This window comes from Mesorhizobium sp. NZP2234 (assembly GCF_013170765.1).
Taxonomy (GTDB): Bacteria; Pseudomonadota; Alphaproteobacteria; order Rhizobiales; family Rhizobiaceae; genus Mesorhizobium; species Mesorhizobium loti_D.
The window spans coordinates 910,251-1,021,862 of record NZ_CP033364.1; the positions used below are offsets into that span (position 1 = coordinate 910,251).

The 111,612-nt window shown below is 64.4% G+C and carries 112 protein-coding genes (2 of these 112 running past the window's edge); 58 read left to right on the plus strand and 54 right to left on the minus strand.

Annotated features, from left to right (window positions below):
• A protein-coding gene (ligD, locus tag EB230_RS04305; RefSeq protein ID WP_172371505.1) for a DNA ligase D crosses the window boundary here: on the plus strand, positions 1–1,099 show its 3' end. Its footprint begins 1,403 nt before the window's first position; only the last 1,099 of its 2,502 coding nucleotides appear in the window; its start codon lies beyond the left edge, outside the window; it ends in the stop codon at positions 1,097–1,099.
• Between the two features lie 92 nt (positions 1,100–1,191).
• Here ligD and EB230_RS04310 read toward each other — a convergent pair whose 3' ends face one another.
• Entirely contained in the window at positions 1,192–1,866 is a 675-nt protein-coding gene (locus tag EB230_RS04310; RefSeq protein WP_172371508.1) for a winged helix-turn-helix domain-containing protein, read from the minus strand.
• A 172-nt stretch (positions 1,867–2,038) separates the two neighbouring features.
• Here EB230_RS04310 and EB230_RS04315 point away from each other — a divergent pair, with 172 nt between their 5' ends.
• Together EB230_RS04315 and EB230_RS04320 are read left to right on the plus strand one after the other, a co-directional pair.
• On the plus strand, positions 2,039–2,371 hold the full coding sequence (locus EB230_RS04315) for an NIPSNAP family protein (protein WP_056576328.1): 333 nt from the start codon (positions 2,039–2,041) through the stop codon (positions 2,369–2,371).
• Complete coding sequence (locus tag EB230_RS04320) at positions 2,368–2,712, plus strand: antibiotic biosynthesis monooxygenase (RefSeq protein ID WP_056574020.1); 345 nt, start codon at positions 2,368–2,370, stop codon at positions 2,710–2,712. Before EB230_RS04315 ends, EB230_RS04320 begins: the two co-directional genes overlap by 4 nt.
• Before the next feature lie 19 nt (positions 2,713–2,731).
• On the opposite strand, the gene mbfA is transcribed toward EB230_RS04320, so the two are convergent.
• Positions 2,732–3,715 carry an iron exporter MbfA gene (mbfA, locus tag EB230_RS04325; protein ID WP_056574025.1) on the minus strand — a complete coding sequence of 328 codons (984 nt, stop codon included), beginning with the start codon at positions 3,713–3,715 and terminating at the stop codon, positions 2,732–2,734.
• 176 nt (positions 3,716–3,891) lie between these two features.
• Between mbfA and EB230_RS04330 the strand changes: the two genes are divergently transcribed.
• Both EB230_RS04330 and EB230_RS04335 read left to right on the plus strand, forming a co-directional pair.
• Positions 3,892–4,212 carry a hypothetical protein gene (locus tag EB230_RS04330; RefSeq protein WP_056576330.1) on the plus strand — a complete coding sequence of 107 codons (321 nt, stop codon included), beginning with the start codon at positions 3,892–3,894 and terminating at the stop codon, positions 4,210–4,212.
• Between the two features lie 383 nt (positions 4,213–4,595).
• Positions 4,596–5,579 (plus strand): threonine/serine dehydratase, encoded by a 984-nt coding sequence (locus EB230_RS04335; protein WP_172371510.1) that lies wholly within the window; start codon positions 4,596–4,598, stop codon positions 5,577–5,579.
• A gap of 121 nt (positions 5,580–5,700) precedes the next feature.
• On the opposite strand, the gene EB230_RS04340 is transcribed toward EB230_RS04335, so the two are convergent.
• Genes EB230_RS04340 through EB230_RS04355 form a run of 4 tightly spaced genes read right to left on the minus strand, consistent with a single transcriptional unit; the run spans position 5,701 to position 9,417 of the window.
• Entirely contained in the window at positions 5,701–6,837 is a 1,137-nt protein-coding gene (locus tag EB230_RS04340) for an ABC transporter permease (protein WP_056574031.1), read from the minus strand.
• Positions 6,834–7,754, minus strand: a complete 921-nt coding sequence (locus tag EB230_RS04345; RefSeq protein WP_172371512.1) for an ABC transporter ATP-binding protein — start codon at positions 7,752–7,754, stop codon at positions 6,834–6,836. Before EB230_RS04345 ends, EB230_RS04340 begins: the two co-directional genes overlap by 4 nt.
• Positions 7,751–8,704, minus strand: coding sequence for an HlyD family efflux transporter periplasmic adaptor subunit (locus EB230_RS04350; RefSeq protein WP_172371514.1), 954 nt, complete (start codon positions 8,702–8,704; stop codon positions 7,751–7,753). The genes EB230_RS04345 and EB230_RS04350 overlap by 4 nt, the downstream gene beginning before the upstream one ends.
• Positions 8,701–9,417 (minus strand): CerR family C-terminal domain-containing protein, encoded by a 717-nt coding sequence (locus tag EB230_RS04355; RefSeq protein WP_056574040.1) that lies wholly within the window; start codon positions 9,415–9,417, stop codon positions 8,701–8,703. The genes EB230_RS04350 and EB230_RS04355 overlap by 4 nt, the downstream gene beginning before the upstream one ends.
• A 90-nt stretch (positions 9,418–9,507) precedes the next feature.
• Between EB230_RS04355 and EB230_RS04360 the strand changes: the two genes are divergently transcribed.
• From EB230_RS04360 to EB230_RS04370, 3 genes are read left to right on the plus strand one after another with little or no spacing between them, the layout of a single operon-like run.
• Positions 9,508–9,981, plus strand: coding sequence for a CYTH domain-containing protein (locus EB230_RS04360; RefSeq protein WP_172371517.1), 474 nt, complete (start codon positions 9,508–9,510; stop codon positions 9,979–9,981).
• Complete coding sequence (locus EB230_RS04365) at positions 9,978–10,922, plus strand: CHAD domain-containing protein (protein WP_172371519.1); 945 nt, start codon at positions 9,978–9,980, stop codon at positions 10,920–10,922. The genes EB230_RS04360 and EB230_RS04365 overlap by 4 nt, the downstream gene beginning before the upstream one ends.
• Before the next feature lie 53 nt (positions 10,923–10,975).
• Positions 10,976–11,776 (plus strand): YiiX/YebB-like N1pC/P60 family cysteine hydrolase, encoded by an 801-nt coding sequence (locus tag EB230_RS04370; RefSeq protein ID WP_172371521.1) that lies wholly within the window; start codon positions 10,976–10,978, stop codon positions 11,774–11,776.
• A 7-nt stretch (positions 11,777–11,783) separates the two neighbouring features.
• Here the strand turns inward: EB230_RS04370 and EB230_RS04375 are convergent, their stop codons facing one another.
• Positions 11,784–12,584 (minus strand): helix-turn-helix transcriptional regulator, encoded by an 801-nt coding sequence (locus EB230_RS04375; RefSeq protein WP_172371523.1) that lies wholly within the window; start codon positions 12,582–12,584, stop codon positions 11,784–11,786.
• A 114-nt stretch (positions 12,585–12,698) separates the two neighbouring features.
• On the opposite strand from EB230_RS04375, the gene EB230_RS04380 reads away from it, so the two are divergent.
• The 3 genes from EB230_RS04380 (at position 12,699) to EB230_RS04390 (ending at position 14,652) form a co-directional block, all read left to right on the plus strand.
• Positions 12,699–13,559 (plus strand): ATP/GTP-binding protein, encoded by an 861-nt coding sequence (locus EB230_RS04380; protein WP_172371525.1) that lies wholly within the window; start codon positions 12,699–12,701, stop codon positions 13,557–13,559.
• Positions 13,560–13,666: 107 nt separating this feature from the next.
• Complete coding sequence (locus EB230_RS04385; protein ID WP_056576333.1) at positions 13,667–14,047, plus strand: nuclear transport factor 2 family protein; 381 nt, start codon at positions 13,667–13,669, stop codon at positions 14,045–14,047.
• The gene (locus EB230_RS04390) at positions 14,026–14,652 is read left to right on the plus strand and encodes a DNA-3-methyladenine glycosylase (protein WP_172371536.1); all 627 of its coding nucleotides are present in this window, start codon (positions 14,026–14,028) and stop codon (positions 14,650–14,652) included. The genes EB230_RS04385 and EB230_RS04390 overlap by 22 nt, the downstream gene beginning before the upstream one ends.
• Before the next feature lie 106 nt (positions 14,653–14,758).
• Here the strand turns inward: EB230_RS04390 and EB230_RS04395 are convergent, their stop codons facing one another.
• From EB230_RS04395 to EB230_RS04405, 3 genes are all read right to left on the minus strand, one after another.
• Entirely contained in the window at positions 14,759–15,031 is a 273-nt protein-coding gene (locus tag EB230_RS04395; RefSeq protein WP_056576335.1) for a helix-turn-helix transcriptional regulator, read from the minus strand.
• Between the two features lie 281 nt (positions 15,032–15,312).
• Complete coding sequence (locus tag EB230_RS04400; protein ID WP_056574062.1) at positions 15,313–16,023, minus strand: phosphatase PAP2 family protein; 711 nt, start codon at positions 16,021–16,023, stop codon at positions 15,313–15,315.
• A gap of 27 nt (positions 16,024–16,050) precedes the next feature.
• Positions 16,051–16,389: a hypothetical protein gene (locus tag EB230_RS04405; protein WP_056574065.1), complete on the minus strand. Its 339-nt coding sequence runs from the start codon at positions 16,387–16,389 to the stop codon at positions 16,051–16,053.
• A gap of 173 nt (positions 16,390–16,562) precedes the next feature.
• On the opposite strand from EB230_RS04405, the gene EB230_RS04410 reads away from it, so the two are divergent.
• Both EB230_RS04410 and EB230_RS04415 read left to right on the plus strand, forming a co-directional pair.
• Complete coding sequence (locus EB230_RS04410; protein ID WP_172371538.1) at positions 16,563–17,954, plus strand: sensor histidine kinase; 1,392 nt, start codon at positions 16,563–16,565, stop codon at positions 17,952–17,954.
• Complete coding sequence (locus EB230_RS04415) at positions 17,951–18,613, plus strand: response regulator transcription factor (RefSeq protein ID WP_056574071.1); 663 nt, start codon at positions 17,951–17,953, stop codon at positions 18,611–18,613. The genes EB230_RS04410 and EB230_RS04415 overlap by 4 nt, the downstream gene beginning before the upstream one ends.
• 99 nt (positions 18,614–18,712) lie before the next feature.
• Here EB230_RS04415 and EB230_RS04420 read toward each other — a convergent pair whose 3' ends face one another.
• Positions 18,713–19,267: a hypothetical protein gene (locus EB230_RS04420; RefSeq protein WP_056574075.1), complete on the minus strand. Its 555-nt coding sequence runs from the start codon at positions 19,265–19,267 to the stop codon at positions 18,713–18,715.
• Between the two features lie 272 nt (positions 19,268–19,539).
• Between EB230_RS04420 and EB230_RS04425 the strand changes: the two genes are divergently transcribed.
• Both EB230_RS04425 and EB230_RS04430 read left to right on the plus strand, forming a co-directional pair.
• Positions 19,540–21,543 carry a PhoX family phosphatase gene (locus tag EB230_RS04425; RefSeq protein ID WP_172371540.1) on the plus strand — a complete coding sequence of 668 codons (2,004 nt, stop codon included), beginning with the start codon at positions 19,540–19,542 and terminating at the stop codon, positions 21,541–21,543.
• 89 nt (positions 21,544–21,632) lie between these two features.
• Entirely contained in the window at positions 21,633–21,857 is a 225-nt protein-coding gene (locus tag EB230_RS04430) for a hypothetical protein (RefSeq protein ID WP_056574082.1), read from the plus strand.
• Between the two features lie 116 nt (positions 21,858–21,973).
• Here EB230_RS04430 and EB230_RS04435 read toward each other — a convergent pair whose 3' ends face one another.
• Entirely contained in the window at positions 21,974–23,161 is a 1,188-nt protein-coding gene (locus tag EB230_RS04435) for an NAD(P)/FAD-dependent oxidoreductase (protein WP_056574085.1), read from the minus strand.
• A 425-nt stretch (positions 23,162–23,586) separates the two neighbouring features.
• Between EB230_RS04435 and EB230_RS04440 the strand changes: the two genes are divergently transcribed.
• The 3 genes from EB230_RS04440 to EB230_RS04450 all read left to right on the plus strand — a co-directional run bounded on the left by EB230_RS04440 (position 23,587) and on the right by EB230_RS04450 (position 26,594).
• Positions 23,587–24,624 carry a phosphatidylglycerol lysyltransferase domain-containing protein gene (locus tag EB230_RS04440; RefSeq protein ID WP_172371542.1) on the plus strand — a complete coding sequence of 346 codons (1,038 nt, stop codon included), beginning with the start codon at positions 23,587–23,589 and terminating at the stop codon, positions 24,622–24,624.
• Positions 24,625–25,031: 407 nt separating this feature from the next.
• Positions 25,032–25,532, plus strand: a complete 501-nt coding sequence (locus tag EB230_RS04445; RefSeq protein WP_172371545.1) for a helix-turn-helix domain-containing protein — start codon at positions 25,032–25,034, stop codon at positions 25,530–25,532.
• 60 nt (positions 25,533–25,592) lie between these two features.
• Positions 25,593–26,594, plus strand: coding sequence for an NADP-dependent oxidoreductase (locus EB230_RS04450; protein ID WP_056574091.1), 1,002 nt, complete (start codon positions 25,593–25,595; stop codon positions 26,592–26,594).
• Between the two features lie 177 nt (positions 26,595–26,771).
• On the opposite strand, the gene EB230_RS04455 is transcribed toward EB230_RS04450, so the two are convergent.
• Positions 26,772–27,533 (minus strand): ABC transporter permease, encoded by a 762-nt coding sequence (locus EB230_RS04455; RefSeq protein WP_056574094.1) that lies wholly within the window; start codon positions 27,531–27,533, stop codon positions 26,772–26,774.
• A complete protein-coding gene (locus tag EB230_RS04460; RefSeq protein WP_172371547.1) occupies positions 27,530–28,456 on the minus strand; it encodes an ABC transporter ATP-binding protein in 927 nt (308 codons plus the stop codon). Before EB230_RS04460 ends, EB230_RS04455 begins: the two co-directional genes overlap by 4 nt.
• A gap of 355 nt (positions 28,457–28,811) precedes the next feature.
• Between EB230_RS04460 and EB230_RS04465 the strand changes: the two genes are divergently transcribed.
• The gene (locus EB230_RS04465; RefSeq protein ID WP_172371549.1) at positions 28,812–30,173 is read left to right on the plus strand and encodes a cytochrome ubiquinol oxidase subunit I; all 1,362 of its coding nucleotides are present in this window, start codon (positions 28,812–28,814) and stop codon (positions 30,171–30,173) included.
• Position 30,174: 1 nt separating this feature from the next.
• Entirely contained in the window at positions 30,175–31,179 is a 1,005-nt protein-coding gene (locus tag EB230_RS04470; RefSeq protein ID WP_172371551.1) for a cytochrome d ubiquinol oxidase subunit II, read from the plus strand.
• 37 nt (positions 31,180–31,216) lie between these two features.
• On the opposite strand, the gene EB230_RS04475 is transcribed toward EB230_RS04470, so the two are convergent.
• Entirely contained in the window at positions 31,217–33,805 is a 2,589-nt protein-coding gene (locus EB230_RS04475) for an AAA family ATPase (RefSeq protein ID WP_172374995.1), read from the minus strand.
• Between the two features lie 246 nt (positions 33,806–34,051).
• Between EB230_RS04475 and EB230_RS04480 the strand changes: the two genes are divergently transcribed.
• From EB230_RS04480 to EB230_RS04490, 3 genes are all read left to right on the plus strand, one after another.
• Entirely contained in the window at positions 34,052–34,324 is a 273-nt protein-coding gene (locus EB230_RS04480; RefSeq protein ID WP_056574107.1) for a DUF4242 domain-containing protein, read from the plus strand.
• A 43-nt stretch (positions 34,325–34,367) separates the two neighbouring features.
• Positions 34,368–34,592: a hypothetical protein gene (locus tag EB230_RS04485; protein ID WP_246738912.1), complete on the plus strand. Its 225-nt coding sequence runs from the start codon at positions 34,368–34,370 to the stop codon at positions 34,590–34,592.
• Positions 34,593–34,663: 71 nt separating this feature from the next.
• Positions 34,664–35,164: a hypothetical protein gene (locus tag EB230_RS04490; RefSeq protein WP_172371555.1), complete on the plus strand. Its 501-nt coding sequence runs from the start codon at positions 34,664–34,666 to the stop codon at positions 35,162–35,164.
• A gap of 48 nt (positions 35,165–35,212) precedes the next feature.
• Here the strand turns inward: EB230_RS04490 and msrA are convergent, their stop codons facing one another.
• The 4 genes from msrA to EB230_RS04510 all read right to left on the minus strand — a co-directional run bounded on the left by msrA (position 35,213) and on the right by EB230_RS04510 (position 38,483).
• Positions 35,213–35,938, minus strand: coding sequence for a peptide-methionine (S)-S-oxide reductase MsrA (msrA, locus tag EB230_RS04495; RefSeq protein ID WP_172371557.1), 726 nt, complete (start codon positions 35,936–35,938; stop codon positions 35,213–35,215).
• Positions 35,939–36,067: 129 nt separating this feature from the next.
• Positions 36,068–36,478: a hypothetical protein gene (locus tag EB230_RS04500; protein ID WP_246738913.1), complete on the minus strand. Its 411-nt coding sequence runs from the start codon at positions 36,476–36,478 to the stop codon at positions 36,068–36,070.
• Between the two features lie 35 nt (positions 36,479–36,513).
• Positions 36,514–37,218, minus strand: a complete 705-nt coding sequence (locus tag EB230_RS04505) for a DUF1223 domain-containing protein (RefSeq protein ID WP_172371559.1) — start codon at positions 37,216–37,218, stop codon at positions 36,514–36,516.
• A 140-nt stretch (positions 37,219–37,358) separates the two neighbouring features.
• Entirely contained in the window at positions 37,359–38,483 is a 1,125-nt protein-coding gene (locus tag EB230_RS04510; protein ID WP_172371561.1) for a TadE/TadG family type IV pilus assembly protein, read from the minus strand.
• Positions 38,484–38,689: 206 nt separating this feature from the next.
• Between EB230_RS04510 and lepA the strand changes: the two genes are divergently transcribed.
• Entirely contained in the window at positions 38,690–40,495 is a 1,806-nt protein-coding gene (lepA, locus tag EB230_RS04515) for a translation elongation factor 4 (RefSeq protein WP_172371563.1), read from the plus strand.
• Positions 40,496–40,614: 119 nt separating this feature from the next.
• Here lepA and EB230_RS04520 read toward each other — a convergent pair whose 3' ends face one another.
• The 3 genes from EB230_RS04520 to EB230_RS04530 all read right to left on the minus strand — a co-directional run bounded on the left by EB230_RS04520 (position 40,615) and on the right by EB230_RS04530 (position 43,034).
• Positions 40,615–41,832, minus strand: a complete 1,218-nt coding sequence (locus tag EB230_RS04520; RefSeq protein ID WP_172371565.1) for an XRE family transcriptional regulator — start codon at positions 41,830–41,832, stop codon at positions 40,615–40,617.
• A gap of 3 nt (positions 41,833–41,835) precedes the next feature.
• Positions 41,836–42,537, minus strand: coding sequence for a hypothetical protein (locus tag EB230_RS04525; protein ID WP_172371567.1), 702 nt, complete (start codon positions 42,535–42,537; stop codon positions 41,836–41,838).
• Positions 42,538–42,734: 197 nt separating this feature from the next.
• Positions 42,735–43,034, minus strand: a complete 300-nt coding sequence (locus EB230_RS04530; RefSeq protein ID WP_172371569.1) for a hypothetical protein — start codon at positions 43,032–43,034, stop codon at positions 42,735–42,737.
• A 102-nt stretch (positions 43,035–43,136) separates the two neighbouring features.
• Between EB230_RS04530 and EB230_RS04535 the strand changes: the two genes are divergently transcribed.
• A complete protein-coding gene (locus EB230_RS04535; protein WP_172371571.1) occupies positions 43,137–43,649 on the plus strand; it encodes a hypothetical protein in 513 nt (170 codons plus the stop codon).
• 258 nt (positions 43,650–43,907) lie between these two features.
• Here the strand turns inward: EB230_RS04535 and EB230_RS04540 are convergent, their stop codons facing one another.
• From EB230_RS04540 to EB230_RS04550, 3 genes are all read right to left on the minus strand, one after another.
• Positions 43,908–45,548: an ABC transporter substrate-binding protein gene (locus tag EB230_RS04540; RefSeq protein WP_172371573.1), complete on the minus strand. Its 1,641-nt coding sequence runs from the start codon at positions 45,546–45,548 to the stop codon at positions 43,908–43,910.
• A 504-nt stretch (positions 45,549–46,052) separates the two neighbouring features.
• Complete coding sequence (gene secB, locus EB230_RS04545; protein WP_056574136.1) at positions 46,053–46,556, minus strand: protein-export chaperone SecB; 504 nt, start codon at positions 46,554–46,556, stop codon at positions 46,053–46,055.
• Positions 46,557–46,736: 180 nt separating this feature from the next.
• On the minus strand, positions 46,737–47,237 hold the full coding sequence (locus tag EB230_RS04550) for an FxsA family protein (RefSeq protein WP_081295061.1): 501 nt from the start codon (positions 47,235–47,237) through the stop codon (positions 46,737–46,739).
• Positions 47,238–47,435: 198 nt separating this feature from the next.
• On the opposite strand from EB230_RS04550, the gene EB230_RS04555 reads away from it, so the two are divergent.
• From EB230_RS04555 to EB230_RS04570, 4 genes are all read left to right on the plus strand, one after another.
• A complete protein-coding gene (locus EB230_RS04555; protein WP_172347762.1) occupies positions 47,436–48,143 on the plus strand; it encodes a Tim44/TimA family putative adaptor protein in 708 nt (235 codons plus the stop codon).
• Between the two features lie 126 nt (positions 48,144–48,269).
• The gene (locus EB230_RS04560; protein WP_172371575.1) at positions 48,270–49,370 is read left to right on the plus strand and encodes a murein transglycosylase A; all 1,101 of its coding nucleotides are present in this window, start codon (positions 48,270–48,272) and stop codon (positions 49,368–49,370) included.
• Complete coding sequence (locus EB230_RS04565) at positions 49,367–49,897, plus strand: Smr/MutS family protein (RefSeq protein WP_172371577.1); 531 nt, start codon at positions 49,367–49,369, stop codon at positions 49,895–49,897. Before EB230_RS04560 ends, EB230_RS04565 begins: the two co-directional genes overlap by 4 nt.
• A 25-nt stretch (positions 49,898–49,922) precedes the next feature.
• Complete coding sequence (locus EB230_RS04570; protein WP_056574150.1) at positions 49,923–50,291, plus strand: helix-turn-helix transcriptional regulator; 369 nt, start codon at positions 49,923–49,925, stop codon at positions 50,289–50,291.
• A gap of 91 nt (positions 50,292–50,382) precedes the next feature.
• On the opposite strand, the gene EB230_RS04575 is transcribed toward EB230_RS04570, so the two are convergent.
• The 4 genes from EB230_RS04575 to EB230_RS04590 form a co-directional block, all read right to left on the minus strand.
• The gene (locus EB230_RS04575; protein WP_056574152.1) at positions 50,383–50,625 is read right to left on the minus strand and encodes a hypothetical protein; all 243 of its coding nucleotides are present in this window, start codon (positions 50,623–50,625) and stop codon (positions 50,383–50,385) included.
• Positions 50,626–50,980: 355 nt separating this feature from the next.
• A complete protein-coding gene (locus tag EB230_RS04580) occupies positions 50,981–51,601 on the minus strand; it encodes a transglutaminase-like cysteine peptidase (protein ID WP_056574155.1) in 621 nt (206 codons plus the stop codon).
• A 159-nt stretch (positions 51,602–51,760) separates the two neighbouring features.
• On the minus strand, positions 51,761–53,038 hold the full coding sequence (locus EB230_RS04585; protein ID WP_172371579.1) for a polyhydroxyalkanoate depolymerase: 1,278 nt from the start codon (positions 53,036–53,038) through the stop codon (positions 51,761–51,763).
• A gap of 277 nt (positions 53,039–53,315) precedes the next feature.
• Positions 53,316–53,684 carry a septal ring lytic transglycosylase RlpA family protein gene (locus tag EB230_RS04590; RefSeq protein ID WP_056574162.1) on the minus strand — a complete coding sequence of 123 codons (369 nt, stop codon included), beginning with the start codon at positions 53,682–53,684 and terminating at the stop codon, positions 53,316–53,318.
• Between the two features lie 309 nt (positions 53,685–53,993).
• Between EB230_RS04590 and EB230_RS04595 the strand changes: the two genes are divergently transcribed.
• Entirely contained in the window at positions 53,994–54,170 is a 177-nt protein-coding gene (locus EB230_RS04595) for a hypothetical protein (RefSeq protein ID WP_172371580.1), read from the plus strand.
• A gap of 297 nt (positions 54,171–54,467) precedes the next feature.
• On the opposite strand, the gene EB230_RS04600 is transcribed toward EB230_RS04595, so the two are convergent.
• The 8 genes from EB230_RS04600 to tauA all read right to left on the minus strand — a co-directional run bounded on the left by EB230_RS04600 (position 54,468) and on the right by tauA (position 61,636).
• Positions 54,468–55,265 (minus strand): ATP-binding cassette domain-containing protein, encoded by a 798-nt coding sequence (locus EB230_RS04600; RefSeq protein WP_172371581.1) that lies wholly within the window; start codon positions 55,263–55,265, stop codon positions 54,468–54,470.
• Positions 55,266–55,275: 10 nt separating this feature from the next.
• Entirely contained in the window at positions 55,276–56,052 is a 777-nt protein-coding gene (locus EB230_RS04605) for an ABC transporter permease subunit (protein ID WP_056574165.1), read from the minus strand.
• On the minus strand, positions 56,049–57,212 hold the full coding sequence (gene ssuD / locus EB230_RS04610; RefSeq protein WP_172374997.1) for an FMNH2-dependent alkanesulfonate monooxygenase: 1,164 nt from the start codon (positions 57,210–57,212) through the stop codon (positions 56,049–56,051). The genes EB230_RS04605 and ssuD overlap by 4 nt, the downstream gene beginning before the upstream one ends.
• An 88-nt stretch (positions 57,213–57,300) precedes the next feature.
• Positions 57,301–58,254, minus strand: coding sequence for a sulfonate ABC transporter substrate-binding protein (locus tag EB230_RS04615; RefSeq protein ID WP_172371582.1), 954 nt, complete (start codon positions 58,252–58,254; stop codon positions 57,301–57,303).
• A 368-nt stretch (positions 58,255–58,622) separates the two neighbouring features.
• Positions 58,623–58,811 (minus strand): hypothetical protein, encoded by a 189-nt coding sequence (locus EB230_RS04620; RefSeq protein WP_172371583.1) that lies wholly within the window; start codon positions 58,809–58,811, stop codon positions 58,623–58,625.
• A 28-nt stretch (positions 58,812–58,839) separates the two neighbouring features.
• A complete protein-coding gene (locus EB230_RS04625; RefSeq protein ID WP_172371584.1) occupies positions 58,840–59,700 on the minus strand; it encodes an ABC transporter permease subunit in 861 nt (286 codons plus the stop codon).
• Positions 59,697–60,470: a taurine ABC transporter ATP-binding protein gene (locus EB230_RS04630; RefSeq protein ID WP_172371585.1), complete on the minus strand. Its 774-nt coding sequence runs from the start codon at positions 60,468–60,470 to the stop codon at positions 59,697–59,699. The genes EB230_RS04625 and EB230_RS04630 overlap by 4 nt, the downstream gene beginning before the upstream one ends.
• Before the next feature lie 152 nt (positions 60,471–60,622).
• Positions 60,623–61,636: a taurine ABC transporter substrate-binding protein gene (gene tauA / locus EB230_RS04635; RefSeq protein WP_172371586.1), complete on the minus strand. Its 1,014-nt coding sequence runs from the start codon at positions 61,634–61,636 to the stop codon at positions 60,623–60,625.
• A 904-nt stretch (positions 61,637–62,540) separates the two neighbouring features.
• Between tauA and EB230_RS04640 the strand changes: the two genes are divergently transcribed.
• The 8 genes from EB230_RS04640 to EB230_RS04675 all read left to right on the plus strand — a co-directional run bounded on the left by EB230_RS04640 (position 62,541) and on the right by EB230_RS04675 (position 71,978).
• Positions 62,541–63,017 (plus strand): Rrf2 family transcriptional regulator, encoded by a 477-nt coding sequence (locus EB230_RS04640; RefSeq protein ID WP_172371587.1) that lies wholly within the window; start codon positions 62,541–62,543, stop codon positions 63,015–63,017.
• A 25-nt stretch (positions 63,018–63,042) separates the two neighbouring features.
• Positions 63,043–64,386 carry an FAD/NAD(P)-binding protein gene (locus tag EB230_RS04645; RefSeq protein ID WP_172371588.1) on the plus strand — a complete coding sequence of 448 codons (1,344 nt, stop codon included), beginning with the start codon at positions 63,043–63,045 and terminating at the stop codon, positions 64,384–64,386.
• A 191-nt stretch (positions 64,387–64,577) separates the two neighbouring features.
• Complete coding sequence (locus EB230_RS04650) at positions 64,578–66,017, plus strand: pyridoxal-phosphate dependent enzyme (protein WP_172371590.1); 1,440 nt, start codon at positions 64,578–64,580, stop codon at positions 66,015–66,017.
• On the plus strand, positions 66,014–67,195 hold the full coding sequence (locus tag EB230_RS04655) for a PLP-dependent aspartate aminotransferase family protein (RefSeq protein ID WP_172371592.1): 1,182 nt from the start codon (positions 66,014–66,016) through the stop codon (positions 67,193–67,195). The genes EB230_RS04650 and EB230_RS04655 overlap by 4 nt, the downstream gene beginning before the upstream one ends.
• Positions 67,196–67,410: 215 nt before the next feature.
• On the plus strand, positions 67,411–68,379 hold the full coding sequence (locus EB230_RS04660) for a GlxA family transcriptional regulator (protein ID WP_056574201.1): 969 nt from the start codon (positions 67,411–67,413) through the stop codon (positions 68,377–68,379).
• 327 nt (positions 68,380–68,706) lie between these two features.
• Positions 68,707–70,011, plus strand: a complete 1,305-nt coding sequence (locus EB230_RS04665; RefSeq protein WP_172371594.1) for a Xaa-Pro peptidase family protein — start codon at positions 68,707–68,709, stop codon at positions 70,009–70,011.
• Between the two features lie 316 nt (positions 70,012–70,327).
• Positions 70,328–71,008 carry an isochorismatase family protein gene (locus tag EB230_RS04670; protein WP_056576352.1) on the plus strand — a complete coding sequence of 227 codons (681 nt, stop codon included), beginning with the start codon at positions 70,328–70,330 and terminating at the stop codon, positions 71,006–71,008.
• Between the two features lie 19 nt (positions 71,009–71,027).
• Positions 71,028–71,978, plus strand: coding sequence for an alpha/beta hydrolase (locus EB230_RS04675; RefSeq protein WP_172371596.1), 951 nt, complete (start codon positions 71,028–71,030; stop codon positions 71,976–71,978).
• Positions 71,979–71,981: 3 nt separating this feature from the next.
• Here the strand turns inward: EB230_RS04675 and dnaQ are convergent, their stop codons facing one another.
• The 5 genes from dnaQ to EB230_RS04700 form a co-directional block, all read right to left on the minus strand.
• Complete coding sequence (dnaQ, locus tag EB230_RS04680; protein WP_172371598.1) at positions 71,982–72,710, minus strand: DNA polymerase III subunit epsilon; 729 nt, start codon at positions 72,708–72,710, stop codon at positions 71,982–71,984.
• Positions 72,711–72,928: 218 nt separating this feature from the next.
• On the minus strand, positions 72,929–73,516 hold the full coding sequence (gene coaE / locus EB230_RS04685; RefSeq protein WP_172371600.1) for a dephospho-CoA kinase: 588 nt from the start codon (positions 73,514–73,516) through the stop codon (positions 72,929–72,931).
• On the minus strand, positions 73,513–74,355 hold the full coding sequence (locus EB230_RS04690; protein ID WP_056574221.1) for a shikimate dehydrogenase: 843 nt from the start codon (positions 74,353–74,355) through the stop codon (positions 73,513–73,515). The genes coaE and EB230_RS04690 overlap by 4 nt, the downstream gene beginning before the upstream one ends.
• Positions 74,348–74,947, minus strand: a complete 600-nt coding sequence (locus tag EB230_RS04695; RefSeq protein WP_056574224.1) for a Maf-like protein — start codon at positions 74,945–74,947, stop codon at positions 74,348–74,350. Before EB230_RS04695 ends, EB230_RS04690 begins: the two co-directional genes overlap by 8 nt.
• Positions 74,948–75,090: 143 nt before the next feature.
• Positions 75,091–75,912, minus strand: a complete 822-nt coding sequence (locus tag EB230_RS04700; protein WP_056574226.1) for a pyruvate, water dikinase regulatory protein — start codon at positions 75,910–75,912, stop codon at positions 75,091–75,093.
• A 403-nt stretch (positions 75,913–76,315) separates the two neighbouring features.
• Between EB230_RS04700 and hemE the strand changes: the two genes are divergently transcribed.
• The 3 genes from hemE to rho all read left to right on the plus strand — a co-directional run bounded on the left by hemE (position 76,316) and on the right by rho (position 79,366).
• On the plus strand, positions 76,316–77,347 hold the full coding sequence (hemE, locus tag EB230_RS04705) for a uroporphyrinogen decarboxylase (protein ID WP_172371602.1): 1,032 nt from the start codon (positions 76,316–76,318) through the stop codon (positions 77,345–77,347).
• Entirely contained in the window at positions 77,347–77,883 is a 537-nt protein-coding gene (gene hemJ / locus EB230_RS04710) for a protoporphyrinogen oxidase HemJ (RefSeq protein ID WP_056574233.1), read from the plus strand. Before hemE ends, hemJ begins: the two co-directional genes overlap by 1 nt.
• Positions 77,884–78,100: 217 nt before the next feature.
• Positions 78,101–79,366 (plus strand): transcription termination factor Rho, encoded by a 1,266-nt coding sequence (rho, locus tag EB230_RS04715; protein ID WP_081294988.1) that lies wholly within the window; start codon positions 78,101–78,103, stop codon positions 79,364–79,366.
• 76 nt (positions 79,367–79,442) lie between these two features.
• Here the strand turns inward: rho and EB230_RS04720 are convergent, their stop codons facing one another.
• Entirely contained in the window at positions 79,443–81,461 is a 2,019-nt protein-coding gene (locus tag EB230_RS04720) for a thioredoxin domain-containing protein (RefSeq protein ID WP_172371604.1), read from the minus strand.
• A gap of 65 nt (positions 81,462–81,526) precedes the next feature.
• On the opposite strand from EB230_RS04720, the gene mnmE reads away from it, so the two are divergent.
• From mnmE to EB230_RS04755, 7 genes are all read left to right on the plus strand, one after another.
• Positions 81,527–82,858 carry a tRNA uridine-5-carboxymethylaminomethyl(34) synthesis GTPase MnmE gene (gene mnmE, locus EB230_RS04725; protein WP_172374998.1) on the plus strand — a complete coding sequence of 444 codons (1,332 nt, stop codon included), beginning with the start codon at positions 81,527–81,529 and terminating at the stop codon, positions 82,856–82,858.
• Between the two features lie 475 nt (positions 82,859–83,333).
• Positions 83,334–85,223, plus strand: coding sequence for a tRNA uridine-5-carboxymethylaminomethyl(34) synthesis enzyme MnmG (gene mnmG, locus EB230_RS04730; protein WP_172371606.1), 1,890 nt, complete (start codon positions 83,334–83,336; stop codon positions 85,221–85,223).
• Complete coding sequence (gene rsmG / locus EB230_RS04735) at positions 85,220–85,852, plus strand: 16S rRNA (guanine(527)-N(7))-methyltransferase RsmG (RefSeq protein ID WP_172371608.1); 633 nt, start codon at positions 85,220–85,222, stop codon at positions 85,850–85,852. Before mnmG ends, rsmG begins: the two co-directional genes overlap by 4 nt.
• Before the next feature lie 54 nt (positions 85,853–85,906).
• Positions 85,907–86,707 (plus strand): ParA family protein, encoded by an 801-nt coding sequence (locus EB230_RS04740; protein ID WP_081689605.1) that lies wholly within the window; start codon positions 85,907–85,909, stop codon positions 86,705–86,707.
• Positions 86,708–86,772: 65 nt separating this feature from the next.
• Positions 86,773–87,660: a ParB/RepB/Spo0J family partition protein gene (locus EB230_RS04745; protein WP_056574248.1), complete on the plus strand. Its 888-nt coding sequence runs from the start codon at positions 86,773–86,775 to the stop codon at positions 87,658–87,660.
• Positions 87,661–88,124: 464 nt separating this feature from the next.
• Positions 88,125–88,751, plus strand: a complete 627-nt coding sequence (locus EB230_RS04750; protein WP_172371610.1) for a DUF1326 domain-containing protein — start codon at positions 88,125–88,127, stop codon at positions 88,749–88,751.
• Positions 88,752–88,784: 33 nt separating this feature from the next.
• Positions 88,785–89,573 carry a DUF2182 domain-containing protein gene (locus tag EB230_RS04755; protein WP_172371612.1) on the plus strand — a complete coding sequence of 263 codons (789 nt, stop codon included), beginning with the start codon at positions 88,785–88,787 and terminating at the stop codon, positions 89,571–89,573.
• 27 nt (positions 89,574–89,600) lie between these two features.
• Here EB230_RS04755 and holA read toward each other — a convergent pair whose 3' ends face one another.
• Positions 89,601–90,644 carry a DNA polymerase III subunit delta gene (holA, locus tag EB230_RS04760; RefSeq protein WP_056574257.1) on the minus strand — a complete coding sequence of 348 codons (1,044 nt, stop codon included), beginning with the start codon at positions 90,642–90,644 and terminating at the stop codon, positions 89,601–89,603.
• A 403-nt stretch (positions 90,645–91,047) separates the two neighbouring features.
• On the opposite strand from holA, the gene EB230_RS04765 reads away from it, so the two are divergent.
• The 4 genes from EB230_RS04765 to lpdA all read left to right on the plus strand — a co-directional run bounded on the left by EB230_RS04765 (position 91,048) and on the right by lpdA (position 96,284).
• Positions 91,048–92,280 carry a 3-methyl-2-oxobutanoate dehydrogenase (2-methylpropanoyl-transferring) subunit alpha gene (locus tag EB230_RS04765; RefSeq protein ID WP_172371614.1) on the plus strand — a complete coding sequence of 411 codons (1,233 nt, stop codon included), beginning with the start codon at positions 91,048–91,050 and terminating at the stop codon, positions 92,278–92,280.
• Positions 92,281–92,283: 3 nt separating this feature from the next.
• Positions 92,284–93,297, plus strand: a complete 1,014-nt coding sequence (locus EB230_RS04770) for an alpha-ketoacid dehydrogenase subunit beta (protein WP_172371616.1) — start codon at positions 92,284–92,286, stop codon at positions 93,295–93,297.
• Positions 93,298–93,314: 17 nt separating this feature from the next.
• The gene (locus tag EB230_RS04775; RefSeq protein WP_172371618.1) at positions 93,315–94,646 is read left to right on the plus strand and encodes a dihydrolipoamide acetyltransferase family protein; all 1,332 of its coding nucleotides are present in this window, start codon (positions 93,315–93,317) and stop codon (positions 94,644–94,646) included.
• Between the two features lie 240 nt (positions 94,647–94,886).
• Positions 94,887–96,284, plus strand: a complete 1,398-nt coding sequence (gene lpdA / locus EB230_RS04780; RefSeq protein WP_172371620.1) for a dihydrolipoyl dehydrogenase — start codon at positions 94,887–94,889, stop codon at positions 96,282–96,284.
• 173 nt (positions 96,285–96,457) lie between these two features.
• Here lpdA and EB230_RS04785 read toward each other — a convergent pair whose 3' ends face one another.
• Positions 96,458–97,561 (minus strand): saccharopine dehydrogenase family protein, encoded by a 1,104-nt coding sequence (locus EB230_RS04785; RefSeq protein WP_172371622.1) that lies wholly within the window; start codon positions 97,559–97,561, stop codon positions 96,458–96,460.
• 122 nt (positions 97,562–97,683) lie between these two features.
• Between EB230_RS04785 and EB230_RS04790 the strand changes: the two genes are divergently transcribed.
• The 5 genes from EB230_RS04790 (at position 97,684) to EB230_RS04810 (ending at position 101,877) form a co-directional block, all read left to right on the plus strand.
• The gene (locus tag EB230_RS04790; RefSeq protein WP_172371624.1) at positions 97,684–98,112 is read left to right on the plus strand and encodes an Lrp/AsnC family transcriptional regulator; all 429 of its coding nucleotides are present in this window, start codon (positions 97,684–97,686) and stop codon (positions 98,110–98,112) included.
• 170 nt (positions 98,113–98,282) lie between these two features.
• A complete protein-coding gene (locus tag EB230_RS04795; RefSeq protein WP_155772489.1) occupies positions 98,283–98,435 on the plus strand; it encodes a hypothetical protein in 153 nt (50 codons plus the stop codon).
• Between the two features lie 100 nt (positions 98,436–98,535).
• Entirely contained in the window at positions 98,536–100,062 is a 1,527-nt protein-coding gene (locus EB230_RS04800; RefSeq protein ID WP_172371626.1) for a glycosyltransferase family 39 protein, read from the plus strand.
• Positions 100,059–101,216, plus strand: a complete 1,158-nt coding sequence (locus tag EB230_RS04805; RefSeq protein WP_172371628.1) for a glycosyltransferase family 2 protein — start codon at positions 100,059–100,061, stop codon at positions 101,214–101,216. The genes EB230_RS04800 and EB230_RS04805 overlap by 4 nt, the downstream gene beginning before the upstream one ends.
• A gap of 109 nt (positions 101,217–101,325) precedes the next feature.
• Positions 101,326–101,877 (plus strand): phosphatase PAP2 family protein, encoded by a 552-nt coding sequence (locus EB230_RS04810; RefSeq protein WP_056574276.1) that lies wholly within the window; start codon positions 101,326–101,328, stop codon positions 101,875–101,877.
• Positions 101,878–102,092: 215 nt separating this feature from the next.
• Here the strand turns inward: EB230_RS04810 and EB230_RS04815 are convergent, their stop codons facing one another.
• From EB230_RS04815 to EB230_RS04850, 8 genes are all read right to left on the minus strand, one after another.
• Complete coding sequence (locus tag EB230_RS04815; RefSeq protein ID WP_172371630.1) at positions 102,093–104,747, minus strand: ABC transporter permease; 2,655 nt, start codon at positions 104,745–104,747, stop codon at positions 102,093–102,095.
• Positions 104,744–105,427, minus strand: a complete 684-nt coding sequence (locus tag EB230_RS04820) for an ABC transporter ATP-binding protein (protein WP_172371632.1) — start codon at positions 105,425–105,427, stop codon at positions 104,744–104,746. The genes EB230_RS04815 and EB230_RS04820 overlap by 4 nt, the downstream gene beginning before the upstream one ends.
• Positions 105,420–106,082, minus strand: coding sequence for an ABC transporter ATP-binding protein (locus tag EB230_RS04825; protein WP_172371634.1), 663 nt, complete (start codon positions 106,080–106,082; stop codon positions 105,420–105,422). The genes EB230_RS04820 and EB230_RS04825 overlap by 8 nt, the downstream gene beginning before the upstream one ends.
• A 1-nt stretch (position 106,083) precedes the next feature.
• Positions 106,084–106,686 (minus strand): hypothetical protein, encoded by a 603-nt coding sequence (locus EB230_RS04830; RefSeq protein ID WP_172371636.1) that lies wholly within the window; start codon positions 106,684–106,686, stop codon positions 106,084–106,086.
• Positions 106,687–106,813: 127 nt separating this feature from the next.
• Positions 106,814–108,193, minus strand: a complete 1,380-nt coding sequence (locus tag EB230_RS04835; RefSeq protein ID WP_056574291.1) for an ATP-binding protein — start codon at positions 108,191–108,193, stop codon at positions 106,814–106,816.
• The gene (locus EB230_RS04840) at positions 108,190–108,873 is read right to left on the minus strand and encodes a winged helix-turn-helix domain-containing protein (RefSeq protein ID WP_056574294.1); all 684 of its coding nucleotides are present in this window, start codon (positions 108,871–108,873) and stop codon (positions 108,190–108,192) included. The genes EB230_RS04835 and EB230_RS04840 overlap by 4 nt, the downstream gene beginning before the upstream one ends.
• 105 nt (positions 108,874–108,978) lie before the next feature.
• Positions 108,979–109,773, minus strand: a complete 795-nt coding sequence (locus tag EB230_RS04845) for a hypothetical protein (protein ID WP_056574297.1) — start codon at positions 109,771–109,773, stop codon at positions 108,979–108,981.
• 144 nt (positions 109,774–109,917) lie between these two features.
• Entirely contained in the window at positions 109,918–110,166 is a 249-nt protein-coding gene (locus EB230_RS04850) for a hypothetical protein (RefSeq protein WP_056574300.1), read from the minus strand.
• Positions 110,167–110,431: 265 nt separating this feature from the next.
• Between EB230_RS04850 and EB230_RS04855 the strand changes: the two genes are divergently transcribed.
• The gene (locus EB230_RS04855) at positions 110,432–111,067 is read left to right on the plus strand and encodes an isoprenylcysteine carboxylmethyltransferase family protein (RefSeq protein ID WP_056574303.1); all 636 of its coding nucleotides are present in this window, start codon (positions 110,432–110,434) and stop codon (positions 111,065–111,067) included.
• 27 nt (positions 111,068–111,094) lie between these two features.
• Here EB230_RS04855 and EB230_RS04860 read toward each other — a convergent pair whose 3' ends face one another.
• Positions 111,095–111,612 carry the 3' end of an FAD-binding oxidoreductase gene (locus EB230_RS04860; protein ID WP_056574305.1) on the minus strand. Its footprint extends 787 nt past the window's final position, so 518 of the gene's 1,305 nt are visible here — the last part of the coding sequence; its start codon lies beyond the right edge, outside the window — the gene reads right to left on this strand; its stop codon occupies positions 111,095–111,097.

Below are 111,612 nucleotides of genomic sequence, written 5' to 3' on the forward strand. Positions count from 1 at the left end.
GGCCAAGGATTCGCCTTTCGACAGGGCCGTGCCGAAGGGCAAGGGTCTGGTCTGGGTCAAGCCGGAGCTTGTCGGCGAAGTGGAGTTTCGCAGCTGGACCTCGGACCGTATAATACGCCATGCCTCGTTCCAGGGGCTGCGCGAGGACAAGCCGGCGGAGGACGTTGTGCAGGAAAGGCCCAAGGCAGCGACAGGCAAGGCCAAGCCGTCGTCGAGCGGCGCCGGCAAATCCGCCGGGGCGGTAACGACCACCGTCAAGCTCTCCCACCCCGACAAGCTGCTGTGGCCCGACGAAAAGATCTCCAAGCAAGGCCTGCTCGACCATTACGCGGAGGTCTGGCCGCGCATGGAGCAGTTCGTCGTCAACCGTCCGCTCAGCCTGGTGCGGGCGCCGGACGGCGTCGGCGGGCCACGCTTTTTCCAGAAACACGCCTCGGCCGGCATGAGCGACAAGATCGCGCGGATGAAAGACCCAACCGATGGCGAGGAAATCCTGTTCGTCCGGGATTTCGATGGCGTCGCGGCGCTCGTCCAGTACGGGGTGGTCGAGATCCATATCTGGGGTTGCACGATCGACAAGCTCGAACAGCCGGACCAGATCATCTTCGATCTCGACCCCGATGAGGGTGTCGACGTGGAAGCGGTACGCGAGGCGGCGCTTGACATCAGGGGCAAGCTCGACGAGCTGTCGCTGCCGAATTTCGTCAAGACATCGGGCGGCAAGGGCTATCACGTGCTGGTGCCGCTCAAGCCCTCGGCGGATTGGGATGCGGTAAAGACCTTCGCCCATGATTTCGCCAAGGCGCTCGAACAGGGCGCCTCCGGCCGCTACACGGCGACGCTGTCGAAGAAGGCGCGCACCGGGAAAATCTTCGTCGACTATCTTCGCAACGGCCGCGGCTCGACGACGGTCGCGCCCTATTCGTCGAGGGCCAAGAAGGGGGCTACCGTGTCGATGCCGGTGACCTGGGCCGAGATCGAGGCCGGGCTGGCGCCGAACGCGTTCCCGATCGGCGACAAGACGACGCTGAAACAGCTGGCGCAAGCCGATCCGTGGAAGGGGTTTTTCGAGCAGGGGAAGGCGTTGAAGCGGGGGTAAGCCTACTCGACTTCGTCATCGTAGGGCGAAGCAAGGAGCGAAGCGACGCAGCGCAGACCCCAGGATGACGAAGGTGGGTGAGCGCTGGCAAACTACGCCAAAAACGCCCTCTCAAACGCCTGCTTGCCCGGCGGCGAGAAGATGACCACGCGGCTGTCCTTTTCACGACGTGCCCATTTTTCCAGAAGGATCTTGTCGAGGATGGCCGCGCCCAGCGTGCCGGCGAGATGCGAGCGGCGCACGCTCCAGTCGAGGCAGGCGCGACAGACCGGCCGGCGCGGCCTGGGATCGACATCGATGCCCATGGCGGAAAAATGCGATGCCGCCGACGGACCAGGCCTGATCTCCTTGTCGTCGCGCAGCAGGATGTCTCTCTCGACAAGGCGGTCGAGCATCGCCACCGCCTGCTCGCCGGCGAGATGGTCATAGCAGACGCGCGCGACGCGCATCGCCGCGTCACGCGGACCCGGCCGCACACGCTTGGGGCCAACGGCTTCCGCCACACCGGTGATGGCTTCGATCATGCCCGCGACCTGCGGACCGGCGAGACCGTAATAGCGATGCCTGCCCTGGCTGGCCAAGGTCAGCAGCCCACCCTCCATCAATTTCGACAGATGCGAGCTGGCGGTCGGCAAGGAGACGCCGGCCTCCAGCGCCAGTTCGCTCGCCGTCAGCGCCGTGCCGCCCATCAGCGCGCTGAGCATGTTGGCGCGGGCCGGGTCGCCGACCAGGCTGGCGATGCGCGCGATATCAGGTCCTTCACGCATGGTTTGATCCTCATCGAAGCATTCTTGTGAGACAACCACTAATCTGGCTCCAGCTCAAGGAGCCGGCGACGCAAGCGACGATGGCTCCTGACACCAAACTGCCTAGCACATGGATGCGCATGACGTTTCGACCGCGCTCGAAGCGTCGATGCAAGACCCAAGGGAGCCGACCATGACCATCACCTGCTTCATCCGCTATGAGATCGACCCGTTCGGCAAGGCCGCCTTCGAGGAATATGCCCGCAACTGGGGCCAGGCCATTCCGCGCTGCGGCGCCGACCTGATCGGCTATTTCGCCCCGCATGAGGGGTCGGCGACGACGGCCTACGCCGCCTACAACATTGAAAGCCTGGCGGCCTACGAAGCCTATCGGGCCCGCCTTGCCGCCGATCCCGCCGGCAAGGCAAACTATGAGTTCGCTCGCCGCGAAAGATTCATCCTCAAGGAGGACCGCATGTTCCTGAAACACGTTTCCGGGCCCCACGCCAAGCTGGTGCTGCCGTGATCGCCGTCATCTTCGAGGTGCAGCCCGCGGAGGGCCGGCGCGATGCCTATCTCGGCATCGCCGCCAAGCTGCGGCCCCTGCTCGACGGCATTGACGGCTTCATCTCGATCGAGCGCTTTCAGAGTCTCGCCGACCCGAACCGCATCCTGTCGCTGTCGTTCTGGCGCGACGAGGACGCGGTGAAGGCCTGGCGCAACACCGAAGAGCACCGCCAGGCGCAGCAGGCCGGCCGCGGCGGCATCTTTGCCGGCTATCGGCTGCGCATCGCGCATGTGGTGCGCGACTACGGACTGACCGAAAGGGACGAGGCGCCGGCGGACAGCCGGGCGGTGAATGGGTGAGTGGCTGGCGCGGCAGCGCTCAAGCATTCCCGATCAGCACTCCCGCCGCGAACACCAGCGCGCCGCCCAGCACCACCTGGAAGGCGGCGCGCAGGAAGGGCGTCTGCATGTAGCGGTTCTGGACGAAGGCGATGGCCCACAATTCGAAGAACACCACCACAGCGGCGACGGCCGTCGCCGTCCAGAAATGCGGAATGAGATAGGGCAATGCGTGGCCCAGACCGCCGGCCGATGTCATGACGCCGGTGGTGATGCCGCGTTTTATCGGCGAGCCGCGGCCCGAGAGCTTGCCGTCGTCGGAAGCGACTTCAGTAAAACCCATGGAGATGCCGGCGCCGATCGACGCGGCAAGCCCGACCAGGAAGGTCTGCCAGGTGTCATGCGTGGCGAAGGCAGCGGCGAAGATCGGCGCCAGCGTCGACACCGAACCGTCCATCAGGCCGGCAAGGCCCGGCTGCACATAAGTCAGGATGAACTGGCGCTGCTCGGCGGCGGCCTCTTCATCCTTCACGTCGCCGGGCACATGCTTCTGCTCCAGCCGCTGCGCCAGTGTCTCGTGACCCTGTTCGGCTATAGCGAGGTCGTCGAGAAGTTTACGCGTCGAGGCATCGGTGGTGCGCTTTGCCGCCTCGACGTAGAACAGGTAGGCCTGCTGCTCCATCGCCTCGGCCTGGCGGCGCACATGCTCGATGCCGAGCGGCCTCACCAGCCAGTCGGGCTTGCGCTCGAAATAGCCCTTCACATGTTCGCGCCGGATCAGCGGAATGCGCTCGCCGAAACGCTTGCGGAAGAGTTCGATCAGGGCGTCGCGATGGCCGTCCTCCTCCTCGGCCATCTCCTCGAACACCTTCGCCGATTGCGGGAAGCTTTCCGCCAGCCCGTCGGCATAGGCCCGATAGATGCGACCGTCATCTTCCTCGGATGAAATGGCCAGCGCCAGGATTTCTTGTTCGGAGAGCGATTCGAAGGGGCGGCGGCCGAAGCCGAAAACACGGGAAAGCATGAGGAAAGGACCCTAGTTTAGAATAGTTCTAAACTAGGGTTTGCCACGCTCCGGGTCAATCGCGCCGTGGCCACGGGTTCAAGAATTGTTGAAACACTCAAGTGGCCCCGCTTCTTTATTATTGGCAAAGATTCACCTATATAGCTGAACCTAACACAAGAATGAGGAGCATGCGCATGACGAAGCCGCACCCGCAGCATTTCGACCCGAAACCCGTTCTCGATCTCATTGCCGGCATCGAGGCCGATCTGCAGCGCCTGAAGGGCCTGGTCGAGCAGCAGATCGAGAAGTTCGACCCCGCCAACCCGCACAACAAGGCCCCCGACGGCAAGCTGACCGAGGAGGGGGTCGAGTGCTGCTACCGCATGTTCGACGAAGGCAAGTCGCGCTATTCGGTCGCCCAGCAGATGAAGATCTCCTTTGCGGCCGCCACCCACCGCTTCAACAATTGGCGCAAGCTGGGCGGAACCAAGAGGCAGCGGACGCTGCTTGGATGAGGAGCGGTCCGCGCAGCGGACGAAAAGCCCCCAAATGGGCTTTTCGAGCGACGAACGCCCGGAGCCATAGAGGAGGGCCGGGGCCAACCGTCATGGTCGGCGCTGCCCCTCATTGCCCTGCCGGGCATTCTCACCGTGAACGGGGAGAAAGAAGCTGGTCTCACCGTCGCCGCTCCTCCAGCAACGTCCGCTTCCTGGCGAAAGCGTAGGCGACAGCGCCCTTCTCCCCGTTCACGGGGAGAAGATGGCGGCAGCCAGATGAGGGGCAGCGCCGTCCATCGGATTTTGACTCACCCAACATTGTAACGGTCACATTTTTTCGATGGTGCGCCACGGCTGTTTGCGCGCATCATGAGAAGACACCCACTTTCACTGGACCTCGCATGACCGCCACCACCCTTCCCGGCATCGCCGACATCCACGCCGCGGCGGCCCGTCTTTCCGGGCTGATCGTCGAAACCCCCTTGATCGAATCGCAGGAGCTGAACAAGCGCTTCGGCGGCCGCGTCCTGTTCAAGCCGGAGACGCTGCAGCGCACCGGCTCGTTCAAGTTCCGTGGCGCCTACAACAAACTGTCATTACTGAGCGAGGCGGAACGCAGCCGGGGTGTCGTCGCCTTCTCGTCGGGCAATCATGCACAGGGGGTCGCCGCTTCCGCCGCCATGTTCGGCGTCAAGGCGGTCATCGCCATGCCGGCGGACGCGCCGGCGATGAAGATCGGCAATGTTCGCAAGATGGGCGCGGAGGTGGTGCCCTTCGACCGTTTCCGCGATGACCGCATGACCGTGGTTCGCCCCTATATCGACAGGGGGATGGTGCTGGTGCCGCCCTTCGACGACCCTGCCATCATTGCCGGGCAAGGCACGATCGGCCTTGAACTGATGCGGCAGGCCAGGGCGCTCGGCATCAGCCTCGACGCCGTCTTGATCCCCTGTGGCGGCGGCGGCCTGTCGAGCGGCATTTCGGTGGCGGTCAAGGACGCCTCGCCAGGCACAGCGGTCTGGGCGGTCGAGCCCGAGCATTTCGACGATACGCGCCGCTCGCTCGCCGCCGACGCCCGGGTTTCCAACGAACAGGGCTACAGTTCGATCTGCGACGCGATCCTGACGGCCGAGCCGGGCGTGATCACGTTCGAGATCAACCGCAAGAACCTCGCCGGCGCCATTGCCGTCTCCGATAAGGCGACGGCACAGGCGATGCGCGACGCCATGGCCTATCTGAAGCTGGTGGTCGAGCCGGGCGGCTGCGTCGCGCTGGCGGCGCTGTCATCGGGCGAGATCGAACTGTCGGGCAAGAATGTCGCCGTGGTGCTGTCCGGCGGCAATGTCGATTTCAGTACCTATGCCGGGATCATGGCGGCCGCCTGAGCGCTTTGTCCGCCGCGCCATGCCCGCCATCAGCGCCTCTGCCATGCGGGAGATGCGGGCGATCGGACGCCGTTTTACGATCCGGCCGTCGTCATTGGCGATCATGGTTCGCGAGCGCCGGTCAGTCCAGCGTGCGCCTGAAGCGCAAAAGCGCTGTGCCCGCGAAGACCAGCACGAACACGGCCAGCCAGCCTATCTCGGTGGCGATGGCGTGGAAATCGGCGCCCTTCAGCATCACCGCGCGGGTGATGCGCAGGAAATGCGTCAGCGGGAAGATTTCGCCCAGCGCCTGGGCCCAGCCCGGCATGCCGCGATAGGGGAACATGAAGCCGGACAAGAGCAGGGACGGCAGGAAGAAGAAGAAGGTCAGCTGCATGGCCTGCATCTGCGAGCGGGCCATGGTCGAGATGGTGTAGCCGAGCAGCACCAGCGAGAGCACGAAGACGAGCACCGACGACAACAGAAGCGTCAGGCTGCCGACGAAGGGAATGTCGAACAGGAGCTTGGCCGCCACCAGCACCACCGCCACCTGCACCGCGCCGACGACGAGGAAGGGCAGCACCTTGCCCAGCATGATCTCGGCCGGGCTGGACGGCATGGCGAGCAGGTTTTCCATCGTGCCGCGCTCGGTTTCGCGGGTCAGCGCCATGGCCGTCATCATCACCATGGTCATCTGCAGGATGACGCCGAGCAGGCCGGGCACGATGTTGTATTGCGAAATGCCTTCGGGATTGTAGCGCTGGTGCACCACCACCTGCAGCTGCTGCCTGGCATTCTCGGCGGCCGCGGCCTGCATGCCCTGGGCGCGCAGCAGCGCCTGGCTCGCCACCGTGCTCAGCGTGGAAATGGCGCCGCTCGCCGCCGACGGATCGGTCGCGTCCGCCTCGATCAGGATTTGCGGATTGTCGCCCCGCTCGACACGCCTGGCGAAGTCGGCCGGGATGGTGACGACGAAGGAAACGTCGCCGCGCGCCATCAGGAATTCCGCCTCCTCGGCGCTCTGGGTCACATGGTCGAAACGATAGTAGCCCGTCACCTGCAGCGCCGAGACCATGGCGCGCGTGTACTGGTCGTTGCTCATCGCCACCAGCGCCGTCGGCAAGCCCTTCGGATCGTTGTTGATGGCAAAGCCGAACAGCACCAGCTGCAGCAGCGGCACGCCGAGCATCATGGCGAAGGTGATGCGGTCGCGCCGCATCTGGATGAACTCCTTGATCAGCAGCGCGCCAAGCCTGGCGAAGGAGAAGACACTGTTCATGCCATATTGTCCTTCGACCCCGACATGAACTGGATGAAGACATCCTCCAGGCTGGTTTCGCCCGGCGCGACCGTCACGCCCTCGTGCTCCTTCTCGACATCGGCAAGCGTTGCTTCGAGCTTCTTCCTGTCGGAACCGACGACATGCAGCGTCGCGCCGAAGGGCGCCACCTGGTCGACGCCGGGGCGGCCCTGCAGCTCTTCGGCCACCTTGGCCAGCCGCGGACCCTGCACCACGAACGTCGTCAGGCCGGCATTCATGACCACCTCGGCGACGGTGCCGGTGGCCAGCATCCTGCCGTAGGAGATGTAGCTGATGCGGTGGCAGCGCTCGGCTTCGTCCATGTAGTGGGTGGAGACCAGCACGGTGAGGCCGCCGCTGGCGAGGCGGTGGATCTCGTCCCAGAATTCGCGCCGCGCCTTCGGATCGACACCGGCCGTCGGCTCGTCGAGCAAAAGCAGCTTAGGCTTGTGCATGATGCAGGCGGCGAGCGCCAGCCGCTGCTTCCAGCCGCCGGACAGCGTGCCGGCCAACTGGTTGCGGCGCGAGGTCAGGCCGAGTTCCTCCAGTGTCCTGGCCACATACTCCTCGACCGGCTTCAGCCGGTAGAGCCGCGCCACGAATTCTAGGTTCTCGCCGATCGTCAGATCCTCGTAGAACGAGAATTTCTGCGTCATATAGCCGACTTCGCGCTTGATCCTGAGCGACTCCGTACGGATGTTGAAACCCAACACCGTGCCTTCGCCTTCGTCTGGCGTGAGCAGGCCGCACATGATGCGGATGGTGGTGGTCTTGCCCGAACCGTTGGGGCCGAGGAAGCCGACGATCTCGCCTTCGGCGACCGACATCGTCACATGGTCGACGACGGTCTTGTCGCCGAAGCGCTTGACCAGGCCGTGAACGTCGATGGCGTTCATCTGGCCGTTTCCGCAAGATCGACGTCGACGATCTGGCCGGGCTGCAGTGGGCCGGCATCGCCCTCCGGGCGGGCCTCGACCAGATAGACCAGCTTCTGCCGGTTCTCGAGCGAATAGATCACCGGCGGGGTGAATTCGGGATCGGGCGAGACATAGCTGACGCGCGCCTTCACACCACCGCCGCAGCCGTCGCAATGAACGTTGAGCAGGCTGCCTATCCTGACCGAGGAGAAGGCGGTCTCCGGTATGTAGACGCTGAGCTTCACCGCGCCGTCAGGCAGCATCGAGATGACCGGCGCGGTCGGGCCGGCCGTGTCGCCGGGATTGCGGATGACGTCATTGACGCGGCCGGGCGAGGGCGCGGCCAGCCTGCGCTTGGACAGCCGCCACCGAGCCTGCTCCAGCGCTGCCTGCGCCTGCTTGACCTGATTGTCGGCGGCCTTGATCGTCTCGGGCCGCGCCGGCAGGCCACCGACGGCGAGATTGGCCCTGGCCTGGCCGACCTGGGCATTGGCGGTCTCCAGCGTCGCCGAGGCGGTGTCGTAATCGGCCTGGGTGCCGGTGCCGCGTTTGAACAGATCGGCGGCGCGGTCGTATTTGCGCTTCGCGTCGTCGGCCTGCGCCTTGGCCATGTCGACCTGCGCCTTGAGTGCGGCGATTTCTTCCGGCCGCTTGCCGACCTGCAAATCGGCGAGTTGCGCCTGCGCCTGGGCGAGGCTTGCCTCGGCCTGCGCCACCGCGATCTTGGCGTCGGCGCTTTCCAGCGTCACCACCGTCGTGCCCGGCGTGACGCGATCGCCGCGCTTCACGGCGACGGCCTCGACCTGCGCCACCTCGATCGGCGCCAGGAGCACATAGTCGCCCTCGACATAGCCGACGGCCAGGGGGGCGGTGGGGGCACAGGCCCCGAGAAGCTGCACGGCGAGCGGCAGCGAACACAGAAAGCTCATGGTCTTTGCCCCTTCATCCCTGCCGCTCGATCCTCGATCTTTCGGGCGGCCAGTATGGCGCCGAGGTTGTCCGTCGTGACCGCCACGACCTTGGCGGCCTCGACAGCGCCGATATCGTGCCAACCCATGCGGCGCATCACCGCTTCGCGGCCGATGCGGAAATAGATGACCTGGCCGATCAGCGTGAAGACGGTGAGCCGGGTCCGCTCGCTTTCGGCCGGCTCGCCGGTCGCCTGCTCCCAGATCAGACACAACCGGCGATGCGTCGGCTCGAACACGCCGTCATAGATGCGGTCGAGGGCTGCTGTCGGATGCGACAGTTCGCGCAGGACGAACTGCACGATCTCGCCGGCCTGCGGCTGCGCCACGATGAAGCCGACCATCCGCTCCAGCGCCCCGAAGAGCAGCAGACGCGCGGCCTCCGGATCGTTTGCCGCCGCGGCCTGGGCGCTGCCCAATGCCTGGCCGGCAATCGTCTGGATGGTTTCGACGATATAGTCGGCGGCGGCGGCGCGAAGGCCTTCCTTGCCGCCGAAATGATAGGCGATCGACCCGATATTGGCCTGCGCCTCGGCCGCGATCTGACGGGTCGAGGTACCATCGAAACCCTGCCGGCCGAACAGTTTCAGCGCCGCCCGCACGAGTGCAGTGCGCGTCAGATCCGCCGGAGAGGTCTCGCGTCGGGGATTTTTGGTGTCGGGGACTTTGATCATGGCAAGACTTTAATCAATCGATTGATTAAAGTCAACTTGTGTTCGGAGTTGTCTTGCCATCGCCCGTGGCAAACGCTTTAGTGCGCGGCCATGGGCAAGGAAGTCGAGCGCAAGTTCCTGGTCTCCAGCACCGCGTGGCGGGAGTTGGTCGAGGCGGATATCCGCATTCTCCAGTTCTATCTCGCCGCGACGCCTGGCCGGACCGTGCGCATTCGCATCAGCGACGGCGCTTCCGCCAAGCTGACGCTCAAATTCGGCAGCGGCGCGCGCGAGCGCGACGAGTTCGAGTATCCAATCCCGCTCGCCGATGCCGTCGAGATGCTGGACTTCGCCATCGGACGTGTCATCGAGAAGACACGTCACCATGTTAGGCATCGCGGCTATCTCTATGAAGTCGACGTCTTTGGCGGTGCACTCGCGGGACTTGTGGTGGCCGAACTCGAGACGCCGGAAGACGTGCCGGACGAAATGCTGCCTGACTGGCTCGGCCGTGAAGTCACCGGCGAGCAGAAATTCTACAACGCGTCGCTCGCCCTCGGGGGGATACCGGAGATCGCCGCATGAGCTTTCGTATCGACCCGCGCCTGCCGCTGACCGGCGAGGTCAGGCGCATCCTTGCCGAGGAAATTGGCAAGGCGCTCCTGCATCTGGATACGGCGCGCAGCCGGCCGGAGCAGGGACTGCACAAATGCCGCAAGCGGCTTAAGAGTGCGCGTGCCTTGCTGCGTCTGATTCATTCCGGTGACGAAACATTCTGCACGACGGAGAACCAGTGCTATCGCAACGTTGCGGCCCTGCTTGCCGGCCCACGCGAGGCAACGGCGCTGATCGAGACAATCGACCGGCTGGCGGCAGCTTTCCCGAAGGAGAGCGCCGATGGCGGGCTCGATACCGTACGTGACCGGATGATTGCCCGCCAGCACGATCTCCACGAAGCCGCCGGCCTCGAAGCGGCGATCGGCGCGGCGACCGCCGCCTGCGAAGACGGCATGAAGCGGATCGAAAGCCTCGACTTGCCAGACCAGCCGGAACAGGCGGCCGACGTGCTTGCCGAAGGCGCCAGGGTCACCCTGCGCCGTGCCAGGAAGGCGCTCGACAAGGCTGGCTCGCGCGGCGAGGCCGACGATTTCCACGATCTGCGCAAAGCGGCCAAGACGCATGGCATGCACCTGTCGCTGCTGGGCAGGCTCTGGCCGACGCCTATCAAGGCGCGGCGCAAGGCGGTCGATGCACTGGGCGAGCGGCTCGGCGAATTGCATGATCTGTTCGTCATGCGCGCCTTGCTCGAGGCGGATGACGAGCCGCTTGGCCCGCCCGAGGACACGAAACTTCTCGGCAAGCTCATGAAACGTTCGGAGAAGAGCCTGAGAAAGTCATGTCTTGCCGAGGCGGCCGAACTGTTCGGCGACAGCCCCAAGCATTCGACGAAGAAGCTGGCCCGCAAGGCGCGCGGTGATCTGGCCAGTCCGGCGCCGCGCGACGAGACGAGCGCTTCGGCCGGCTGACGAGGCCTGCACGCTGGCACTTCCCCGCCGGCGTGTGCTAGTCACGCTGCATCATGACCGAGCCCGGCGACACGCTCCTGGACCGACTTGGCCGCTGGCTCGCCGGCCGGTTGCAGGAAGAGTCCTCCGGCTATGAACCCTACACGCCGTCGGATCCCGAAACGTTGCGCCGCACGCTGGAACCCGGCGACATCCTGCTGATCGAGGGCAACCAGAAGATCTCGGCGGCGATCAAGTACCTCACCCAGTCGACATGGTCGCATGCGGCCCTCTATGTCGGCGACGCGCTGGCCGAACCGGAGGACGGAACAGAGCGGCGGCGGCTGGTCGAGGTCACGCTCGGCGAAGGCTGCGTGGCGGTACCCTTGTCTCGCTACCGCACCTACAACACCCGCATCTGCCGGGCGAGCGGGCTGACGCCGGAGGACCGCGACACGGTCGTCGCCTTCATGATCGGCAAGCTTGGTCTGAAATACGACCTCAAGAACATTTTCGACATGCTGCGCTATTTCCTGCCGACGCCGCCGGTGCCGGTGCGCTGGCGCCGGCGCATGCTGGCCTTCGGCTCCGGCGACCCGACCCGGGCCATCTGCTCCTCGCTCATCGCCGAGGCCTATGGCCGGATCCACTACCCGATCCTGCCCGAAATCACCCGTGCGCCGGGCCGCGCCTCGGCGCAGTCGAGCTATATGCGCAAGGAAATCCTGCACATCCGCCACCACTCGCTCTACACGCCGCGCGACTTCGACCTGTCGCCGTTTTTCCGCATCGTCAAGCCGACGCTGGAATATGGCTTCGACTACCGGTCCGTGACCTGGGACGACAAGGCCGCCGACGCGAAGGCCGCCGAATAGCGGCCTTTCAAGCCGGAAGCGGGCGCCGTCCTTTTGCGGTGGGCTGCTCAGGCGTCCTGGCGCCGGCATCGCGCGGGTGCGGGCCGATCGGCATGATCGCGGGAAATGGCGTCGCTCCAAAGGCAAACGTCCATTTGTAGCCGGTGAGCCCGTCCTCGGGCGTCGTATGTTGGTCGTGGTGAGCCAGCAATTTGGCGCGCTCGGCAAGGTCTTCCGCTTCGCGCCGCACCATCTCGGCCGTCTCAGGCCGCATCCGCCTGGAGAAGCTGACGAAGGTCGCCTCCTTCTCGATATGGGTGATGGCCCAGCCGATGAAATTCTTGTTGGTCATCTCGAACAGCGGCCTGAGCGGCCCTTCGAAATTCCACTGGATCGGCGTTTCGACCAGCAATCTTGCCGTGAGGCCCCGGCCGAGCGCGATCAGTCCCAGTTCCTCGAGGTCGCGCAGATAGAGGAACATCGAGGCCTCGCTCAGGCCTTGCGAGCGCATGATGCCCTGCGGCGTGAACTTTTCCGACAGCATGACGAAGATGAACAGCAGCGCGGGCCGCCCAGCGAGCCGGCGCTCGATCTCGGGCGCGATATGGTTGACCGGCCCCGGCCCCCGGTTCATCGAGCCAAGCACGTTTTCCAGCTCGACGCCGGCTGCGGCGCATATCTCGACCAACCGGTCGAGCTTGCAGTTGCGCTCGTGGAAGATGCGTTTCACCGTCGGCTCGGAAACGCCCATGCGATCGGCCAGCTCGCGATAGGTGACGCCCTTCGCCTTCAGCGTCCGCTTCAGCGCCTCGAAGATCAGACCGTTCATGGGATGCACCTCTTGCCGGCAATTTCGTATCGATTTTCGATACTAGCGGCAATCAGGCTTTTCGAAAAGTATCGAAAATCCTAGCTCGTCGCCTGTCAGCACAGGAGAACAGCCATGAAACGCTTCATCATCCCAGCCTTGGTCGCCACCATCGGTATCGCGGCCGCACCAGCGGTCCAGGCCGGCGAACTCTGGCGCGCAACGGGCCTCCAACAACCGGAATCAGCTTTGTTCGACGCCGCCAACAACCGCATCATCGTCTCCAATATCGTCGGTAACCCCGGCGATGCCGACGGCAACGGCTATCTCAGCGTGCTGTCGCTGGACGGCAAGATCGTCACCCAGCACTGGACCGACGGCATGGACGCGCCCAAGGGCATGGCGATATCGGCCGGCAAGCTCTATGTCGCCGACATCACCAAGGTCCGCGTCGTCGATCTCGCCAGCGGCAGGCTGGTCGCCAGCATCGTGGTGCCGAATGCCGTCTTCCTCAACGACATGACGGCGGACCACACAGGCAAGGTCTATGTCAGCGACATGCTGGCCGACACGATCTACCGCATCGACGGCGACAGGCCGGAGCCGTTCGTCAGGGATGCGTTGCTGGCTTCGCCCAATGGCGTCTTCGCCGACGGCGGCCGGCTGATCGTGGCCTCCTGGGGCAAGGGCATCAAGCCCGACTTCAGCACGGCGGAGCCGGGCGGGCTGCTGTCGGTCGACCTCGCCAGCAAGGTGGTTTCGCCGCTGCCCGGCGCGCGGAGATTCGCCGACCTCGACGGCGTCATCGCCATTGGCGACACCATCTACGCCACCGCCTACTTGACCGGCACGCTTTACCGCTACGAGGCCGGCGGAACTCCAGAAGCGGTGGCGCATTTCAAGCCGGGCAGCGCCGACATCGGCACCGACGGCAAGTCGATCCTCTATGTGCCGCTGATGAACGAGGGCGAGGTGGCGGCGCTGAAGCTCGATTGAGAAACGGCGGCTCGGGGCGAGCCGCGACCTTTGCTAACAGCCGTCGATGGACCGTGGTAGGAAAGGTCCTTCGACGGCGATGGAGGTTTGCCATGGAAGACTTTGCCATGGAAGACGGGGGCATCCGGGCGGCCCTGGACCGCCACTGGGCGGCTTCCGACGCAGGTGACTTCGAGGCGGAACACCAGATCTACCGGGAGGATGCGGTGCTCGACTATCCGCAATCGGGCGAGCGCATCCGTGGACGGCGCAACATCCAGTCGTCCCGCGCCGCGCAGCCGAACCGCAAGCGCTTCACCGTGCGGCGGATCATCGGCAAGGATGACCTCTGGGTCACCGAATATGTCCTGACCTATGACGGGCGGCCATCCCATACCGTCAGCATCATGGAGTTCCTGGACGGCAAGGTGGCGCGCGAGACCCAGTATTTCAGCGATCCATTCGAGCCGGGAGCCTCGCGGGCACAATGGGCCGAGCGGATACTGTGAGCCATGGGGAAAATCATCCGCCGATCGCCCGTGCGGAACTGCCGAACGAGACCGTCGCTCTCGCCCGCTTCCTGATCGGCAAGCTGGTGATGCGGGCGTTACCCGAAGGCATTGTCGGCGGCCGCATCGTCGAGACCGAGGCCTATGTCGTCGGCGACGCCGCCGGGCATGGTTTCAGGGGAATGACCCCGCGCAACCGTTCGCTGTTCCTCGAGCGCGGCCATGCCTATGTCTATCTCGCCTATGGCACCTCCATGATGCTGAATGTCTCGAGCGAGGGGCAGGGGATCGGCACCGGTGTCCTGATCCGGGCGCTGGAACCGCTCGAAGGCATCGCGATCATGCGGCGGAACCGTGGCATCGAGCGCTTGCGCGACCTGGCGCGCGGGCCGGGAAGGCTGGCCTCCGCACTGCGGATCGATCGTTCGCTCGACGGGCTCGACCTCTGCCAGAAAGAGCCTTTATGGCTCGCAGGCGATGCCCAGAGCCCCGGTGAGATCGGGCAGGGCATCAGGATCGGCATTTCGAAGGATGCCGACCGCCTGCTGCGCTTCTATCTCAGGGGCAGCCCGTTCGTCAGCGGTCCGAGATCGCTCAACCGATGAGACGCCGGCCAGCCGCCCTCCTCCGTTGAAAGGAAGCTGGACCGAAGGACGCGCCTCTCACTTCCCCGCCAGCCGCGCCCGCGCGTCGTGGAGCCGGCACAGGTCATCAGCGGCCGCTTGGCGCCGGTGGTGCGGCGGGCTTGAGGCGCACGCCCCTGCCGCCGCGCTCGCTGGCCTGGTTCTCGCCGATCAGTTCCACCCCGGCCTCGTCGAGCGCCTGGATGACCTTCATCAGCGTATCGACCACGCCCCGGACCACGCCATCGCTCGCTTCCATGCGCTGGATGGTTGGAAGCGAAACGCCGGCGCGCTCGGCCAGCGTCTTCTGATCGATGCCGGCCAAAGCCCTCGCGGCACGCATCTGCGCGGCAGTGATCATCGGCCGGAACCCATGTCCGCGTCCGCGGAAATGGCGCATGACGTTTCAAGCATCAATATGAATCTTTGTGACTTAAACACCGTCGCCTGATTGTCCATTTCCGATACTTCCCGAGCATTGCAAGCTAGGATGTTGTCCATCTGAGGGAAGGGATAACGCGGTTGAGCAGTTTCAAAACTTTGGTGACATCGGCATGCTGGCTGTCAATGGCTCTGGCGCTGGCAGGCTGTGGTGGACACCTGATCAACAGATTGATCTGAGGGCAAGCCCGGGCGATGCGGTCAGGCGCCATAGGTATCGTCGCTCACCACCTTGCGCCGCTGCAGCATCCGCGCCACCAACCAGCATAGCATCGCCCAGGCGAAGCCCGCGCACCAGCCTGCCAACACATCCGACGGCCAGTGGACGCCGAGATAGATGCGGCTGACGCCGACCAGCACCGTCGTCAGCACGGCGAGGGACAGGACGTATATCTTCGTCGCCCGGCCATGCAGGAAGCGCGCCGCGAGCGAACCGAGCGTGAGATAGGTCACCGCCGACAGCATGGCGTGGCCACTCGGGAAGGAAAGCGATGTCTCGCTGACCAGATGCGAGACGAGCTCGGGCCGCGGCCGGTCGACGCCGACCTTCAGCAGGCTCGACAAAATCTGGCCACCCGCCACGGCGGCGAAGATGAGAAGCGCGGTCCCAGGCCTGCGGATCAACAGCAGATAGATGATCGTTGCCGTCGTTATCAGCACCAGCACGCTGGCGCTGCCCAGGCTGGTGATGTCGCGCATCGCCCCCTCCAGCCATGGCGGGCCGATTGGAATACCGGGTTGGCCCGCCTGGCGGAAGGCAAGCAGGATTTCGGTGTCGAAGGCGTGTGGCGTGGTGGCGCGCGCCACCTCCATCAACTCCTCGAAGCCCCAAAGCCCGCCGGCGACGACGAGGCCAGCCAGCAGGACCGGGAATTCGATCCGGTTAAGCAGGGTGCTTGCAGTGTCTTTCATCGGATCGGTACCGCGGCCTTCATTCGGTCATCGTCCCTGCAGATAGGGCCCGAGCGTGATCAGCGCCACGGCCGCGATCGCCATCACGATGCCGGCGGCCTGCAGGGCGTTGACGCGCTCGCCGAAGAACACCAGCGCGACGACGTTGACCGAGACCAGCTGAATGACGGCCGAGAGGCTGAAGGACACCGACATGCCGAACTCACGGATCAGCCGCAGCATGATCAAATTGCCCAGTGAATAGAGCGCGAGCGTCAGCAGGATCTTGCCGAGGCTCGGCGCAAGGCCCCATTGCTTGGCGGCGGTCGCCGCCAGAAGGAAGATCACCGTTGAAAAGCCAAGCTGCAGCAGTCCCGAAAACCCCAATGTCCCGTCCCCTTAGAAGCGGCTGCCGCCGCGTGCGCAGCGGACCTTGTTTCCGAAGCGCCCCGAGACGTCAAGCGAACTCGTTCCAACTAAGGTCTTGGCAACGGCAAGACTGAGGCTCAATGTGCCAATGTCGCCCAGCTGTCGATGGGGAGGGGGGCGGTCAGGGGCTTATGATTCGTATTCTGCAGAATTTGGCGCGGCGCTGGAGCGAACTTTCGCTTGCCCTGCAATTCCTCGTTGCCGGCGGCTTTGGCCTCCTGGCCGTCATGCTCGTGGTCGGCGCCTGGGTAACGACGCAGATCCGGGACGGCGTCATGCGCAATTCGGCCGCCACGACGGCGCTTTATGTCGACAGCGTGATCGCCCCGCTGCTGCCGGACCTGCGCAAGAGCGAAGAGCTCAGCGAGGCCGTCAAGCAGGCGCTCGACGAGACGCTCGGCCAGGGCGCGCTCGGCAAGCGGCTGGTTTCGTTCAGGCTCTGGCGGCGCGACGGCACGGTGCTCTACGCCAAGGATGCGGCCTTGATCGGCCGCCGCTTCAATCTGACCGACAATCTGCGGTCCGCCTTCCAGGGCAACGTCACCGCCCAATTCGATACGTTCGACGAAGACGAAACGAAGGAACAGGCTGTCGGCACGCCCTTGCTGGAGATCTACAATCCCGTGCGCGAACCCTGGTCCGGCAATGTGGTGGCCGTCACCGAATTCTTCGAGGTCGCCAGCGATTTCAAGGCCACGCTGGCTTCCGCGCTGCTGTCGAGCTGGCTGGTCGTGGCCGGCACCACCTTGACGGCTTTTCTGCTGCTGTCGGGCATCGTCCTGCGCGCCAGCCGCACCATCGACGATCAGCGAGGGGCGCTGCGTCACCAGGTGTCGGAGTTGCAGGAGCTGGTGACGCAAAACAGCGCCTTGCGGCAGCGTGTGCAGCGGGCGTCCCGCCGCGCCACCGCACTCAACGAAAGATATCTGCGCCGGATCGGCGCCGACCTCCATGACGGACCGGCGCAACTGGTGGCGCTGGCGGCGTTACGCATGGACAGCCCGATATTTTCGGACGACGGCCATTGGACCGAGAGCCGTTCGGCCGAGGTCGCGATGATCCGCAGGACGCTGGAGGATGCCATGCGCGAAATACGCGGTATCTGCACCGGCCTTGTGCTGCCGCAGATAGAGACGGCCGCCGCCAAGGAGATATTGCGGCTGGCCGTCGACGAACATGAGCGCCGGACGGGAACCTCGGTGACGCTTACCATGCCCAAGCATTTGCCCGAACCCGGCGCATCCGAGAAGATCAGCATCTATCGTTTCGTGCAGGAAGGGCTGAACAATGCGTATCGCCACGGGCGGGCCAAGGATCAGACAGTGCGTGCCGGGATGAAGAATGGCCGGCTTTTTGTAGAGGTGTCGGATAGCGGGCCGGGCTTCGATCCGGCGCGGGTCGAGGGGCTGGGGCTGGCCGGCCTGCGGGAGCGGGTCGAAAGCATTGGTGGCCAGTTCCAGACCTTGACCGGAGCACAAGGCACGCGATTGGTAATCAGTCTATCGGTTGAGGAGCAAGCATGATTGGCGTCATTCGAATCGCTATTGTCGACGATCATCCGCTGTTTCGCGAAGGCGTGACGCGCAGCCTGTCGGAGATCGGAGGCTTCGAGATCGTCGGCGAAGGCGCGACGGCGCAGGATGCCGAACGCATCGCCTCGACGGCGCAGCCCGACATATTGCTGCTCGACATCTCCATGCCGGGCGGCGGCTTGGCCGCGGTTGCAAGCATCCTTGCCGACAACCCCGCCCAGAAGATCGTCATGCTGACCGTTTCGGAGGCCAATGCCGATGTCACCAAGGCCCTGAATGCGGGGGTGCACGGCTATATCCTCAAGGGTGTCGGGTCGCGCGCCCTGGCCGACATCCTGCGCAACGTCGCGGCTGGCGAGAGCTATCTTTCACCGACGCTGTCGGCGCGGCTGCTGTCCGATCTGCAGTCCCCGCAGCCTGCCAATGCCGAGGCGGACCGGCTGCGGCAACTGACCGAACGACAGACGGAAATCCTCCGGTTGGTGGCGGAGGGGCTCAGCAACAAGGAGGTTGCCTTGCGCCTGCAGCTGCAGGAGAAGACGGTCAAGCACCACATGACCGGGGTGCTGTCAAAACTCAACGTGCGAAACCGAACCGAGGCGGCCCTCATGATGCGTGAGTTGCGCGACCGAGACAGGAACCGCGCGTAGGCCATCGCCGAACCGAGCGAGAGGCGGACAAAACGAGGTCACCTCCGCCGGGGGCGGCGAAGGTGAGGTGTGAAGCTGGTCGTTGCCTGTTGACCGGCCTCACAAGGCCTTGAGACGCCTGACATCGGCGGGCGTGGCCCGACGGTCGATGATCGTGCGGCCGAGCGCGTCGCGCATGCTGAAACGACCGTTCTCGATCTTTTCCGTCATGCCGTTGGGGTGCTCGACCGAGATCTTGCTGCCGTCCACGCTGACCTTGTCGCCGGTCGTGGCGTTGACATGGCTGGTGCCGGTGCTCTGGCTGGCACCCGGTCCTGAGTTGCCGCCACCATCATCACCGCCATCTGTTCCGGAATTGCCGCCGTTTCCATTTCCGTTGCCGCTATTGCCACCGCCGCTGTTGCCGCCGCTGCCGCCATTTCCATTTCCGTTACTGCTGCTGTTGCCGCCGCTGCCGCCGCTTCCATTTCCGTTACCGCTGCTGTTGCCGCCGTTGCCGCCGCCATTGCCGCCCTTGGCGGCCTGTGCGACAGCGGCATTGATCCCGGAGGCGGGGCCTTGCAGCGCTATTCGATAGGGGGCGATGGTCAACAGCAGCGTGGCCGCGGAGACGAGCGCCAGCCGGCAACAACGGGCCGTGATCGATCCGTTCATCCTGATCTCCGTCGATTGAGCCGGCGCGCCCACCCCAACGTTGCAACCAGCAACATCGCCGAAAGATGTATTGACCGGAAGCGACCTCCGACCGTTGCGTTTGTCACCCAGGACCTTTGGAAGCGCAAGACCGGACCAAAGTCCGACGTCATGGATGACAACTGCCTCGCGCGGAGTGGTGGAACAGGTATGATGTCACGAAAATGTGATCAGCCGGCTGTAGGGGTCGACAGGCGACAGAAGCTCCAGCCACTCGAAAGCCAGAGGCCCTCATGACCGAACATCGCTCCCCCGACGCCCGATTCCGCACCAGCCTGCTCGAGGAAAACGAAGGACCGGCCATCAACCCGACCGACAACCGCACCATGGGCGAGATCATCGCCGCGCGGTTCTCGCGCCGGGCGTTCCTCAAGGGATCGCTCGCCGTCTCGGCGATCGCCGCCACGGTCAGCCCGCTGGCCATGATCGCCGCGGACGATGCCCGTGCCGCGGAAGGCTCGGCCTTCAAGTTCGACGAGCTCGAGGCCGGCATCGACGACAAGCATCATGTCGCGCCGGGCTATGACGCCGACGTGCTGTTGCGCTGGGGCGATCCGCTGTTTGCCGATTCGCCGGAATTCGACCCGACAAAGCAGTCGGCTGAGGCGCAGGCCAGGCAGTTCGGCTACAACAACGACTATGTCGGCTATATCCCGATCGACGGCTCGGCCGAACACGGCCTGCTCGTGGTCAACCACGAATACACCAACCCGCATCTGATGTTCCCCGGCATCGTTTCGATCGTCGAGAAGGACGGGAAGAAGAAGGCCGAGGTCGCCCCGCTCTCGAAGGAGCAGGTCGATGTCGAAATGGCGGCGCATGGCGGCACCATCGTCGAGATCCGCAAGGAGGGCGGCAAATGGCAGGTGGTGCGCGACGGCAAGCTCAATCGCCGCATCACCTCCACCACGGAGATGGCGCTGTCCGGCCCGGTCGCCGGCCATGATCGCGTCAAGACCAATGCCGACGCGTCCGGCACCAAGGTGTTCGGCACCTTCAACAACTGCGCCGGCGGCGTCACGCCGTGGGGCACCTATGTGATGGCCGAGGAAAACATCCATGGCTATTTCTCCGGCGAACTGCCCGAGGGCCACAAGGAAGCCGCCAACTACAAGCGGCTCGGCATTCCCGAAGGCGCCTATGAATGGGGCGCGCATTACGACCGCTTCAACCTGGCCAAGGAACCGAACGAGCCCAATCGTTTCGGCTGGATCGTCGAGGTCGATGTCAACGATCCAACCTCGATCCCGAGGAAGCGCACCGCCATGGGCCGCTTCAAGCATGAGGGCGCTGAATCGATCGTCGCCAAGGACGGCCGCGTCGTCTTCTATCTCGGCGACGACGAGCGCTTCGACTATGTCTACAAATTTGTCACCAAGGGCGCCTTCAACGCCGGCGACCGCGCGGCCAACAAGGACCTGCTCGACGACGGCACGCTGCATGTCGCCAAATTCGCCGAGGACGGTACGGTGGACTGGCTTCCGATCGTCTTTGGTCAAGGCCCGCTGACGGCCGAGAGCGGCTTCGCCAGCCAGGCCGACGTGCTGATCGAGACACGCCGTGCCGCCGACCTGCTTGGCGCCACAAAGATGGACCGGCCCGAGGACATCCAGCCCAACGCCGTCAACGGCAAGGTCTATGTGATGCTGACCAACAATTCGAAGCGCAAGGCCGATCAGGTCGATGCGGCCAACCCGCGCGCCGAGAATGCCTTCGGCCACATCATCGAGATCACCGAGACCGACGGCGATTTCACGGCCGCAAAGGGCAAATGGGAAGTGCTGCTGAAGTGCGGCGATCCTTCAGTGGCCGATGTCGGCGCCACCTTCTCGACGGCGACGACGGCCAATGGCTGGTTCGGCATGCCCGACAATTGCGCGGTCGATTCGGCCGGGCGCCTGTGGGTCGCCACCGACGGCCAGGGCCCGAAAGCCACCGGGCGCACCGACGGCCTGTGGGCGGTCGACACGGAAGGTGCCGCGCGGGCGACCTCGAAACTGTTCTTCCGTGTGCCGATCGGCGCCGAAATGTGCGGCCCGCTGTTTGCGCCCGACGACCAGACCGCCTTCGTCGCCGTCCAGCATCCCGGCGATGGCGGCGAGGACTGGGAAGGCTTCGGCCGCCCGTCCTACTACGAGGATCCGTCGACGCGCTGGCCCGACTTCAAGCCCGACATGCCGGTGCGACCTGCGGTCGTCGCCATCACCAGGCAAGGTGGCGGCAAGATCGCGGTCTGATCTCGGCGCCAAGGCCCGAAGCTCAAGCCTCGGGAAAGACTGGCAATTTAGGAATGGCGCCCTAACTCCTCTCCCAGGAGACCGCCGCCATGCCAAAGTCAGTCTATGATCGTGGCCTGCTCAAGCCTGGCGAAATCGCCAGGCTGCAGCGCGTCTTTGACGAAGCCTGCCTGCGGCGCGATGCGCAGCCTGATTCGCCGGAAGCGCGCGAAATCGCCCTGACCCTGCTTGCGCTCCACAATGCCGGCATGGTCGACGAGGAGATGTTGATGGAAGCCGTCGGTTTCCGCCGGCTCGAACCCAAATCGGCGTGATGTCCGCGCTCGCGTCCAGCCCTATGCCGCGCGCTGAACGACGGCGACATTGATCGGGGTCCTCAAGCTGAAGCCGGCCGGCTCGTACAGCCTTGCCGCCCGCCTGCGCGATCAAATCAGCGTGACGCGCCCGATGGCCGGGAGGAGCCGGCGATCCGCCTGGCGATCGCCTTGCCCAATATGGCGGCATTGGCGAAGCAGCCGCGGATGCTCGGCCGCATGCCGGTGAACCACAGGCCTGGCAGCTTCGGATCGGCTTGCCCGCCGTTAAAGAGCGGGACGCCCTTGCCGTCGAGCACGCCGAGATTGCCGACCATGCGCTCCAACCCGGTGCGGTAGCCGGTCGCGGCAATGACGATATCGGGATCGACCAGGCTGCCATTGGCCAGGACCACGCCGTCGCGGGTGAATTCCCGTATCGCCGGCACGACGACGATCTTGCCCGATTTGATGGCGTCGACCGCACCGTCGTCAGCGGCGATCGCCGTGTAATCCGAAGTCAGGCGGCTGGCGCCGCCCGACGGCGCGGGCGGCATGCCGAATTTGGTCAGATCGCCGAAAACCAGGCGCTGCGTTGCGGCGATCGCCGCATCTGCGACGCGCAGCGGCAAACGCGCCATGAACGGCGAGAGCCGGTGCACCGCAATCTTGCCGATGCGCTTGGGCAGAAGCGCGGGCCCATTGCGGGCCGACAGCCAAAGCGCCGCCGTATCCACGCCGGCCAGATGATTGAGGGTGTCGAAGCCCGAATTGCCGGCGCCGACGACCAGCACCCTCTTGCCGGCATAGGCCGTGGCGTCGCCAAAATCCGCGGAATGGATGATCCGGCCCGAAAAGGCTTGCATGCCCTTCCACTGTGGGGTGAAGGGCTCCCTGTCGCGGCCGGTGGCAATCACGACATGACGCGCCAGGCGCGAGCCGGCGCTGGTCCGCACGGCCCAGTGGTCGCCCCTGAACACGATGGCCTCGACGGCAACGCCGAACTCCACCGGCAGGCGGTTCGCCTCCCGGAAATCGTTCATATGGCGGATAACGACGTCCCTGGGCGGAAAGGCGGGGGTACCCCGGGGATAGGCAAGACCGGGCAGCGCCGAGAGATCGCGGTGGGTGTTGAGACGCAATTGCTGGTGCCGCCGGTGCCAGGGTTCGGCCAGCCGGCTCTCCTTTTCCAGGATCGCCGTCGGCACGCCGGCCTTGATCAAGGCATGGGCGACGGTCAGTCCGGCGGCCCCGGCGCCAATCACGATCGCCGGCTCGACCGTCACCAATTGCTCCACCATCGGTCTGGTTGCCGTATCAGCCATTCACTCTCTAGTCCCATTCAGCCGCGCATTGCCACAAGGCTCGCAGCAGGCTGTAACCGTTTGATCGCGCGCAGCCTCATATATGGGTATCATTGCCGAGCCCTGCGCCGGGCCGCGGCCGCGCTCCAGGAGATTTCGTCGCCAAGCGGAAACGACTGGATCACGGAAATGCGGCCAAAACAACGAGATGGAGCGGAACGCCCGCTTCTGTCCGAATACATCCAGCCCTATATGGCATATCGGCGGCATCGGCGATAATCAGGTCGCGGCAATGTGATTGATTCGAGCTCCGGGGGCTGGCGGATCTCGTTACCGGCGCAGGAATTCGAAACCGATTTCGGCTTCCCGCCAGAATCAAGACGCCGTGGCGCGTCTTGCGTGTCGACAGGCACGCCACGCCACAGACGGCACGCGGAATCTCGACCATGCCCTCCTTGCGGATCTATTTCGACAAAATCCTCGAGGGCGCTTCGCCCAAGGTCGAGCGTCAGGCGTTGACGCATGTCGAACGCCTCGCGATCGTCCGCCGCCATGGCGACTTCTCGCTCGCCTATTCCACTGCCGTGCAGGGCAAGCTTTCCTATTTTGGCGATGCCGACGGCTACATCGCCTTCGGCACCAAGATGAAGCATCATTTCGCGCTTGGCGACCCGGTGGCGGCGCCGGGGCGGCGGGCCGACTACATCAGGCGCTTTGTCGAGACCGCCGGCGACCCTTGGTTCGTGCAGATCGGCGAGGATACCGCGCGCGTGCTGGCCGGGCTCGGCTACAAGGTCAACCGGCTGGGCATCGATACCCGCCTTGTCCTGCCCAAGCATGATTTTTCCGGAAAGCGAAACGAGACCGTGCGCTATTCAGAGCGCTGGCTCTTGAAGAAGGGGTTTTCGTTCGACGAGGACAAAAGGACCGTCTTCCTCGACGAGATCACGCGACTTTCCGACAATTGGCGCGGCGACCGCATCGTCAAGCGCTGGGAAATGGGTTTTCTGAACCGCCCCTTTTACGATCAACTCGGCACCGACATGCGCCGTTTCGTGCTGCATGGACCCGATGGCGAGCTGGTCGCGCTGCTCGATTTCGATCCGCTGTTTCGCGACGGCAAGGTCATCGGCTACACCACCGCCTTCAAGCGCAAGCATATCGATGCCTCGCCGCACGCCGAGATCGGCCTGACCAAATTCGCGGTCGACCGGTTTCGCGAGGAAGGCATATCCGTGGTCACGCTTGGCCTGTCGCCGCTCGTCGACGTGACACCAAGCGGATTTGCCGAAAGCGACTTCTGGCGCAACGCCTTCCAGCGCGCCTACTCCTCGCCATGGGTCAACCGCCGCAGGTTCAACCTGCAGGGCCAGGCGGCGTTCAAGCGCCGTTTCCACGGTGCGGAAGAGCCGGTCTACATCGCCTTCCGCGAGGGCACCTATATCGAGATGCTGGGGTTGTTGCGGCTGGTCAAGGCGATCTAGGCCGTGAACTCATAAATGCGGAATGACAGAGATGGGGTGGTTTCTTGCCAGTCCGTTTTTGGACAGGATCACGAAAAGCGGTCATTCACTCCCGTACTGATATTGCATGACTACGGAATGCCAGCATCTGAAGGCCGGCGCCACACACTTGCGGTTCGAATCTCATCCGGCGGCTGAGAACGACAAAACGCAGAACTAGGCCTACGTAGCGCTCCATGTCCCTCCTACATTGGCCGACAAGCAAAGCGCTTGGAGGCTACATATCCCAGATCGCCGACTGGGCATGGCATTCTCCCTGTTATTTGCGGCGAGCATCGGAGCGATCGATACGTCCGCTCAGTCCCGCCCTTGCATATGGCGCGCGCCTCTCTTACTTCAATAATTGAACTTATTCGAGAACCACGCTTATGAAGCCCAAATCATTTGCCGGAATGCGCTGCTCGATCGCGGGCGCGCTCGAGCAGATCGGCGACAGATGGACGCTGCTACTGATCCGCGACCTTTCGCTGGGTTTCGGACGCTACGACGACCTGCGGGCCAATACGGGCATTCCCGCAGCGACTCTTGCAGCCCGCCTGAAGCACCTCGTCGAGCATGAATTTGTGGAGCGCGTGCGCTATCAGGTAAGTCCGCCGCGCGACGAATATCGGTTGACGCCCAAAGGGCTCGATCTGTGGAAGGTCGGCACCGCCCTGCGCGAATGGGGAGATCGCTGGGATGCGACCGGCTTTGGCGCGCCCTCCATCGAAATGGTCGATCGGGAGACCGGACGCCCTTTGAGTCTGGCGCTCGTCGATGCCGAAACGGGCATCGCCATTCCCCACGAGCGCGCTCAGCTTCGTCCCGGTCCAGGCGCGGACGACGACACATTTCGACTTCTCAACCAACGCGCTGGAGCGGGTCGGTGACGCGATGCCTCGCCGATGGTCGTGACGCGGCATCGCCAGACTGATTGGAGAAAGCATACGATGAAAGCCTTCATCCTCGACCGCTACGGCAAGAACCAGACGCTGCGTCTCGGCGACCTCCCCGAGCCCACGCCCAGCCCCGACGACGTGGTTGTCGAGGTGGAGGCAGCCGGCCTCAACATTCTCGACTCCAAGATCAGGGACGGTGCGTTCAAGCCGATCCTGCCCTACAAGCCGCCGCTCGTGCTCGGTCATGATCTGGCAGGTACGGTCGTCAAGGTCGGCGCGAAGGTGCGACGCTTCAAGTCGGGCGATGCTGTCTATGCCCGGGCGCGTGACGGACAGATCGGAGCCTTCGCCGAGCGGATTTCGGTGAAGGAAGCCGACCTCGCGCTCAAGCCCGCCAATCTGTCGATGTCGGAAGCGGCGTCGATCCCGCTGGTTGGACTGACCGCCTGGCAGGTGTTGGTGGAGCGAGCCCAGATCAGGCCGGGGCAGAAAGTGCTGATCCATGCGGGATCAGGCGGGGTCGGCACCTTCGCCATCCAGCTCGCCAAGCATCTCGGCGCGACCGTCGCGACAACGGCCAGTGCCGCCAACGCCGCCATGGTGAAGCAACTGGGCGCGGACATCGTCATCGACTATCGCAGCCAGAACTTCGAGGAAGAGCTGTCCGGTTACGACCTTGTCCTCAACAGCCTCGACGCCCGGACGCTGGAAAAATCGCTCAAGATTCTGAAGCCCGGCGGCAAGCTGATTTCTATCTCCGGCCCGCCCGACCCCACCTTCGCCCGCGCCCAGGGCATGAATGCAGTGCTTCAGCTCGTGCTGCGCCTGATGAGCGCGGGCATCCGGCGCAAGGCGAAGAGGGCGGGCGTCGACTATTCCTTTCTGTTCATGCGCGCCGATGGCGGGCAGCTCGAAAGGATCACCAAGCTGATCGAAGACGGCACGATCCGCCCGGTCGTCGATCGCAGCTTTCCCTTCGAAACATTGAACGAAGCCTTCGCCTACATCGACACCGGACGCGCCAAGGGGAAGGTGGTCGTCACCATGAAGTGACGCGATATCCCGAAGCTGGAACTTCGATCATGGTCGCTCACGAGGGGACCCCGCGCGATCGAAGCGCCGCAATTGCCACAAGCCCAGGGATCAAGGCTCAACTCACGCCCACAATGCGATCAGTCGGGAGACGACGATGCCCGCGTCGCGCGGCCTTGGCCATGCCTCATGGGGGCGTCAGTTGCGCAGCCGGTAGCCGGTCTTGAAGATCCAGGCGACGACCGCGATGCAGGCGGCCAGGAAGACCAGCGTCATGCCGAGGCTGATGCCGACCGAGACATCGGCCTTGCCGAAGAAGCTCCAGCGGAAGCCGCTGATCAGGTAGACGACCGGGTTGAACAGCGTGATCGTCTTCCAGACGCCGGGCAGCATATGGATCGAATAGAAGCTGCCGCCGAGGAAGGTCAGCGGGGTGATGATGAGCAGCGGCACCAGCTGCAGCTGCTCGAAGCTCTTCGCCCAGATGCCGATGATGAAGCCGAACAGGCTGAAGGTCACCGCCGTCAGCACCAGGAAGGCGATCATCCAGAACGGATGCTCGATCCTGAGCGGCACGAACAGCGAGGCGGTGGCCAGGATGATCAGGCCGAGGATGATCGACTTGGTTGCCGCCCCGCCGACATAGGCGATGACGATCTCCAGATAGGAGACCGGCGCCGACAGCAGCTCGTAGATGGAGCCGACGAATTTCGGGAAGTAGATGGCGAAGGAAGCGTTGGAGATCGACTGCGTCAGCAGCGACAGCATGATCAGCCCCGGCACGATGAAGGCGCCATAGCTGATGCCGTCGATCTCGGTGATGCGCGAGCCGATGGCCGAGCCGAAGACGACGAAATAGAGCGATGTCGAGATGACCGGCGAGATGATGCTTTGCAGCACGGTGCGGAACGCACGCGCCATCTCGACCCGGTAGATCGCCCAAACCGCGCGCAGGTTCATGGCTCTCTCCTCACCAGATTGACGAATATCTCCTCGAGCGAGCTGTTTTGCGTGTCGATGTCACGGAACTGGATGCCGCCGGCCTCGAGATCGCGGATCAGCGAGGCGACGCCCGGCCGTTCGGCCTGGTTGTCATAGGTGTAGGTCAGTTGCCCGCCATCAGGCGACAGCTCCAGCGCATAGCGCGAGAAGGCTTCCGGTATGGCCGTCAGCGCATTGCGCAACTCCAGCACCAGCCGCTTGCGGCCAAGCTTGCGCATCAGTTCGGCCTTGTTCTCGACCAGGATGATCTCGCCGCGGTTGATGACGCCGACGCGGTCGGCCATCGCCTCGGCTTCCTCGATATAGTGGGTGGTGAGGATGATGGTGACGCCATCCTCGCGCAGCCGGCGCACCATCTCCCACATGTCCTGACGCAGTTCGACATCGACGCCCGCCGTCGGCTCGTCGAGGAACAGGATGCGCGGCTCGTGCGACAGCGCCTTGGCGATCATCAGCCTGCGCTTCATGCCGCCCGACAGCGTGATCGCCTTGGCGTCCTTCTTGTCCCATAGCGACAGATCCCGCAGCACTTTTTCGACGAAGGCGGGATTGGCCGGCTTGCCGAACAGGCCGCGGCTATAATTGACCGTCGCCCAGACACTCTCGAAGGCGTCGATGGTCAATTCCTGCGGCACCAGGCCGATCAGGCTGCGCGCCGCGCGGTAGTCCTTGCCGATGTCGTGACCGTCGACGGTGACGGTGCCGGTCGAGCGGTTGACGATGCCGCAGACGATCGAGATCAGCGTCGTCTTGCCGGCGCCATTGGGGCCGAGCAGCGCGAAGATCTCACCGCGGTTGATGTCGAGATTGACTTGCTTGAGCGCGGTGAAGCCGGTGGCGTAGGTCTTGGAGACCCCGGAAATGGACAGGATGGAGGGCATGGGCTGAAAACGGCTGCCTGAAAGAGGTCCCCTGATATAGGCCGAATGTCGTTATGTGCAACCGCAAGTCAAGGCGCTGCTGACAGTTCTGGACAGCGGTTGCGGGCGGCCAGGGCTCTTGCCTTGACGCAATCCCGCCGGGAAAGCGCTTCATGCTTTTCCCGGAATTGCCTCAACCGAGCAATTCCGGGAAAAGTGTGAAACGGTTGTGCGTCCGGAATTGCGAGCAAAGAGACACGCGGCGTGAAGCGGTAAAATTGTCCTGTGGCGTTGAGCCTCGCGGCAGGACGCCGCTTTGACCTGAAGCAGCTTCGAGCCTATCCTTCATCAATACTTGCAGCAGCCGGAGCCCACCATGGACCCGCTCATACTGTCGCGCATCCAGTTCGGCGCGAATATCTCGTTTCATATTCTGTTTCCGACGATCACCATTGCACTTGGCTGGGTGCTGCTGTTCTTCAAGCTGCGCTACAACGCCACCAATGATTCCGCCTGGATGCGCGCTTATTTCACCTGGGTGAAGGTGTTCGCGCTGTCCTTCGCCATGGGCGTGGTCTCGGGCGTCACCATGAGCTTCCAGTTCGGCACCAACTGGCCAGGCTATATGGAAAAGGTCGGCAACATCGCCGGGCCGCTGCTGGCCTACGAAATCCTCACCGCCTTCTTCCTCGAGGCGGCCTTCCTCGGCATCATGCTGTTCGGATTCCGCCGAGTCTCCAACCGCGTCCACACGCTGGCAACGGTGCTGGTCGCCGGCGGCACGACCCTGTCGGCCTTCTGGATCATCGCGCTCAATTCCTGGATGCAGACGCCGGCCGGTTTCGAGATCCGCGACGGCGTGGCGCACGCCGTCGACTGGTGGGCTGTCGTCTTCAACCCGTCCATGCCCTACCGCCTCGTCCACATGCTGCTTGCATCGGGCCTGACCGTATCATTCCTGATATCGGGCCTGTCGGCGCTGCGTTATCTCCAGGGCGACCGCTCGGAATCGATGTGGAAGGCGCTGCGCACCGGCGTCTTCACCGCGGCGGTCCTGATCCCGATCCAGATCTTCGCCGGCGACCAGCACGGGCTGAACACGCTGGAACACCAGCCGCAGAAGATCGCCGCCATGGAAGCCAACTGGAACACCGGACCCAACGTGCCGCTGGTGCTGTTCGCGCTGCCCGACGAGGCGGCGAAGGAGAACAGATTCGAGATCGCCATTCCCGACGGCGCCAGCCTGGTGCTGCGGCACAGCCCCAGCGGCGTGGTGCCGGGGCTGAACGATTTTCCCGGCAACCACCCGCCGGTCTTTCCGGTGTTCTGGGGCTTTCGCATCATGGTCGGCACCGGCCTGCTGATGCTCGCCGTTTCCTGGACGGCCGCCTTCTTCCTCAAGCGCCGGCACAGCCTGCCGAAGCCGCTCGCCATGCTGATGGTGCCGATGGCGCTGTCGGGCTGGCTGGCGACGCTGGCCGGCTGGTACACGACCGAGATCGGCCGCCAGCCCTGGCTGGTGACGGGCGTGCTCAGAACCGCCGACGCCGTCGGTCCGGTGGCGGGCAGCCATGTGGCGCTGACGCTCGCCGTCTATCTCATCCTCTACGTGCTGCTGCTGATCGCCTATCTCGGCGTGCTGGTGCACCTGGCGCTGAAGGCGGCCAAGGATGGCGACACCTCGCCATTGCCGGGTGTCATGAAAGCAGCGCTTTCACAGCCAGCGGCGGGAGAGTGACATGAGCTTCGATTGGCCAACCGCCCTCCCCCTCATCTTCGCCGGCCTGATGGGCCTCGCCATCCTGATCTATGTCATCCTCGACGGCTTCGACCTCGGCATCGGCATCCTGTTCGCGGCCGCCGAGGACACCGAGCAGGATACGATGATCGCGGCGATCGGTCCGTTCTGGGACGCCAACGAGACCTGGCTGGTGCTGGCCGTCGGCCTGCTGCTGGTCGCCTTCCCGATGGCGCATGGCGTCATCCTGACCGCGCTCTACATTCCGGTCTTCGTGCTTTTGGTCGGGCTGATCCTGCGCGGCGTCGCCTTCGATTTCCGCGCCAAGGTGCCGAGCGGCAAAAAGCATCGCTGGAACCGCATCTTCTTCCTCGGCTCGGTCATCGCCTCGCTGGCGCAAGGCTACATGCTGGGCGTCTATGTGCTCGGCCTCGATGTCGGCGTGGGTGGCATGGCATTCGGCGCGCTGGTGGCGTTCTGCCTGGCCGCGGCCTACGCGGCGATGGGCGCCGCCTGGGTGATCTACAAGACCGAAGGCGCGTTGCAGAAGAAGGCGGTGCGCTGGCTGCGCACGGCGCTGGTGCTGACCGCGCTCGGCATGGCGGCGGTGTCGCTGGCGACGCCCTTCGCCAGCCCGCGCATCTTCGACAAATGGTTCGTCTGGCCGGAAATGCTGTACCTGTCGCCGCTGCCGATCCTGTCGGCGCTGCTGTTCCTGTGGCTGTGGCGGCAGACCTTCCATTTGCCGAAACCCGACGACCGCCATTCGCTGACGCCGTTCCTGACGCTGGCCGGCATCTTCGTGCTCGGCTTTGCCGGCCTTGCCTGGTCGTTCTACCCGTTCGTCGTACCCGACAAGCTGACCATCTGGCAGGCGGCGTCGGCGACCGAAAGCCTGGCCATCATCCTGGTCGGCACCGTGGTGGTGCTGCCGATCATCATCTTCTATTCCTTCTATGCCTACCGGGTATTCGGCGGCAAGGCGACGGATCTCACCTACGACTGATACGCCGCCTTCGCAGCCGCCAAGGCATGGCGAAGGGTCAGATCAGCCCGCTGTCGCGCGCGGCCGCGGTCGCCTCGCCGCGCGAGACGGCGTCCAGCTTGCCCAGCACCGCCGAGACATGGTGATCGACCGTCTTGGGCGAAATAGCGAGATGCTCGGCGATGCGCTTGTTGGACAGGCCGCGCTCGATCAGCTGCAGCACTTCCATCTGGCGCTGGGTCAGGCCGGCGCTGTTGGCACGAGTGGTGCGGCGCGGGCCCCTGGCAATGTGAATGACGCCGTTCTGCCGCATCATGTCGCGCACATGGCTCGCGACCGGCCCGGCGCCGAGCGCTTCAAAAATCTCCAGCGCCGTGCGCTGCGCGGCCTCGTCGCCCTGGGCGAGCGCCAGCGCGCGTTCGTAAGGCGCGTCGAGTTCCGCCCAGGCTGCCGACGCGCCCCGCCAGTCACCGGCGAGCAGCATGCGGTAGGGCGCGGCCATGCCTGACGTGTCGCCCGGATCGCTATCGGGTGCCAGAAGCCGCCGCCAGCCGGCCAGCTCCGCGAAGACCGCCCGCGTCGGCGACAGGCCCTCGGCAAGGCCGATCAGGCGCAGCGCCTCGGCCTTGTCCGCCTCGCCGAGCCAGGCCCGTTCGGCAACCACCGCCGCATAGGGCAACAGCCGCTGCAGCTCGGCTCCCCTCTCCAGAAACTGCTTCATCTCGGCCAGAAGCGGCTCGGCCGACGGGTCGCCGCGACGGACCCTCAGCCGCGACAGCGCCACAAGGGCCGGATAGCGCACCAGTGCCGTCGCCCGGTCGTTGGCAATCACATCCAGGGCTTCGGCGGCCGCCTCATTCCAGCATCCCTGGCGCAGCAGCAGCTGGGCCCGCACACCGCGCATGTAGTCGCGCCACGTCGCCAGATCGTTCTCGACGCAATAATCGATGCCGCGATCAAGGAAGGATTGGGCCTGGCTGTAGCCCAACTGGTTCATCTCGCCACAAGCGCAATTGGTGAACGCGCGGGCCGCATGCTCCTGGAAGTTCTGCTCAAGCGCGATTTCGAGGCTGCGGGCAAGATGCAGCCGACTTGCGCCCAGGTCCAGCCACTGCTCGGCGGCGCCGACATTGTTGAGCGCATGGCAGACGACTTCGGGCCTGTTCAGCCGTTCGGCGAGCTCGATCGCCCTGGCACCCAGCGACAAGGTCTCGTCCAGCCTTTCGGCCAGCATCGCCAGTTGCGAGAGGTTCGAATAGGCCATGGCAAGCTCGGCGCTGGCCGGTACGGTCTCCAGCAACGCGACCGCCTGGGCGCCGAACATGTCGGCGGCCTGCCGGTCGCCCACAAGATAGGAAAAGCGCGACAGCCATCTCAGGCTGTCGCCTTCCTTCAGCGTGTTGCCGAGCGCCCGCCGCAGCACGCGCGCCTGTTCCTGCGCCTTGATGGCCTCTTCGATGCGCGCGATCAGATGGCATTCGAAGGCATATTGCTCGTAAAGGCCGGCGCGCTCTTCCTCAGGCAAGGTGTCGGCCTGGCGCAAGGCGACCTCGTAATAGCCGGCGGCGTCGCGATGGGCGCCGACACGCGAGGCCTCCCGCGCCGCGACCGGCGCGAACGCGCGCACCGCCTCGAGATTATGCGCTTCCACCGCATGGTGGACGAGACGCGCGGTGGCGACATCCCTGTTCTCAAGCAGCGCCGACAGCGCACGCTGGTTGAACAGTCTCCGGGAACTCGTCGTCAGCATCATCTCGATGGCGCGGCGCGCGATCTCGTGCCGGAAGGCGTAGCCATCGCCCAGATCGTCAAGCAGCCCATGCGACACACATTCGGCGAGCTGACCGGCGGCGGCCACGCCGCACAGGCCCTGCAAGGCCCAGGCGTCGGCGCGCCTGGGAAACACCGACACCGCGTCGAGCATCGATCGTGCGCCGGCCGACAGCCGTTCGGCGCGGGCGACGACGGCGTCGCGCACGCTGGCGGGCGGCGTCATCTCATTGTCGGCGCATAAAAGCTCGGTAACGAAGAAGGCATTGCCGGCCGTCGCCCGGTAGATGGCGTCGCCGTCGCGGCCGGCGGCGATGGCGAGCGAGAGCACCGCAGCCTCGCTGAGCAGCGGCACGTCGATCCGCACGACATTGCCGGCCGGAATTTCGCCGAGCGCGCGACGCACGCGCATCTGTCCTTCGCTGCGGTCGGTGCGCGCCGTCAGGACGAGCAGGATGTGGGTGTTGGCGATGCGGCGGCCCAGAAAGCGGACGAAATCGAGCGTCGCGTCATCCGCCCAGTGCAGGTCCTCGATGATCAGCAGCGTTGGCTGCGTCCTCGCCTCGAAGACTTCGAGCGCGTCGGAAAACAGGGGCAGCCTCTGTCCCTGCCGGGCATCGATCGCCCGCGGCATCGACCATCGCGCCTCGCGGGCGAGATCGTAGAGCGGCCCGAGCGGGTCCGGTATCGACAGATCCTCGCAGGCGCTGCGGAAAATGCGCACGCCGTCGCCAACGCCGCCGGCGAAAGCCTCGACAAGGGCCGACTTGCCGGCGCCTGCCTCGCCGGACAGCGCCGCCACATGGCCGAAGCCACGCGTGGCCTGCGCGAGAAGTCCATCCAGCTGCTCCAGCTGTGCCTGCCGTTCCAGAAGCATCGTCATTCGCTCAACAGGGATTGTGTCCGGGCCTATCCCTGGACGTCCGCCACGAGCGTCCGGGACCATGACCGACAATGTGCCCCTCCCCACATTTTCGGTGCCACCTACCACATAACGTCGCCACTATAGGGAATCTTCCAACAAAAAAATAGGGAAAGGCTCCGATGCGCGCCCTTGGCGAGCGTGATCAATGTCCAGTCGCGCTCGAATCGAGCGTGAATCAACGAAAAAGGGAAACTTGATATGCCTCGCTATGTGGTACAACGCACATTTCCTGACGGCCTCAGCGTGCCGATGAACGATGCCGGCGCCGACGCGCTGGGCGGCGTCATCATGCGCAATGCGGAGAAGGGCGTGACCTGGGTGCAATCCTTCGTGTCGCCCGACAGGAAGCAGAGCTTCTGCATCTATGACGCGCCCTCGCCGGAAGCGATCCGCAGCACTGCCCAGAAGAACGCGCTGCCCGTCGACAAGATCACGGAGGTGCGGGTCCTTGACCCTTACTTTTATCGTTGATCCCTCCGATGGGTGTCAAACTGCCCTTCGCGCCGGCGGCGACATGCCTGACGAAGCGCCCGGCGAGGTGCTGGCGGATTCGAGACCCGTCGGACGACGGCCGCTACTGGGCCGGCTTCCCTGGCGGCTTGCCTCGCTGCTGTTGGCACCATTGCGCAAGGGCCGGCGCCGGTTGCCACCGCAGGACGACTATCTGAGACGCGACATAGGCTTGCCGGAGCTCGAGCAGCTGCCGCGGTACTGGGATTTCACCCGGTCGGACCACTGACACGTGCAGCCATCCGACTTGCCGGCGGCGGGAGCGGCTGCTCCCGCGCACATCAACAACGAGGAGAGAAAATGAACATTCATGTGTGGACCAAGCATCTCATCAACCTGTCGATCCTGTCGATCGCGGCCACGGCGGCCAATGCCCATGACACGGGTACGCTGGATGAGAAGGTACGGGCGGCCAATGGCCGTTTCGAGAACGTGGCGATGGCCACCGCCGAAGGCTATGCGCCGATCCCTTGCGCCAGCGGCATCGCCGGCGGCGCCATGGGCATCCACTATGTCAACGCGGCCTACCTGAAGGACGATGCCGTCGATCTCGCAAAGCCGGAGGCCGTCATGTACGAGCCGATGGCGAACGGCCGGCTCAAGCTGGTGGCGGTCGAATACATAACCTCGAAAGGCCCGGCCTCCCTGGAAGGGCAGCTGTTCAACTTCAACAGCGCGCCCAATCGCTATGGCCTGGGCGCCTTCTACGAGCTGCATGTCTGGGCCTGGAAGAAGAACCCGACCGGCACCTTCGCCGACATGAACCCCGATGTGTCGTGCGACGCGATGAAGGGCATGTAGGCGCAAATCTCCCCCCTCGAGGGGGGAGATTACACGCGGCCTCCGAACTCAGTTGCTCGCCGACAGCACCAGCACCGGCTTCTCGCTGTACAGCGCCGGGAACAGCTGCTTCAGGTTCGCCACCTTGGGCAGGTCGTTGTAGACGATGTAGGGATAGGTCGGGTTCAGCGTCAGAAAGTCCTGGTGGTAGTTCTCGGCCGGGTAGAAGGTCTTGCCGGTCTCGATCGTGGTGACGATCGGCGCCCCATACAGCTTGGCCTTGTCGAGCTGGGCGATGTAGCTCTGCGCGATCTTCTTCTGGGCATCGTTCTCGGCGAAGATCGCCGAGCGATACTGGGTGCCGGAGTCCGGGCCCTGGTAGTTGAGCTGCGTCGGGTTGTGGGCGACCGAGAAATAGACCTGCAGCAGCTGGCCGTAGGTCACCTTCGAGGGATCATAGGTGATCTCGACGGATTCGGCGTGGCCGGTGCGGCCTGTGCCGACCGTCTCGTAGACGGCGTCATCCTTGGCGCCGCCGGTGTATCCGGAGACGGCCTGGCTGACGCCCTTGACGTGCTGGAACACGCCCTGCACGCCCCAGAAGCAGCCGCCGGCGAAGATCGCCTTCTCGCTGCCCGAGGCCGCCTTTTCGTCCAGCGCCGGCGGCGGGATCACCACGGCGTCTTCCGCCGAGACGGCCGGCGTCAGCCAGAAGGCGGCACCGGCGGCCGCCAAGGCGAGTGCGGCGAGCGCACTCCTGGCAAAGCCGGTCGAACGGGTCTTGATGTCGGTCATGGTTGCACTCCTCATGGCTTGCCCCTTTGATCAGCAACTGGGGATCAGTCTATTGGATCAGCTACGATAGCGCGATGCGCGAGTTGCGGCCCGGCCTCACATTCGTGCGACCGGGCGCATGTCCTGGCCCTACTTGGCCGGAGCCATGGCATCCGCCGCCGGCTTCATCGCGTCGGCAGCGGGCTTCATCGCATCGGCGGCCGGCTTCATGGCGTCAGCCGCGGGCTTCATGGCGTTGGTGGCCATCGGGTCCGCCGGCTTCATCGCATCGGCTGCCGGTTTCATGGCATCCGCCGCCGGCTTCATCGCGTCGGCGGCCGGTTTCATGGCATCCGCCGCCGGCTTCATCGCGTCGGCGGCCGGCTTCATCGCGTTTGTCGCGTCGTCGGCGCGGGCGATGCCGCCGGCCAACAGCGCCGTCGAGCACAAGGCAAGCGCGAGTGCGGGCAGCGTCAGGCGGGAAAGAACAGTCATGATGGTCTCCTTGGGTTGGTCGTTGAGGGTGACGGCCTTGCCGCCGGGCAATGCGGCGCCGCTCATGCGGCGTTGCGCAATCTCTTGGTGAAGGCGGTTTTCTAGTTGGTCGCGGCGGCCAGGATCGGCCCGCCGCCGGGCGACTGCACCAGCACGGCGGTGCTCAAGCCACCGGCCGCGGCGGGCAGCGCATAGGCGGTGGCGTCGCCGGTCCAGCTGCCGAGCTTCGTCAGCGCGTGCACGACATTGGCGTGCGGCAATGTGCGGCCGGTGTTTTCGCCGCGCGCGACCGGCACCTGCACGACGCCCTTGGCGTAGCGCACCAGCCAGACATCGGCCTTGCCGCCTGGCGCTGCGCCGGCACCGATCGCGACCTTGCCGCCCTCGAGCGACAGCGACGGACCGCCGGTCCTGGCCGTTGCCTTGATCAGATGCTCGATTTCGCCTTGCGCGGCGCCGACGACATCGGCATGGCCGTTGACCACCACTTGCGGCGTGAACGGGCCGTCATGGCCGAGCGACGGTTCGTAGGAAACCTGGCGCTGGGTGAACTCCTGCTTGCCGAACGTGTCCTTCCAGCCGAGGTAATCCCAGTAGGTGACGTTGAAGGACAGCGCCAGCACGCCGGGCTGGTCCTTGACCTTGATGAGGTTGGCGTTGGCCGGCGGGCAGGACGAGCAGCCCTGACTGGTGAACAGCTCGACCACGGTGAGCGGCTGGGCGGCGGCGGCACCGAGCGAGGCAGCGAGCGCGAGCGCGCCCAGGCTGGACAGTGCGGCGAACCTTTGGGCTGGTGATCTCGGCATCGGCTTGCTCCATGGGGCGGCGCTGGGACGCGCCGGTCATTCCCCATTTCGCTGACGCCTGCCGCTTCGTTACAGCGCTCACCGGTTTGTGATGAGCGCGATCGTCCTTCGCCCGTGTCGGCGAAGGGCGAGCGGGGTGCTTACTGCGTCAGCGCCGTCTCGGATGGCCGCTGGTTGAAGGCGCACTTGCCGGTGACATTGTAGAAAAAGTCGGCATTCGTATAATCCGCCGGAAGCGAGTTGCCGCCGTCTTCCCAGGCCTGGTAGCTGGTCTGCGAGCAAGGCACGACGGAAAAGATGTCGATCAGCTTGCCCGAGGCCACCTCGGTCAAGGGCGTGGGTGTGGTGCCCAGATAGAGGTGGTTGGAGGTCGTGGTGTCGTTCGATTTGAACGTCGCCTTGTTGCCGGTCGTGACATCCATCTGCAGGGAGAGCTGGCCCATCTGGCTGACGTCGACGGCGGCGCCGCCGCCGGTGGCCGGCACGTTGGTGGTGGCGCAGGTGATCTGGAAATAGATCGTCTGTTTGCTGTTCCCGTCGTATTCGGGGGTCACTATCGCGCCCGCCGGCGGGTTGGTGAAATTGGATGTCGAGCCCACGGTGGTGCAGGTCTGCTTCTGGACCACGGTCGGCGTCGAACCGTTGACAAGCGATATCGTCGTGGTGCCGTAGCCCTTCTGTTCCGTCATGGAATATGACTTGCTCCCGACCTTGTACGAATAGGTGTAGGGCGCGTAGACGTAGCTGGCCGTCATCAGTTTCTGCGCCGTCGTGCCGCCGAAATTCGTGCCGTAAAGCGTCACCGTCTTGTTCCAGTAACCCGACACCTTGTCGACCTTGAACGTCGCCTGCACCAGGCTGGGCGCCTTGTTGACCCCCGATTTGACCGCGACCGGCACGCTGTCGATCCTGGCGATGGTCATGAAATTGGTCGGCATGGCGAAGCTGGCCGACGTCTGCGCCGCGACGGTGCCGTCGGAGGCGACGTTGAAGCTCACCAGCGTCGCGGTGCCCTGGCCGTTGTTGGCGGCGAAATTGTCCTGCAGCGCCTGCTGGCGGTCAGGCAGCGTCGTGCTCGCCGGCAGCGTGGTGATCGCCAGCGTCGCGGCATCCAGCGCGGCCTGCATGCCGGAGCGGGTCTGGACGGCATCGGTATAGTCGACCGAAAAGCCGACGGCTGCGATCAATGGCACCAGGCTCAGGAAGAACAGCGGCATCATGGACCCGCTGCGGGAGCGGGCAAACCTGTCTGCAATTTTCTGCATTTCTTTACCCCCAAGGACATTAGTGGCCTTGCCGATACCACGCAGCCGGAAAATCAAGGTCTAACGGGATCGATCAAAGTTTATGTATTTACGGTCGCTTGACCGATATTCTCGATTTTTCGGCGCCGCTCTTCACTTTGTGACCGCAGGGCAGCCCTTGCGCCGCAAGCCTTGCCGCCGCTTGCCGCCCCTGCTAAAGCGCGCGCATGAGCACGCCCCTCGACCACATCCGCAATTTCTCCATCGTCGCCCATATCGACCATGGCAAATCCACGCTTGCCGACCGCCTGATCCAGCTGACGGGCGGGCTGGAGTTGCGCGACATGAAGGAGCAGGTGCTGGACTCGATGGATATCGAGCGCGAGCGCGGTATCACCATCAAGGCGCAGACGGTGCGGCTGAAATACCACGCCAACAATGGCGAGGACTATATCCTCAACCTCATCGACACGCCCGGACATGTCGACTTCGCCTATGAGGTGTCGCGGTCGCTGGCCGCCTGCGAAGGCTCGCTGCTGGTGGTCGACGCTTCGCAGGGCGTCGAGGCGCAGACGCTCGCCAATGTCTACCAGGCGATCGACAACAACCACGAGATCGTCGTGGTGCTGAACAAGGTCGACCTGCCGGCCGCCGAGCCCGAGCGCATCCGCGAGCAGGTCGAGGAGGTGATCGGCATCGACGCTTCGGGCGCCGTGCTGATCTCGGCCAAGACCGGGCTTGGCATTCCCGACGTGCTGGAGGCGATCGTCCACCAATTGCCGCCGCCGCGCGAGGGTGACGCGACCGCGCCCTTGAAGGCCATGCTGGTCGACAGCTGGTACGACGCCTATCTCGGCGTCATCGTGCTGGTGCGCATCATCGACGGCGTGCTGAAGAAGGGCCAGACCATCCGCATGATGGGCACCGGCGCCAAATACCTGGTCGAGCGCACCGGCGTGTTCACGCCCGCCCGCATCAATGTCGACGAGCTCGGCCCCGGCGAATTCGGCTTCTTCACCGGCTCGATCAAGGAAGTGGCCGACACGCGCGTCGGCGACACCATCACCGAGGACAAGCGCCCCACCGCGCATGCGCTGCCCGGCTTCAAGCCGGCGCAGCCGGTGGTGTTCTGCGGCCTGTTCCCGGTCGACGCCGCCGATTTCGAGGATCTGCGCGCCGCCGTCGGCAAATTGCGCCTCAACGACGCTTCTTTCTCTTATGAGATGGAAACCTCCGCCGCGCTCGGCTTCGGCTATCGCTGCGGCTTCCTGGGCCTGCTGCATCTGGAAATCATCCAGGAGCGGCTGGAGCGCGAGTTCAACCTCGACCTGATCGCCACCGCGCCGTCAGTCGTCTACCGGCTGCTCCTCAATGACGGCTCGGTGAAGGAACTGCACAACCCGGCCGACATGCCCGACGTGGTCAAGATCTCGGCGATCGAGGAGCCGTGGATCCGCGCCACCATATTGACGCCCGACGACTATCTCGGCGGCATATTGAAGCTCTGCCAGGACCGGCGCGGCATCCAGGCCGACCTGTCCTATGTCGGCAAGCGCGCCATGCTGACCTACGACCTGCCGCTCAACGAAGTCGTATTCGACTTCTATGACCGGCTGAAGTCGATCTCCAAGGGCTACGCCTCGTTCGACTATCACCTCACCGACTATCGCGAGGGCGACCTGGTGAAGATGTCGATCCTGGTCAATGAAGAGCCGGTCGACGCGCTCTCCATGCTGGTGCACCGCACGGCGGCGGAAAAGCGCGGCCGGCAGATGTGCGAAAAGCTGAAGGAGCTGATCCCGCACCACCTCTTCAAGATCCCGATCCAGGCCGCCATCGGCGGCAAGGTCATCGCCCGCGAAACCATCTCGGCGCTCCGCAAGGACGTGACCGCCAAGTGCTACGGCGGCGACGTGAGCCGCAAGCGCAAGCTCTTGGACAAGCAGAAAGAAGGCAAGAAGCGGATGCGGCAGTTCGGCAAGGTGGATATCCCGCAGGAGGCGTTTATCCAGGCCTTGAAGATGGGGGATTGAGCGGTCCGGCCTTCGGCCGGACGCATCGACCCGGCGGGTCGATGCGAGCGCAAGTCCGGGTGGAAGCTGCCGCAGGCAGCGGCCCCAGCGCGGGGATTGCGGGCAGTGCGGTAACCTGATCAGCGGATCCGGCGACGAAACTGAAGCACGTTTCCACTCTCTAAATCGAGCATTTCCGCCGCAGGCCTAAGTCGCGCGACGGGCATCTGACTCAGATTTGCGCCATCAAAGGTTCCGTCGTCCAAAGAAGCCAGTTGCTCCAACTCTTGGGAAGGTAGAGGCAGGGCAGATAGAATAGTCGATCTGGCAAATCCACCAGACCCAAGAATCGCTTCGAAGCCCCTCCGCAACATCCGCGGACGTTCAAGCGGCATATCGCGAGGTGAGTCGTACGGTTCTCGGAGAGCACCCCGCCACCGTCTAACAGTCATTGAGCGGAACAACTGCGCCTTTCCTTCTTCGTCGGTAAGACCCAAGTCATAAGCGCGCATTATCATCGCGCTAATAGACATGCCCCAACGTCTCTTAAGAGCACAAAAATAATCGAGCGAGACAGCCCCAACCTCTGAAATAAATGCTTCGCGTGGGAAAAGCATTGCACCGGCAAATCTATGAGCCTGTTGTTCGATTAACTTGTGGGCCAGGGGCATCTTGGCCTGTTCAGGCGTTACATGTTTATGGAGCACGAGGTGGCCCAATTCATGGGCGGCATCGAAACGGGCCCGAGCACAACTCACATTTTCCACGTTGATTCCGACAAAAGCCTTTTCCAAAAGCTTCGATGTAAAACAAAACCCGTCCTGCTTGTCGGATGGGATTCTTAAAGTAGCTACGGGAATGCCCGCGTTCTCCAACGCAAGGATCATATCAGGTATCGGCTCTGCCCTCAGTTTCCAATGTGAACGAAGGTCACTAGCGGCACGCTCGATATTATTATTTGTAATTAGCTGAAAGTTCTCGGGGATATCCAGATCAGGTAGCGAGAAAGAAGAGAACTCAACCTCGGTATGCAAGAAGGAGTAAATTTCGCATAGCCAGCGGATTCGTTGCTCGGTCATCTCACGAGCACTTTTACTTTCAGAAGCCCGAGACCGCCAATGAACGAGATCAATCGTTTCGTTCCACGCTGGTGTCAGAAAAAAACTAGGAGGGAACTGCAGCTTTTCGGCGATTACGCCGATCCGATGAGCCTGGGGCTTATCGTCGCCGTCCTCGTAGCGTGAAATTGCTGCGCCAGTAACACCAATTAAATCCCCAAGCGTATTTTTGAACATGCCTCGGGCAAGTCTAGCCTCTCTTAGCCGCTCGCCGCGAAAATTTGGGGTACCAAAACTCATTGATCAAACTCTGATGATTTTGTTTTGTTTCTTGAGACGGACCACCACCTCGTCCTTCTGGAGTTGCGGACGATCGGCCTCCTTTCCATCATCTGGCGACAGGGGCCGACGTTCTATGCCGAACATCGCTATACGATGTAGGTCTAACCTCGTTATCCATGTCGCGTACTCGCCGTCTGGAACTGCAAGCATCAGTCCGCCCAGTGCGCGATCCCTTCTCGTAAAGCGAGGGCCTGACGCCCCATGAAGCAACACAGCAAGTATTCCGCCCGACCAATCCAGATCACGATTGGGTACATCGCCAAAGTTGAGTTCAAGCTGACGAATCAAACCATGTGTGTCGGCCAATTCTCGTTTGTAGTCCGCAATTCGAGGTGCGTCCGACAGCTCTAGAAATGGCTCTTGAATGACAACAATTCGGCCCATCTTAACCAGGATTTTTTCCTGTCCGTTACATTCCAGATACCGAAAACTATAGGGCACCCCGTGCTGTTGCGAGGCGAATACCATTGCTCTGATCGCACAGCTGGATCGACGCGCCGCAAACTCTGCAAGCTTGAGCTCGAAGGGAAGCGCGCTATCGGCGCGAAGCTCCTCATAGAGACGATCATAGCGCCAAGCGATATCTATCGAGAGTGTTTCAACGAACTCGGGATTGAGGTCGTAACGAAGGATTTCGTGTGTTTGTTCTAGAAGCTCCGACACCACCGAATCCTTTGCTCGCGAGATGACTTAAGCGAATCAGCACTTTTATGGAAAAAAGTCAAGCGTGATAGGATTTTTGTCCTTTATTGCCAAGCCATCTTCGACCCTTCGTTTCACCCAACCCATATCCACACGCCGCCCCACGACAGTCACGGCACTCGCTATTTCGGGCACTGGGACGCTGTGACTGCAGCAGTCTAGATCTGGCAGTATATAAAGCTAAAGATTTTCGCCCCACGCTTGTAACCAGTGCGGGGCACTTCGGATTCTTCATCTATCACAGCGGCGGTGAACGCCTCATCGAGCCGCATGGTCTTCCAGCCAGCGGGCTCATTGCTATCGCTGCCGCCGCGCACTTGGTAAACACTCATCGCGTCGTTACCGGCAGTGGTGACGCCAACGGTATGGACCTCGACCACTCGAAAGAAGCCATCATAGCGGAGCTCAAGGCGCCGACCGCTTCGCAATGCATCGCAGGCGACGTTCCGCCAGAGCATGATCGAGCCTCACAAAACCATATGCTGCATGGTGTCTGAGTCTGGATGGGTTTGTCGAGTGTATAAGAGACGTATCCTCTCTCCGCTCAAGGGAAGCATCAAATGCGCACCACATCAGACACCGTCGCCTCTCTTGGCCTCGCCATCGGCGGCACCTTCGGCCTGGCCGGCACCTTCGTGTCCAGCGCCTCACTCCGCGAAACACTCTGGACGATCGACGGCGCGGCGCTGGTGGTCGCCACCGCGCTGCTGACGATGAAATACCAGCGGCTGGGCAATGATTGCGTCGCCGCGGGCTTCCTGACCTTCCTGGCAGGCGAGACGCTGCTTATGGCCGGGAATGCGGCGGGCTTGCAGGCCAGCGTGCCCTCCTATGTCGGCGGCATCACGCTCTGGGCGGCGGCACTGGTCATGGTCAGCGCGCCGAAGACTTTTGCGCTGTGGATGCGGCTCACCGCTGGTGTGGCCGCCATGCTGTTTGTCGTCTCGGCTTGCATGATCCTGTGGGGCGCGCCCTTGCTGCCGACCTCTGCGCCGCTGCCCGCCGCCGGCTATCCGTTCCTGGTGCTGACTTTTGTTGGGTGGATCTGGACGCTGGTCAGGGCGGAGCGGTGAGCGCGGCGCCTCTTCCTTCTCCCCTTGTGGGAGAAGGTGGATCGGCGCGTCAGCGCCGAGACGGATGAGGGGTGTTCCAGCGGAGTGAGGCGGTAGAATGGATTGGGTGCTTACAAGCGCTTGGTTCTGCGATGCTGCGATCTGTCACGCACCCCTCATCCGTCTTGCCGCTTCGCGGCAATCCACCGCCCTGGGCGAGTCACGGGCCTCGCCCGCCCTTCGGGCCCCACAGGGGGAGAAGGCAGAAGCGCCGGCGCCTCAGCTTTCAATCCAAACCTTCTCAAAGTGCTGCTCCAGCGCCTGGTGCTGCTCGCAGCCTTCGACGCCCTTGCGATAGGTCCGGTAGACCGAGCGCCAATAGGGTTGGACGATGATGCCGGAATCGCGCAGGTTCTTCTCGATGCCGGCCATGATCTCCTTGCGGGCCTTGGCGTCGGGGGTGGCGAGCGCCTTGTCGAGCAGGTCGTCGAACTCCTTCGAGGCGTAGGCGCTTTCGTTCCAGGCGGCGCCGGACTTGTAGGCGAGGGCCAGCACCTGGACGCCGAGCGGGCGGCCGAGCCATTCGGTGCAGGAGAAGGGGTATTTGCTCCAGTCGTTCCAGAAGGTGGCGGCGGGCAGCACGGTGCGCTTGATCTTGAGGCCAGCCTCGCGCATCTGCGCCGAGATGGCGTCGGCGGTGCTCTTCTGCCATTCGACGTCGACCGAGATGAGCTCGTACTCATGGTCCGGCTTGCTGGAGGCGGCGAGCAGTTTTTTCGCCTCCTCCATGTCGCGTTTCGCGGGACCGATATCGGCATATTCGGGATGCATGGGGCCGACATGGTGGTTGTCGGCGGGTTTGCCCCGCCCGTCGAGGCCGAGCTTGAGCACGGCGGCATTGTCGACGGCGAGCTGGGCGGCACGGCGCAGCTTGACGTCCTGATAGGGCGCGTTGCCGACATTGAAGCGGGCGACGATGGTGGAGCCGGTGGCGATCTCGGAATTCCTAAGCCCCATCTTGTCGGTCTGCGAAACGGCATCGGAGGCGGTTTCATGGTCGGTGTCGATTTCGCCGGATTCGAAGGCCGACAGCATGGCGTTGGGGTCGGAGCCGTAGTCGATCCACTGGATGCCATCGAGGTAGAAGTCACCTTTCCACCATGGCTTGTCCTTGCGCTTCACCTCGGCGCTTGTTTCGGCGTCCCATTTCACCAGCTCGCAGGGGCCGGTGGTGATGGCGAGCGCCTTCATGGGGTCGCCATCACCCTCATAGGAGCGGTGCATGATCAAGGCGGGATAGTCGGCCATGCCGGCGATCAGCGAAATGTCGGGCTTCGGCAGGTTGAGTTTTATCGTGTAGTCGTCGACCTTCTCGATGCCGCCATCGACCACTTTCTTGGTGTCGGCATCGACCAGCGCGCCCATGCGGGCGGCGACCGAGTTGCCGGCCACGCCCGCCTCGCACCAGCGGGTGAGGTTGTGGACGACATCGTCGGCGTTGAAGGTGTCGCCATTCGACCAGGTGATGCCCTTGCGCATATGCAGCGTGAGCGTTTTGGCGTCGTCGCTCATCTCCCATTTTTCGAGCAGCCACGGCTCGAACGAGAAATCGGTGTTCCAGCGCACCAGATATTCGTTGCAGTGGCGGGCGACGTTGGACATTTCGACGCCGTCGAAGGTGCGCGGGTCCTTGAAACCCTTGACGTTCATGGCGACGCGCAAGGTGCCGCCCTTCCTGGGCTCGGCGGCGCGGGCAGGCGTCGCGGCGATGCCGCCCAGCGCGAAGGCGCCGGCGGCGCTGACGCCGAGGCCGGCCATCAGCGCCAGATATTCGCGGCGGCTGATGCCGCCCGTTTTGAAATCGTCGGCGACGGGTTTGGCCCGCGGGTGCAAATTGCGGTCGGTCAGCATGAATTTCATCGTCGTTCCCTTTGTCGTTGGTGCATGCCGCCCAGGGTGCGAAGCGGTTTTGGGACAACGGCATGCACGGAAGCAGGCCCGCCCCGATCGATCGCCTACGCGGGGGCGGTTGCGACCGCCGGGGCGCCATTGCCTGAGGCGGCGATGATAGGGTGAGGTGACGTCAGGGAGTGTTCTGGAATCCGCAGAGCTTGTGCGGTGTTCCGCAAGTGGGGTGACGGCTCCTCAGTTCGTCATCCACGGGCGGAGCAGCCGCGCAGCGGCGTCGCGGAGACCCGAGGATCCATGCCGCGACCTTGCCGACGGGATTCAACGGTGCAGGATCTGAACCGTGGCGACGCATTGGAGTCCCGGCATGGATCCCTTGGGCTGCGGAGCAGCTCCAAGGGGTCTGCGCCGCGTCGCTGCGCTCCTTGCTCCGCCCGTGGATGACGAAGGGAGGGGCGCCGCCAACAAAAAGCCCGGCTCGAGGCCGGGCTTTTCAGAAACACGAAGGAGAAGCGATCAGCTGACCTGGACCTTCGAGGACGCGGCCTGGTCCTCGGCGATCTTCTGCTGGAACATCTGCGCGAAATCGATCGGGTCGAGCATCAGCGGCGGGAAGCCGCCATTGCGGGTCGCCTCGGCGATGATCTGGCGGGCGAAGGGGAACAGCAAACGCGGGCATTCGATGAACAGGATCGGCAGCATGTGCTCCTGCGGGAAGCCCGAAATGGCGAAGACGCCGCCATAGACCAGCTCGACGTTGAACAGCACTTCCTGGTCGAAGGAAGCCTTGGCGTTCAGCGTCAGATTGACGTCGAACTGCTTGTCGGAGAGCGGGTTGGCGTTGACGTTGACGTTGATGGCGATGCCGGGCGCCTTGTCGCGGCCGCGCAGCGAATTCGGCGCGCCGGGGCTTTCGAAGGACAGGTCCTTCACATACTGGGCCAGGACGTTGAGCGATGGCTGCGCCGCCGCATTGCCGTTTCCGTTGGCGCCGACCGGCGCGTCATCATTGCTGGCCATGAGCCTTTTCCTTTTGCCTGGGCAGCGTTGCTGACCGAATTGAAATCGGGCGTTCGCTACCATGGCCGGCATGACAAGACAAGGTTTGCCGCCTTGCTTCCCGCCTCGCCATCCTAGGGTCTCCGCGACGCCGCTGCGCGGCTGCTTCGCCCTGGGATGACGAAGTGAACGAGCAGCCTCCTAATCGTCCTTCAGGCGCCGCCACGGCGAATTGTGATCCGGGCCGCGCTTGAAATCGTCCTCGCGCGAATAGTCGCCGTCGTCGAGGTCGATGACCTTTTCGCGCGGCCGGCCGCGGAAACCGCCGGCCGAGAAATCGGTGGCCACCACGATGCGGCCCTTGAAGCGGCTCCAGGCGAAGTCGCGCACCGGCGGCAGGAACAGCAGCAGTCCGATAATGTCCGTGATGAAGCCGGGGATGATCAAAAGGATCGCCGCCACCACGATCATGGCGCCATGCGCCAGCTGGCGGCTGGGATCATGGCCGGCATCCATCTCGGCGCGGATGCGGGCCATGACGCCGAAACCCTGATGCCGGAGCAAAAGCACGCCGGCGATGCTCGAGGCCAGCACAAGGCCGACCGTCGCCAGCGCGCCGACCTCTCGGCCGACGATGACGAAACCGGCGATTTCCAGCAGCGGGAGCGCGAGGAGGAAGAGGGGAAGCAGCGAAATGCGCAAGTCTTTACCGACCATTCGATTGTTTTGCCCGCTGGCGACCAATCGCCGCTGGCACGGAGGCTGTTAGATAGGTATGCCTGCCTTTGATTTGAATGATTACACCTTGCGTTCTATATGCTTTGAATGTTGAACGCTATGCGACCGCGGCCTGTTGGCTGGACGGTCCGGCCTAGAGGCAGGGATTGATTGGCGGAAGATATGGGTTTCTTCGACTTCGGCACGATTTTCTTCCTGATCGCGGCGGTGGTGATCTTCTTCCAGCTGCGCAACGTGCTGGGCCGTCGGACCGGTAGCGAGCGGCCGCCCTTCGACCCCTACACGGCGGCGCGCACCGACAAGGACGCCACCCAGAAACCCGAGAATGTCGTTTCGCTGCCGCGCAAGCGGCTGCCGGGCGAGCCGGCACCGGCCGATGCCTATACGGCGATCGACGCTTTCGCCAAGCCCGACACCGATCTCAACAAGGGCCTGCGCGCGATCAAGGACAATGATCCGTCCTTCGATCCGAAGGGCTTCGTCGACGGCGCCAAGATGGCCTATGAGATGATCGTCATGGCCTATGCCGACGGCGACCGCAAAACGCTGAAGAACCTTCTGTCGCGCGAAGTCTATGACGGTTTCGTCGCCGCGATCGGCGAGCGCGAGGCCAAGTCGGAAAAGATCCAGTCCTCCTTCGTCGGCATCGACAAGGCCGACATCGTCTCGGCCGAGATGAAGGGCGGCGAGGCGCATGTGACGCTGCGTATCATCAGCGAGCTGATTTCGGCGACGCGTGACAAGGCGGGCGCCGTCATCGACGGCGATCCGGAAACCGTGGCCGAGGTCAAGGATGTCTGGACCTTCGCCCGCGACACGCGCTCGCGCGATCCGAACTGGAAGCTCGTCGCCACCGAAGAAGAAGACTGAGTCCCGATGCATGTCGCCCAAAAGTGCGAAGCGGTTTTGGGACGACGACTTGCATCAAAACCAAGACTCGAAGCGCGTCGCATGACGCTCTTCAAACACCACGCGCTTTAAAGCGACGGGGCTCCGGTGTCGCTATCGCCTCTCTTCCTCGAAAAATCCTTTGACGACCTGCCCGGCTGGGGCGACGACGACCACCTGCCGGCCTTCGAGGCTTTTCGCCGTTCCGCCTTCCATGCGCCGGTAAAACCCTATCGCAGCGGCGCGCTCGGCGTCGATTTCAGCGGCTTCACGGCGGCTTACGCGGAGGCGCGCACCGCGCCGCCCGTGAACCGGTCGGAGGCGCGAACTTTCTTCGAGCGCCATTTTGTCCCCATGCTGGTGCGGCCCGAGACCGGCGCCGGGCTGGTCACCGGCTTCTACGAGCCGCAAGTGGAGGCCTCGCCGGTGCGGACCGGGCGGTTTGCCGTGCCGCTCCTGTCGCGTCCGCCCGATCTCGTCGATGTTGACGACGCCAACCGGCCGCGGGGGATGGATTCCTATCTCGCCTTCGCGCGCCGCACGGCGGACGGACCGGTCGAGTATTTCGACCGTGGCGCGATCGAGCGCGGGGCGCTGGCCGGGCAGGGCCTGGAGATCGCCTGGCTGGCCGACAGGGTCGACGCCTTCTTCGTCCATGTGCAAGGGGCCGCGCGGCTCGCCATGACCGATGGCCGGCTGCGCCGCGTCACCTACGCGGCCAAATCGGGCCAGCGTTTTACCGGGCCGGGCAAAATCCTGAGCGAGCTGGGGGAAATCCCGCTGGCGCAAGTGACGATGCAGTCGATCCGCGCCTGGTTCAAGGCGCATCCCGACCGCATCGACGAGATCCTGTGGCAGAACCGCTCCTACATCTTCTTCCGCGAGGCCGATGTCGAGGACGCGGCCCTCGGCCCGATCGCCGCCGCCAAGGTGCCGCTGACGCCGGGCCGTTCCGTCGCCGTCGACCGGCTGCTGCACACATTCGGCACGCCCTTCCACATCGACGCGCCGACGCTCACCGCCTTTGACAAACAACCGTTCCGGCGGCTGATGATCGCGCAGGACACCGGCTCGGCCATCACCGGGCCGGCGCGGGGCGATCTCTTCGCCGGCTCCGGTGACGCGGCCGGCGAAATCGCCGGCGTGGTGCGCAACGCCGCCGATTTCTACGCGCTGGTGCCGCGCCCGCTGGCCGGGGGCGCCAGATGAGCAAGCGTCCGGACAAGCTCAGCGAGGACGACCGGGTGCTGTGGAACCTGGTGGCGCGCACGGCCAAGCCGCTGAAGGGCAGGGCCGCCGTCGACATTCCCGATATCGCCGCCGACGCCATGCCGACATCGTCGCAAGCGGCGCAACCCGCCGCCAATGCGCCGGGCGCGGCAAAGCCGAAGGCGCAGCATGTCACGCATCGCCTCGACGAACCGACGCTGGACAAATTGGCGAAGGGCCGGCTGCCGATCGAGGGCCGCGTCGACCTGCATGGGATGACGCAGGACGAGGCCTATTCGCTGCTGTTCTCGTTCCTGCACCGGGCGCATGCCGGCGGCATCCGCTATGTCCTGGTCATCACCGGCAAGGGGTCGTCCTCCGGCGGCGACGGCGTCTTGCGGCGCGCGGTGCCGGCGTGGCTGTCGACGCCGGCGTTCCGGCCGCTGGTCTCCAGCCACGACCATGCCGCCCGCAACCATGGCGGCTCGGGCGCGCTCTATATCAGGCTGCGGCGGGTGCGTTCATGAGGGCTGAAGCCGTGGGGCGGGGCGCATGACACCGTTCGGCGAGAGGCTGCGGGCGCTTCGCGCCGATCGCGGCGTTACCCAGAAGGACATGGCGGCGGCGATCGGCATCAGCGCCGCCTATCTGTCGGCGCTCGAGCATGGCAGGCGCGGCGCGCCGACCTGGACGCTGATCCAGAAGATCATCGGCTATTTCAACATCATCTGGGACGATGCCGAGGAGCTGGCGCGGCTGGCCGAAGCCTCGCATCCGCGCGTGAAGCTCGACACGTCGGGTCTCAGCCCCGCCGCCACCGAGCTGGCCAATCTTCTGGCCGAGAACATCGAAAAGCTCGACGAAGCGGAGCTGCGCCGCATCACCGCCTCGATCCGCGCGGCGCTGGGCCGGCTGAAGTAACCGGTTTTATCCGCATTCCGCGACGGCCGGACGTTCGCCTGGCCGCAAGACGGTGCCCGCCGGCATCGGCCAGCGGGCAGGCGTGGCGAGATCAGTTCTTGCCGGCCGTGCTGCCGTTGGGGTTGCCGCCGTTGGTGCCCGGGCGATCATGGCCGTGGTCATTGTTTCCACCGCCCAGGCAGTCCGATGCGCCGGCAGTGCCACAACAACGGCCGGCCCAGAGGTCATTGAGGTTGGTGTGGGCGCAGCTGACCGTCTGGTCGGCCATCGCGGATCCGCCCAGGGCCGATACGGCGGCAACGGCGAGAAGGGTGTTTCGCAGAAAAGCAGTCATTTGAAGTCTCCATGGTTGGGTTTCGTCATTCACGGCTGTGTGTCGCCGGGCGAACGGAAATGGTTCACGGAGAGATTGAGAAAATTTTCGGGAGGGATGCGCGAGGTGCGCGACTGGGCATGTCGGCGCCGCCCCTCATCCGCCTGCCGGCACCTTCTCCCCGTATAGAGACGGGGAGAAGGGGAACAGCCGCGCCGCTGGCGCTTGTACGTTGGCGAAAGCGCCTACAACAGCGTCTTTCTCCCCGTCACTATACGGGGAGAAATGCCCGGCAGGGCAATGAGGGGCAGCGCCAGCCTCTGCTATAATAACCGACAACGGGTGAAAGCCACGGCTAAAAAACCGCTACCAGTCCCTATTCCACCGACCCCACCAGGACCTGCTGGCCGCCGCGGATCGAGACCCAGCGGCCTGTGTTGTCGATCGCCTGCCGCTTGAGGAAGCGGTAGCCGGTCTGGTCCCAGGCCCTGACCTTGTCGGTCAAATTGTCGAGCACGTAATCGCCCTTGTCGGTGCGCACGGTCAGCACCGAATGGCCTTCACCGTCCGGTTTGCGCACCACGGTGATGAGAAGATCGGAAAGCGAGATGCCCGAGCGGAACAGTTGGCGCCGCTTTTCCAGCACATAGTCCTCGCAATCGCCGACGCCCTTGTCGGGATAGGCCCAGACCTCGTCCTTGCCGTATATGTCCATGTCGCTCATCGGCTTGACGGCGGCGTTGACCCTGGCGGTGACATTGACGAGCTTGCGCATCAGCCCGTCGGTCATCCTGGCCGGAGCCAGGTTGCTCGGACGGATCGAGCATTCGGCTGGGTGCAGCTTGCAGAAATCATAGTGGCCGATCGGCTGCGAGGTGATGCCCCCGGTCGCCATCGCCCCGGCCGCCAAGGCCGGTGCCATCCAGCCTCCCGTGGCTGCCAGACCGGCAGCGGCCACGCACACGCGCAGCCTTCTCGCCATTGTTGAGGAATTCATTGTCCCCGCTCACCCTGTTGTTAACGAAACGTTAAGGGCGATCGACAGTCCGTGTCAATTACGACGACAGGCTGATTTGCAGCATGGTTACCCGCGGGGAGGGACAGCGGCACTTGTGCAACAGAATCGGCCCTGAAGCCGATTCTGTCCCGGAATTGCCTATCGCTTGGCGGTGCGGACCAGCTTCGGCTTCACCGCGACGCGGTTCTGGCGGCCATAGCTGGTGATGAAGTCGACGATGCGCGGCACGATCTCGGAGCGGAAGCGCGAGCCGTTGAAGACGCCGTAATGGCCGACCGCCGGCTGCATGTAATGGGCCTTCTTGTCGGCCGGGATGTTGACGCACAAATCCTGCGCCGCCTTGGTCTGGCCGAGGCCCGATATGTCGTCATTCTCGCCCTCGACCGTGAACAGGGCGACGTTGCGGATGACCGACGGGTCGATACGGGTGCCGCGATGCGTCATCTCGCCCTTGGGCAGGGCATGGCGAACGAAAACGGTGTCGACGGTCTGCAGGTAGAACTCGGCCGTCAGGTCCATGACCGCCAGATATTCGTCATAGAAGTCGCGGTGCTTCTCGGCGTTGTCGCCATCATGCTTCACAAGGTGCATGAAGAAGTCCTTGTGGGCGATGATGTGGCGGTCGAGGTTCATGCTCATGAAGCCGGACAGCTGCAGGAAGCCCGGATAGACCTCGCGGCCGAAGCCCGGCACCGGCCAGGGCGCGCGCATGACGACATTGTCGCGGAACCAGTCGATGCCCTTTTCCTCGGCCAGGAGATTGACCGCGGTCGGGTTGCGGCGGGTGTCGATCGGGCCGCCCATCAGGGTCATGGTCGAGGGCACGAAGGGATCGCCCTTCGCCTCCATCAGCGCCACCGCCGCCAGAACCGGCACGGAAGGCTGGCACACCGCCATCACATGGGTGTCAGGACCCAGCGCATGGAACATGTCGACGATGTAATCGATATAGTCGTCGAGATCGAAACCGCCGTCGGCCAGCGGCACCATGCGGGCATCGACCCAGTCGGTGATGTGGACATCGGCATAGGGCAGCATGGCTTCCACCGTGCCGCGCAGCAGCGTGGCGTAATGGCCCGACATCGGCGCGACGATCAGAAGCTTCGGATCCGGCTTGCGGCCGGCCGGCACCGCGCGTTCGAAGCGGACCAGATTGCAGAAAGGCTTCGACCAGACGGTCTTCTCGGTGACCTCGACGCTCTTCCAGTCGACGACGGTCTTGCCGAGGCCGAAGGCGGGCTTGCCATAGCGGCGCGTGGTGCGTTCGAAGAGTTCCGCGCCCGCGGCGACCGAGCGGCCCCAGGGCGTGTGGGCAATCGGATTGAGCGGGTTGGAGTAGAACATCCGCACCGCGTCGGCATAAAGCCGTGCCGGCTGCAGCGCCGCATGGTTCAATTCATAGAGCTGATAGAACATCGACAACCCCGCTGCTGCCTGCGACCGAAGGGACGACGAGCAGCGCCGAGCCTCAAATGTCTCGCGGCGAAGTTAACAACTAATTGCTGCGATGCAATACGTCACGTGGCGTGACCAATGGTTCTTTCGTCCAAAGGCTTGCAAATCCGCCCGGAATGGCGGAGCCGGCTCAGTGTGCGTTGCCGAAATGTGTAGGAAATATGTCGGGCCGCCGGAACCATGATCCCGAAAACCGGTTCCTGTTTTCGAAGGAGATCATGGTCCAGGGATAATCACATCAGACGCGTGCCATGCAGACCGAGGTATGGCCGGAACCGATGAAGCCGAGCTGGCCGGCGGCGCCCTTCGACAGGTCGAGTACGCGTCCGCGAATGAACGGGCCGCGATCGTTGATGCGCACGATGACGCTTTTGCCATTGTTCTGGTTGGTGACCCGCAATTTGGTGCCGAAAGGCAAGGTGCGGTGGGCGGCGGTCATCGCCGAAGGGTTCATGCGCTCGCCCGATGCGGTTTTCGAGTGCAGCGCGTACCATGAAGCGCGACCGCACTGGCCGGCGGCGGCGGTCGCCGAAGTGGCGGAAGCGCCGACCATCAGGCCAGCAGCGATCGTTACCGCGACAAGCGCGGTCTGGTTTAGGTTCTTCATCTGTAAGGGGTGGCTCCGTTTTTGACAGACCCAAGCCGTTAGGTGCCGAATAAGGCAGGAAATGCGGCAAGCATCTGTCCGTTCCGTGGCGAGATCACACGTTTGGAGTCACCGAGTAACAGTCTGTCAGGGATTTTCCGGCACAATTTGATCCATTCTCGATGATCTCAGCGCCGATATCCGAGATCGTTTTGACAAAATGACGAATTAATTTCCAAGTAGAATCCGGTGTGATTGTGCCACTTCCTTTGGCTCTTTCATCACGGTCACGGCACGGCCAACGATCGACTTGAAAAGCGAGATCCGTCAATGAGACTGACCAAAAATCTGCTGGCCTTGATTGTGCTGGCCATCGGTGCGCTGTGGTCGCTGCAAGGCATCGGCGTGGTCGGCGGCAGCTTCATGACCGGCCAGCTGCAATGGTTATATATCGGCATCGTCACCATGCTGGTCGGCTTGGCCGGACTGGTGTGGGCGAACCGGTAGGGGGTGGGTGGCGGTAAGGTCGACCCCCACTCCGTCGAGCTACGCTCGACACCTCTCCCCCGATCGACGGGGGAGAGGAAAGACGCGAGCTTTTGCCGGCTGGCTCCCTTCCTCTCCCTCGGGGAGGGGGGAGAGGTGGCGCGGCAAAGCCGCGACGGAGTGGGGGAAGCCGCTCGTCAATCGCGTAACCGCAAGACAGCCCTAGCCCGGTGAGCAAGAAAACTGTCACCCGTGCCGTCGGGCCATTCTGTTACCTATTTATCCGGTTCAGACAGAATGCCGCGCCGCAAGACTACCCTAACCGAACAGCCGGTCCAGGATCGTGCCTTCGAGGCGGGCGAGCTCGGCGGAACCGCGCCGGCGCGGCCTTTCCACCGGCACCTCCAGATCGAGCGCGATCTTGCCGGCGCTGATTACCACCACCCGGTCGGCGAGCGCGACCGCTTCGGCGACGTCGTGTGTGACCAGCACGGCGGTGAATTTCTGGGCGAGCCAGATGCGCTCCAGCAATTGCTGCATCTCGATGCGGGTCAGCGCGTCGAGCGCGCCGAGCGGCTCGTCGAGCGCCAGGATTTGCGGGTGGCCGACCAATGCGCGGGCCAGCGCCACGCGCTGCTTCTGGCCGCCGGACAGCACCGAGGGCCATTCACCAGCGCGGTCGGCGAGGCCAACCTCGGCGAGGATATCGAGCGCGCGTTGGCTGGCGTCCGCGCCGGCAGCGATGCCGGTCAGCCCGACCTCGACATTCTTCACCACGCTGGCCCAGGGCAGCAGACGCGGCTCCTGGAACATGAAACGGGTGCGGCTGTGATCCTCTTCCCCGGCGCCCAGCGTCAGCGATCCCGATGTCGGGCGGTCGAGCCCCGCCAGCAACCGGAGCAGCGTGCTCTTGCCGCAGCCGCTCTTGCCGATGACGGCAACGAACTGCCCGGCCGGCACTTCGAGGTCGATGCCGTCGAGCACGGTCTTGTCGCCGAAGCGCTTTCCCACGCCCCTGAAGGCGAAGGCGCGCCGTCCTTCGACCGCCATGGCCGGTCGCGCCGGCGCCGGCGTGGCGACGAAGGATCGGGCGGCGGTCAGGCTGGCAACGGTCATGGACAGCATCTCATCCGTTCTGGAAGGCCGGATGCCAGCCGAGCGACAGCCGCTCGAGCAGGCGGGCGAGGCTGTCGGCGAGCTTGCCGAGCAGCGCGTAGATCAGGATCGACAGCACGACGACATCGATCAGCAGGAATTCGCGCGCCTGCATGGCCATGTAGCCGAGGCCGGAACTGGCCGAGATGGTTTCGGCGACGATCAGTGTCAGCCACATGATGCCGAGCGCGTAGCGCAGGCCGACGAAGATCGCCGGCAGCGCGCCCGGCAGGATGACGCGAAAGAACAGCGCGCGCCGGTCCATGCCGTAGACGCGGCCCATCTCGACCAGCTGCGGGTCGACGCCCTGGATGCCGAGCAGCGTGTTGACGTAGATCGGAAAGAACACGCCAAGCGCCACCAGGAACAGTTTTGCCTCCTCGTCGATGCCGAACCACAGGATGACGAGCGGGATCAGCGCCAGATGCGGAATGTTGCGGATCATCTGCAGCGTGGTGTCGGTCAGGCCGCGGCTGAGCCGCGACAGGCCGTTGGCGAGGCCGAGCGCGAAGCCGATCGAACCGCCTATGGCAAAGCCGCCAAGCGCGCGCGCCGTGGAAACACCGATGTTGCGGATCAGTTCACCCGAAAGCGTCAGCCGCCAGAAGGCCTCGGCGACGGCGCTTGGCGCCGGCAGCACATTGGCCGGCATGACACCCGCGCGCGACGCGGCTTCCCAGCCGGCAATCACCAGGATCGGCAACACCCAGCCGATGGCGTTTGCGTGGAGGCGCGCGGAAAAGCTCATGAAGAGGCCTGCAGGCGGGCGGCACCGTGGAAGCCGACCGAGAATTCATTGGCGATGTCCTGGTGCGCCCGCTGCCGCCTGGTGCCAAGCCCGAGACCTGGGAACAGCAGCTCGGCGACGCGGTAGGCTTCTTCCAGATGCGGGTAACCGGAGCCGATGATGGTATCGATGCCAATCGCCTGGTATTCGCGGATGCGCGCGGCGACCTGCTCGGGCGTGCCGACCAGCGCGGTGCCGGCGCCGCCGCGCACCAGGCCGACGCCCGCCCACAGATTGGGCGAGACGACCAGCTTGTCACGGCGGCCGCCATGCAGCTCGGCCATGCGGCGCTGGCCGACCGAATCCATCTGGTTGAGGAAGCGCGCCTGCGCATTCTCGATCTGGGCGTCGGTGACATGGCTGATCAGCCGGTCGGCGGCCCGCCAGGCCTCGTCCTCGGTTTCGCGCACGATGAAATGCAGCCGGATGCCGAAACGCAGTTTCCTGCCGCGCAGGGCCGCCTTCGCGCGCGCCGAGGCCAGCTTCTCGGCCACCTGTGCCGGCGGTTCGCCCCAGGTCAGGTACATGTCGACGAGGTCGGCGGCGAGGTCCTGGCCGGCGTCGGACGAGCCGCCGAAATAGAGCGGCGGCCGTTCCTGCAACGGCAAGAGGTCGAGTCGGCCATTCTCGACGCGGTAGTATTTGCCGTCGAAGTTGACGCGCTCGCCGGATACCAGGCCGCGCCAGATGGTGAGGAATTCCCGCGCCTGGGCGTAGCGCTCGTCATGCGGAAGGAAGACGCCGTCGCCGGCGAGCTCGGTCGGATTGCCGCCGACCACCACATTGAGCAACAGCCGGCCATTGCTCAGCCGGTCGAGTGCCGCGGTCTGGCGCGCGGCGAAGGTCGGCAGCGTCACACCGGGCCGCAAGGCGACCAGGAATTTGAGTTTCTCGGTGAGCGTCGCAAGTCCTGTCGCGGTGATCCAGGAATCCTCGCAATTCTGACCGGTCGGCAACAGCACGCCGGGAAAGCCGAGCCGGTCGACCGCCTGCGCGATCTCCTTGAAATACCCGAACTCCGGCGGCCGCTGCTGTTGCTCGGAACCAAGATAGGAGCCGTCGCCATGGGTCGGGATGAACCAGAAGAAATCGAGCGGCGCGGTGCCGGCCGGCGTGGTCATGTCTGGCGCGGTCACGGGCGGATCTCCTGAAGATATCAGCGGAAACGACAAAGGCGCCGGACGTTTCCGCCCGGCGCCATGCGAAAAATCAGTTGCCCGGCGCGGTCCACACCGCGTCGGAGATGCGGACCGCCTTCGGGATCAGGCCGAGCTTGTAGAAGCGGTCGGCTGTCGCCTGCTGGCCGGCGGTGATCTCGTCGGTGATCGGAAAGATGCCGAATTTTGTGCGGTTGGCGGCAATGGTCTGTGCGTCGAGCGGCACGCCGGTCACCTCATGCAGCGCCTCGGCCACCTTGTCGCGGTTCTGGTCCGCCCATTTCGCCGCCTCGCCGAGGGCGGCGATCGTCGTGGTAACGATCTCGGGATGCGCCTTGGCGAAATCCTTGTTGGCGAGGAAATAGGTGTTGACCTTGAGCACATCGCTGGAGCGGGCCAGAACACGCGGCTGATAACGCGTTTCGGCGATGGCGAAGAAGGGATCCCAGACCGCCCAGGCATCGATCTGGTCGCTGGCGAAGGCGGCGGCCGCATCGGCGGGGCTGAGATAGACCGGCGTGATCTGATCGAAGGGGATACCTGCCTTTTCCAGCGCGGCGACCAGCAGATTATGCGCGCTGGTGCCCTTGCCGACGCCGACGCGCTTGCCCTTGAGATCGGCGACCGACTGGACCTGCGACGCCGGCTTGACGAAGATCGCCTCGCCGTCGCCATTGGACGGCAGCGCCGCCGCGTAGACAATGTTGGCGCCCGCCGACTGGCCGAAGATCGGCGGCGCGTCGCCGGTCCATCCAGCGTCGATGGCGCCGACATTGAGCGCCTCGACCAGCGGCGGGCCAGCGGTGAATTCGACCCACTTGACGGTGACGCCCTTGTCGCCCAGCGCCTTTTCGATGACCTGCTGCTGCCGGGCGATCACCGGCAGGCCGGTTTTCTGATAGCCGATGCTGAACTGCTTCAGCTCCTGCGCCGCGGCGCCGAACGACAGGGCAACCGTCGCGGCCACAAGGCCGATGCCGAAAGCGCGCCTCGTCAAATTGAACATGATCCCTCTCCTTCTGTGGATCGGCGCCGGGAGCATGTCCTCGCCGGTTGGAAGAGAGATAAGGCTAGGTAGTTCTATAAATTTAGTAGAGGAACGATTTTGCGAGATGAGGTTGGAGGGCGGAATGGTTTTTCAGCCGCTTGGTCAATCGGCGGCGGCCGTTGCTAGCCTCTTTCTCCCCGTGAACGGGGAGAAATGCCCGGCAGGGCAATAAGGGGCAGCGCCGGCATTGGACTGGTAGCTGCAGCATTAAATCGGACCTGTGTTCGCCGGACTCGATTGCACACCTGGGTCTGCGCCGCCCCTCACCTGCCTGCCGGCATCCCCCGTAAACGGGGCGAGGGGCGCTCTGTCCATGGTCTCGCCAGTCACTGCGACCAGTACTGCCAGGCCCAGTAGAAGCTCTCGTCGCGCGGCGGCAGCCGGTCGCGTCCGGCCTGGAACGGGACTGGCGCCGGCGATGGCGGGTTGTCCTCCTTCGTCGCCTTGTCGTCGGAGGCAAGGCCCAGCAGCCAGGTGCCGAAATGGGCGAGCAGCACGGCGGTGGAATGGGTCATGGTCATTCTCTCCTGCACTTGCGGTTGGTCACTCCCGTCCCGCCCACGGGACGAGCGCGCGCTCGATCCTGCGGATGGTGAATTCGAGTACGAAGGCGATGACCGCGATCACCAGAATGCCCATGATCACCACGTCGGTGACCAGGAACTGGGCCGCGGACTGGATCATGAAGCCAAGTCCCCGCGTCGCCGCGACCAGTTCGGCGGCGACCAGCGTCGACCAGCCGGCGCCGAGCGCGATGCGCAGGCCGGTCAGGATCGAGGGCAGCGCGCTGGGCAGGATCACGTGGCGGACCACCTGGCGCTTTGTGGCGCCAAGCGAACGCGCCGCGTTGACGCGCTCCTGCGAGACGCCGCGAACGCCCGACGCCGTTGACAATGCCACCGGCGCCAGCATGGCGATGGCGATCACCAGGATCTTCGACGGCTCGCCTATGCCGAACCAGATGATGACCAGCGGCAAATAGGCGAGCGGCGGGATCGGCCGCAGGAATTCCAGCAGCGGATCGAAGATGCCGCGGCCGACAGTGCTGATGCCGATGGCGAGACCCACCGGCACGCCGACGAGGATGGCCGCGACGAGTGCCGCAAACACGCGGCCGAGGCTGGCGACGACATGCTGCAGCAGCGTCGCGTCGACGAAGCCATCCCGGATGACGACGATGAATTTGTTCCAGACGGCGACGGGCGAGGGCAGGAACACCGGCGACACCAGTTGCAGGCGGGCCGACAGCGCCCACGCCGCCAGCACCACCAGTATGGTGACCGCGCTGATCATGCGGGCCGAAACGCCCTTGCGTTTCGGGCTTGGCCGCGACCACGGCACCGACAGGCCGTCGGCCTCTTCGGTCCTCGAGCCGGGTCGTTCGGTGTAGGAGGAGATGGTCATGCCGCCTCTCCCTCGAAGATGGCGTCGGTCAGTTCACCGCGCGCCGCGGCGAAGCCGGGATCGGCCTTGATCGCGCGGATGGCCTCGCCCGAGGCGTAGCGCCTGGAGAAGCCCGGTTCGAAGGTGCGCACCACGCGGCCGGGGCCGGGCGCCAGCACGACGATGCGGGTGGCGAGCACCAGCGCCTCCTCGATGCCATGGGTGACCATGAGCACGCCGGCACGGCTTGCCGTCCAGAGGTCGAGCAGCGTCGTCTGCATGCGCTCGCGCGTCAGCGCATCGAGCGCGCCGAGCGGCTCGTCGAGCAGCAGGAATTGCGGTTCGGCGGCGAGCGCGCGGGCAAGGCCGACACGCTGGCGCATGCCGCCGGACAGCTCCCAGATGCGCTTGTCGCCGGCATCGGTGAGTTTGACCAGCGCCAGAAGCTCGTCGGCGCGGCGCGCCCGCTCGTCGGGCCCGACACCGCGCAGGCGCAGCGCGAAGGCAACGTTCTCGCGCGCCGTCAGCCAGGGAAACAGCGCGTCGTTCTGGAACACCACGGCGCGATCCGAACCAGGTGCCGTGATCGGCTGGCCGTTTATCGTGGCCGTGCCGCGCGCCGGCGCGACCAGGCCGGCGGCGACGTTGAGCAGCGAGGTCTTGCCGCAGCCGGACCGGCCGACAAGGACGACGAAATCATCCTTGGCGATGTCGATCGACACCCGTTCGACGGCGGGTGCCGGCTGGCCCTCGTAGTGGATCGAGATCTTGTCGAGCACGAGATGCGGCATGGGGCCTCTCTAAGGAAATCCGACTGCCCCGGAACGGCTCCTCGTCAGCAGGTCCGGAGCAGGCAGCACGCGGCGTCAGGGAAGGAGCGCGCGAGCCATTTGAGCGCCGCCGCATTGCCGCCAGGGTATGCGGGGACGCTTCAGCACTGGGCTCAGTTCGAGGCCAGCGCCTCGGTGACGTATTTCGATGTCACGTATTTCGAATAGTCCGGCAGCACGGCGTCGACCTTGCCCTGTTCCTTGAGGAAGGCGGAGGCCGCCGCGACCGCCTTGACCGTGCCGCCGCCGAGGAACTTGTCGGAGGCCTGCTCCTCGAGCGTCGGGAAGACGTAGCCCTTCAGCAATTCGGGCACCTCTTCCAGCTTGGCGCCGGTGAGCTTGGCGATCTTTCCGGCCTGCGGCGAAGACACCGACCAGGCGTCGGGCTTGGCGAGATACTCGGCATAGGCGGCGCCCGTCACCTTGACGAAGTCGCGCACCGCTTCCGGGTTCTTCTCGGCAAAATCGGTACGCACGATCCAGGCGTCGAAGGTCGGCGCACCCCAGGCGGCGACCTGCGAGGAATCCAGCACGACCTTGCCTGTCGTCTTGATCTGGCCGAGTGCCGGATCCCAGACATAGGCGGCATCGATGTCGCCGCGCGCGAAGGCGGCGGCGATTTCCGGCGGCCTGAGATTGAGGATCTGGACCGACTTCGGATCGACATTCTCATGCTTGAGCGCGGCAAGCAGGCTGTAATGCGTCGTCGAGACGAAGGGCACGGCGACCTTCTTGCCGGCGAGGTCGGCGACCTTCTCGATGCCGGCGCCGTTGCGGGCGACAAGCGCCTCGGACGGCCCGATCAGGCCGACGACGAAGATCGTCTGGATCGGCAGTTCGCGGCTGGCCGCCGCCGCCAGCGGGCTCGAACCGACATAGCCGATGTCGACCGAGCCGGAAGCGACCGCGGCGATGACATCGGCACCGGAATCGAACTTGCGCCAGTCGATCGTGGCCTTGGTGGCCTTTTCATAAGCGCCATCGGCCTGCGGCACTTTGGAGGGTTCGACCACCGTCTGGTAGCCGATGGTGATCTTCAGGTCGTCGGCCAGGGCCGGGCTGAGGAAGGCGGCGCCGGCAAGGGCGGCCGACGACAGAAGGAGAATGCGTCGCGAAATGGTGGACATCAAAAGGCTCCATGAAAACAGAGAAAACCGGATTGCCCCATTATAGTCCGCTAATTCTATCGGCCTTGTAGAGTTAAATTGTTTCAACGAAGGCGGGGTTGTTGGAAAAAAGCTGTCGGTTGCGGAATGCTAGAGCGCATAGGTCGGCTGTGGCCGCTCGCTGCTTCGATGACAGACCGCTGTAGGAGCAGGAATGGCGCTCCGCGAACCTTCCAACCTTCGTCATTTATGGCGGAGCAAGGAGCGACGCGACGCGGCGCAGACCCTAGGATCCATGCCGCGACATGTAAGCGTCGCCACGGTTCAGAACTCTGCACCGCTGCACTCTTCGATCAACGTCACGGAATGGATCCTCGGGTCTCCGCGACGCCGCTTCGCGGCTGCTCCGCCCGTGGATGACGAAGTTGTAGAGGCTCCGGCACTCGACTGCTTGTCTGTGCCGTTCACGCACGAATGATAAATTCTTACCCAGGCCAGCACCACGCAAATCCATGCCTCGAACGGCTACGGAATTGACAAGCCGTTCCGCGTGTTCGAGGGTAAGTATAGTATCCTTATCGACATGAGGGAATTGGAGGCGACGATGAGCGGGCACCCCACCACCATGATCGCTCGCGGCATTCGGCTGTCGACATCGTGTGAGTCGGCGCGCGACACGGCTGTCTCGCCGGGAGCCATCCTGTCGCTTTGGGCGGTCGATGTGCATTTCTGTGCCCTTAATTGCACAAAAGCCTGACAAATGGCCTGAACGGCTTGAAAACAAAGCAAAATCAACAGTTCTCGGCTTGTATATCATGTCACTAGAATTTATGTGTCATGGATGCTTGGGCGCGGCGGGGAGGCACGCCAGGCGTTTCGCAACGGATGGCTTCAAGCCATCGCATGACAGAGAAACGTTCGGTTTATGCTCACCAAAAAAGGCAAGTACGGCCTCAAGGCGCTTGTACACCTCGCGCGGATGCCGGCCGGGCAGCTCGCTTTCGTCAACGACATCGCGACCGGCAACAACATCCCGAAGAAGTTTCTTGACGCCATCCTGGGCGAGCTGCGCAATGCCGGTTTCGTCCAGAGCCGCAAGGGCAAGGATGGCGGTTACCGTCTGGCTCGGCCCGCCGACGAGATCAAGGTCGGCCACGTCGTGCGCGTCCTTGACGGGCCGCTGGCCCCAATTCCCTGCGCCAGCCGCACACAATATCAGCGCTGCGAAGACTGCAACGAGGCGACATGCCAAGTCCGACATCTGATGCTGGAGGTCCGGCAGGCGATCGCCGAGGTGCTCGACCAGCGCAGCCTCGCCGAAATGCGCGATATCGGCCTCGACGAGCTTCCAGCCGCGAGGGAGATCCACGATCTTCCGATCGCGGTGAAGGTCCAGGCCTGACGCATCGCATACCGCGGGAACGCGCATGAGCGGGCGCGCCAATTCGATCATCATTGTCGGCGGCGGCGCCTCGGGCGTCGTGCTTGCCGCGCATCTCCTGAAATCGCCCAATCCGGATCTGCGTGTCACGCTGATCGAAAAGCGCCCGCATTTCGGCCAGGGCATCGCCTATTCGACGCTGCTGTCGGCGCACGTGCTGAATGTCAGCGCCGCCGGCATGAGCGCCTATGCCGACGACCCCGGCAATTTCTGGCGCTGGCTGCAGGCGCGCGGCCTTGTGAGCCAGGAGCAGACGCCACAGACACCATTCTACGCACCGCGCAGCATCTATGCCCGCTATCTCGGCGAGCTGCTCGACGAACTCGAAGCGCGCGAACAGCCGACCGGGCGGCTGCGCCTGATCCACGAGGAGAGCCTGTCGATCACGCCGACCCCATCCGGCGTCGAGGTGGCGCTCGCCAATGGCACCAGCGTCGTCGCCCATCTGGCCATACTCGCCACCGGCCATGACGAACAGCCGGCGCAAGGCCATGCGATCCGCATGGGCTCGGAAGCCGATACAGCGCTCGATCCGCACAGCCCCGTGATGGTGCTGGGCACCGGCCTCAGCATGGTGGACGCGTTCCTGGCGCTGGAACAGCGCGGCCACACCGGCAAGATCATCGCGGTTTCCCGGCGCGGCCTGCTGCCGTCGCCGCATCGCAAGGGCAATCCGATCAAGCTCGACGTCGCCGACATCCCGCTCGGCACCCAGCTTTCCTATTTCGTCGGCTGGTTCCGCGACCTGATCCGCGAGAACCAGAAGGCCGGCATCGACTGGCGCGACGTGGTCGACGGCCTGCGCCCCTTCAACCAGAAGATCTGGCAGAACTGGCCGGCTTCCGCCAAGCGCCGCTTCGTCGAGCACACCAAGGCCTGGTGGGACATCCACCGCCATCGCATGGCGCCGGAAGTCTACGCCAAGGTGACCGAGGCCGTGCAATCCGGCCGCATCCGGCTTGTCGCCGGCCGCGTCGTCGGCATCGTGCCGGGGGAGACTTTCACCGTCGACGTCCAGTCGCGCCACAGCCAGCTTGTCGAGACTTTCGAGGTTGCTCGTATCTATGATTGCTCGGGCATCGTGCGTGACATTTCGACCTCGTCGAACAGCGTGGTGCGCTCGCTGGTCGACCGGGGGCTCGCGCGGCCGGACCCGATGCGCATCGGCCTCGACGTGTCGCCCAATTGCGAGATCATCGCCAGCGACGGCACGGTCTCGCGAAAGATCCTCGCCGTCGGCCCGCTGACGCGCGGCACCTTCTTCGAGATCGACGCCATCCCGGATATTCGCGTGCAGTGTGCAAGGCTGAGCAAGCAGTTGCTGGGGTGAATCGTTGGTGGGTTGCGCTCTGCGGCGCCCCTCTGGCCTGCCCCACCGACCGTGGCACAAACTGGAATTTCATTCCCCGTCTGGCCGGTTGATTGGCATGATCTATCTTCTTTCCGGCGACAAACGGCTGGAAAAGAGGCTACGCTGCCGCTCTGCCCCCCTAGGCGGTCGCTTGATCATGGAGCATCGAAATGAGCGAGCACAGGCAAGCCGCGTCGGACAATGCCGCCTCGGACAGCGCAACATCCCGGCTGCGCCCTCCCTATGCCTCGGTTCTCGACCTGATCGGCCAGACGCCGGTGGTCGAGCTGACCAAGTTCGACACCGGCAAATGCCGGCTGTTCATCAAGCTCGAAAGCCAGAATCCCGGCGGCTCGATCAAGGACCGCATCGCGCTGTCGATGATCGCCGCCGCCGAAAAGCAAGGCAAGCTCAGGCCGGGCGGCACCATCGTCGAGGCAACCGCGGGCAATACCGGCCTCGGCCTTGCCCAGGTCGGCATCCCCAAGGGCTACCGCATCGTGCTGGTCGTGCCCGACAAGATGTCGCGCGAAAAGATCCAGCATCTGCGCGCGCTGGGTGCGGAGGTGCGCATGACGCGCTCCGATGTCGGCAAGGGCCACCCCGAATATTACCAGGACATGGCCGAGAAAATCGCGGCGGAGGTGCCGGGCGCCTTCTACGCCAACCAGTTCGCCAATCCGGCCAACCCGCTGGCACATGAGACGACCACCGGCCCGGAGATCTTTTCGCAGCTCGACGGCAATGTCGACGCGGTTGTCGTCGGCGTCGGCTCGGGCGGCACGCTGACCGGGCTTGGCCGATATTTTGCCCAGGTGTCGCCGAAGACCGAAATGGTGCTGGCCGATCCGGTCGGCTCGGTGCTGGCGCCCTTGATCAAGACCGGCAAGATGGAAGAGGCCGGCAGCTGGACGGTGGAAGGCATAGGCGAGGATTTCGTGCCGCCCAATGCCGATTTGTCGCTGGTCAGGAAGGCCTATTCCATCACGGACAAGCAGAGCATGCTGGCGGTACGCGATCTCCTGTCGCGCGAAGGCATCCTGGCCGGTTCCTCCTCGGGCACGCTGTTGTCGGCCGCGCTGCGCTATTGCCGCGAACAGACGGTGCCGAAGCGCGTCGTCACCTTCGTCTGCGACAGCGGCAACAAATACCTGTCCAAGGTGTTCGACGATTTCTGGCTGGCCGAGCAGGGCCTGGCCGAGCACGAGCAGCATGGCGACCTGCGCGACCTCGTCATGCGCTCGCACCGCACAGGCGACACCGTCTATGTCGGCCCGGACGAAAGCCTGCTCAACGCCTATGGCCGCATGCGCCGCTCGGATGTGTCGCAGCTGCCGGTGCTCGACAATGGCAAGCTCGTCGGCATCGTCGACGAGAGCGACATATTGGCCAAGGTCGACGGCCCCTATGACGGCCGCTGGGAGCGGTTCAACGGCCCCGTGCGCACGGCCATGACCTCCAATCTGCACACGCTGCAGGCCAGCCAGACGCTGGATGCGCTGCTGCCGGTGTTCGACCGCAACGAGGTCGCCATCATCTTCGAAGGCGACGAGTTCGTCGGCCTGATAACCCGCATCGACCTGATCAACCATCTGAGGCGCGCCCGATGACCAAACACACCCCGCCAGCCGGCAAGAACCGCCTGGCCTTTTCGACGCGCACCATCCATGGCGGCCAGAGCCACGACCCGCTGACCGGCGCGGTGATGGTGCCGATCTACGCCACCTCGACCTACGGCCAGCAGTCACCCGGCGTGCACAAGGGTTTCGAATACGCGCGCAGCCAGAACCCCACCCGCTTTGCCTTCGAGCGCGCCGTGGCCGACCTCGAAAGCGGCACCGCCGCCTTCGCCTTCGCTTCAGGCCTGGCGGCGATCTCGACGGTGCTCGAACTGCTCGATAGCGGGGCCCATATCGTCGCCACCGACGACATCTATGGCGGCTCGTTCCGGCTGATGGAGCGGGTGCGCAAACGCTCGGCCAACCTGCAGGTCTCGTTCGTCGATTTCACAGACCTGGCGGCGGTCGAGGCCGCGATCCGGCCCGAAACGAAACTGCTGTGGGTCGAGACGCCGACCAACCCGCTGCTGCGCATCGTCGATCTCGAAGGCGTCGCGGCTCTCGCCAAACGCAAGGGCCTCCTGTCGGTCGCCGACAACACCTTCTGCAGCCCCTATATCCAGCGGCCGCTGGAGCTCGGCATCGATATCGTCGTCCATTCGACGACCAAATATCTCAACGGCCATTCCGACATGGTCGGCGGCGTGGCGGTTGTCGGCGACAACAAGGATCTCGCCGCCCAGCTGAAATTCCTGCAGAACGCCATCGGCGCCATATCGGGCCCGTTCGACAGTTTTCTCGCCTTGCGTGGCCTGAAGACGCTGGCGCTCAGGATGGAGCGGCATTCCGACAACGGGCTGAAGATCGCGCAGTGGCTGGAAGCCCGCAAGGATGTGCGCCGGGTGATCTATCCCGGCCTCGCCAGCCATCCGCAGCACGCCATCGCCGTCCAGCAGATGCACGCCTTCGGCGGCATGATATCAGCCGTGCTCGACCGCGACCTGGCCGGCACCAAACGCTTCCTCGAACGCACGCAGCTGTTCACGCTCGCCGAAAGCCTTGGCGGCGTGGAAAGCCTGATCGAGCACCCCGCGCTGATGACGCATGGCTCCATTCCCACCGAGAAGCGCGAGGAGATCGGCATATCGGATTCACTGGTAAGGCTGTCGGCGGGGATCGAGGATGGCGATGATCTGATCGCCGATCTGGAGCAGGCGCTGGGGGGCTAGACCTATCGAGAGCCAAGGTCAGCGCCGCCCCTCATTGCCCTGCCGGGCATTTCTCCCCGTATAGTGACGGGGAGAAAGAGGCTGGCCGCAACGCCGTGCGATTGGCGAAACCATCGATGACAGCAGGCAGGTGAGGGGCGGCGCCAACGCTTCATGATATCGATCAGCCGCCGCCCGGTTGACCTCTCGCGTCATTCGCCCGAGATGTAGCGCCCATGGCGACGCGCGAACCCCAAAGGCCCACCGAGACTCTGACCTTCGCGGTGCTTGTATTCCCCGGCTTTCCGATGATGGCGTTCAGCTCCGTCATCGAGCCGTTGCGCGCCGCCAACATATTGGCGAAGCGGGAGTGCTACCGCTGGATCATAGTCGGCGGCACGAAAGGTGCGGTCGAGGCCTCGAACGGCGTCGTCATCCAGCCCGGTTTCTACGCCGAGGATGCGCCCAAGGTCGACCGCATAGTCGTATGCTCCGGGGGTGACGCCGATCATCTCGTCGCCGAAGACGCCGCCAACTGGATACGCCGCAGCCTGCGCAATGGCGCCCATATCGGCGCGGTGGCGGATGCGGCGTTCTTCCTGGCTCGGGCCGGCCTGCTCGACGGCCACGCCTGTACATTGCACTGGACCAGCCAGGCCGCCTTCACCGAGGCCTTCCCCAACATCGAGCTCAAGCGCGACCTCTACGTCATCGACCGCAAGCGCTTCACCTCGGCCGGCGGCGTCGGCAGCCTCGACATGATGCTGGAGATCATCACAAGGGATTACGGTGCCGAGCTTGCCGCCGGCGTCGCCGAATGGTTCGTGCACAGCCAGCTGCGCTCCAGCGTCGACCGCAAGCTGATGCCGCTGCGCCTGCGCACCGGCGTCCAGAACGAGCTGGTGCTGTCGGCGATCGCGATCATGGAGGATGCGGTGGAGGAGCGGCTCGGAATGGCCGAGCTCACCGCACGGCTCGGCGTGTCCTCCGACAAGCTCGAACGCTCCTTTCGCTCCGAACTCGCCATCTCGCCCAACGGCTATTACCGGCGCCTGCGGCTGAAACGCGCTGCCGACCTGCTGGCGCATTCGACGCTCGCGGTGCGCGACGTAGCGCTGGCCTGCGGCTTCGCTTCGATGTCGAGTTTTGCCCGGGCTTTCCGGGAAGAGCATGGACATCCGCCGAAACTCGCGAGGCGGCATTAGGGGCTATCTTCGTCATCCTAGGGCGGAGCGCCGCGAAGCGGCGTGGAGACCCTAGGATCCATGCCGCGACATCGGCCAAAATATGCAGCGGTCCAAGTGTCGTCCCCCGCGAGAATGCCTGGTTCTGAACCGCTTTAATGTAGCACAGACGCCCCGGCATGGATCCTCGGGTCTTCGCCGCGTCGCTTCGCTCCTTGCTCCGCCCGTGGATGACGAAGGCAGGCGTCAGCGGCATCCGGCACAACACACGCGGTTTTCCGCACAATCCTTCGGCCCCGCCTGCGCCATGCTCCCGGCCTAGCAAATCCACCCAAGGCCAGGCACCCCATGAGCATCGTCGTATTCGAACCAGACAGCACCGAGGACGTCGACTTCAAGGATCGCATGCGTCACCCGGCGGCGGCCGATCCGGCCGGCGGCATGTGGCTGTCCGATACGGAGCCATCCTTCATCGATGCCGACGCCTTGCGCAAAGGCCGGCTGGCTAAATTGCGCGGCTGGATGCGCGAGGCGGGCTATGGCGGCGTCGTGCTGTTCGACCCGTACAACCAGCGCTATGCCACCGGCTCGCGCAACATGTTCGGCTATTTCCTGCGCAACTCGACCCGCTATTTCTTCATCCCCACCGAAGGGCCGATCGTGCTTTTCGAATATCCGCAGAGCTACCATGTCTCGATGGTGCTCGACACGATCGACGAGGCGCGGCCTTCCAAGCTGGTCTGGTCGTCGGTCTCGGGCCGCGACGACGAAACCGCCGGACCCTTCGCCGACGAGATCGCCGAGCTTTTGAAGAAGCATGGCGGCGGCTCGATGAAGCTCGGGCTCGACCGCTGCAGCCATCTGCAGGCGCTGGCGCTGGAAAAGCGTGGCTGCGAGGTGCGGGATTGCCAGGGCGAGATCCTGGCCGTGCGCGCGGTGAAGACGCCGGAGGAGGTGAAATGCCTGCAGGTGTCGATGGCCGGCGCCGAGGCCGCGGTCTATGCGGTGCGCGAGGCCATCAGGCCCGGCGTCTCCGAAAACGACCTGTTCGCCATCATGTATGGCGAGGTCATCCGCCAGGGCGGCGAGTTCATCGAGACGCGGCTGCTGACGTCCGGCCAACGCACCAATCCCTGGTTCAACGAGGCCAGCGGGCGAAAAATCCGGCCGGGCGAGCTGCTGGCGCTCGATACCGACACGATCGGCTGCTACGGCTATTATTCCGATTTCTCGCGCACCTTCCGCTGCGGACCCGGCAAGCCGACGCCCTACCAGAAGTCGCTCTACCGCATGGCGCACGACCAGGTTCAGCACAATATCTCGATCGTCAAACCCGGCATGGCGTTCCGCGAGATCGCCGAGAAGGCGTGGAAAATCCCCGACCGCTTCGTCGACCAGCGCTACACTTCGGTCATGCACGGCGTCGGCATGCATGGCGAGACGCCGTTCATCGCGCATGCCATGGATTACGAGACCTATGGCCGCGACGGCCATATCGTGCCAGGCATGGTGGTGAGCGTGGAAAGCTATATTGGCGAGAAGGGCGGCCGCGAGGGCGTCAAGCTGGAGGACGAGATCCTGATCACCGACACCGGGACGGAGCTTCTGTCGCGCTTCCCCTATGAGGATGAGTTTCTGGAGAAGCAGGTCTGATGGGGGGTCTCCGTCCGTTGGCAATCAGCGCGAATACCCATCCCTTCGTCATCCCAGGGCGGAGCAAGGAGCGCAGCGACGCGGCGCAGACCCTGGGATTCATGCCGGGACTCCAACGCGTCGCCACGGTCCTGAATTCTTCTCCGCTGCGCCCGTCAGAAAGGTCACGGCATGGATCCTCGGGTCACCGCGACGGCGCTTCGCTCCTGCTCCGCCCGTGGATGACGAAGGTGGGGAGGCGACGGCCAATCACCACCGGTTGCGCCAGCTCACTGAAAGGAGCGGCGGCGGCCACACGAAGCCAAGGCGCCTCCGCATGAAAAGCCCCATCGCCATCAAGCGCGGCACCGTGGCCGCGGTCTTCATCGACCTGCAGGAGGAGCACCGGCAGGACCCGCGCTATCTGGTCGAGGGCTTCGCCGGCATCCTGGCCAATGTCCGGCGCCTGCAGGAAGCGGCGCGCGCCAACCACGTGCCGCTCCAGCATTGGGCCTATATCGTCGATCTCGACAAGCAGGACCGGCCCTTTCATCCCGTCGGCGCCGACGGCAAGTCGGCTTTCTCCGACAAGAGCGATCCGCTGACCGAAATCTGCCATGAGGTGGCGCCCGCCGATGGCGAGGCGCTGCTGATCAAGGCCGAGGCCAGCGCCTTTCGCACCGGTTCGGCCGCCGATAGACTCAAGGCGTCCGGTATCGAATGGCTGGTCATCGCCGGTGTGTGGACCGAGGCCTGTATCGACGCATCCGTAAAGGATGCGGTTGCGAAAGGTTTTCGCGTGCTGCTGGTCAAGGATGCCTGCGGCAGCGGCAGTGCGGCCATGCACCAGACCGGCATCCTCAACCTTGCCAACCGGCTTTATGGCGGCGCGGTCACCGACACGGACGGCGCCTGCCGGCTGCTGGCCGGCGAGGTGGTCTCCGCCTGGCAGGTCGAGGGCTCGGTGCCGCTGCGCTTCAGTTTCGACAACGCAGCCGCCCTCTACGCCGATCTGTGAACAGGTTGAGCAGACCGACATGACCGGCCGCGGCAAATATGAAACACGGCTCGATCCGGCGCTTTGGGCCTATATCGACAGCGTCAACGCCTGGTATCCGCCCGAGATCACCGGCCTGCCGATCGACAGGCAGCGCGCGGTCTATGACAGGATGTGCCGGGCCTTCCATCAAGGGCGCCCGGCAGGGGTCAAGGTCAGCGATGGCCTGGTCGCCGCGCCGGGCCACGGCATTCCGATCCGCCACTACCAGCCCGCCGGCAGCCCCGCGCGCGCCATGGTGCTCTATTTCCATGGCGGCGGCTTCATCCTTGGCGGGCTCGACAGCCATGACGACATCTGCGCCGAACTCTGCGCCGGCACCGGCTTCGACGTGCTGTCGGTCGACTACCGGCTGGCGCCCGAACATGTCCATCCCGCCGCCTTCGACGATGCGATGACCGCTTTCGCATGGGCAGCGGCCGCCACCGATCTGCCGATCGTGCTGTGCGGCGAGAGCGCCGGCGGCAATCTGGCCGCCGCGGTGGCGCACGCAACGCGCCGACACGCCCGGACCGCGATCGGCCAGGTTCTGATCTATCCCGGCCTTGGCGGCGACGAGAGCAAGGGTTCCTACGTCGAGCATGCCGAGGCGCCGCTGCTGTCCGTCGGCGACATCGCCTTCTACCGCGACGTCCGCTCGGCCAGGCGGCAAGCGCCTGACGATCCCACCTTCTCGCCGCTGCGCGACAGCGATTTTTCAGGCCTGCCGCCGACGGTGATCATCACGGCCGAATGCGACCCGCTGTCATCCGATGGCGAGACCTATCGCGACCGCATCCTGGCCGCCGGCGGCAAGGCATGGTGGCATGAGGAGAAGCGCCTGGTTCACAGTTTCCTGCGCGCCCGCACCACGGTGCCCGCGGCCGCCGAGGCACTCGCGCGCATCATCGCGGCGGTTGGCGCGCTGGGCCGGAGCGAATGGCCGTACTGAAGCCTAGGACGACGTCGCGATATTCGCTTCGGGTGACGTCGCTTTCAGCCAGAGCGCCTTTTCGCCGAGCGTGGCGACCATGGCGGCGTGAGCGGCGCGATCGGCCTCGGTGAAGCGCGACGGCAATGGGGCCGGGCGTTGGGCGACGATGATTTCGATATGCCGGACATTTTCGCTGCCCCGCGCCGGCGCGGTCGAACTGTCGAGGATGAGGGCCGCCTGCTTGCCGCCGATCAGCTCGATATAGACCTCGGCCAGCAATTCGGAATCGAGAAGCGCGCCGTGCTTTGTGCGCTTCGTGTTGTCGATGCCGTAGCGCCGGCAGAGCGCGTCGAGCGAATTGGGACCCATCGGGTGCTTGCGGCGCGCCAGCGCCAGCGTATCGACGACGCGGCCGGGATCGACGACGGGATGACCGAGCCGGCCGAATTCGACATTGAGGAAGCCGATGTCGAAAGTGGCGTTGTGGGCGACCAGCTTGGCGCCGTCGGTAAAGGTCAGCCATTCCTCGGCGATTTCGGCAAAGGTCGGCTTGCCCGCGAGGTCGGCCGCGCTGATGCCGTGCACCGCTTGCGCTTCCTCATGGATCGCCCGGCCCTGCGGGTTGATGTAGTGGTGGAAGGTCCTGCCGGTCGGAAAACGGTTGACCAGTTCGACGCCGCCCAGCTCGATCACGCGGTCGTCGCGCGAATCAAGTCCGGTGGTTTCCGTGTCGAAGATGATCTCGCGCATCGAATCAGTCGCTCCAAAGGAGCAGAATCACGAGACCGGAACAAAATGGCAATGCCTCTTTTCCCTTCTCCCCTTGTGGGAGAAGGTGGATCGGCGCGTTAGCGCCGAGACGGATGAGGGGTGTTCCAGCGGAGTGAGGCGTTGGCGTCCCCTGGAGCACCCCTCATCCGTCGCCTTCGGCGACACCTTCTCCCACAGGGGGAGAAGGGAAGGAAGCGTCAGCGACACCCGATCAATTCCGCAATGATCGCATCGACCGCCGCCCGCGCTGCATCCAGCCCCTGGCCGGTGTCGATGATGAAATCCGCCAGCCGGCGCTTCTCCTCATCCGGCACCTGCTTGGCCAGTATGGCCGCCAGTTTCTCTTCCGTCATGCCCGGCCGCGCCAGCACGCGCTGGCGCTGCACTTCGGCGGTCGCGGTGACGACGACGACCTTGTCGACGCGGCCACGGCCGCCGGTTTCGAACAGCAGAGGAATGTCGAGCACGGCAATCGATTCGCCGGCGTTACGATGCTTGGCCAGGAACGCGTCGGCATCGGCGCGGACCAGCGGGTGGATGATGGCTTCCAGTTGCTTCAGCGCGGCGGCATCGCCAAGGACGCGCGCGCCAAGTTTTGCGCGATCGACCACGCCGCCACTCGTGGTGCCGGGAAAGGCGGCCTCCACCAAAGGCGCCGCCGCGCCCGAATAGAGCCGATGCACCGTCTCGTCGGAATCGTGGACCGGCACGCCGGCCTCGGCGAACATCTTCGCCGTCGTCGACTTGCCCATGCCGATCGAGCCGGTCAGGCCGAGCACGATCATGGTTTCGGCACCAGATCGGCGACAATGAGCGCGCGCAGCTCGGCCGTGACCTGCGGCCTGACGCCGAACCAGTGTTCGAAGCCGGGCACGGCCTGGTTGAGCAGCATGCCGAGACCGTCGACCGTTTTCAGCCCCCTGGCGCGCGACGCGGCAAGCAGCGGCGTCTCCAGCGGCACATAGACGAGGTCGGTGACGACGGCATGGTCCGGCAGCAAGGCCGGATCGGCGGAGAGGCCTTCATTGCCGACCATGCCGAGCGCGGTGGTGTTGACCAGCAGGCCGGCGTCGGCCAGCAATTCGTCGGTCGCCGCCGTGCCGTGCGCCGAAACGCCGGCGCCGAAACGGTTGCTCAGTTCCTGTGCCCGGGCCAGCGTGCGGTTGACGATGCGGATATCGGCGACGCCACGCTGCTTCAGCGCCTGGATGACGGCGCGCGACGCGCCGCCGGCGCCAAGCACGACCGCGGGTCCGGTGTTCGCCCAGCCCGGCGCGTAATCATCGAGGTTGGCGGCAAAGCCGTGGCCATCGGTGTTGCCGCCCCACAGGACGCCGTCCTCGAACCACAGCGTGTTGACGGCGCCGATCTCCTCGGCCGCCTGGTCGCGGCGGTGGACGAGGGCGAAGGCGGCTTCCTTGTGCGGGATGGTGACATTGCCGCCGCGAAACCCGTTTGCCTGCAATGTCGCGATGAATTCGGCAAAATCCCGCGGCGCCACGTCGATGGCCTCGTAGCTGCCATTGATGCCGTGCTTGGCCAGCCAGTGGCCGTGAATCTTCGGCGAGCGCGAATGCTTGATCGGATGGCCGGTGACGAAGGCCCTTTTCGTTGCCTCAGCCATCGATGGCTCCCAGTGTGCGCAGTTCCGCCAGCAGCGGCAAAAGCGGCAGGCCGACAATGGTGAAGTGGTCGCCCTCGATCTTCTCGAAAAGCTGGATGCCTTCACCTTCGATCTGATAGGCGCCGACACTGGACAGCGCCCTGGCGCGGACGCGGGCGAGGTGGCGGCCGATAAAGCCGGGGTCGAGCTTGCGCATGGTCATGGAGGCGATACCGACATGGCGCCACAGCACCTTGCCGTCACGGACCAGCACCGCGGCGCTGTTGAGCTGATGCGTCCTGCCCGATAGCGCCAGGAGATGGCGGCGCGCACCCTCCATGTCGGCCGGCTTGTGGAACACTTCATCGCCGAGCGACAAGGTCTGGTCGCAGCCAAGCACCAGCGCGCCGGGCCAGCGCTCGCTGACCTCGGTGGCCTTCGCCTCGGCCAGCACCAGGGCGACATCCTCGGGCGAAACCCCGCTGTCCTGCAACGGCGCTTCGAGCGCGCGCTCATCGACATCGGCGGGCACCGCCTCTATGTCGAGCCCGGCATTGACGAGCATCGCCTTGCGGAACGGACTGCCGGAGGCGAGGATGATTTTTTCGGTCATGGTTTGTGCCTGGATATTTGTGGTTGGGATGCTGGCTGAGTGGCGTGCATTCGACCGCCGCACCCCTTGGCCACCGTCACGGCATGGCGTGACCTTCGAGCTTCGCGACGGTGGATGCAAACAAACCCGCAGCCCGGCCCCAATTATCTGTTCTTCCCTCTCAGGGCAACGATCGCCGCGGCCGTTTCCTCGATCGAGCGGCGGCTGACATCGATCATCGGCCAGCCATGGCGGGTACAGATCTGTCGGGCATAGGCGAGCTCCTCGTTGATCGCCGCGCGGTCGACATAGTCGGTCGGCACGTAGGAGCTGCTGTTGCCGAGGATACGGTTCTGGCGGACATGCGAGATGCGCTCCGCGGTGGCGATCAGCCCGACGATCAGCGGTGTCTTGGCGGCGACCAGGCTTTCGGGCACCGGCACGCCAAGCACGATCGGTATGTTGGCGGTCTTGATGCCGCGATTGGCGAGATAGATGCTGGTCGGCGTCTTGGAGGTGCGCGAGATGCCGATCAGCACGACATCGGCATCATCCATGTTGAGCGGCAACTGGCCGTCATCATGGTCCATGGTGAAGTTGAGAGCGTCGATGCGGCGGAAATATTCGGCATCGAGGACGTGCTGGGCGCCGACGCGCCGGCCGGCAGGCGTGCCGAGATAGGACTGGAAGACGGTGAGCACCGGCTCCAGCACGGAGACACAGGGCAGGCCCATGGTGGCGCAGCGCTCGTCGATGCCGCGCGCCAGCTTCTGGTCGACGACCGTATAGAGGATGATGCCCGGCTCCTCCTCTATGTCCTCGAACACCTTGGCCACCTGCTTTTCGGTGCGGATGAGCGGGTAGATGTGCTCGATGGCGCGCGCATCCTTGTATTGCGCGGAGGCCGCCCGCCCGGCGGCGAGCAGCGTTTCGCCGGTCGCATCGGAAATCAGATGCAGGTGAAAGAAGCTCTGGGGTTTGTTCACAGGGATCACCTGGGGCTGTGGGCGGATGTGGATAAGGTCGAATGGAAAGGCAGGGTCGTGGGGGGCGACTGTATCAGATGCCGGTTTGTCCACAATTCGATCCTCTGTCAGCTTCGCCGAGCGGCTGGGGACAAATCTGGGGACGGGCGCTTTTGCCTTCCGACCATCCACAGGGCCGGTTTTTTGCGGGATGTTCCAAGGCTTTGACTCCAATGATAGATTCCGGACTGTCCCCAGAACGGTGCAGCCGGGAGAGAGAAGCGCGCGACAATATGCTTGCTGGCTTTTTGCCTGACGAAGCGGGACAGGTGACAACCACCACAACCAACAGACTCTTAGAATCAGAAGAATCTTAGATATAAGAATCTTTGATTATAGGAAGGCTGGGAGAGGCGAGCGTTCAATGCCCAAAAGCCGGATCATGCTGGACGTCCTGAAGGGCGAGGCAGTGTTTCCGCCTCCGCTCTGGATGATGCGTCAGGCCGGGCGCTATCTGCCTGAGTATCGTGAAACACGCAGGCGCGCCGGTTCGTTCCTTGATCTCTGCTACGATCCCGATCTCGCCGTCGAAGTGACGCTGCAGCCGATCGAGCGCTTCGGCTTCGATGCCTCGATCCTGTTCTCGGACATCCTTGTCGTTCCGCATGCGCTTGGCCGCGACGTGCGCTTCGAAGAAGGGCGAGGACCGCTTTTGACGCCGATCTCGGTTGCCGAGATCATGGCTCTGGAAAGCGATGTGTTTCACGTGAATCTCGAACCGGTCTATGAGACGGTTCGCCGGTTGCGGGCAAAGCTGCCTGAAGAAACCACCCTGATCGGCTTCTGCGGCGCGCCGTGGACGGTGGCGACCTACATGATTGCCGGCCATGGAACCCCCGACCAGGCGCCGGCGCGGCTGTTCGCCTATCGTGAGCCGGCGGCGTTTCAACAGCTCCTGAAGGTGCTGGCGGATCATTCGGCGGCCTATCTGATCCGCCAGATCGAGGCCGGTGCCGACGTCGTGCAGATTTTCGATTCCTGGTCGGGCGTGCTCGACGACGCGTCGTTCGACCAGTTTTGCGTCTGGCCGGTGGCCGAGATCGTCAGGCAGGTTCGGGCGGTCCATCCCGATGTCCCGATCATCGGTTTTCCCAAGGGTGCCGGCGCCCGCTACCGGACCTATCGCCAGAAGACCGGCGTGACGGGGCTGGGGATCGACTGGACGGTACCGCTGGCGGCGGCGAAGGATCTGCAGCGCTCGGGGGCCGTTCAGGGCAATCTCGATCCCTTGCGGCTCGTGGCTGGCGGCAAGGCGCTGTCCGATGGCGTCGAGACCATCCTGAAAGCGCTGAGTGACGGACCGCTGATCTTCAATCTAGGCCACGGCATCACGCCGGAGACACCGATCGCGCATGTCGAGGCAATGGTGAAACAGGTGAGGAGCGCGGTACGCTGATGGCCGAGATGAACAACACCAACAGCACCGGCCAGGCGATGATACGCATGGTCATCGGCATCGGCGTCCTGATTGTGCTGACGGCGCTTCTGTTTTTGGTCGCACCCGAAGGCTTCTACCCCTGGGCAAAGGCGATCCATATCCTCGCCGTCATCTCCTGGATGGCCGGCATGCTCTATCTGCCGCGGCTGTTCGTCTATCACGTCGATGCCGAGAAAGGTTCAGTGCAGTCGGAGACCTTCAAGGTGATGGAGCGGCGCCTGCTGCGCGGCATCATCAATCCGGCGATGATCGTTACCTGGGTGTTCGGGCTGTGGCTTGCCTGGAAAGTCTTTGGCTTCCAGGGCGGCTGGCTGCACGCCAAGATCGGCCTGGTGCTTCTGTTGTCCGGTGTCCATGGCTATCTGGCGGGCGCGGCGCGGAAATTCGCTGAGGATCGCAATGAAAAGTCCGCGAAGCACTGGCGGATGATCAACGAAATCCCCACATTGCTGATGATCGCAATCGTGATCCTGGTAGTCGTCAAGCCGTTCTGACGCAGGCCGCGCGAAAGCGGTCGCGGTTTTAGGTTACGACATGCCGCGCTCCAGGCCTTTTTCGGCCCGCAAAACGCGGCTTGCTCTTTCATCCGACCGACGATAAAAGACGGGTCTTCCTTCCCGTCATGCGCCGCCCCCTCATTGTTTTCGGCCGCGCCCGGCATTTGTCGCATCCCGCCGATATTTTTTCCCAAAGCTCACCCAGAGTCCGTCTATGCAAGAAATGAAGCTTACCGAATTCAAGAACAAGAAACCGCCGGAGCTGATCGCTTACGCCGAATCGCTCGAGGTCGAGAATGCCAGCGTCATGCGCAAGCAGGAGCTGATGTTCGCGATCCTGAAGAAACTGGCCGCCCAGGACGTCGAGATCATCGGCGACGGCGTGGTCGAAGTGCTTCAGGACGGTTTCGGCTTCCTGCGCTCGGCCAACGCCAACTATCTGCCGGGTCCCGACGACATCTATATTTCGCCGTCGCAAATCCGTCGCTTTTCCTTGAAGACCGGCGATACGGTCGAAGGGCCGATCCGCAGCCCGAAAGAGGGCGAGCGCTATTTCGCGCTGCTCAAGGTCAACACCATCAATTTCGACGATCCCGAAAAGATCCGTCACAAGATCCACTTCGACAATCTGACGCCGCTCTATCCGACCTCGCGGCTGAAGATGGAGATGGAGGTTCCGACCTCCAAGGACATCTCGCCGCGCGTCATCGACCTGGTGGCGCCGCTCGGCAAGGGCCAGCGCGCCCTGATCGTCGCGCAGCCGCGCACCGGCAAGACGGTGCTGCTGCAGAACATCGCCCACTCGATCACCACCAATCACCCCGAATGCTATCTGATCGTGCTTTTGATCGATGAGCGACCGGAAGAAGTGACCGACATGCAGCGTTCGGTGAAGGGCGAGGTCGTGTCCTCGACCTTCGACGAGCCGGCGGTGCGCCACGTCCAGGTCGCCGAAATGGTGATCGAAAAGGCCAAGCGCCTGGTCGAACATGGCCGCGACGTCGTCATCCTGCTCGATTCCATCACCCGTCTCGGCCGCGCCTACAACACCGTGGTGCCGTCATCCGGCAAGGTGCTGACCGGCGGTGTCGACGCCAACGCGCTGCAGCGCCCGAAGCGCTTCTTCGGTGCGGCGCGTAACATCGAGGAAGGCGGCTCGCTGACCATCATCGCCACGGCGCTGATCGATACCGGCAGCCGCATGGACGAAGTCATCTTCGAAGAGTTCAAGGGCACCGGCAATTCGGAAATCGTGCTCGACCGCAAGGTCGCCGACAAGCGCATCTATCCGGCCATGGACATATTGAAGTCCGGCACCCGCAAGGAGGACCTGCTGGTTCCACGCTCCGACCTGCAGAAGATCTTCGTGCTGCGCCGCATCCTGGCGCCGATGGGAACCACCGACGCGATCGAGTTCCTCATCGACAAGTTGAAGCAGACCAAGACCAACGCCGATTTCTTCGATTCGATGAACACGTAAAGCGCTTACTCTCCCCCCTTGTGGGGAGGGTCGATCCGCGCAGCGGAGGCAGGGTACCAGCGCCGGGGCCGGCGGTTCACTTTCGCCGCAACAACCGCTCCAGTTCCTCGGCATCCGTCACCGCCGGCAGGCAGACCTGGCCGGTGCAAAGCCAGGCGCCCGGCCTGTTGGTCGGCGGGAAGATGCCGCCGGGCAGCAGCGGTCGATTCGCTTCCGAACCAATCGTCGTAATGATGTCGACGCGGCGTGGGTCAGGGCATCGATTCGCTACCGGAACGAGCTTCGGATCTTCCAGCCTGTCCACGATGACCAGTTTCAGAGGCTCGATTGCAAGCGAACAGGCATTGACGATGCCCGCCTGGCCGTAAGCCTGATGCGCGGCACGGCCGGCCGCGTGCTCGGCGACCTGCCAGGCCTTTTCGTGCAGGTCGAGATCGCCAGTGACCGAGGCTAGCCGGACCAGCGCTTCGATGATCTGGCTGGTGGCTGACGAAATGGCCTCGTCGACATCGCCCCTGATGCGGATCGGCACGTCGGTGCTGTCCGAAGCGGTCAGGTAGTACCCCGTCCCCGTGGCGTCGGCGTGCCAGCGGTCGAGTTGTTCGACGAACCCGCTGGCCTGATCGACATAATCCCAATCGCCTGACGCCTCGAACAGCGAGATCGCGGCGTTGGCCATGGCGGCATAGTCGCTCGACAGAGCGGGGAAGAGCTTTCTCGGGCCGAGCATGGAATGCGGCAGGCGCTTGTCGTGGCTGGCCGCGACGATATGGGCAAAGGCCTTTGCCGCCACTTCGATCCAGTCGGGCCGGTTCAGCGAGCGGCCGGCCCCGGCGAGCGCGGCTATCATCTGGCCGTTCCAGTCGGTGAGGGTCTTTGCATCCAGGCCCGGCCTGACTCGCTCCTCCCGGGCGGCGAGAAGCCGCGCCTTGAGCGGGATCAATCGTTCCCGGTCGGCCACGCCCCGGGCTTGCTGGGCGCGGGTTTGGTGGACAATCGGCTTGCCTTCCCAGCCATGCGGGCTAGAGAGCGTGAAGTAATTGAAAAACAAAGAAGAATCGTCGCCGAGGACGGCTTCCACTTCCTCTCGGCTCCAGGTGTAGAAAAGACCTTCCTCACCATCACTGTCGGCGTCGAGGCTGGCGGCGAAAGCCCCGCCGTCAACGCGCATCTCGCGCATAAGCCACCCGACGGTCTCTTCGATTCGTATCCGGAACAAATCACTGCCGCTCGCGGCATAGGCCCAGTTGCAGAAGCGAATGAGCTCCGCATTGTCGTAGAGCATCTTCTCGAAATGCGGCACCAGCCATTCGGCATCGGTCGAGTAGCGGCTGAGCCCGCCGCCAATGTGATCATAAATGCCGCCGGCGAGCATCTGTTCGAGGCTGACGAGCACGTCGTCGCGATGCGTGGCGTTGCCATCGCGCAGCCAGGACAGCCATAGGGTGAGCATGAATGGCGCGTTGGGGAATTTCGGGGCGCCGCGCAGGCCGCCAAGGTCGCGATCGATCATGCCGTCGATGCGGCCGGCGAGGTCGCTCAGCGTGCCGCGGTCAAGGCTTTCCTTGGCGTGCGTGCCGGAGAGCCGCGCTTCGACATGGCTGGTCAGTCCATCGGCGCTCTGGTTCAGGCTGGCGCGCTTTTCCCGCCAGGCCTTGTCGACCGCTTCCATCACCTGGGTGAACCCAGGGCGGCCATAGCGCGACTCACGCGGGAAATAGGTGCCGCCCCAGAAGGGCTTGCCGTCAGGGGTCAGGAACATGGTCAGCGGCCAGCCGCCTTGTTCGCCCATCGAGGACAAGGCCGCCATATAGATCTGGTCGATGTCCGGGCGCTCCTCGCGGTCGACCTTGATATTGACGAACAGACGGTTCATGACGGCGGCGACCGCGTCATTCTCGAAGCTTTCATGGGCCATGACATGGCACCAGTGGCAAGCGGCATAGCCGACGGAAAGCAGGATCGGCTTGTCGAGGGCCTTGGCTTCCTCGAGCGAAGCCGGCGACCAGGCCCGCCAATGGACGGGATTGCCGCTGTGCTGCCGCAGATAGGGGCTGGCCTCGTCGGCAAGCAGGTTTTGCGCGGGCAATGTCACAATGGAACTCGGGCAACTCGGTTCAACGTGTCGCGAAAGCTAGGGCGGTTCAGCAGAGCGGGCAAATGATTTCAGGCGATTCCATTGTGGCGCTGTCCAGCGGCCGGCTTCCGGCTGGCGTTGCCGTGCTGCGCATTTCCGGTCCACAGACTCGATTCGTTGTCGAAACGATTGCCGGCGGTATGGTTAAAGCCCGCGCGGCGGTTCTGCGCAGGTTCAGGGCACCGGATGGATCCGTGCTGGACAGCGGGCTTGTCGTCTTTTTTCCGGGCCCGGCCAGCTTCACCGGAGAGGACGTGGCCGAATTCCACGTCCATGGCGGACGTGCCGTCGTGGCCAGAATGCTGGAGGCGATCGTCGCTTTTGACGGCGTCAGGCACGCGGAACCGGGCGAATTCACGCGGCGAGCCTTTCTCAACGGCAAGGTGGACCTGGTGGAGACCGAGGCGCTGGCGGATCTGGTCAATGCCGAGACCGAGGCGCAGCGCCGCTTTGCCATCCAGAATGCCGAGGGTGCTCAGAGCGAGCTTTATCTCGGCTGGCGTCGGCGGCTGATTCATGCGCGCGCCATGATCGAGGCCGAGATCGACTTCGCTGACGAGGACGATGTGCCTGGGTCCGTTTCGGATACGGTCTGGTCTGACGTGCGGGCGATGATCGCGGAAATCGATCGCCACGTCGCCGGATTTCGCACCGCCGAGATCATCCGCGACGGGTTCGAGGTGGTCATCCTCGGTGCGCCGAACGCCGGCAAGTCGAGTCTGTTCAACGCCTTGGCGCGGCGCGATGCAGCTATTGTAACGGATGAGCCGGGCACGACACGGGACCTGCTCGAGGTGCTGCTCGATCTCGACGGGATGCGCGTCAGGCTGACGGATACGGCCGGGCTGCGCGACGCTCCGGGCAAGGTTGAGGCGATCGGCATCGAGAAGGCGCGCGCCAAAGCCGATCGCGCTGATCTCTTGCTGCTGCTGGAGGATATTCAGTCTCTTGGGGATGTCGGCCCGTTGCCGGGTACCGCAGCTTTGCTGCGCGTTGGCACCAAGGTCGACCTGCTGGATGAGCAGGCGGCTCGGGAAGCGGCCGGCCGCTATGACGTTGTCATTTCAGCCGTAAAGGGGACTGGTGTGGAAGCGCTGCTTTCTGAGATCGGCCGGCGCGCGGCGGAAGCGGCCGGTGATATCGGCGATGTTCTGCCATCGCGCCTGCGCCATGTCGAACTGCTCGGCGAAGCCAATTGCCATCTGCTTCGCGCCACCGATAACGGCGCCGCGGGCCAGGAGCTGCGCGCCGAGGAACTGCGGCTGGCGGCGGATCGCCTGGGTCGGATCGTTGGCGCCATCGATGTCGAGGATATGCTCGATGTGATTTTCGGGCAGTTCTGTATCGGGAAATGACTCACGTGAAACAATGAGTTGGGTCGGAGACTGGCTCGGGTGCTCGGCGCTGATAGTTGAGCGGCGACATTAACAGGTTCGTCATCCTAGGGCGAAGCAAGGAGCGAAGCGACGCGGCGTAGACCTTAGGATCCATGCCGGGATTCCGACGCTCCGCAGCGGTGCAGGATTTGTTCCGCTGCACCCTGCATCCAAGGTCACGGATGGATCCTCGGGTCTCCGCGACGCCGCTGCGCGGCTGCTCCGCCCGTGGATGACGAAGTTGGGATCCCTCGCAATGCGTGGGCATGACTCACGTGAAACAGCTGCGACAGCTGTGACTCACGTGAAACATGGCGCTACGCTCACCCCCTCCTCACAAGGGGGAGGGTAGGTAATCCTTTGTTTCACGTGAAACTTCCCGCGAAGTTTTCTTGACAGGCTCGCCCTGCGGGGACATGTGTCCCTCAATCTTTTGAGTCCCGGGAAATTCGAAATGACCGATCACTATGATGTGGTTGTGGTGGGCGGCGGCCATGCGGGTTGCGAGGCGGCCAGCGCAGCCGCGCGCGCCGGGGCCAGGACCGCGCTGGTGACGCTGCGCTTCGATACGATCGGCGTCATGTCGTGCAATCCGGCGATCGGCGGCCTCGGCAAGGGCCATCTGGTGCGCGAGATCGACGCCATGGATGGCCTGATGGGCCGCGTGGCGGACGCGGCGGGCATCCAGTTCCGCCTGCTCAACCGGCGCAAGGGCCCGGCGGTCCGCGGACCCCGCACCCAGGCCGACAGGAAGCTCTATCGTCTTGCGATGCAAGAAGCGATTCGGCAGCAGAACGATCTCGACGTGGTCGAGGCCGAGGTTTTGGATTTCGAAATCGACAACGGCAAGATCGCCGCCGTCCTGCTGGGGGACGGCCGCCGTCTGGCATGCGGCGCCGTGGTGCTGACAACCGGCACCTTCCTGCGCGGGCTCATCCATATCGGCGATAAGAAGATTGTTGCCGGCCGCATGAACGAGCAGGCAAGCCTCGGCCTGTCGGCGACCATGGACCGGGCAGGGTTCCGGCTCGGCCGGCTGAAGACCGGGACGCCGCCACGGCTGGACGGAAAAACCATCGACTGGGCTTCGCTGGACCGCCAGGCGGCGGATGAAGATCCGGTTCCGTTCTCGCTGATGAGCGACCGCATCGAGACACCGCAGATCGACTGCGGCATCACGCGCACGACGCCAGCCACGCATGAACTGATCCGCGCCAACCTTGGCCGCTCCGCCATGTATTCCGGCTCGATCGAAGGCGTCGGCCCGCGCTACTGCCCGTCGATTGAAGACAAGATCGTCAAGTTCGGCGACCGGGACGGCCATCAGATCTTTCTCGAGCCGGAAGGGCTTGACGACGATACGGTCTATCCGAACGGGATTTCGACTTCGCTGCCCGAGGATGTGCAGCTCGATATCCTCAAGACCATTCCGGGGCTGGAGCGCGCGGTCATGCTGCAGCTCGGCTATGCCATTGAATATGATCATGTCGATCCGCGCGAACTGCATCAGACACTGGAGACCAAACGGGTTGCCGGACTCTTCCTGGCCGGGCAGATCAACGGCACGACCGGGTATGAGGAGGCCGCCGGCCAAGGCTTGCTTGCGGGGCTCAACGCGGCGAGGCGAGCGGCGGGCGGCGAGCAGATCGTGCTCAGCCGCACCGAGGCCTATATCGGTGTCATGGTCGATGACCTCATCAGCCGCGGCATCAGCGAGCCCTATCGCATGTTTACCTCGCGCGCCGAATTCCGCCTGTCGCTGCGAGCCGACAATGCCGATGAGCGGCTGACGCCGCTGGCGGAGAGGCTGGGGATCGCTTCGGCGCAACGGAGTCAACGCTATGGCGATGTGATGCAGCGTCTCGACGCGGCGCGGGCGCTGGCCAAGGCCCTGACCATGACGCCCAATGAGGCGGCGCGGCACGGGCTGGAGATCAATCGCGACGGAGTACGCCGGTCTGCTTATGAATTGCTGGCCTATCCCAGCGTCGACGTTGCCTGGCTGGCCAGGATAGAGCCGAAATTTGCCGCGATCGATGCAAAGACCGCCGAGCGCCTCGAAACGGAGGCGAAATATTCCGTCTATCTCGATCGCCAGAAGACGGATGTCGCGCAGATTCGCCATGAGGAGAGCCGGCTGATCCCCGAGGCGGTCGATTTCACAGCTGTTCCCGGGCTGTCGAACGAGCTGAAGCAGAAGATGCAGGCACGTCGGCCTCGTTCCATCGCGGATGCCCAGCGCATGGAGGGCATGACGCCGGCGGCGCTGGCGATCATCGTCGCCCATGTCCGCCACCATGAAAGCGCGCAGAGGCTCCAGGGCGAACAAAGGGATGTTGCGTGAGCTCTTTTTCCTTGGAGAGCCTGGAGGCCGCCGCCGGCCCGGTTTCACGTGAAACATTCGACCGCCTGGTGGCATTCGAACAGATGTTCCAGAAATGGAACCGCAGCATCAATCTAGTGGCGCAGTCGACCTCGGCCGATGTCTGGCAGCGCCATATATTGGATAGCGCACAGCTCGCCCGCATAGAACCCGGTGCCGTGCGTTGGGCCGACATCGGTTCCGGCGGCGGATTTCCAGGCCTTGTCATGGCTTTCCTGCTCGCCGAGCGCCCAGGGGCCAGCATCGATCTGGTGGAAAGCAACCGCAAAAAGGCTTCGTTCCTGCAGGCTGTCGTCGGCCAGTTCAACCTGCCGGCTCGGATCGTGGCGCGCCGCATCGAGGACAGCCATGCGCTTGTTGCGTCGCCGCAGATCGTCACGGCGCGGGCCCTGGCCTCGCTTTCGGTCCTTCTCGACCTGTCGGCGCCCTGGTTGACATCAGGCGCGCGCGGGCTGTTCCACAAAGGCCGGGATTATCGCGCGGAAGTGCAAGAAAGCGTTAACCGATGGTCCTTCGATCTGGTAGAACATCGCAGTATGACGGACCCGCATGGCGTCATTCTTGAACTGTCAAATCTGCGACCTGTCTGATCTTCGACTTGTCGAGCTATCTGGCGACCCAAAATGAATTTCTGGCATAAACCCATGATGAAGAACGGCCCCCGAATCATCACCGTAGCCAACCAGAAGGGCGGTGTCGGCAAGACCACCACCGCCATCAACCTGGCCACCGCCTTGGCCGCAATCGGCGAAAAGGTGCTGATCGTCGATCTCGATCCGCAAGGCAATGCCAGCACCGGCCTCGGTATCGACCGCAAGGACCGGACCGTGTCATCCTACGATGTGCTGACGGGCGAGCTGGAGTTGGAAGCCGCGGCCATTCCGACAGCCGTGCCTGGCCTGTCCATCGTGCCGTCGACGCTCGATCTGCTCGGTATCGAGATGGAGATCGCCTCGGCGCCGGACCGGGTGCTGCGGCTGCGCAATGCCTTGCGTGCGGCCTCGGCGCGTTCGGCCGGGTTCGGCTATGTGCTGATCGACTGCCCGCCGTCGCTCAATCTGCTCACGCTCAACTCGATGGCGGCCGCCGATTCGGTGCTGGTGCCGCTGCAATGCGAGTTCTTCGCGCTCGAAGGCCTGAGCCAGCTGCTGGAGACTGTCGAGCAGGTGCGCCGTTCGATCAATCCGGACCTCACCATCCAGGGCATCGTGCTGACCATGTATGACGGCCGCAACAATCTGGCCAACCAGGTGGTCCAGGATGTGCGGCAGCACATGGGCGACAAGGTCTACGAGACGATCATCCCGCGCAATGTGCGGGTGTCCGAGGCGCCGTCCTATGGCAAGCCAGCGATCCTCTATGACCTCAAATGCTCGGGCAGCCAGGCCTATCTGCAACTGGCCTCGGAAGTGATCCGCCGCGAGCGTAAATTGCGCGCCGCTTGATTAGATCGGATGCATGATTAACAGCCGATTCGATACCGAAACGATCTGAAGAACCTGGAATAGAGATGAGCGAAGACCTTTCGAGGAAAAGACTGGGGCGTGGCCTGGCGGCACTGATCGGCGAGATCGATCGCCCGGCGGCACCGGAAAAGCCCGGCATGAGCGCGGACGGCAAGGTGCCGATCGAGTTCGTCAGCCCGAACCCGAAAAATCCGCGCCGGCATTTTGGCGACGCCGAACTGACCGATCTTGCCCAGTCGATCCGCGAGCACGGCGTGGTGCAGCCGGTGGTGGCGCGACCGTCGCCGACGCAGGCTGGCCGCTACGAGATCATCGCCGGCGAGCGCCGCTGGCGCGCCGCGCAGCGCGCCGGGCTGACCGAGATCCCGGTCATCATCAGGGATGTCAACGACCGTACGGCGCTGGAACTGGCGATCATCGAGAATGTGCAGCGCACCGACCTCAACGCGGTCGAGGAGGCGCTGGGTTACCAGCAGCTGATCGACGATCACGGCTACACCCAGGCCGACCTCGGCAATGTCATCGGCAAGAGCCGCAGCCATGTCGCCAACACGCTCAGGCTGCTGAAGTTGCCGGAGGTGATCCGCGACATGCTGGTCGACGGCGCGCTGTCGGCCGGCCACGCCCGCACGCTGGTGACGGCGGAGGATCCGGCGGGTCTCGCCAAGCGCATCGTCGAGGAAGGCCTTTCGGTGCGCCAGGCCGAGGCGCTGGCCCAGATGCCGGCCGGTCCGACGCCGTCCAAGCCGAAGCAGGCGCAAGCCGCGCCGGAAAAGGATACCGACACGCTGGCGCTGGAAAAGCTGATGACCGATACGCTCGGCATGATCGTGTCCATCGATCACAAGGGCAAGGGCGGCGAACTTCGCGTTTCCTACCGCTCGCTGGAGCAGCTCGATGAACTGTGCCGGAGATTGAAGCAGGAACGGTAATTAGCCGGCGAATTTCTTTCGAAAAACAAGGGCGGGCTGCCAGGTCCGCCCTTGTTTATGGCGCTGATGGTTGGGCAAAAGGCCGAAGCGTTGGTCTCCCCCCTCGGGGAAGATGGCGGGCAGTATGACCAGGTGTCGGCCTCCATTCGCCGCAAGGAAGTCGCATCCAGTCGCACCGACCCCCTCTGCCGCCTTTGGCGACATCTCCCCCTCGAGGGGGGAGATTATCCGTACTGCCGCGGCCTCGCGCTCTCCACCGCGAGTGGCAGCGCCTGTCGCAAGCCCAGCCACTCGCGGCTTGACAGTGCCGGGCAACGGAGTAGCCTGAATTAGATATGGCTTAATTATCTGCCCTAGCGTGCCGGTCAGTCGCGGCGAGGGCTATTTGCCATTCCTGCAAGTGTCCTGAAATGGCACCGCCTCGCCGAATATGCCGACGCGCCTGACGCAAGTGGGAGGTGCAAATGGCAGTCCGTTGGCAATTGTCCGGAAGTTACTTCGAGAATTGTAGCTGCGATGTCGTGTGTCCTTGCCTGCTGTCCACCAACGCGCAGCTGACATCGAAGCCGACGAGAGGCGTTTGCGACGTCGGTTTGGTCTTCCATATCGATACGGGCAATTACGGCGACGTTCGATTGGATGGGCTCAGCGTCGCGATGGTTGCCCACACGCCGGGTCCGATGGCAAACGGCAATTGGACGGCCGCCGCCTATATCGACGAACGGGCCGATGACCGGCAAACCGAGGCGCTGGGTGCGATCTTCACGGGCGCCGCGGGCGGCCCCATGGCGGTGTTGGCACCCATGATCGGTACGAATCTCGGCGCCAGGAAAGTGCCGATAGACTACCGGATAGACGGCAAGAAGCGGTCGGCGGAGATTGCCGGCGTCATGCGGATGGCGGTCGAGCCGCTGCCGACAATGCGCGAGGACGGGCAGATGTGGGCGGCGACCGGCCATCCGGTCAATCCAGACTGGCTCGCCCTGGCGATGGGGGCCGAAGGCAGTACATTCAGCGACCATGGCATGAGCTGGGACAATTCCCGCCGAAACGGACACTACGCCCCGATCAATTGGTCAGGCCAGCAGTAGCTGTTGGCCGCATAGCATGGAACGGGCTCGTCCATGGCGCCGACGTTGCAGCGATACGTCCTTCTCGCGCTGCTGATCGCTATCGCGGCGGCGGCGTGGACCCTGCTTATCTGGCAGCGAATGGGCATGGACGCGGACATGCGCATGGAAATGGTCTCACTCACCATGGGCATGAAGGCGCCGCTGTTTCTCGCCGTCTGGATGATCATGATGATTGCCATGATGTTTCCAACCGCCGCGCCCATGATCCTGACGTTTCACCAGGTCCAGGCCGGCAGACAGGGCCGGGGCGAGACCTTTGTCTCGAGCTGGGTGTTCGTGGCCGGGTACATGCTGGTTTGGGGCGTGATGGGCGCTGTCGCCTTTGCCGGTGCGGCGGGCGCGGAGATGCTTGCCGGGCGTGCGGGATTGTCGACGGCGGCGGCCGCGCGCATTGGCGGGGCGCTGCTGATGATCGCGGGCGCCTATCAACTCTCGCCCCTGAAAAATCTCTGCCTGGCCAAATGCCGTACGCCGATCGGCTTCATCCTGACCGCATGGCGCGATGGCCGCTGGGGCGCGGTCCGCATGGGCCTGGAGCATGGGCTTTTCTGCCTGGGCTGCTGCTGGCTTTTGTTTCTCGCCCTCTTTCCCCTCGGGATCATGAACGTCGCCGCAATGGCCGTGGTCACCTTGCTGATCCTTGCGGAAAAAACCCTCCCGTCAGGAGAGGGGATCGCAAAGCTGTCGGGTGTCGCCCTGCTGCTCTACGGCGCGGCGGTGCTGGTCTTTCCGCAGGCGCTGCCCACCTTTCAGCCTGTGGGCGCCATGATGATGAATTGACCAAGGGAAGCAGGGAGCAGCGTTCTCCTACCGCTGCCCCAGCCTCGCGCTCTCCACCGCAATCCCCAGCAGCGCCTGCCGTGCCAGCGCCACCGACAGATCCGGCCGCCGCCGCGTCTGCAATACGGCCGTCTGCAGCCGCGTCAGCGCGCGGCTCAGCGCTTCGCTGCTCCAGCGCTCGAGCGCTTTTTCCACCAACTTGCGTCGCGAGAAGAAAACCGGCGGGCGCGCGCCGGCAACGACCGAGGCGGCGTTGCGGCCGGCAGAATCCATCTGGCCGCGCATGACCTGGATCTGCTGCAATTGCCGCATCGCCGAGGACAGCACCAGGAAAGGCGGGCCGCCGGACTGGCAGTGGCGGGTGAAGGCGGTGTCGAAATCGCCGACCTTGCCTTCGAGAAGCGCGTCGACCGCATCATCGAACGAGGCGCCGGACACGTCGCCCGACATCGCCCGCACCTCTTCCAGCCCGATCTCCTTCTGACCGTGGGCATAGAGGACGAGCTTTTCGATCTCGCCGCGCGAAGCCAGCCGGTCGCCGCCGAGATTACGGCGCAGTGCCTGGCGGGCCTCCAGCGTCATCGACATGCCGGCCTTGCGCAGCTCGTCATCGATGACCGTATCGATATCCCTCGCCTCATCGGCGTAGCACGGCAACGCCATGGCGTTGTCCGCGCCCTCGACCACGGCGCGCAGCCCAACGCCCTTCTTGAGATCGCCGGCCTCGATCAGGATGATGGCATCGCGCGCGGGTTCCGCCGTCAGCGCCTTCACGTCCTCGGCCAGCGCCTTCTGGCCGGTGGCATTGCGCACCCAAAGCAGGCGCCGGTCGGAAAACATCGGCACGGTGCGGGCCTCGTCGAGCAGCCGGCCCTCGTCGCGGTCGACCTCGGAACCTTCGAGCCTCACCACGGAGAAGGGATCGTCGAGCGGCAGGCCGGTCTTCTCGGCAAAGGCCTTCGCGCGCTCGGAAACAAGCCCGCGATCGGGGCCATAAAGCAGGACGATGGAGATGCGCGGATCGGGCTTCGCGAGCCACGAATCGACCTCGAAAGCTTTCTTCTGTGCCATGGAGGGTGGTTAGCATGATGTGGGAGTGGGGTGAATGGCTTCCAGAGAGGTCGCAGATCCTGACACCCTTCCTCTCCCCCGGTCGGCGGGGGGAGCAAGGAGCCAGGCCAGGCCAACCTCGCTTCCCACCTTCCGTTAATCGGACACCCTCACGAGGGAAGAGCAGCGCAATTGTTGCCGCCCAATCGCCTTATCTGGCGGAAACCCCGAGCCAATCTTGCGCCAAATTGCGCGCCGCGATGAAACATCGACAAGAAATTTCGCGGACATATCTTCATCTTGTACTCGGGAGGCTGGATCGGCCGGCGTCGCCGGCCTGATACGAAAGGCTTGCCCAACGAATTCGCTCTGGCGGCGCGGATGTGCAAATATCGGCGCCAGGCAACATTGGAGGACAAAGGTCATGGCCGATGCTGGGATGTTGCGTTTCCATGTTCCGGAGCCGGAAGTGCGGCCGGGGGGCACGCCTGACTTTTCCAACGTGACCATCGCCAAGGCGGGCTCGGTGCCGCGCCCCGAGATCGACGTCGATCCGCGCACCATCCGCGACATGGCCTTTTCGATCATCCGCGTGCTGAACCGCAATGGCGAAGCCGTCGGCCCGTGGGCCGGGCTGCTTTCCAACGACGAGTTGCTGGAAGGCCTGCGTCACATGATGACGCTGCGGACCTTCGATGCGCGCATGCAGATGGCGCAGCGCCAGGGCAAGACCTCCTTCTACATGCAGCATCTGGGCGAGGAGGCTGTGAGTTGCGCATTCCGCAAGGCGCTCGCGCCGGGCGACATGAATTTCCCGACCTATCGCCAGGCCGGCCTGCTCATCGCCGACGGCTATCCGATGGTCACCATGATGAACCAGATCTATTCCAACGAGGCCGATCCGCTGAAGGGCCGCCAGCTGCCGGTCATGTATTCCTCGAAGGAGCACGGCTTCTTCTCGATCTCCGGCAATCTGGCGACGCAGTATATCCAGGCGGTCGGCTGGGCGATGGCTTCCGCGATCTCGAACGATTCGAAGATCGCCGCGGCCTGGATCGGCGACGGTTCGACGGCGGAATCCGATTTTCATTCGGCCCTGGTGTTCGCCTCCACCTACAAGGCGCCGGTGATACTCAACGTCGTCAACAACCAATGGGCGATCTCGACCTTTCAAGGCATCGCACGCGGCGGCTCCGGCACGTTCGCGGCGCGCGGCCTCGGCTTCGGCATCCCGTCGCTGCGCGTCGACGGCAATGATTATCTCGCCGTGCACGCGGTGGCCAAATGGGCGGCGGAGCGCGCGCGCAGGAATCTCGGACCGACGCTGGTCGAATACGTCACCTACCGCGCCGGCGCGCATTCCAGCTCGGACGATCCTTCGGCCTACCGGCCGAAGACCGAGTCCGACGCCTGGCCGCTCGGCGACCCGATCGTGCGGCTGAAGAACCACCTGATCGGGCTCGGCGTCTGGTCGGACGAGCGGCACGCGCAGGCCGAGGCCGAGATCCTCGACACGGTGATCGCGGCGCAGAAGGAGGCCGAAAGCCACGGCACGCTGCATGCCGGCGGCAAGCCGTCGACGCGCGACATGTTCGAGGGCCTCTATGCCGAGATGCCGCCGCATCTCAGGCGCCAGCGCCAGCAGGCGGGAGTCTGAGCCATGCCGAGACGGACCATGATCGAGGCCATCCGCGACGCCATGGATGTGTCGATGGGACGCGACGAGAAGGTCGTCGTGTTCGGCGAGGATGTCGGCTTTTTCGGCGGCGTCTTCCGCTGCACGCAGGGTCTGCAGGCCAAATACGGCAAGAGCCGCTGCTTCGACGCGCCGATCAACGAATCCGGCATTGTCGGCTCGGCCATCGGCATGGCTGCGTACGGTCTCAAACCCTGCGTGGAAATTCAGTTTGCCGACTACATGTATCCGGCCTACGACCAGCTGACCCAGGAAGCGGCCCGGCTGCGCTACCGCTCGAACGGCGATTTCACCTGCCCGATCGTGGTGCGCATGCCGACCGGCGGCGGCATCTTCGGCGGCCAGACGCACAGCCAGAGCCCCGAGGCCCTGTTCACCCATGTGTCGGGGCTGAAGACGGTGGTGCCGTCCAACCCGCATGACGCCAAGGGGCTGCTGATCGCGGCGATCGAGGATCCCGATCCGGTGATCTTCCTTGAGCCGAAACGGCTCTACAACGGTCCCTTCGACGGCCATCACGACCGGCCGGTGACGCCGTGGTCGAAACATGAGCTCGGCGAAGTCGCCGATGGCCACTACACCGTGCCGCTCGGCAAGGCGGCGATCCGCAGGGCCGGCTCGGCCATCACCGTGCTCGCCTACGGCACCATGGTCTATGTCGCGCAAGCCGCGGCCGAGGAGACCGGCATCGATGCCGAGATCATCGATCTGAGGACGCTGTTGCCGCTCGACCTCGACACGATAGTCGCCTCGGTGAAGAAGACCGGGCGCTGCGTCGTCGTGCATGAGGCGACGCTGACCTCAGGCTTTGGCGCCGAGCTTTCGGCGCTCGTCCAGGAAAACTGCTTCTATCATCTGGAGGCGCCGGTGGCGCGGGTCGCCGGCTGGGACACGCCCTATCCGCACGCGCAGGAATGGGACTATTTCCCCGGTCCCGCCCGGGTCGGCCGCGCTCTCATCGAAACCTTGGAAGCCTAAAGTGGGAGAGGCCTGACATGGGCGAACACATCATCAAGCTGCCCGATGTCGGCGAGGGCGTCGCCGAGGCCGAGCTGGTCGAGTGGCACGTCAAGGTCGGCGATATCGTGCGCGAGGACACCGTGCTTGCCGCCGTGATGACCGACAAGGCCACGGTCGAAATCCCTTCGCCGGTCGATGGCGAGATCCTGTGGCTGGGCGCCGAGATCGGCGACACGGTGGCGATCGGCTCGCCGATCGTGCGGCTGAAAGTTGCGGGCGAGGGCAATGTAACGCCTAAGGGTGGCGCCAAGGCCGAGGCGGCGGTGGCCGAGCCACCGGTGAAGCTTCCGACGCCGAAGCCGGAGAGCGCGGCGCCGGACGCGAAGACCAAGCCAAAGGCCAGCAGCCCGGAGGCGAAACCCGCGCCGGCCATTTCGAAAAGTGTCGGGCGCACGTCCGTTGCCGGCGCCCCGCGCCCGGAGGGCGAAAAACCGCTGGCGTCGCCGGCCGTGCGCCTGCGCGCGAAAGAGGCGGGCATCGACCTCAGGCAGGTCGCGGGAAGCGGCCCGGCCGGCCGCATCGGCCACGAGGACATCGAGGCCTTCCTGGCGCGCGGGCCGCAAGTGGCCAAGGCATCGGGCCTTGCCCGCAACGACACGGTCGAGGACATCAAGGTGGTCGGTCTGCGGCGCAGGATCGCCGAGAAGATGACGCTGTCCAAGTCGCGCATCCCGCACATCACCTATGTCGAGGAAATCGACGTCACCGCGCTGGAGGAATTGCGCGCCGCGCTCAACAAGGAGAAGCGCGCCGCCAGGGGTGGGGTGGAGAGGCCGAAGCTGACGCTGCTGCCATTCCTGATGCGGGCGATGGTCAAGGCGATATCAGACCAGCCCAACCTCAATTCCCTGTTCGACGACGAAGCCGGCATCATCCACCAGCATGGCGGCATCCATATCGGCATCGCCGCGCAGACGCCGTCGGGGCTGGTGGTGCCTGTCGTCAAGCATGCCGAGGCGCGCGACATCTGGGATTGCGGCGCCGAGGTCAACAGGCTGGCCGAGGCGGCCAAGTCCGGCACGGCGACCCGCGAGGAGTTGTCGGGCTCGACCATCACCATCACCTCGCTCGGCGCGATGGGCGGCGTGGCGACGACCCCGGTCATAAACCATCCGGAAGTGGCGATCATCGGCGTCAACAAGATGATGGTGCGGCCGGTGTGGGACGGCACGCAGTTCATCCCGCGCAAGATGATGAACCTGTCGTCGAGCTTCGACCACCGGGTCATCGACGGCTGGGATGCGGCCGTGTTCATCCAGCGCATCAAGGCGCTGCTGGAAACACCGGCGCTGATTTTCGTGGATTGAGGGCGATGAGTTGATCGAAACGGTTCAGAAGGCGCCAGCGTCGGGGTTTGAGCTCCCCCTTCTCCCCTTGTGGGAGAAGGTGTCGCCGAAGGCGACGGATGAGGGGTGTTCCAGCGGAGTGAGGCGTCGGCGTTCCCTGGAGCACCCCTCATCCGTCTCGGCGCTGTCGCGCCGATCCACCTTCTCCCACAAGGGGAGAAGGGAAGGCGCGTATCGACCGTCGCTGAAGGGACAGCCAACATGAAAGAAATCTCCTGCAAGCTGCTCGTCATAGGCGCCGGTCCGGGCGGCTATATCTGCGCCATCCGTGCCGGCCAGCTCGGCGTCGATACGGTCATCGTAGAAGCGGGCAAGCCCGGCGGCACCTGCCTCAATGTCGGCTGCATTCCGTCGAAGGCGCTGATCCATGCGGCGGAGGAGTTCGAGAAAGTGTCGCACATGGCTGGCGGCAAGAGCCCGCTCGGCATTTCGGTCACCGCGCCCGCGCTCGACCTTGCCAGGACCGTCGCCTGGAAGGACGGCATTGTCAGCCGGCTCAACAGCGGCGTTGCCGGCCTGCTCAAGAAGGCTGGCGTGAAGACCGTGCAGGGCTGGGCAACGTTCCGCGACGGCAAGACCGTCGAGGTCGAGACCGAGACCGGAAGCCAGATGATCCACGCCGAAACCATCGTCATCGCCACCGGCTCGGCGCCGGTCGAGCTGCCTTTTCTTCCCTTTGGCGGGCCTGTCATATCGTCCACGCAAGCGCTGGCCTTGAGCGAGGTCCCCAGGAGACTCGCCGTGGTGGGCGGTGGCTATATCGGGCTGGAGCTCGGCATGGCCTTCGCGAAAATGGGCGCCAAGGTCACGGTGGTCGAGGCCTTGCCGCGCGTGCTGGCGCAATATGACGCCGAACTGACCCGGCCTGTCGTCAAGCGGCTCGCCGCGCTCGGGATCGAGGTGATGACAGACGCAAAGGCCAAGGGCCTGTCGACGAAGGGCGATGCCCTGCTGGTCGAGACAGCGGATGGCAAGAGTGCCAAGGTTGCCGCGGACAAGATCCTGGTGACCGTGGGACGCAAGCCGGTGACGGAAGGCTGGGGCCTCGACCAGATCGACCTCGACATGTCAGGCAAATTCATCAAGGTCGACGACCAGTGCCGCACCTCGATGCGCGGCATCTTCGCCATCGGCGACGTCACCGGCGAGCCGATGCTGGCGCACCGGGCGATGGCCCAAGGCGAAATGGTGGCCGAGATCGTCGCCGGCCACAAGCGCGGCTGGGACAAGCGCTCGATTCCCGCCGTCTGCTTCACCGATCCGGAGCTGGTGACGGCAGGGCTGTCGCCGGAAGAGGCGAAGGCGCTTGGCGGCGAGATCAAGATCGGCCTGTTCCCGTTCGCCGCCAATGGACGGGCGATGACGAAGATGGGTGAGGATGGCTTCGTCCGCGTCGTCGCCCGCGCGGACAACCATCTGGTGCTCGGCATCCAGGCGGTCGGGCAAGGCGTGTCGGAACTGTCGGCGGCTTTCGGGCTGGCGCTGGAAATGGGCGCGCGGCTGGAGGACATCGCCGGCACGATCCACGCGCATCCGACGCAAGGCGAGGGTTTCCAGGAAGCGGCGCTGAAGGCGCTGGGCCACGCACTGCATATTTAGAGGGGTGGGTTTTCCTTCTCCCCTTGCGGGAGAAGGTGTCGCCGAAGGCGACGGATGAGGGGTGTTCCAGCGGAGTGAGACGTTGAGTTCCCTGGAGCACCCCTCATCCGTCTCGGCGCTACGCGCCGATCCACCTTCTCCCACAAGGGGAGAAGGGAAAAAGCGGCGCCCGCTCAGCTCGCCAGCCGGCTTACCATCTCGTGCTGTGCATACGCCCGGCCAAAGCGGTTGGCCAGAAATGCATCCAGCGCGATCTCTTCCTGCTTGACGAAACCGGTCGCCGGCAGGCTGCCGTCGGCCAGCATGTCAAGCACGGCGCAGATGCCGGACGCCGTGGTGATCTGGATGGCGCTGCGCACCTGGTTGCCGACGCGCTGCGAATAGATCTTGTTGGCGTAGGTTTCCTGCAGCAGGCGGCCATTGCGGCGGCCGGAGACGGTGACGAAGACGATGACCACGTCCTGCAGCGTCGCCGGCAAAGCACTTTCGAAAATGTCCTTCAGCACGTCGCGGCGGTGGCGCAGGCCGAGATCGTTGAGCAGCGCCTTCATGATCGCGGCATGGCCGGGATAGCGGATGGTGCGGTAGTTCAGCGTGCGCACCTTGCCCTTCAGCGTCTCGGCCAAGGTGCCCAGCCCGCCAGACGTGTTGAAGGCCTCGTAGGTGACGCCGTCGAGCGAGAATTCCTCGCGCTCCTCCAGCGGGGGCACTTCGACCAGCTCGCCCTCGACGATCGCCTCGCAGGGCTCGCAATATTCGTTGATGACGCCGTCGGTGCTCCAGGTCAGATTGTAGTTCAGCGCGTTGGACGGGTATTGCGGCAAGGCTCCGACGCGCATGCGCACGCTTTCGAGCGTGTCGAAACGGCTGGCGAGATCGTTGGCGACGATGGAGATGAAGCCCGGCGCCAGGCCACATTGCGGAATGAAGGCGCTCTTGCCCGAACGCGCCAGTTCCTTGACGCGGCGGGTCGAGACGACGTCCTCGGTGAGGTCGAGATAGTGCACGCCGGCGCTGGCCGCCGCCTCGGCGATGCGCGTGGTGAGATGGAAGGGGGCGGCGCTGAGCACCGCGAACTTGCCGGCGAGCGCCGCTTCGAGCGCGCCGACCGCCGCGATGTCGAGTTCGAGCGTCTCGACGCCGGCGGGCACTTCGGCCGCGGCGAGCTGCGCCGCCGAGCGGTCGACAAGGGCAACATGGTAGTCGCCCGCCGCGGCGAGCATCCCGGCAATGGTCGAGCCGATCTTGCCGGCGCCGACGATAACGATGTTGTTCATGATCAATAACCCCTGTCAGTTCAATCCGTCGGGAATCATCGCAGCTTGCCTGTCGAAAGGAAGTGTGGAATCTGGCGGATCGAACCCTAATATTAGCCAATTTGCCGAATGGATTCGTCGAAATGCTCAGTGACGCCGAACAGGCCCTGCTTTCCCTGCTGCGCGCCAACGCACGCGCCTCGACGGCCGAACTGGCGCGGCGGCTCGGCGTGTCGCGCACCACGGTGCAGAGCCGGATCGAACGGCTGGAGCAGCGCGGCATCATTGCAGGCTACGGCGTCAGGCTCTCGGCCGACTATGAGCAAGGGCTGGTCAAGGCACATGTGCTGCTCACCGTCACGCCGAAGCTTGCCGACAGAGTGGTGCGGGCTCTGCAGGCGCTGCCGCCGGTCAGGACGCTGCATTCCGTCAGCGGCAATTTCGACATGATCGTCATTGTCGACGCCCCGTCGATCCGCGACCTCGACGCGCTGCTCGACCAGATCGGCGCCATGGAGGGGGTCGAGCGGACCTCATCGTCGATCATCCTGTCGACGCGCATCGACCGGTGAGTGTCGGGGCCGGCTGTGTGGGGCCGGATCGTCCGTGAACAATTCCACCCCTTACTGATTTGTAAGAACCCGGCAAGGCGGCAGTATGATTGACGAGGCAGTGTCGCGCCTGAACCGCTGCGGCTAAGACCGTCCCAAGCCGAAAGCCTGTCGTGTTCCGAGAGGTGGCTTTGTCCGTACCGCGCAATATTCCCGTCCGGGCTGGCCGGTGGATCTGGATCACGACCGGCATCGCGTTGCTGGCCATTGCCTTGCTGCTGATCGTCATGTCCGGAAACGAGCCGATACCAGAATACGGCAGCCATCTGTTCTGGTTCTGGTAGCGCCCACATGCAGTACGACGAGACCTGGCGAGGTGCCGGGGTTCCCACATGGTCCACATCCGGCGCGGCGTGCTCCTTTCCGGCGTACCCGATTTCTCAGATGGCACTTCTCGTCTTCTTCTTCCTGATCTTCAGGATAGGGCTTGCGTCGGTCATCCCACTTTCGATTGACGAAGCCTATGCGGTGGTGGTGTCGCGCAGCCACTCGCTTTCCTATTTCGATCATCCTCCGATCGGCTTCGCGCTTGCCCGGTTCATGGCGGATATTTCCGGCTGCGAATGCCGGCTTTTGGTGAGACTTCCCTATGTGTTGCTTGGCTCCGCGTCGGCGTTGCTGCTGTTCGCGCTGACCCGATACGCCTATGGCGCCGTTGCCGCATTCTGGGCCGTGGCCTGGTATACGGTCGCTCCGTTCTTTCTTATCTCCGCCGGCCATTTCGTCGTTCCCGACGGGCCGCTTGATTTCTTTCTGCTGGCCGCCGCCTGCCTGGCCGCACCGATGCTTCTCGGCGCTGAAACCCGGTTTGCCCTTCTGCGCTGGTGTGCGGCCGGCGTCGCGCTCGGGCTGGCGCTGATGTCGAAATATCAGGCCGGTCTGTTCTGCATGTCCGCCCTGCTGGTCCTGCTGCTGACGAAGCCCGGACGGGACCAGCTTCGAACCGCCGGGCCATGGGTGGCCGGCGCCATTGCGACACTTGGTCTGCTGCCGGTCATAATATGGAACGTGGATCATGCCTGGATTTCCCTGGCATTCCAGTCCGGCCGGGGTACCGCCAACGAAGGCCATCTCCTGCATCCCGGCAACCTTGCCGTCACATTGCTCGGCCAGGCGCTCTATGTTTGGCCGCCGATCTGGCTGGTCGCCATGGCGTGCCTGTGGCGAGGCGCCTGGGCCGGCTCGGCAACGGATCGCTTCTTCGTGCTGCTTTCGGCGCTGCCCGTCGTGTTCTTCGACCTGATCGCCCTGTTCAGTGCCCACTCGCTGCCGCACTGGTCGATGAGTGGCTTCCTATTTGCCTTTCCGCTCGTCGGCCAATGGTGCGGCGCATTTTCGATGCGCAGGCGAACGCTGCTGATCGTGTCCATCGTTATCGCCGCCGCTGTCGTTCCGCTTCTGGCCACGGGGTTTGCGGTGCAGGCGACAACCGGCGCCTTGACGAGGCCATTTTTCCAGAGGGCGCCGAAGTTCGACGTCAACTGGCAGCTCGTCGACTGGTCCGCGCTGACGGACAGCAAGGTTGCCGACGAGATCAGGCGCGCCAACGGATATGTCGTTGCCGCGAACTGGATGCAGGCGGCAAAGCTTGGCTACGAACTTGGCCCGGACATTCCGGTCGACGTGCTTCCCGGAGATCCGCGCCACTTCCAGTTCATGGACCACAGGCGACTCGCCAGCCAAGCCACCGGCTTCTTCATCGGCGCCATGAATTTCCGCGACGACGAGGCCGCCCAGGAAAAAGCCTATCGCGACAATCTCGGCGGCCTGTTCGTCGTCGACGGCGACGCCCGGCACATAACGCAACGGATCTCCGGATTTCCGGTCTTCGACATGCTGATCCTGCCGGTGAAGCGCGTAGCGCCGCCGCTCTCCAAGGCCGATGGGCAGCCGTCCGGGGGACAGCCATGAACCAGGCCACCACCTATCAGGACGCCCCCGTGGCGTTGACGGCGGACAGCGCGTTCCCCGTCATGCATGGTGGCCCGGAAGTGACGATCGTCATTCCGACGCTGAACGAGCGCGCCAACATCGGCCTGCTGGTGGCCCGGCTGCGGCAATCGCTGGCGCACATCGATTGGGAAGTGGTCTTTGTCGATGACGACTCGAAGGACGGCACGATCCTGGCGGTTCATGATATTGCCGCCGGCGATCACCGGGTTCGCGGCATCAGGCGCATTGCTCGGCGAGGCCTCGCCGGAGCTTGCCTTGAGGGCATCCTGTCGAGCTCGGCGCCGATCGTCGCCGTGATGGACGGTGACCTGCAACACGACGAAACATGCCTGCCCGCGATGTTCGCGATGCTGCAAGGCGGTGAGGCCGACCTGGTGATTGCCAGCCGTTACGGGAGCGACGGCAGCGCCCAGGGCGGATTCACCAGGCTGCGGTCGAGCGTCAGCCGGCTGGCGACGTATCTTGCGCGTCTGCTGCTGAGAACGCCGATCCATGATCCGATGAGCGGGTTCTTCATGCTGCGCAGGGAAATCGTCGACGCGGTGGCGCCCCGGCTGTCGCGGCAAGGTTTCAAGATCCTGCTCGACATTGTCGCGTCTTCGTCAACCGCCATCAGGATCAAGGAAATCCCTTACGTGTTTGCGCCGCGGCTGCACGGACAGAGCAAGCTCGACTCCCTGGTCGCGCTTGAATATGCCGGCCTGCTGGTCGCGAAAATGTCGGGAGACCTGATCTCCACGCGCTTCCTTGCCTTTGGCCTGGTCGGGTCCGCCGGCGTTGTCGTCCATCTCGCGGTCCTGCATGCATTGCTGCCGCACGGCCTGTCGTTTGTCGTCGCCCAGACAGCAGCCATGTTCACGGCGATGGCCTTCAACTACACGCTGAACAACGCCTTCACCTATCGCGACCAGCGCCGGCGCGGCTGGCGGTTCCTGACCGGCCTGCTTATGTTCGCGGCGCTTTGCAGCTTCGGCGTCGTGGCCGGTGTCGGCGTGTCGACGCTTCTCTACAGCGGCCACTCACGCTGGTGGGTCGCCGGCCTTGCCGGCGCAATCGTGGGCTCGGCATGGAACTACATCACCAACTCCGCAATCACCTGGCGCCGCCAATAGAGCGGTTCCCCGTTGCACGGAAACGCTTTATTTCCTTGCCTTGACGCGCGTCCGGACGGAAACCCGTTAGGCACTTTCCGGAGATTGCTCCAACCGAGGCCGACCACGCATGTATCAATTCGACGCCGCGATCACCGCCTGGATCAACACATGGGCCGGACACGCTTCGACGATTGATTCCGTGATGATCGGGGTCTCGACGGCAGGCGTGCCGCTGCTGGTGCTGGCGGTCGTGGCGCAGTGGTGGGTGCCGCGTGCCGATCCGGCCATCCGTCATGTCCTGATAGCGGCCGGTCTTTCTTTCCTTATCGGGCTTGGCATCAACCAGCTGATCCTGCTGTTCGTGCAACGGGTCCGCCCTTACGAAGCGCATGTCACGCACCTGATCATCGACAGGACCGTCGATTTCTCGTTCCCGTCCGACCATGCGACGGCAAGTTTCGCCATCGCGGCGGCCTTTCTTGTCCACGGCCTGTCCCGGCGCGGATTCTGGTTCCTTGCGGCCGCGCTGCTGATCGGGCTGTCGCGCGTCTATCTCGGTACCCACTACGCCAGCGACATTCTCGGTGGCGCCGCGACCGGCTTTCTGGCCGCGGGCCTGGTTCGCCTCGCGTACCGGGAAAACACCCGGCTCGATCGGTTGGTCACTGGAATACTTTGAAGGAGCCCGCCGACAGCTGTCGGGATCGCTGCCGGCGAACCTCGACCTTATGGATTCCAAGTGGCGCCGATAGCGGATTTCTTCATGGTCTTTTCCCGTTTTTGCCTGGTTGTGAAGCCGCCGGCCATTGGCCCTTCGGGCGGCTGAACGAGCCTAGGCCGTGGAGTTTTCGGCGGGCTGGCCGCGAGTTTACAGATAAGTAGCCGACGTCCAGCTCACAGGTCGCGCAACTGTTCCGCCGCCCGTCCCGCCAATGGGCTGGCGGACCAAACCGCGGCAACCACCGAAGCGGCCACGAGGCCGAGCATGATCGCCAGATAAAGCCAGGGGATCGACAATGCCTCGGGTGGCGGATCGAAAACGCCGGTCAGCAGCTTGACCAGCATCCACGCCGTCAGCAGGCCCGAAAGCAGGCCAAACACCATACCGCCGACAAGGATCAGCAGACCTTCGCTCCACAGGAAGGCCGCGAGCTGGCGCGGCTTGGCGCCGATCGCGGCGAGGATGGCGAAAGGCCGGCGGCGCTCGAGGAATCCCAGGGCCAGCATCAGCCCGCCGGCGGCGGCGGCCATGACGACAGCGAAGCCCAGTTCGATTGTCGTCAAGCCGCCGAGGTCGACCGCGGTCAGGCTCGAGCCGATGAGATGTGCTGCCTGGCCGATATCGACCACCTTCAGCGACGGATCGGATGTGAGCATCGACGAAGCCTGCCGCGCGAGCGCCGCAGGATCCGCCTTGGCGCGCATGAGCACGTATTCGGACGCATCGGAGCCGGTCATGCGGGCGACATAGGCCGAATTGGCGACAAGGAAGGAATCCTTGGGCGCGGTCGGAAATTCGCGGGCGACGCCGATGAACTTGAAGGCCACGGGATGATACTGGTGATCCCTGGCATCGATGAGCCGCAAATTGATGGTATCGCCCTGCTGGAGCTGGAAATCCTGCACGGTCTCTTCCGACACCAGGACACCGTCTGGCGTCGCGGCGAGCAGGGCAAGCGTGCCGGCCGCGCTGGCGCCGCTGAAATAGACATCGGAAAGACTGGTTGCGTGTCCGATTCGGCTGGGGTCGATGCCATAGAGGTCCTGCAGATCCGCGCCGACATAGGCGAAACGATGCTGCATGGGTTCCGCCGCCGCCGCGCCGGGCAGCGAGGCGAGAGCCGCCAAGTGCGTTCCGGCGGGCTTGTCCGTCGTGCCGAAGACGGTGACATCGGAACCGTTGGTGAGCTCGGCGTCGATGCGCGCCTGGGCATTGTAGGTGGTGTTGAAGATGGCTGTCGACGCGGCGAAGGAGATGGCCAGCGCGGTCATGGCAATGCCGATCGTCAGCCGCCTCGCTTGCCGCGACAGGGCGGCCGATACGATGGGCGCCAGTGTTCCCGATGCCGGAGCAACCGCCATGCGCAGAAGCGCGCCGTTGCGGGCGATGACCGTGGCCGACAGCCGGATCGTCAGCAGCGCCATGCCGACCCAGAACAGGGCCGGCGCGATGAACGCCTTGTAGTCCACCGCCGTTGCCGCCACGCCTTCGGGCGCGAGCACGACCTGGTATCCGGTGCTCGCCGACTGCCAGAAGAACAATCCCGCCGCCGCGAGCAACAGGATGTCCAGCCACAGGCGCTGCCACAGTGGCGCCTGTAGCCGGCTCACGGTGCGCCGCGCCGCGCTGACGGTCGCCCAGCGCGCATCGCGCCAAGCCGGATAGAGAAAGGCGATGAACCCGACCAGCAGCCCGAGGGAGGCGACAAGAAGCAATGTCGGGCCGTCAACGCCAGGCGTTGCCTTGAAACCTGGTCCGATACCGGAAAGGAGCGCTGCGGCGGCCAGGCCAATGGCGGTTCCACCTATTGCCGCCATGGCGGCTTCGGTGGCGGACAGAAACAGGATGTCCTTGGTCGTCGCGCCGCGGACGCGCAGCAGCGCCTGTTCCGTGCGGCGGCGTGCGGCGCCGGACGCGGTGACCGCAAAGGTAAGCGCGACCGCCAGCGCGATGCCGGGCAACCCGAGAAACAGGAACAGCACGGAGGCGTACAGCGCATCCTCGCGGACCGCCCCGAGGCGCGAGCCGAGATTGTCGGCCACGATCGCCTGGCCGGCGACCCTTGCCTCGAGATTGCGCTGGGCGTCGGTGACAAATGTATAGGCCGTGACGGGATCCGGCGGCAGCGCCTCACGGGCAAGCCGTACATGCAATTGCAGCCGGGTGGTGTCGGGGCGGGCCTTCTGCTGCGGATCGAACAATTGCCGCCAAATTTCCCGCGGCAGGATCAGGACATTGTCGGGCGGGGCCCGCGGCGCTGCCTGGGGCGGCAGGCCGACAGCCTGGAACAGGGCGTCGGCGTCCGGCAGGTCGACCACGCCGGCAATTTTCACCTCCGCCGGCGGCAGGCCCATCCGCTGGATCGAGATGGTGTCGCCGGGACCGACATGAAGGTTGGCGGCTGTCTGCTGGGCAATCAGCGCGCCGTCAAGTGTGCCGGAAAGCGAGCGGATTTCCGCCGGGAAATCGCCGGAATACCGGCTGTCGAAAGCAACCGCCTGACCGGGGCCGGTGGTCTGGGTCGTATCGCCGGTCCGAGCCTCGAAGCCGGCGACGTCGGCATAGCGCACCTGATGCACGGCCTTGACCGGAACAGCTTGCGCCAGCGCCTTGCCGATGAGGTCCGGATCGGCACCGGGGATCACTTGCACCTGCCAGTCGATTGGAACCGCGGACACGGCGCGTCCGGTCATCGATGCACCGGCCCCGGCGAGGAAGAGCGACATCGTGGCCAGCAAGGCGACCGACAGTGCGATGCCGGCCGCGGCGCCGGCCACGCGCAGGAAGCGGCGGGCGAGCACACCGCGGATCCACAGCAGGACCATCATGCCGCGGCCGCCCCTGGCCGATGCCCGGTGGTGAGCCGGCCGTGATCCATCGTCCAGCGCGTTGCCATGCGGTTGGCCATGGCTTCGTCATGCGTGGCAACCACCAGGGCGATGTCGGTGCCGTCCAGGCGGTCGAGCACGGCGTCGAAGAAGCGCAACGCCGTTCGGCTGTCCAACTGCCCGGTGGGCTCATCGGCCAGCACAAGCTTTGGAGCCATTGCCAGGGCGCGCGCCATGGCAATGCGCTGGGCCTGGCCACCGGACAGTTCCTCCGGCAGCTTGTCGCCGAGTTCGCCGAGGCCGAACGATCGCAGAAGCGATGCCGCGATGTCGTTGGCGCCGGTATTCTCGCCGGCCAGCAGCAAGGGCAGACCGACGTTCTGGGCAGCGGTGAGGGCGGGAAACAGGCTGGGCGACTGGAATACGAAGCCGATCTGGCGTGGCCTCAGGGTCTCGAACGCTCCAAGCCCCGGCCATCCGACGGTACCGGCCGTCGGCCGGTCGAGGCCGCCAAGAATATGCAGCAAGGTCGTCTTGCCGCTGCCCGAAGGTCCGACAAGCGCGATGCGCGCGCCTGAGGCGATCTCGCAGTCGACATCACGCAGCACGTCGATCCGGCCGGCGTTGCCATCCTGGAAGTCTCTCCCTAGGCCTTTTGCGACGACGAGTGTCTCAGCCACGGTCGATCCTCCCGTCCTTCAGCCTGATGACGCGATCGGCTTTCCGTGCCAGCGCCCTGCTGTGGGTCGCCAGAAGCGTCGCCAGTCCCGCGTCGCGACGCGCCTCGAAATGAGCGATCAGCCGGGATTCGGTCTCGCTATCGACCTCCGCAGTCGGCTCGTCGGCGATCAGGATCGGCGGATCGGCGGCCAGCGCGACGGCGAGGCCCGCGCGCGCCGTCTCGCCGCCGGACAGTTCGGTCGGAAAAGCGCGTGCGCGATGCGAAAGGCCGACACTTTCCAGCAGGCTGGCCGTCCGCCGGTCGTCCGGCTTCCTGGCCAGCAGCATCTGCAATCGTAGGTTCTGTTCGACGGTCAAGTGGCCGAACAGGTTTCCCGATTGCAGCAGAATGCCGAAGCTGGCGGCGCGAACGCGCGTGCGATGCGCCTCCGGACGCCGGGTCAGCCGGACGCCGGCCACCTCGACATAGCCGCCATCCGGTTCATCGAGGCCGGTCACGCAGGCCAGCAAGGTGGATTTGCCGCTGCCTGAGGGGCCGACCAGGGCGACGATCTCGCCGGCGGCGACGTGGAAACTGACGCCTCGCAAGGCGGCCGTCTCGTCGTCGCCGATATGGAAAAAACGATAGATTTCATGCACGTCCAACGCGTGCATCTCATTTCCACCGGAACGAGTTGGACATTAGTTGCCACTGGTCGACATTGTCGGCGCCCTTGGGCGCGTAGAGTTCGAGTGCCACGAGCTTGCCGTCCTTGAAATAGAGATAGCGCTCATTCTCGAGGCGAACCTGCCGGTTGGTGACCGCGTTCGGTTCGGAGTTCGATGTGTAGACGATGCGGATCGCGGCGCCGGCCGGCAGCTTGACCTGCTTGACGGCGCTCACCCGCACGGCGCGTCCGGCGGCTTCGAGCTTGGCGACATAGTCCGCCTTGGCGCTGTCGACGGTCGGCGCGGCATTGGCCCTGGAAACGGAGACAACGACGCCGTCCAGCTTGTCGACAAAGCTGGCGCCGTCGGCACGATCCGATCGTGCCCAGCCCTCCGGCACCTTCAGGGTGAAGCCTTCCGGCGAGGTATAGTCGATGAAGACCTGCGTATCGGGAATGTCGCCCGGAGGGTTCTTCTCCGGCTGGATGGGCTTCTCGGCGGCGGAGGCCGGCAAGCAGCCAAGCGCCAGAACCAGACTTGTCGTGCCCAGGCACGCCGCGACCGCGAGTGCCGGCAGGACGCCGATGGCTTTCCGAAAGTGGGGAATCATTTTCCACGGCCTTTCGATGGAAGGTGAGGTCCATCCAGTATGCCGCCGCAAGCTTACGGACGGGTCGCCAGTCCCATACGTTTTTGTAAGTTATCGGCGCTTTGCAAGCTTTTGGCTCGCTGCGGCCTCAGGGCGCTTGCGATCTTACGAGTGGGAAGCTCACCACAACGGCAAGGCCGGGCCGGCAATCGTCAAGGGCGATGGATGCCCCGTGCAGATCGGCGATGGCCCTGACAAGACTGAGGCCAAGGCCGCTGCCCGGGGTCGAGCGGCTGTGGTCCAACCGGTAGAGCCGCTGAAATACCCTTTCGCGCTCCTCCGGAGGAATGCCGGGTCCGTCGTCGGCGACGCTGGCGAGGACACGCTCACCCTGATGTGCCACCGACAATTTGATGGTCGTGCCGGGCGGGCAATGGCGCAGCGCATTCTCGACCAGATTGGCGAACATCTGCGTCAACAGTTCCCTGTCGCCGTGGATACGGTCTCCGCTTCCGTTCAATTGCGAGAACGATAGTACCTTTCCGTCGTCCTCGGCGACGTCGGCGTAGATCTCGGCCATGGTCCGCAGGATATCGTCGAGGTCGACATCGGTAAAGCGGGCCCTGCGCGCGCCGGCTTCGATCTGGGCGATCCGCAACAGGGCATCGAAGGTCTCGTTGATCTGATAGCCCTCGGCGCGCGCATCGGCGAGGTCGTCGGAGACGTCCTGATCCCGCGCGGCCTTGTCGGCGGCGCCTTCCAGGATCATCTGCAGCCGGTTGAGCGGCGTCTTCAAATCGTGCGCGATGTTGGTGCTGACCTGTTTCATGCCGTCGACCAGGCCCGACAGCCGGTCGAGCGCCGCATTGACCTGGCCGGAAACCATGTCGATGTCGTCGCCATTGCCGGTCAGCGGGATGCGCGTGTCGAGCCGGCCATGCGAGACGTCGACCATGGTGGCGGCTATGCCGTCGAGACGGCGCTGGACGCGCGAGGCGAGCAGGGCGCCGCCGGCGATCGCCAGCCCGGTGATGATCAGGGTTGCCCACCCGAAGCTCATCAGAATGATCGTCTCCAGTTCCTCCGTCTCGGACAGGCTGAAGGCGATGGTCAGATTGTTGCCGCCGACCGAACCGGAATAGGCGCGGTATTCGGTATCCGGAGGCAGGCCGGGCATTTCGGCCCCGAACATCGAAAAGCCGTCGGGAAGCTCCGCCGCGGTGAAGTTGCCGGCCAGACGGTTGCCGGCCGCGTCGGTCAGCGAAAAAAGCTGCTCCTTCCTCGGGCTGCGCGTGGAGTGGCTTTGGACGGTCTCCACCAGTTCCTTGAGGTCGTTGTCGGCATAGGTCGCGGCGATGACGGAGTAGGTTTCCTTGATGCTGTCATCGAGCTGATCGGCAAGATCGGCGCTCATCATCTGGTAGACGATGGCGCCCGCCAGAACGAAGGCCAGCATGAACAGGAAAGCAAACGTCAAGGCGAGCCGGAACGGCGTGCTGCGCAGCAGGCGGGCCCAGGTTCCGGTCATGACGCGAGCGGTGCGTGCAGGCTGTAACCGGTGTTGCGGACGGTGTGGATGAGCTGGGTTTCGAACGGCTTGTCGATCTTGGCCCGCAGCCGGCTGATATGGGTCTCCACGACACTGGTCTTGGGGTCGAAATGAAAGTCCCAGACGCGCTCCAGAAGCATGGTGCGGGTGATAACGCGGCCTTCGCCGCGCATCAGCACCTCCAGCAGGCTGAACTCGCGGGGCTGCAGGTCGATCGGCTGGCCCTGCCTGGCAACGCGGCGCATGATGAGGTCCATTTCGAGGTCGCCGACTCGCAGAACGGTCTTCTGCTCCAACGCCGCGGGCCGGCGGCCAAGGGCGTTTATGCGGGCGAGAAGCTCCGAAAAGGCGAAGGGCTTGACCAGATAGTCGTCGCCGCCGGCTTCCAGCCCCTCGACGCGGTCGTCGACGCCGCCGACGGAGGTGAGAAAGATGGCCGGCGTGCGCACGCCGGCGGCGCGGACCGCCTTGATCATCGACAGGCCGTCGAGACCCGGGATCATGCGATCGGCTATGATCACATCATAGACGCCGCTGGTCGCCGCGAAAAGCGCGTCATGGCCATCGCGCAGGAGGTCGCAGACATGGCCGGCCTCGGTCAATCCCCTGACGATGTAGTCCGCCGTCCTGTGGTCGTCCTCGACAAGAAGAAGTCGCATTGGCTTATCCGGGTGATTGCCGATATCGGGGACAGGCTATCACCGGGACGGGTCCGTTCCTAGGACGGTCAGGGAATGGCAAGCCACGCAGTGCATGCCGAAGCCTCAATCCGATTCCAGCAGGATCTCGTCGGCGTCGTCGGCGGTTCTCTTCAACGTCATGTAGAGAACCAGGGCGACGATGCAGCCGAGGAAGATCACGCTGGTAAAAGTGGTGCCGAAACCAAGGCCGCCATATTCGACCGGCTGCGACAGCAGGTCGCCAAAGGACGCGCCGAGCGGCCGCGTCAGGATATAGGCAAGCCAGAAGGCCAGGATGGCGTCCAGATGGAGGAGATAGTAGGCAAGCGCGATGAGCGCGATCACGCCGCCGAACAGGAGGCCCGTGGTCAGATAGCCCATGTCGAAGCTTTCCGCGACCAGGTCGCCGGCGGCGGTGCCGAGCGAGAAGGTGAAGAGGATCGCCAGCCAATAGAAGATCTCGCGCCTGGTCGTGAAGATGGTGTGGATCGAGAGCGTCCGCTCGCTGGCGTACCAGACCGCGAACGTCGCCGCGAGCACCACGCTGAAGGCAATCGTGGTGGTCTGCAGGCGCACGCCGAAATTGTCGACGAGGTTGTCGGTGATCAGCGTGCCGACGACGCTGATCAGCACCACCGCCAGCCAGTAGGCCCAGGGTACGTAGCGTTTCTGCGCGAACTGCAGGACAAGGGCGACGACCAGAACGCCGGTCATGATCAGCGATGTGGCGGTCAGCCCGAGCCCGAGGTTGACGGCCAGATAGTCGGCCGCCGTCTCGCCCATGGTCACCGCCATCAGCTTGATCAGCCAGAAATCGAGGGTGACATCCGGAACCCTGTTCTGGGCCGGCCCGGCGGGCTGCTTGTTGCTGGGGAGCATGGCTGAAGTCCTGAGGTTGGTGGTCGTGGCGGGATGAAAGCGCATCGCGAGGGATTCATGCGATCCGCCCCTGTTCGATGCATGTCTTTCTCGATCGCCCGCACACCCTCGGATGATCCCCGAGGGTGCTTTGGACGGCATGGATTACTTGCCCATGACCTTCATCGCCTGGGCGAAGAAGTCGTCGGCGCGCTTGTCGTCATCCGCGTTGCAGCGCTCGATGCCCTTGGTCTCCAGTTCCGAGACCCTGTTCTTGTCCGCGTCGTTGAGCTTGGCCGCCGCCTCCGCCGCGCGCAGTGCCTTCAGCGTCGCCTCGCAAGGCGCGGGGGCCGCGAAAACCGGACCGGATGCGGCGAGGAGGCCCAATGCGACCGCAAACGCAAATTTTCTCATGAAACCATTCCCTGTCTGATGCCGGTGGTCCGGCTGCCGTAAAATGAAGCCGGCCCCAAGATGGCGTGCTGGCATTCGAACGATAGGGAAGCGACTTCACTCCAGCCTGTCCGGCGGCATACAAATTTGTAAGAATGGACATGGGCCGCGCAAAAGGCCTTTACGAACCGCGCGCGCTGCGCTGATAGAAGCCATCGCCTTGTATCCGCCATCAATGGCGTGCCCCAGTGCCCGAACCTGAAATCCGTGCCCCAGGAAAACCCGAATGACCTATGCTTCCCTCAAGCCGGTTTCGAAGGCGTTCGTCCAACGCAAACGGCTGATCTTCGTGCGGGTGGCGGCGGTGCTGGCGGTGCTGCTCCTGTTTCTCACCAAGCCGGCGCTCACCGAGGGCTCGGAAAGTCACGAGGCCGTCGAATTCTTCGGCTTCTGCCTGGTGCTGGTCTGCGTCGCCGGCCGGCTCTGGAGCATTCTCTATGTCGGCGGCAAGAAGAACGAGGAGCTGGTTTCAACCGGCCCGTTCTCCATGAGCCAGAACCCGCTCTATTTCTTTTCGACGGTCGGCGCGGTCGGCATCGGTTTGCTCTATGGCTCGCTGGTGGCGGCGGCAGTCCTTGGCCTTGCCAGCTTTCTCATCTTCCGCGTCACGGCGCGCAAGGAAGCCGAATATCTCCTGGGCAAGTTCGGCCCGGCCTATGCGGCCTACATCAAGGCGACGCCCCGGTTCTGGCCGAATCCGCTGCTCTACCGTGACAATGACGAGCTGCAGTTCTCGACGCGCGCGCTCAAGCGCACCTTCTATGACGGGCTTTATTTCCTGGCCATCTTCCCGGCCATCGAGCTGATCGAGTATTTCCGCGAGACGGGCATGCTGTTCCCGGCCTTCGTCACGCTCTACTGACCCGCCATTAACCGATTGATCTTCCGGTCATGCGGCGCTTCGGCTGTCGAGCAACCTGTAATACTGGCTGAAGGCGAAGACGCCGATCTTGCGCAAGGCATGCAGCGCATAGCGGTCGGGTGCGGTGACCGGGAACGGCAGGTCGGCCGGCGCGGTGCCCAGGGCGAGATCGGCCAGCAGCCGGCCTGTCGTCGTGCAGGCGGCAACACCGCGTCCGTTGCAGCCAAGCGCGGTGAACAGGCCAGGCGCCAGCATGTGGATATGCGGCATCGTGTCCTTGGTGATCGCGACCTTGCCGCTCCAGACGAATTCGACAGGGACGCCCGCGGCCTGCGGGAAGATGCGGGCAAGGGCGGCCTTCAGGGGCGCCGCATCGTCCATGGTCGGATTGTCATCGACCGGGGAGCGGCCGCCCATCACCAGCCGGCCTTCATGGTCGAGGCGGAAATAGAGCAGGAGCCGCCTGGTGTCGGCGACGCCCTGGCCGCCCGGCAGGATGGTGCGGCGCAGCGCCGGCGCCAGCGGCTGCGTGGCGATCTGGAAGC

Bases quoted from the DNA above. Each gene is read 5' to 3' on its own strand.
- EB230_RS04460 (WP_172371547.1), bottom strand. From the start codon at position 28,456: ATGCCCTCCATCCTGTCCATTTCCGGGGTCTCCAAGACCTACGCCACC.
- EB230_RS04800 (WP_172371626.1), top strand. From the start codon at position 98,536: ATGGCACTTCTCGTCTTCTTCTTCCTGATCTTCAGGATAGGGCTTGCG.
- EB230_RS04815 (WP_172371630.1), bottom strand. From the start codon at position 104,747: ATGATGGTCCTGCTGTGGATCCGCGGTGTGCTCGCCCGCCGCTTCCTG.
- EB230_RS04505 (WP_172371559.1), bottom strand. From the start codon at position 37,218: ATGCCGAGATCACCAGCCCAAAGGTTCGCCGCACTGTCCAGCCTGGGC.
- EB230_RS04315 (WP_056576328.1), top strand. From the start codon at position 2,039: ATGACCATCACCTGCTTCATCCGCTATGAGATCGACCCGTTCGGCAAG.
- EB230_RS04580 (WP_056574155.1), bottom strand. From the start codon at position 51,601: ATGAATTCCTCAACAATGGCGAGAAGGCTGCGCGTGTGCGTGGCCGCT.
- EB230_RS04340 (WP_056574031.1), bottom strand. From the start codon at position 6,837: ATGAACAGTGTCTTCTCCTTCGCCAGGCTTGGCGCGCTGCTGATCAAG.
- EB230_RS04455 (WP_056574094.1), bottom strand. From the start codon at position 27,533: ATGAACCTGCGCGCGGTTTGGGCGATCTACCGGGTCGAGATGGCGCGT.
- EB230_RS04345 (WP_172371512.1), bottom strand. From the start codon at position 7,754: ATGAACGCCATCGACGTTCACGGCCTGGTCAAGCGCTTCGGCGACAAG.
- EB230_RS04605 (WP_056574165.1), bottom strand. From the start codon at position 56,052: ATGAGCTTTTCCGCGCGCCTCCACGCAAACGCCATCGGCTGGGTGTTG.
- EB230_RS04830 (WP_172371636.1), bottom strand. From the start codon at position 106,686: ATGATTCCCCACTTTCGGAAAGCCATCGGCGTCCTGCCGGCACTCGCG.
- EB230_RS04335 (WP_172371510.1), top strand. From the start codon at position 4,596: ATGACCGCCACCACCCTTCCCGGCATCGCCGACATCCACGCCGCGGCG.
- EB230_RS04450 (WP_056574091.1), top strand. From the start codon at position 25,593: ATGAAAGCCTTCATCCTCGACCGCTACGGCAAGAACCAGACGCTGCGT.
- EB230_RS04510 (WP_172371561.1), bottom strand. From the start codon at position 38,483: ATGCAGAAAATTGCAGACAGGTTTGCCCGCTCCCGCAGCGGGTCCATG.
- EB230_RS04750 (WP_172371610.1), top strand. From the start codon at position 88,125: ATGGCAGTCCGTTGGCAATTGTCCGGAAGTTACTTCGAGAATTGTAGC.
- EB230_RS04770 (WP_172371616.1), top strand. From the start codon at position 92,284: ATGCCGAGACGGACCATGATCGAGGCCATCCGCGACGCCATGGATGTG.
- ssuD (WP_172374997.1), bottom strand. From the start codon at position 57,212: ATGACCACGCCGGCCGGCACCGCGCCGCTCGATTTCTTCTGGTTCATC.
- EB230_RS04440 (WP_172371542.1), top strand. From the start codon at position 23,587: ATGCCCTCCTTGCGGATCTATTTCGACAAAATCCTCGAGGGCGCTTCG.
- EB230_RS04435 (WP_056574085.1), bottom strand. From the start codon at position 23,161: ATGGCTGATACGGCAACCAGACCGATGGTGGAGCAATTGGTGACGGTC.
- EB230_RS04790 (WP_172371624.1), top strand. From the start codon at position 97,684: ATGCTCAGTGACGCCGAACAGGCCCTGCTTTCCCTGCTGCGCGCCAAC.
- EB230_RS04445 (WP_172371545.1), top strand. From the start codon at position 25,032: ATGAAGCCCAAATCATTTGCCGGAATGCGCTGCTCGATCGCGGGCGCG.
- EB230_RS04690 (WP_056574221.1), bottom strand. From the start codon at position 74,355: ATGGCTGAGGCAACGAAAAGGGCCTTCGTCACCGGCCATCCGATCAAG.
- EB230_RS04785 (WP_172371622.1), bottom strand. From the start codon at position 97,561: ATGAACAACATCGTTATCGTCGGCGCCGGCAAGATCGGCTCGACCATT.
- EB230_RS04740 (WP_081689605.1), top strand. From the start codon at position 85,907: ATGATGAAGAACGGCCCCCGAATCATCACCGTAGCCAACCAGAAGGGC.
- EB230_RS04470 (WP_172371551.1), top strand. From the start codon at position 30,175: ATGAGCTTCGATTGGCCAACCGCCCTCCCCCTCATCTTCGCCGGCCTG.
- EB230_RS04620 (WP_172371583.1), bottom strand. From the start codon at position 58,811: ATGACCCATTCCACCGCCGTGCTGCTCGCCCATTTCGGCACCTGGCTG.
- EB230_RS04350 (WP_172371514.1), bottom strand. From the start codon at position 8,704: ATGAGCTTTCTGTGTTCGCTGCCGCTCGCCGTGCAGCTTCTCGGGGCC.
- EB230_RS04365 (WP_172371519.1), top strand. From the start codon at position 9,978: ATGAGCTTTCGTATCGACCCGCGCCTGCCGCTGACCGGCGAGGTCAGG.
- EB230_RS04490 (WP_172371555.1), top strand. From the start codon at position 34,664: ATGAACATTCATGTGTGGACCAAGCATCTCATCAACCTGTCGATCCTG.
- lpdA (WP_172371620.1), top strand. From the start codon at position 94,887: ATGAAAGAAATCTCCTGCAAGCTGCTCGTCATAGGCGCCGGTCCGGGC.
- EB230_RS04850 (WP_056574300.1), bottom strand. From the start codon at position 110,166: ATGAGAAAATTTGCGTTTGCGGTCGCATTGGGCCTCCTCGCCGCATCC.
- EB230_RS04540 (WP_172371573.1), bottom strand. From the start codon at position 45,548: ATGAAATTCATGCTGACCGACCGCAATTTGCACCCGCGGGCCAAACCC.
- secB (WP_056574136.1), bottom strand. From the start codon at position 46,556: ATGGCCAGCAATGATGACGCGCCGGTCGGCGCCAACGGAAACGGCAAT.
- EB230_RS04500 (WP_246738913.1), bottom strand. From the start codon at position 36,478: ATGAGCGGCGCCGCATTGCCCGGCGGCAAGGCCGTCACCCTCAACGAC.
- EB230_RS04375 (WP_172371523.1), bottom strand. From the start codon at position 12,584: ATGAACGGTCTGATCTTCGAGGCGCTGAAGCGGACGCTGAAGGCGAAG.
- EB230_RS04400 (WP_056574062.1), bottom strand. From the start codon at position 16,023: ATGAAAGACACTGCAAGCACCCTGCTTAACCGGATCGAATTCCCGGTC.
- EB230_RS04415 (WP_056574071.1), top strand. From the start codon at position 17,951: ATGATTGGCGTCATTCGAATCGCTATTGTCGACGATCATCCGCTGTTT.
- EB230_RS04650 (WP_172371590.1), top strand. From the start codon at position 64,578: ATGAGCGAGCACAGGCAAGCCGCGTCGGACAATGCCGCCTCGGACAGC.
- EB230_RS04810 (WP_056574276.1), top strand. From the start codon at position 101,326: ATGTATCAATTCGACGCCGCGATCACCGCCTGGATCAACACATGGGCC.
- EB230_RS04555 (WP_172347762.1), top strand. From the start codon at position 47,436: ATGGGTTTCTTCGACTTCGGCACGATTTTCTTCCTGATCGCGGCGGTG.
- EB230_RS04675 (WP_172371596.1), top strand. From the start codon at position 71,028: ATGACCGGCCGCGGCAAATATGAAACACGGCTCGATCCGGCGCTTTGG.
- EB230_RS04425 (WP_172371540.1), top strand. From the start codon at position 19,540: ATGACCGAACATCGCTCCCCCGACGCCCGATTCCGCACCAGCCTGCTC.
- dnaQ (WP_172371598.1), bottom strand. From the start codon at position 72,710: ATGCGCGAGATCATCTTCGACACGGAAACCACCGGACTTGATTCGCGC.
- EB230_RS04775 (WP_172371618.1), top strand. From the start codon at position 93,315: ATGGGCGAACACATCATCAAGCTGCCCGATGTCGGCGAGGGCGTCGCC.
- holA (WP_056574257.1), bottom strand. From the start codon at position 90,644: ATGGCACAGAAGAAAGCTTTCGAGGTCGATTCGTGGCTCGCGAAGCCC.
- EB230_RS04640 (WP_172371587.1), top strand. From the start codon at position 62,541: ATGCTCACCAAAAAAGGCAAGTACGGCCTCAAGGCGCTTGTACACCTC.
- EB230_RS04695 (WP_056574224.1), bottom strand. From the start codon at position 74,947: ATGACCGAAAAAATCATCCTCGCCTCCGGCAGTCCGTTCCGCAAGGCG.
- EB230_RS04670 (WP_056576352.1), top strand. From the start codon at position 70,328: ATGAAAAGCCCCATCGCCATCAAGCGCGGCACCGTGGCCGCGGTCTTC.
- EB230_RS04745 (WP_056574248.1), top strand. From the start codon at position 86,773: ATGAGCGAAGACCTTTCGAGGAAAAGACTGGGGCGTGGCCTGGCGGCA.
- EB230_RS04585 (WP_172371579.1), bottom strand. From the start codon at position 53,038: ATGTTCTATCAGCTCTATGAATTGAACCATGCGGCGCTGCAGCCGGCA.
- EB230_RS04855 (WP_056574303.1), top strand. From the start codon at position 110,432: ATGACCTATGCTTCCCTCAAGCCGGTTTCGAAGGCGTTCGTCCAACGC.
- EB230_RS04395 (WP_056576335.1), bottom strand. From the start codon at position 15,031: ATGATCACTGCCGCGCAGATGCGTGCCGCGAGGGCTTTGGCCGGCATC.
- EB230_RS04765 (WP_172371614.1), top strand. From the start codon at position 91,048: ATGGCCGATGCTGGGATGTTGCGTTTCCATGTTCCGGAGCCGGAAGTG.
- mnmG (WP_172371606.1), top strand. From the start codon at position 83,334: ATGACCGATCACTATGATGTGGTTGTGGTGGGCGGCGGCCATGCGGGT.
- EB230_RS04845 (WP_056574297.1), bottom strand. From the start codon at position 109,773: ATGCTCCCCAGCAACAAGCAGCCCGCCGGGCCGGCCCAGAACAGGGTT.
- hemJ (WP_056574233.1), top strand. From the start codon at position 77,347: ATGGCCGAGATGAACAACACCAACAGCACCGGCCAGGCGATGATACGC.
- EB230_RS04805 (WP_172371628.1), top strand. From the start codon at position 100,059: ATGAACCAGGCCACCACCTATCAGGACGCCCCCGTGGCGTTGACGGCG.
- EB230_RS04485 (WP_246738912.1), top strand. From the start codon at position 34,368: ATGCCTGACGAAGCGCCCGGCGAGGTGCTGGCGGATTCGAGACCCGTC.
- coaE (WP_172371600.1), bottom strand. From the start codon at position 73,516: ATGATCGTGCTCGGCCTGACCGGCTCGATCGGCATGGGCAAGTCGACG.
- EB230_RS04615 (WP_172371582.1), bottom strand. From the start codon at position 58,254: ATGTTCAATTTGACGAGGCGCGCTTTCGGCATCGGCCTTGTGGCCGCG.
- EB230_RS04825 (WP_172371634.1), bottom strand. From the start codon at position 106,082: ATGCACGCGTTGGACGTGCATGAAATCTATCGTTTTTTCCATATCGGC.
- EB230_RS04420 (WP_056574075.1), bottom strand. From the start codon at position 19,267: ATGAACGGATCGATCACGGCCCGTTGTTGCCGGCTGGCGCTCGTCTCC.
- hemE (WP_172371602.1), top strand. From the start codon at position 76,316: ATGCCCAAAAGCCGGATCATGCTGGACGTCCTGAAGGGCGAGGCAGTG.
- EB230_RS04625 (WP_172371584.1), bottom strand. From the start codon at position 59,700: ATGACCATCTCCTCCTACACCGAACGACCCGGCTCGAGGACCGAAGAG.
- EB230_RS04360 (WP_172371517.1), top strand. From the start codon at position 9,508: ATGGGCAAGGAAGTCGAGCGCAAGTTCCTGGTCTCCAGCACCGCGTGG.
- EB230_RS04630 (WP_172371585.1), bottom strand. From the start codon at position 60,470: ATGCCGCATCTCGTGCTCGACAAGATCTCGATCCACTACGAGGGCCAG.
- EB230_RS04590 (WP_056574162.1), bottom strand. From the start codon at position 53,684: ATGAAGAACCTAAACCAGACCGCGCTTGTCGCGGTAACGATCGCTGCT.
- EB230_RS04410 (WP_172371538.1), top strand. From the start codon at position 16,563: ATGATTCGTATTCTGCAGAATTTGGCGCGGCGCTGGAGCGAACTTTCG.
- EB230_RS04570 (WP_056574150.1), top strand. From the start codon at position 49,923: ATGACACCGTTCGGCGAGAGGCTGCGGGCGCTTCGCGCCGATCGCGGC.
- EB230_RS04660 (WP_056574201.1), top strand. From the start codon at position 67,411: ATGGCGACGCGCGAACCCCAAAGGCCCACCGAGACTCTGACCTTCGCG.
- EB230_RS04520 (WP_172371565.1), bottom strand. From the start codon at position 41,832: ATGAGTTTTGGTACCCCAAATTTTCGCGGCGAGCGGCTAAGAGAGGCT.
- EB230_RS04595 (WP_172371580.1), top strand. From the start codon at position 53,994: ATGAGACTGACCAAAAATCTGCTGGCCTTGATTGTGCTGGCCATCGGT.
- EB230_RS04565 (WP_172371577.1), top strand. From the start codon at position 49,367: ATGAGCAAGCGTCCGGACAAGCTCAGCGAGGACGACCGGGTGCTGTGG.
- EB230_RS04530 (WP_172371569.1), bottom strand. From the start codon at position 43,034: ATGCTCTGGCGGAACGTCGCCTGCGATGCATTGCGAAGCGGTCGGCGC.
- EB230_RS04645 (WP_172371588.1), top strand. From the start codon at position 63,043: ATGAGCGGGCGCGCCAATTCGATCATCATTGTCGGCGGCGGCGCCTCG.
- EB230_RS04655 (WP_172371592.1), top strand. From the start codon at position 66,014: ATGACCAAACACACCCCGCCAGCCGGCAAGAACCGCCTGGCCTTTTCG.
- EB230_RS04385 (WP_056576333.1), top strand. From the start codon at position 13,667: ATGGAAGACGGGGGCATCCGGGCGGCCCTGGACCGCCACTGGGCGGCT.
- EB230_RS04665 (WP_172371594.1), top strand. From the start codon at position 68,707: ATGAGCATCGTCGTATTCGAACCAGACAGCACCGAGGACGTCGACTTC.
- EB230_RS04480 (WP_056574107.1), top strand. From the start codon at position 34,052: ATGCCTCGCTATGTGGTACAACGCACATTTCCTGACGGCCTCAGCGTG.
- EB230_RS04465 (WP_172371549.1), top strand. From the start codon at position 28,812: ATGGACCCGCTCATACTGTCGCGCATCCAGTTCGGCGCGAATATCTCG.
- mnmE (WP_172374998.1), top strand. From the start codon at position 81,527: ATGATTTCAGGCGATTCCATTGTGGCGCTGTCCAGCGGCCGGCTTCCG.
- EB230_RS04310 (WP_172371508.1), bottom strand. From the start codon at position 1,866: ATGCGTGAAGGACCTGATATCGCGCGCATCGCCAGCCTGGTCGGCGAC.
- EB230_RS04475 (WP_172374995.1), bottom strand. From the start codon at position 33,805: ATGCTTCTGGAACGGCAGGCACAGCTGGAGCAGCTGGATGGACTTCTC.
- EB230_RS04575 (WP_056574152.1), bottom strand. From the start codon at position 50,625: ATGACTGCTTTTCTGCGAAACACCCTTCTCGCCGTTGCCGCCGTATCG.
- EB230_RS04370 (WP_172371521.1), top strand. From the start codon at position 10,976: ATGACCGAGCCCGGCGACACGCTCCTGGACCGACTTGGCCGCTGGCTC.
- EB230_RS04430 (WP_056574082.1), top strand. From the start codon at position 21,633: ATGCCAAAGTCAGTCTATGATCGTGGCCTGCTCAAGCCTGGCGAAATC.
- EB230_RS04380 (WP_172371525.1), top strand. From the start codon at position 12,699: ATGAAACGCTTCATCATCCCAGCCTTGGTCGCCACCATCGGTATCGCG.
- EB230_RS04840 (WP_056574294.1), bottom strand. From the start codon at position 108,873: ATGCGACTTCTTCTTGTCGAGGACGACCACAGGACGGCGGACTACATC.
- EB230_RS04330 (WP_056576330.1), top strand. From the start codon at position 3,892: ATGACGAAGCCGCACCCGCAGCATTTCGACCCGAAACCCGTTCTCGAT.
- EB230_RS04355 (WP_056574040.1), bottom strand. From the start codon at position 9,417: ATGATCAAAGTCCCCGACACCAAAAATCCCCGACGCGAGACCTCTCCG.
- EB230_RS04535 (WP_172371571.1), top strand. From the start codon at position 43,137: ATGCGCACCACATCAGACACCGTCGCCTCTCTTGGCCTCGCCATCGGC.
- EB230_RS04390 (WP_172371536.1), top strand. From the start codon at position 14,026: ATGGGCCGAGCGGATACTGTGAGCCATGGGGAAAATCATCCGCCGATC.
- EB230_RS04600 (WP_172371581.1), bottom strand. From the start codon at position 55,265: ATGACCGTTGCCAGCCTGACCGCCGCCCGATCCTTCGTCGCCACGCCG.
- EB230_RS04755 (WP_172371612.1), top strand. From the start codon at position 88,785: ATGGCGCCGACGTTGCAGCGATACGTCCTTCTCGCGCTGCTGATCGCT.
- msrA (WP_172371557.1), bottom strand. From the start codon at position 35,938: ATGACCGACATCAAGACCCGTTCGACCGGCTTTGCCAGGAGTGCGCTC.
- mbfA (WP_056574025.1), bottom strand. From the start codon at position 3,715: ATGCTTTCCCGTGTTTTCGGCTTCGGCCGCCGCCCCTTCGAATCGCTC.
- lepA (WP_172371563.1), top strand. From the start codon at position 38,690: ATGAGCACGCCCCTCGACCACATCCGCAATTTCTCCATCGTCGCCCAT.
- tauA (WP_172371586.1), bottom strand. From the start codon at position 61,636: ATGTCCACCATTTCGCGACGCATTCTCCTTCTGTCGTCGGCCGCCCTT.
- rho (WP_081294988.1), top strand. From the start codon at position 78,101: ATGCAAGAAATGAAGCTTACCGAATTCAAGAACAAGAAACCGCCGGAG.
- EB230_RS04835 (WP_056574291.1), bottom strand. From the start codon at position 108,193: ATGACCGGAACCTGGGCCCGCCTGCTGCGCAGCACGCCGTTCCGGCTC.